The organism is Actinomycetospora sp. TBRC 11914 (assembly GCF_012933465.1).
GTDB lineage: Bacteria > Actinomycetota > Actinomycetes > Mycobacteriales > Pseudonocardiaceae > Actinomycetospora.
In genome coordinates this window covers 57,672-171,986 of the sequence record NZ_JABBND010000004.1, presented here as the reverse complement: position 1 = coordinate 171,986, position 114,315 = coordinate 57,672, and the positions used below count along the sequence as shown (strand labels likewise).

Below are 114,315 nucleotides of genomic sequence, written 5' to 3'. Positions count from 1 at the left end.
CGCACGGACTCACCGAGGTCACGGAGCTCGCCCGTGCTGGTCGGCACGGACGACTTCTCGAGGGCCTTGCGGGCGTCCTTGGCGTACGAGCCGCCGAGGTCGCGCAGCTCGTCCACGCTGGACGGCAGGGACGACTTCTCGAGGGCCTTGCGGGCGTCCTTGGCGTACGAGCCGCCGAGGTCGCGCAGCTCGTCCACGCTCGTGGGCACCGACGACTTCTCGAGCGCCTTGCGGGCGTCCTTCGCGTACGACTTGGCCTGCTTGCGGGCGTCCTTGGCGGCCTGGTTGGCGCGCTTGCGCCCCTCGGCGCGGGCCTCCTGGGCGCGCTTGCGCGCCTCGGACTGGGCCTCCTGGGCGCGCTTGCGGGCGTCGGCCCGGGCGTCGAGCACGCGCTGGCGCGCCTCGTCGGCGGCCTGGCGCACGTCGCGACGGACCTCGGCGCGCTTCTTGGCGCCCTGCTTGCGCGCCTTCTCACGGTCCTTGCGGGCCTGGGCGGCGGCCTTCTCGGCGTGCTTGGCCGCCTTCTTGCGCGCGCGACGCCCCTCCTTGCGGAGATCGTCCAGGTCCTCCCTGGCACCGATCACGGTCTTGCTGCTGCTCAACGGCGACACCTCACTCCTCGGTGGCGGCTCACTATGCCGCCATTCCCCTGTGTGCAAGTGCCCGACCCGCCGGTGCGTCACACCCGCTGGTCCGGCGGTGGCACGATGACGCCCGTGACGAATGCCGAGAACGGGCCGACCGCGACGCTGCACACCTCGAACGGCGACATCACCGTCAACCTCTTCGGTGACCAGGCGCCCAAGACCGTGGCGAACTTCGTCGGGCTGGCGACGGGCGAGGGCCAGTACAGCGAGCCGAACGCGAAGGGCTCGTCGAGCGGGCCGTTCTACGACGGCACGATCTTCCACCGCGTCATCGCCGGGTTCATGCTGCAGACGGGCGACCCCACGGGGACCGGCCGCGGCGGGCCGGGCTACAAGTTCGCCGACGAGTTCCACCCGGACCTGCGCTTCGACCGCCCGTACCTGCTGGCGATGGCGAACGCGGGCCCCGGCACCAACGGCTCGCAGTTCTTCATCACCGTGGCGCCCACCACCTGGCTGAACCGCAAGCACACGATCTTCGGCGAGGTCGCCGACCAGTCCTCCCGCGACGTCGTCGACTCGATCGCCGCCACCCCGACCGGCCCCGGCGACCGCCCGGTCTCCGACATCGTCATCGAGAGCGTCGAGGTCTCCCGCTGAGGTCCTCCCGGCGCCGGTGTCGCCGGAACCGACGACACCGTCACCGGACGGTCCGGACAATGGGGGCATGAGCGTTCCCGCGGGCGGCCCACCCCAGGCCCAGACCCACGTCTGCGTCCGACACCCGGACCGCCCGACCGGTCTGCGCTGCACCCGCTGCGACCGGCCGGCCTGCCCGGAGTGCCTCCGCGAGGCCTCGGTCGGGATGCAGTGCGTCGACTGCGTGTCGGCCGGTGCGCGGAGCACGCCCCGGGCCCGGACCGCGCGGCGGTCGGACACCCCGGTGGTCGTGCCGACGCTCATCGCGATCAACGTCGCGGTCTTCGTGCTGACGGCGGTGAACGCGGGCAGCGTCGGCGACAACGCCTCCGGCTCGGTGTTCGCCGCCGCCGCCCTCGCGCCCGTGCAGGTCGCGGGTGGCGGCTGGTGGCGGCTGGTGACGTCGGGCTTCCTGCACATCGGCCCGCTGCACCTGGTGTTCAACATGATCGCCCTGTGGTTCCTCGGGCGGGACGTCGAGCTGGTGCTCGGCCGGCTGCGCTTCTCGGTGCTCTACGGCGCCTCGCTGCTCGGCGGCTCGGCGGCCGTGATGCTCTTCGGCAGCCCCGGCGGCGAGGTGGCCGGTGCCTCCGGGGCGATCTTCGGCCTCATGGGCGCGCTGGTCGTCCTGCTGCGGCGCCTGCAGCTGCCGATGACGCAGGCACTCATCGTGATCGCCGTCAACGTCGTGCTCTCGCTGACGATCCCCGGCATCTCGCTGCTCGGTCACCTCGGCGGGCTCGTGGTCGGCGCCGCCGTGGCCGCCGGGATGGTGCACGGCCCCGCGCGCTCACGTCCCGCCGCGGGGCTCGTCGTCGCCGGCGGGATCGTCGTCCTCCTGCTCGTCGCGATCGTCCTGCGCGACGTGTCCTTCGGCCCGATCGTCTGCGACACGGCCACGTCCTGCCGCCGCGGGGCCTGACCCCGGGCCCGCCGACCGCGCGCGCCCGACGTCGGCGCGGTGGGCCTGCAGGGCGTCCGCCACGTCCCGGGGGTCGGTGCCGAGCTCGAGGCGGCCGAGCACGAGGAGCCGCTCGGTGCCGTCGTCGTCCCGGGCGTCGATCTCGAGGTAGGCGGCGGGGACGCCGAGCCGGCGCATCCGCACCACGCGGACGGCGTCGACGCGCGACCAGGGCCAGCGCCGCGTGCCGAGCGGCCCGCGCAGGACGAGCGCGTCGTCGTCCGCGGCCAGCCGGGGCCGGGCCCGCAGCCCGATCAGCGCCGCGATCCCCACGGCCACCCCGGCGAGCCCCAGCAGGAGCCGGCCCGGCCCGTCGAGGCCGCCGGTCCGTGCGCCCAGCACCACCCAGGCGAGCAGCCCAACCGCGGCCACGAGGCCGAGGACGACCGCCGGGACCGGCGCGGCCCATCGTCGCGGTGGACCGTCGTCATGGCCACGGGAAGGATGAGGACTGTCCACAGGCTCCGTCCACAGTGGGGACGAACGACACCGGTGTAATTCGGGCGGTGGTCAGCGCCACTTCATCGTCATGAGCAGGGAGATCACGACGAGGCCGAAGCCGACCAGGAAGTTGTACCCACCGAGCTGGGCCATGAACGGGATGTCCTCGCCGGCGAGGTAGTTCACGACCAGCCACGCGAGCCCGACGATCCCGATGGCCAGCATGATGATCACGTAGGCCGGGTGGGACGGGCCGGCGGTCCTGGTGGCGGAGGCCTGCGGTGGCGGGGTGTAGGCCGGCTTGCGGCGGACCTTGGACTTCGGCACGGGAGATGCTCCGCTCGACGACGGCGGGGACGCGGGTCCACTCCACGGTATCCCAGCGGGTCACGACGCCGACGCCGCGTCGCCCGGAGGACCGTAGGCTGTCCGGCGTGCGGGTCCTCGTCGTCGACAACTACGACAGCTTCGTCTACAACCTCGTCCAGTACCTCGCCCAGCTCGGGGCCGAGCCGGTCGTGCGCCGCAACGACGCTCCCGACGTCCTCGCCCTCGCCGACGAGGTGGACGGGGTGCTGATCAGCCCCGGGCCGGGCACGCCCGCGGAGGCGGGTCGCAGCATCGAGGTCATCGAGCGCTGCGGGGCCGCGGAACGCCCGGTGCTCGGCGTCTGCCTCGGCCACCAGGCGCTCGGCGCGGCGTTCGGCGCCGTCGTCGAGCGTGCCCCGGAGCTGCGCCACGGCAAGACCTCGCAGGTGCACCACGGCGGCGCCGGCGTGCTCGCCGGTCTGGCCGACCCGTTCACCGCGACGCGCTACCACTCGCTGACGGTCCGCCCGGACTCCCTGCCCGACGAGCTCGAGCCCACCGGGTGGACCGCGGACGGCGTGCTCATGGCGATGCGGCACCGCACGCTGCCGCTCGAGGGCGTGCAGTTCCACCCGGAGTCGGTGCTCACCGAGGACGGGCACCGGATGCTGGCCTCGTGGATGGCCGGCTCTGGCCACCCGGTGGCCGAGACGCTCGTCGAGGACCTCGTCCGCGACGTCCGCGCCCTGGCGCTGGCGGCGGCCCCTCCCCGATAGGTGCGCTCCGCGCTCGTGAGCACTAACTGTCGCTATACCGACACTTTCTGCTCACGGGGCCGAAGGCCACCTAATTGCCCGGGAACAGCCCACCGTTCCCGTTGCCGAACACGCCGCCGTTGCCGTTGCCGTTCCCGTTCCCGCCGCCGTTCCCGCCACCGGTGTAGCGCCCGACGTTGACGGTGATCGTGTCCTTGGCGCCGGCCTGGCTGCCGGCCTGCGGGCTCTGGCTGAGGACCTTGTCGTCCTGGTTCGGGTCGTCGACGTCGGTCGGGTTGACCTGCAGGTTCCCGCTGAACCCGGCCGCGGCCAGCGCGGACAGGGCGTCGGCGCGGGACTTGCCGATCAGCGAGGGCACCTGGAGCTGGTTGCCCTTCGACACCGACAGCGTGACCTTCGAGCCCTGCGCGACGGTCGAGCCCGCCGCCGGCGAGGTGGAGACGACGGTGCCCGGCTGGCCGCCGCCGTCGACCTGGGTCACGGTGACGTTCAGCCCCACGCCCTCGAGGGTCTGCGTCGCGGTCGCCTGGTCCTGGCCGGTCACGTCGGGCATGCGCAGCGTCGGGCGCGCCTGGCCCACGGTCAGCTGGATGGCCGTGCCGGGCGCCACCGGGGTGCCGGCGGACGGGTTCTGCGAGAGCACCTTGCCGACCTGCGACTGGTCGTCGACCTGCTGGTTCTGTGGCACCGGGGTCAGGGTCAGCCCGGCCGCCTGGGCCATCTGCTGGGCCTGGTCGGCGGTCTGCCCGACGAGGTTCGGCGCCTGCACGCGATCGGGGCCGCGGCCGACCCGCAGGGCGACGACGGTGTCCGGCTGCACCTGGGTGCCCGCGGCCGGGTCGGTGCCGAGCACGCGCCCCACCTGCGACGGGTCGGACGCGACCTGCACGAGGTTCGGCCGCAGGCCGGCACCGGTGAGCGTGCGGAGCGCGACGTCCTGCGGCTGGTTGGTGACGTCCGGGATCGCGAACTGCCGGTTGGACGGCGAGGTGAGCCAGAACAGCCCCGCGAGCACCGCGGCCACGAGCACGACGCCGCCGATGATCGCGTTGCGCCGGCGGCGCCGGGACCGGCGGACGTCCTCCTGCTCGGCCTGCCACGCCGCGAAGTCCCCGGCCTCGGTGGCCGGGCCGCCGTACGCGGCCGGCCCGACGGCCTGCGTCGGGCCGGTCTGGTTCATGTAGTCGGTGCGCTCGTCGTCCGACATCACCAGCGGCGCGTCGACCGGCTCGCCCTGCAGCGCGCGGATGAGGTCGTCCCGCATCTCGCCCGCGGTCTGGTAGCGGTTGAACGGGTTCTTCGCGAGCGCCTTCAGCGTGATCGCGTCGAGCGAGGGCGGCACGGCCGGGTTGAGCTCCGACGGCGCGCGCGGGTCCTCGCGGACGTGCTGGTAGGCCACCGCGACCGGGGAGTCGCCGGTGAAGGGCGGCTGTCCGGTGAGGAGCTCGAAGAGGACGCAGCCGGTGGAGTAGACGTCGGACCGCGCGTCGACCTGCTCGCCCCGCGCCTGCTCCGGGGAGAGGTACTGCGCGGTGCCGATGACGGCGGCCGTCTGGGTCACCGCGGGCTGGGCGTCGGAGAGCGCCCGGGCGATGCCGAAGTCCATCACCTTGACCGCCCCCGAGGGGGTGATCATGACGTTGGCCGGCTTGACGTCCCGGTGGATGATCCCGTAGCGGTGCGAGAAGTCGAGCGCCGAGCACACGTCGGCGACGACCTCGCACACCCGCGCGGGGTCCATCGGACCACCGGTCTTGACGATGTCGCGCAGCGTCCGCCCCGCCACGTACTCCATGACGATGTAGGGCAGCGGGATGTCGTCGGCCCAGGTCTCGCCCGTGTCGTAGACCGCCACGATCGCGGGGTGGTTCAGGGCCGCCGAGTTCTGGGCCTCGCGCTGGAACCGGATCTGGAACTGCGGGTCGCGCGCCAGGTCGGCGCGCAGCACCTTGATCGCGACGTCGCGGCCCAGGCGCACGTCCCGGCCGCCGTGGACCTCGGACATGCCCCCGTAGCCGAGCGCGGGACCGAGCTCGTAGCGGTCCGACAGGAGGCGGGGGGTGGTCATCCGAACTCCTGACACGTCACGGTGACGGTGTCCCCGCGGCGCACGTCGCCGGTGGGGGACACGTAGAGGACCCGGCAGGCCGACGGGTCGCTCGGCTTCGACCCGAGCACGGTCCGGACGTCGGCGTCCAGTCCGTCCTCGCGCAGCGCGGCGGCGGCGACCGACGCCGGCCGCCCCACGTAGTCGATGTTGCTGACGGAGACCGTGTTGCCCGAGGCGGAGCTCGTCGCCGTCGTCGTGCGGCTCGTCCGCGTGGTGGTGGGCGCGGCGGTGGTCGTGGTGGTCGTCGTCGTGCTCGCCGCCGGCGGGGGCGGCGCGCTCGTCGACGTGTTCGAGATCAGGACCCAGGCGATGATGCCGAGGACCACGAGCACGGCGAACACCGCCGCGATCGCGCCCCAGGGGCCGCGACGGCGCTCGGGCTCGCGGTCCGCCCCGTCCCACCGGTCCGGGCGCCGCGGCGGCGGGGACGGCGGGCCGGCGTCGTAGGCGTTCGCGGGGGCGACGCGGGTGGCGGGGTTGACCGCCTCCGTCGCCGCGGTCACGGCACCGGGACGGGGCACCGGCTCGCCGCGGCGCACGGCCGACACCGCGCGGGCGAACTCGCCGCCGGTCGCGTAGCGGCCGCGCGGGTCCTTGGTGAGGGTGAGCTCGATGAGCTGGCGCACCACCGGCGGCACGTCCGGCGGCAGCGGCGGCAGCGGGTCGCGGATGTGCATCATCGCGACCGTCACGGCGTTCTCGGAGAGGTACGGCCGCCGGCCCGCGAGGCACTCGTAGCCGACGACGCCGAGGGAGTACACGTCCGACGCGGGGCCGGCGTCGCCGCCGCCCGCCTGCTCGGGCGCGATGTAGTGCGCGGTCCCCATGACCATGCCCGACCGCGTCACCGGGGCCGCGTCGACGGCCTTCGCGATGCCGAAGTCGGTGATCTTCACCTGGTTGGTCGGGGTGACCAGGATGTTCCCCGGCTTGACGTCGCGGTGGACCAGGCCGCGCTCGTGCGCGGCCTCCAGCGCGTAGCCCGACTGCTCGAGGATGTCGAGGGTGAAGTCGACGCCGAGCCGGCCGTGCACCGAGAGCAGCTGCGCCAGCGGCTCGCCCCGGACGAGCTCCATGACGAGGTAGGCGACCGGGACCTGGATCGTGCCGTTGGCGGTGGTCCAGTCGGTGGTGGTCTCGCCGTAGTCGTGCACGGCGGTGATGCCGGGGTTGTTCAGCGACGCCGCGGTGCGGGCCTCGGTGCGGAAGCGGTGCAGGAACTCGGGGTCCCCGGACAGCTCGGCCTTGAGGATCTTGACGGCGACGGTGCGGTCGAGGCGCGAGTCCTGCGCCTCCCAGACCTCGCCCATGCCGCCGATCGCGATGCGCCGGCCGATGCGGTAGCGGTCGGCGAGCAGGGTGCCCGTGGTCGGGGCCATGAGCTATCTCCCTCCCTGCTGCAGGGCCGCGGCGACGACCGCGCGACCGATCGGGCCGGCCACCGACGACCCGGTGGCGTCGTCGCCCCGGTTCCCGCCCTTTTCGACGATCACCGAGACCGCCACCTGCGGGTCGGGCACCGGACCGAACACGTCGTACCAGGTGTGCGGCGGGCTGGTCTTGGGGGTGGGTCCCTGCTCGGCCGTCCCGGTCTTCGACGCCAGCTGGACACCGGGGATCTTGCCACTGCTGGTGCTGCCGGTCCCGCCGTTCTCCGAGCCGATCATCAGCTGGGTCAGCGTCGACGCGGTCGAGGAGGAGAACGCGCGCGACCCGCGGTCGGGCGACGTCGTGTCGACGACGGAGAGGTCCGAGCCCTGGATCTCGCTGACCAGGTGCGGCGAGACCGGCACGCCGCCGTTCGCGATCGTCGCGGTGATCATGGCGTTCTGCAGCGGCGTCATCCGCACGTCGCGCTGGCCGATGCCGGACTGCGCGAGCGCCGAGGCGTCCGACAGGTCGCCGACGTCGGACTCGGCGACCGGCATCGGGATCGTCTGGGACGGGTTCTCCATGCCCAGCGCCGTGGCCATCGCCTTGAGCTTGTCCCCGCCGAGCTGGTCGGCGAGCTGGGCGAACGGCCCGTTGCAGGACTTCGCGAAGGCCACCGAGAGCGGCACCGTCGCCCCGGAGCCGCAGGCCTCACCGTTGTAGTTCTCCAGCGTGGTCGTGCCGTCGGGCAGGGTGATCCGGGGCGCCGCCGTCACCGGGGTGTCCGGGGTGACCATCCCCGCGTCGAGCGCGGCCGCGGTGCTGACCAGCTTGAACGTCGATCCCGGGGGATAGGTGTTGCTGATGGCGCGGTCGATCAGCGGGGAGTCGGGGCTGTTCGGGTTGAGCGCGTTCCACGCGGCCTTCTGCGCGGCGCCGTCGTGGCTGGCCAGTGGGTTCGGGTCGTACGACGGCGTGGAGACCATCGCCAGGATCTCCCCGGTCTGCGGCCGGATCGCGACGACGCTGCCGGTGTAGCCCTTGGAGGTCATCGCGTCGTAGGCGGCCTGCTGGACCTTGGGGTCGATCGTCAGCGCGACGTTGCCGCCCGCGGGAGCCCGGCCGGTGATCACGTCGGAGATGCGGCGCACGAACAGCTTGTCGTCGGACCCGTTGAGGATCGAGTCCTCGGCGCGCTCGATGCCGTTCGAGCCGTAGATCTGCGAGTAGTAGCCGGTGATCGGCGCGTACATCGGGCCGTTGGTGTACTGGCGCAGGTACTTGAGCTTGTCGTTGGTGGGCACGCTCCCCGCGAGCACCTCGCCGTTCGCGCTGATCTGGCCGCGCTGGTGGGAGTACTCGTCGAGCAGGACGCGCTGGTTGTACTGGTTGGCCTTGTACTCGTCGGCCTTGACGACCTGCACCCACGTGGCCTGGCCGAGCAGCAGCACGATCAGGCCCATGACCACGAGGGAGACCCGTCGGAGCGGGGTGTTCACTCTCGGGTCCTCCCTCCGTCGCCGTGCTCGCCCGGGTGGTTCCGGCCGCGCGGGGGCTGGGGTGCCGCGCCGGCGCGGTGGGCCCCGGCCCCCGCCGGGCCGGGCTGGCCGGGCGCGAAGCCCGGCCCGCCGTGGGCGGGTGGGGGCGGGACCGGCGCACCCCGGGGCGGGGTCGTGCCGCGGGGCGGGGTCGGGGCGGGGCCGTGCCCGTCGTGCCCGGCGTGCCCGTTGCCGCCGTCGTCGTGCGCCGGTGAGCCGTGCGGCGGCGTGGCCGCGTCGCCCCGCGAGACCATCTCGGTGTGCGCCTCGGCCAGCGGCGTCCGCGGGCCCTCCGGTGGTGCGCCCCCGGCCGGCCGGGCCTTGTCGGTGGCCGGCTGGCGGGCCGCGTTCGACACCCGCAGCACCAGGGCCACGAGCGCGTAGTTCGCCACCAGCGACGACCCGCCGTAGGACATGAACGGCGCGGCCTGCCCGGTGTTGGGGATGAGGTCGATGACGCCGCCGCAGACGACGAACACCTGGATCATCACGGTGAAGCCGAGGCCCGCCGCCAGCAGCTTGCCGAAGGTGTCGCGCACCGCGAGCGCGGTGCGCAGGGCCCGCGTCGAGATCAGGCCGTAGAGCAGCAGCAGGGCCATGAGCCCGACGAGGCCGATCTCCTCACCCATCGAGGTGAAGATGAAGTCGGTGCTCGAGAGCGGGACGAGGTCCGGGCGGCCGGCGCCCAGGCCGGTGCCCAGCATCCCGCCGGTCGCGAGCCCGAAGAGGCCCTGGGAGACCTGGAAGCTCGTGTCCGCCGGGTCGCCGAGCGGGTTCAGCCACACGTCGACACGCAGTTGCACGCGGGACACGAACGTCCACGCCGCGAACGCGCCGGCGCCGAAGATGACCAGGCCGATGAGGACCCAGGACGCCCGTTCGGTGGCCACGTAGATCATCGCGAGGACGATCCCGAAGAACATCAACGAGGTGCCGAGGTCGGACTCGAAGACCAGGACGCCCATCGCGACGACCCAGGCGATGAGCAGCGGCGCGAGGTCGCGCGGCCGCGGGAACGTCATGCCCAGGAAGTGCCGGCCCGCCGTCGTGAACAGGTCGCGCTTGGAGACGAGGAACCCGGCGAAGAAGATCGTCAGCAGGATCTTGGCGAACTCGCCGGGCTGGATGCCGACGCCGCCGACCCGGATCCAGATCTTCGCGCCGTTCACCTCGGAGAGCGCCGAGGGCAGGATCGCCGGGAGACCGAGCAGGACCAGCCCGATGAACCCGGCGGTGTAGCCGTAGCGGGCCAGCGCGCGGTGGTCGCGCACCCGCCACATCACGACGACGAAGATGACCAGGCCGAGGGCGAGCCACGCGATCTGGCGCAGCGCGTCCGCGTCGGGCGCCGGGTTGCCCAGCTGCGCGGCCTTGGCCGCCTTGGCCAGGTCGATCCGGTGGATCATCACCAGGCCGAGCCCGTTGAGCAGCGCCGCGCACGGCAGCATCACGGGGTCGGCGTAGGGCGCGAACCGGCGCACCGCGAGGTGGGCGCCCCCGAACAGCGCGAGGTAGGCCAGCCCCAGGTAGAGCAGGGTGAGGTTGAGCTCCTGGTTCTGGTTGGCCTCGACGAGCACGAGCGCGCCGGTCGTGATGATCGCGGCGAAGGCGAGCAGCGCGAGCTCGATGCCGCGGCGGGTGGAGACGGCGGCGGCGACGATCGGGCGCAGCGCGGTGCGGTCCGCGGGCATCTCGGCGGCGCGAGCGGTGCCGCTCCGTCCGCCGGGCGCGGCCTGGGCGGGGCGGGCCATTACTGCACCCGGCGGCAGTCGCGTCCCGGGACCTGCGGGGACGTGGACACGGTCGGGGGCGCGGCGGCCACGGCCGCGGGCGTCTGGGCCCCGGGGGCCGCGGCGGTGGTGGGCACGGGCTGCTTCGCGGGATCGGCGGCGCCCGGAGCCGGCACCGCGGGGGCCGGTGGGGCCGGCGGTTTGCACACGGGGAGCATCTCGTCGGTGCGCAGCCGGTCGACGGTGCGGTGGGCACCGTCGAGGTCGGAGGTCGGGAGCGAGTCGCCCTGGACGGACATCCGCCCCACCTGGGTGAGGTCGCTGACCTTCAGCCCGGTCTGCTCGCTGACGTCCTGGAGCTGGACGCCGAGCACGTCGCCGCGCACGCCCTGGTAGATGACGACCTGGTCGCCCGCGACGCCGACGTAGTACTGCTGGGAGATCCACAGCCGCGTGACGAGCAGCGCGAGGCCGGCGAGCACGAGCACGCCGACGACGGCGAGCACGACCGCCATGCGCGAGCGGCGCGGCTTCGACCGTCCCCGGGCGCCGTCGTTGCGCGCGGGCACCGGGTCGGGGCGCGGGGAGGGCTCGGTGCGGGTCAGCGTGGCCGCCGAGGCGCGGGCGGCGGCGGAGTCGCCGGGGGGCGGGTCCGCGCGGCCGTCGCCGGCGGCGCCGCCGTAGATCGGCTGGTCCTCGCCGTAGTCGACGTCGACGACGTCCGCGACGATGCAGGTGACGTTGTCCGGGCCGCCGCCCTTGAGCGCGAGCTCGATGAGCCGGTCCGCGCAGCTCTGGGGGTCGGAGATCGTCAGCGCGTCCGCGATGGTCTCCGCGCTCACCACGCCGGAGAGGCCGTCGGAGCAGAGCAGGTAGCGGTCGCCCGCGCGCGCCTCGCGCACCGTCAGCGAGGGCTCGACGTCGTGCCCGGTCAGGGCCCGCAGCAGCAGCGATCGCTGCGGATGGCTCGCGGCCTCGTCCTCGGTGATGCGGCCCTCGTCGATGAGGGACTGCACGAACGTGTCGTCGCGGGTGATCTGGGTGAGGACGCCCTCGCGGAAAAGGTAGGCGCGGGAGTCCCCGACGTGGACCATGCCCAGCCGGCTGCCGGCGAACAGGACGGCGGTGAGCGTGGTGCCCATCCCGTCGAGGTCGGGCTCCTCGTGGACCAGCTCGGTGATGGCGTCGTTGCCCTGGGCCGTGGCCTCGGCGAGCTCGCCGAGCAGGTCGTCGCCCGGCTCGTCGTCGTCGAGGGGCACGAGCGCGGCGATGACCAGCTTCGAGGCCACCTCACCCGCCGCGTGGCCCCCCATGCCGTCCGCGAGCGCGAGCAGGCGCGGGCCCGCGTAGACCGAGTCCTGGTTGTTCTGCCGGACCAGGCCCCGGTCGCTGCGGGCGGAGTAGCGCAGCACCAGGGTCACGGGACGATCCTGCACTCACGGGCACGGACGTCGCGCACCCGGGTCGGGGCGGGCGTCATGTGCGGAGCTCGATCACGGTCTTGCCGATGCGGATCGGCGTGCCGGGCGGCACCTTCGTCGGGCCCGAGACCTTGGCCCGGTCGAGATAGGTGCCGTTGGTCGAGCCGAGGTCCTCGACGTACCAGTCGTTGCCGGACTGCGAGATGCGGGCGTGACGGGTCGACGCGTAGTCGTCGTCGAGCACCAGCGTCGAGTCGTCGGCGCGGCCGAGCATGATCGGCCGGCCGTCGAGCGCGATCCGGGTCCCGGCCAGCGCTCCGGCCGTGACGATCAACGACTTCGGCCCGCTCGACCGGCCCCCACCGCGTCCCGGCTTCGACGTCCCCCCGCGTGGGGGGCGCCGGGGCGCCGCCGCCCGCAACCCCGACGCGGCGTACAGGTCGGAGCGCACGACCCGTAGCGCGGCGAAGACGAACAGCCAGAGCAGCGCGAGGAACGCAGCCCGGGTGAGCTGGAGGACGAGTTCGGGCACGGGGAGAGCGCGTCAGCCCTGGGCGCGGAACAGCAGCGCGGAGTGCCCGACCCGGATGGTGTCGCCGTCGGCGAGCTGCCAGGTCTGCACCGGGGTGCCGTTGACCGTCGTGCCGTTGGTCGATCCGAGGTCGGACAGGGTGGCCTGCTGGCCGTCCCAGCTGATCTCGAGGTGACGACGGGACACGCCGGTGTCCGCGAGGCGGAACTGCGCGTCCTGGCCGCGGCCGATGACGTTCGCGCCCTGCACCAGCTGGTACGAGCGGTTCGAGCCGTCGTCCAGCGTCAGGCTCGCGGTCATCTGGCGCGTCTGCACGCCGCCGTAGCCGCCGCCCTGCTGGCCGTACGGGTCGTAGCCGCCCTGCTGGGCGTAGGGGTCGTAGCCGCCCTGGCCGTACTGGCCGCCGTACTGGTCGTAGCCCTGCGGCTGGCCGTACCCCTGCTGGCCGTAGCCCTGCTGCCCGTAGGGGTCGTAGCCCTGCGGCGGCTGGCCGTAGCCCTGCTGCCCGTAGGGGTCCTGGCCGTAGCCCTGCTGCGGGTAGCCGCCCTGCTGGCCGTACGGGTCCTGCCCGTAGCCCTGCTGCGGGTAGCCCTGCTGCGGGTAGCCGCCCTGCTGGCCGTAGGGGTCCTGGCCGTAGCCCTGCTGCGGGTAGCCGCCCTGCTGGCCGTACGGGTCCTGCCCGTAGCCCTGCTGCGGGTAGCCCTGCTGCGGGTAGCCGCCCTGCTGGCCGTACGGGTCCTGCCCGTAGCCCTGCTGGGGGTGTCCCTGCTGCTGGCCGTACGGGTCCGGCTGGCCGTACTGGTCCTCCGGGTAGCGACCGGGTGCCTGGCTCATGGGGTGCTCTCCTGCGGTTCGGGGGCTCGCGGTCCGCTGCCGCGACGCGTCGGGGTCAACGGACGACTTGGTGCGGAACTGTCCCGTGTGCAGCGCGTCGGAACGCTCCAGAGAGACTACGACCTCACCGTATGTCTCCCACCCGCCCTCTGTGAGGTGCTCTTCCACGCAGTCGACGAGCGAGTGGGTGATGGTCTCTTCGTCCCCCGCCATCCGAGCGTGGTCGGCGGGGCTGAGCGCCACCGTGTAGTGATTGGGCGCCAGCTGACGCCCACCGGCCAAGACTCGCACGCCGTCCTCCGCCTCTCGCCGGAGGGCCTGTGCGATCTCCTGGGGAACGACCTTGCCGCCGAAGACCCGCGCGAAGGTGTCACCCACGAAGCCTTCGAGCGCACGCTCGAAGCGCTGTGCGCGCCCCACCCGCGATCCCTCCTCCAGCTCCGCCGTCCGACAGCCACCCCGCTCGGAGTGTCGCCACTCGCGCGGGGCACGACGATGGTATCGGTCGCCGGCCGGAGCGCGTTGACCTCCTTCGTGGTGGGCCCCGGAGGGCGTGCTACCGTCGTTCCCGTCGATCACGCGGGACCGGTGCTCCGGCCGCTGATCAGGCACCACTCGGGCGAGTGGCGGAATGGCAGACGCGCACGGTTCAGGTCCGTGTATCCGGAAGGATGTGGGGGTTCAACTCCCCCCTCGCCCACACTTCCTCTCCCCGCGGGCACGCTGGCCCCATGGAGCCCGCGCACAAGGTCCGCGATCTGACCGGTCCCGGCATCACCGACCGCTTCGGCGTCGGTGGGACCGACCTCGGCGCCACCGTCCGCGCGCCGGACGGTCGGCTGGTGTCGGTGTTCGGTGACACGTTCGAGGACGCGGGGGTCGGCGGACCCGGGTGGCGCTCCCCGGTCGTCCTGTTCGCGGACCCGTCCTCCCGGACCGGCGGGCTGCGCTGGACCGGCTCGGCGGGGCCGGGCGACTACGCGTACCAGGTCGTCGACTACACCCACCACGGCTACCGGCGGGTGGGCCGCAGCGTCTTCGCCTGGCGGCGGATCTCGACGGTGCTGCCCACGGACGTGATCACGGTCGGGGACGAGATCTACCTGCACGTCATGGCCTGCCGGGGCCTGGGCAACCCCCGCGCGACCGAGCTGCACCACTCCCGGGACTCCGGGCGCACCTGGGATCCCGTGGGCTGCCGGTGGCGCGGCGACCACCTCGGCGGGCTCTTCCAGATGGTGACCTGGGAGATCGACGCCGCCGGGGAGTGGGTGTACGCCCTGTCGACCGGTTTCCAGCGCAACCGCGGCCTGGTCCTGCAGCGGGTGCGCCCCGACCGGCTCGGCGACCCCGCGGCATGGGACGGCTGGGGCTGGGACGGCACGACCTGGGACTGGGGCCGGCCGCCGACCGAGGTGCTCACCGGGGCGTTCGGCGAGATGTCCCTGCGGCGGGTCCCGGACGCGGCCGGGCGCGAGTGGTGGCTGCTGGTCGTCTTCGACGCCGGGAACTACCGCATCGACGCCTACCTGCTCGACCACCCGACCGCGAACCTCTACGCCGCCCCGCGCACGACGCTGCTGCACGGCTGCGGGTGGGGCGACGAGGACCACGCGGCCGGCCGGGTCGCCCAGCTCTACGGCGGCTACACCGTGCCGGGCTCGACGCTGGCCGACCTCGACGTCGTCGTCAGCCAGTGGAACACCGGGACGAACTGGCCGTACAGGTCGATGCAGTTCCACGCCGACGTGTCGTCGCTCGCTCCCCGCTGACACGCACGAACGGCCGGTTCATCACCTTCTTCGGTCACGAACCGGCCGTTCGTGCGCCCGGGGAGGGTCAGCAGCCCGACGCTCCGCGCGCACACCGGGCGGGCTCGGGCTCGTCGGTCGCGGGGGACCTGCGCGTGGCGCACACCCTGCGGCCGCCCGGGCTGAGGGTTCCGCCGCGATCGACACGCCGCGCACACACCGGTGGCGGCGGGCTCGTCGGTCGCGCGGGACCTGCGCGCGGCGCACACCCGGGCGACCCGTGCCGACGGTCCGGATCGCCTCGGCCGCGCGCCGGTCCCGGCACGTGTGCGCGGGGTGCGGGTAGGTGCTGAGCTCCACGCCGGCGACGAGCCCGTCGGCGACGAACCGGTCGCGGATGCGGCGGGCCGCGGTGGCGCACTCGAGCAGGCCGGTGCCGGACCCGGGTCCACGTCGACCACGAGCTCGCGACTGGAGATGTGCGCGAGGCACCGGTGTCGGGCGCGCTCCGAGCGTGCTGTTGACGCCGGAGTGTGTGTGGCGCGCAGGTCTTCCGAGGGTGCTGCCGGTCGGGCGCCGGAGTGTGTGCGCGACGCGTCGACCCACTGCCCGGCGGGCGTCGCTAGCGGGTGCCGCTCCAGTCGGCGTCGGCGCCCTCGACGACGGGGGAGCGGCCGAGCAGCGGGCGCCACCAGGCCTCGTTGGCGCGGTACCAGGCGACGGTGTCGGCGATGCCCTCGGTCCACTCGACGGCCGGGGCCCAGCCGAGCTCGGTGCGCAGCTTGGTGGAGTCGAGCAGGTAGCGCCGGTCGTGGCTGGGCCGGTCCGGGACGATCGTCTTCAGCTCGGGCCCGAGGCCCAGCGCGCCCAGGACGGTGTCGGCGATGCCCTCGATGTCGACCTCGACCCCGGAGCCGACGTTGTAGGTCTCGCCGGTCCGCCCGTGGTGGAGCACCCGGTCGATCGCCGAGGCGTGGTCGGAGACGTGCAGCCACTCGCGGCGGTTCTTGGTCGAGGCGTAGAGCGGCAGCGGCTCGCCGGCCAGCGCGCGGGTGGTGAACAGCGGGATGACCTTCTCGGGGAACTGGCGCGGCCCGTAGTTGTTCGAGCAGTTGGTGATGGTGACCGGGATGTCGTAGGTCAGCCCGTAGGCGCGGACCACGTGGTCGCCGCCGGCCTTGGCCGCGTTGTAGGGGGTCCGCGGCAGGTAGGGGTGCTCTTCGGAGAACGCCACTCCGTCTCCCGCGGCGTCCAGTGGAAGGTCGCCGTAGACCTCGCAGGTCGAGATGTGGTGGAACCGGGAGACCCCGACGCGGCGGACGGCCTCGAGCAGCGCCTGGGTGCCCATGACGTTGGTGGCGAAGAAGTCGCCGGGGCGCAGGATGGCCAGCGAGTTGTGGGACTCGGCGGCGAAGTTGACCACCACGTCGACGGAGTGGGCGCGCAGCAGGTGCGCGACCAGGTCGGTGTTGGCGATCGAGCCGTGCACGAACTCGACGCCGTCGAGCAGCTGCCCGTCCGGGCCGTTCAGGGACTCCCGGACCCCGGCATAGGTCAGCGCGTCCAGCGCGACCACCCGGTCACCGGGGTGGACCTGGCGCCAGTAGCGCACGAAGTTCGAGCCGATGAAACCGGCTGCACCGGTGACGAGGACGGTGGACACTCGGCTCTCCTGGGGACTGCGACGTCACGGGCTCGACCGAACCTAACCGACCGCGCCGCAGGTCCCGACGTGCCGGTGCGGCACCCTGGTGACTCCCCGGCACGGCCACCCCCACGACGACACCCCCAGAGGACGGCATGCACGACGCACGGACCCTCATCGAGCTCGGCGACGAGGCGGTCCGCCGCCTCGCGCGACGCGGCTACGCCCTGGACCTGGCCGGGCTCGAGGAGCTCTCCGCGCGGCGCGCCTCCGCGATCAGCCGGGCCGACGACCTGCGGGCCGAGTCGAAGCGCGTCGCCGGCGAGGTCGGCCGCGTCGCGAAGGAGACCAGGGGGCAGGGCGCGGAGGTCGAGGAGCTCAAGGCCCGCGCCCGGGAGCTCAAGGACGAGATCCGCGAGGCCGACGAGGCCGTCGACGCCGCCGAGGCCGCGTTGCGGACCGTCCTGCTCGCGATCCCCAACCTCCCCGACGAACAGACCCCGGACGGCGACTCCGACGCCGACGCGGTCGAGGTCCGCCGCTGGGGCACACCGCCCGAGTTCTCGTTCGAGACGAAGGACCACGTCGACCTCGGCGAGGCCATGGGCATCCTCGACTTCGGGCGCGCCGCGAAGCTCTCGGGCGCGCGCTTCAGCGTGGCCCGCGGGCCGGGCGCCGTGCTCGAGCGGGCGCTGGCCTCGCTGTTCCTCGCGCTGCACACGGGGCGCCACGGCTACACCGAGTTCTCGGTGCCGTACCTGGTCACGGCCGAGACGATGACCGGCACCGGGCAGCTGCCGAAGTTCGAGGAGGACCTCTTCAAGACCGGCACCGACGACCGGACCCTCTACCTCATCCCGACCGCCGAGGTCCCGCTGACGAACCTCCACGCGGGCGAGATGCTCGACGCCGAGGCGCTCCCGCTCGCCTACACCGCGTGGACGCCGTGCTTCCGGTCCGAGGCGGGCAGCTACGGCCGCGACACCCGCGGCCTGCTGCGGCTGCACCAGTTCTCCAAGGTCGAGATGGTGCGCTTCTGCGCCGCGGAGGAGTCGGGCACCGAGCTGGAGCTCATGGTCTCGCACGCCGAGGCGTGCCTGCAGGCGCTCGGCCTGGCCTATCGCGTCGTCCGGCTCGCGGCGGGCGACATGGGGTTCGCGGCGCGGATGACCTACGACGTCGAGGTGTGGCTGCCCAGCCAGGGCACGTTCCGGGAGATCTCGTCGTGCTCGGACTGCGGGACCTTCCAGTCGCGCCGGGCCGGGATCCGCGCCAAGGACGGGCAGGGCACCCGGCAGGCCGTCGCGACCCTCAACGGCTCCGGCCTGCCGATCGGCCGGACCGTGGCGGCGCTGCTCGAGCAGTTCCAGGAGCCCGACGGCTCGGTGGCGGTCCCCGAGGTGCTCCACCCCTGGACCGGGTTCCGCCGGATCCTCGCCGACGGCACCACGGAGTAGGCGCTACCGGCGGACGGCGGCGAGCTGGGTGGCCTGACCGACCATCCGGCCGTCGGTGTCCCACACCCGGCACGACTCGTGCATCCGCTCCCCGGCGAGGTGGTCCACCCACTGCGTCAGGCGCAGCGGGCCGGGGGCGGGCACGGCGTGGACGTGCGCGGTCAGCGACATCGTCGGCGACCAGCCGGTGAGGCCGAGGTCGAACGAGGCCGGCGGCAGCACGTCGAGCGCCACGAGCAGCCCGACCGGGGACCAGGGCTCGCGGGTGTCGAGCTCGGCCCAGCCCGACAGCCGGCCCTCGCCGGTGGGGCGGCCGGACAGGAACCCCAGCGAGTCCGGCGCCAGGCGGGTGTCGACGACCTCCATGAGCGGCAGGCCCCCGCGCCCGTCGGGCGTGTCGACCGGGCGACGCTCGCACCGCTCGAAGGGCGGCAGCGCGACGGGCGCGGGAGAGATGTCCCCCTCGTGCGGGCCCGGCGCGGGGACCGCGCCCAGCACCAGGGCGATCTCCACGCACGGCCGGTCGTCCTGGTCGAGGCGCGCCCGGACCTGGGTCGCGCCCCGGCCCCGGCGCAGCACGTCGACGGTGACGACGGCCGGTCCGGGGTCGGGCGCGCGCAGGAACGTGCCGGTGACGGCCTCGGGGACGTCGTGCGCCGCGCCGGCCCGGGACCCGTCGTCGGGACCCGTGCCGTCCGCGAGCTCGTCCACCGCGGCCTGGGCCAGCAGGGCGAGCAGGTACCCGCCGTGCATCTTCGGCCCGATGCACCACTGCTCGTCGAGCAGGGCGGTGCGCCGTCCGGGCTCGCCGGTCGGCTCGGTGGTGGTCGCCTTCGCCAGCTCCGCCATCAGACCTGCGGCGGGCGCGGCGGCAGGTCGCCGTCGTCGGGGGTGATGGGCCCGGGCGGCGTGGTCCCGGGGGCGCTCTCCCGGGGCGGCGTCGGCACGTCGGGCGACGCGGCGGCGTGTGGGGCCGCCGCGTGGGAACCCTCGTCGGGCGTGATCGGCCCGGGCGGCGTGGTCCCGGGAGCGCCGGGCGCCGGGTCGCCCGCCGAGGCCCCGGGGGCGCCCGGCTCGCCCGACGTCGGGGTGGAAGAACCCTGGGAGGCCACCCAGCCGATGCCGTCGCCGACCTTCGACTCGACCTTGCCGATCTGGTCGGAGTACTTCCCGCCGGTCTTCTCGTCGACCCAGCGGGCGGCCTTGCCGAGGGTGCCCTTGATGGTGTCCTCGTTCTCCGACACCTTCGCGCTCACGGTGTCGCGCAGGTCGGAGGCCGTCTGCTTGCCCTGACGGATGATCTCGTCGCGGTCCATGGCTGTCCCTCGTGCTCTCTCGCGGTCTGCGGAGGTGGACGGTTACCCGAATATACCGACGACAACCGGGTCGAGATCGTTCCCGGATCGAGGTCACGCCCCGGTCACCTGCTGCTCACGGGACGTGGCGACGGGGCGCACCGACGGGGTGCCCGACGGGCCGCGGGGAGGGACACGGCACCATGGGACCCTCAGGCGCCCGGTCCCGACCGGTGACGCCGGGTCCGGCGGGGGCGGACCGGGGACAGGACCACACGAGGAGGCACGCGGGCGGTGAGTTCGACGGAGGCGGGTCCCCCGTCCACCGTGGGCGCGGGCCGGTACACGCTCGGCGACCTCATCGGTCGGGGCGGTGCGGCGGAGGTCTATCGCGCGCGCGACGAGCTGCTCGGGCGCGACGTCGCGGTCAAGCTGTTCCCGGCCGGCGTGGGCGAGGCCGACGAGTCCCGGCGGCAGCGCGAGGTCCAGACGCTCGCCGGCATGAACCACCCCGGCCTGGTCACGATCTACGACGTCGGCCAGGAGGGCAGCCGCGCCTACTTCGTGATGCAGCTCATCGAGGGCGAGTCCCTCGCCGACCGCATCCGGAGCGGCCCGCTGCGCCTCGGGGACGTCGTCGCACTCGGCGCCGCCCTCGCCGACGCCCTCACCTACGTGCACCGCCACGGCGTCGTCCACCGCGACATCAAGCCGGGCAACGTGCTGCTCGACACCGACGGCCGCCCGCACCTGTCGGACTTCGGCATCGCCGTGCTCGCCGACGCCACCAACATCACCGCCACCGGCATGGTGATCGGCACCGCGTCGTACCTCTCGCCCGAGCAGGTCCGCGGCCAGCCCGTCGGGCCCGCGTCGGACGTCTACGCGCTGGGGCTGGTGCTGCTCGAGTGCATCACCGCCCGCCGCGAGTACCCCGGCAACGCCCTCGAGGCCGCCGTCGCGCGGCTGCACCGCCCGCCGGACATCCCGCCGGACCTGCCCCAGGCGCTCGGCGGCCTGCTGGTCGCGATGACCCGGGACGAGCCGACCGAGCGCCCGACGACCGAGCAGGTCGTCGGCGAGCTGCGCATGATCGCCCGCGACGCCGGCATGGACGCCGAGACGGTGCTCGCGCCCGCCCCGGTCACCGGCACGAACGCGATGCGCACCACCGCCATGGGCCCGCCCGGGACGGGTCCCGGCATGGTCGCCGGCACCGGCGCGACCTACGCGATGAGCCCCGGCACCCCGCCCGGGGCCTACGACCCCTACGGCGCCACCCAGCGCGTCGGCACCCCGCCCGGCGGCTACCCGCCCTACGGGGCGGACGGCCGGACGGCGCTCGTCGGGGGCCCGGGCACCATGACGGGTGCCCCGGTCGCCGAGGAGCCCGCCCGGCGGAAGCGCTGGCCCGTCATCGTCGCGATCGTCGCCGCGCTCCTCGTGGCCGCCGGGGTCGGCGCCTACGCGCTGCTCGGCAACAGCTCCACCCAGGCGCCCGCGCCGGTCCCGACCGTCGCTCCGCCCGCCGCCCCGGTGTCGACCACCACGACGACGGAGGAGGAGACCCGCACCCGCACCCGTCGCACGACGACGGAGGCGCCGACGACCACGCAGGCCCCGCCGCCGGTGGTGACGACGACGCAGGCGCCGCCGCCGACCACGCAGCAGCAGCAGACGACGACCACCACGACGACGACGGCCGCCCAGAACCAGCAGCAGGGGAACGGCGGGGTGCTGTTCCCGGGCAACAACTTCGGGCGCGGGCAGCAGCAGGACACCGGCACCACCGGCCAGTGAGCCGGCCGGCCCGGGCGATCGCCCGGGCCGGCGCCCCTGGTGCCGGGCGCTGCCGGCGCCGCCGCTACTGGTGCAGGCGCCGGAACAGCGGCGCCCGTCCCGGGGGCTGCTCGATGGGCCCGCGGGGCGGCGCCTGCGGGATCTCGAAGGTCTGCGCCTCGCCGACCGCGAGGGTGAAGTCCTCGTCGTGGTGGCGCAGCTCGAGCTCCTCGGCGGAGGTCGGCGCCATGCCGGCCGGCCCGGAGTGGTGCTCGGGGACCTCCTCGAGGCGGTAGGTCGCCTCGCCGTGCCCGACCTCGACGTGGACCGAGCGCCCGCGCCAGAGCAGCCGGAACCGCAGCCCGGAGACCGCCGAGGGCAGCCGCGGCGCGAACGTGAGCCGCCCGTTGTGCGTGCGCATCCCGCCGAGGCCCTGGACCACCGCGGTCCACGAGCTCGCCAGCGCGGCGAGGTGGATGCCGTCGCGGACGTTGTTCTCGAGGTCGGCGAGGTCCATCTGCGAGGACTCGCACAGGTAGTCGTAGGCCAGGTCGAGGTGCCCGGTCTCGGCGGCCATCACCGCGAGCGTGCCGGGGGAGAGCGAGGAGTCCCGGACGGTGATCCGCTCGTAGTAGGCGAAGTTGTCCGCCTTCTGCTCCTGGGTGAACGCGTCGGGGCACTGGACCATCGCGAGCACCAGGTCCGGCTGCTTGACGACCTGCTTGCGGTACAGGTCGAAGTACGGGTAGTTGAGCAGCAGCGGGTAGTGGTCCTCGGGCGTCCCCTCGAAGTCCCACAGCGCGTGCGAGGTGAAGCCCTCGGCCTGCGCGTGGATGCCGAGCTTCTCGTCGTAGGGGATCACCATCGCGCTCGCGGCCGACCGCCAGCTCGCGATCTCCTCCGAGTGCACCCCGAGCCGCTCGGCCTCGCGGGGGTGGCGCACGCAGACGTCGGCCGCGCCGCGCAGGTTCCGCTGCGCCATGAGGTTCGTGTAGACGTTGTTGTCCGCCACCGCGGAGTACTCGTCGGGCCCCGTCACGCCGTCGATGCGGAAGTTGGACTCGCTGTCGTGGTGCCCCAGCGAGCGCCACAGCCGGGCCGTCGCGACGAGGAGGTCGACCCCGACCTCGCGCTCGAAGTCGTCGTCGGCGGTGGCCGCGACGTAGCGCAGCACGGCGTCGGCGATGTCGGCGTTGACGTGGAACGCGGCGGTGCCCGCGGGCCAGTACCCGGAGCACTCCTCCCCGCGGATCGTGCGCCACGCGAAGGCCGCCCCCTTCAGCCCCAGGTGCTCGGCGTGCCGCTCGGCGATGTCGAGGGTGGAGTGCCGCCAGCGCAGCGCGTCGGCGGCCGCCCGGGGCTGGGTGAACATGAAGACCGGCAGCACGAACGTCTCGGTGTCCCAGAGGCAGTGCCCGTCGTAGCCCTGCCCGGTGAGGCCCTTCGCGCCGATCGCGCGCTTCTCGGCGCGGGCGCCTGCCTGCAGCACGTGGAAGAGGCTGAAGCGGATCGCCTGCTGGAGGCGCGGGTCGCCGTCGATCTCCACGTCGGCGCGGGCCCAGAACGCGTCGAGGTACTCGCGCTGCGCGGCGACCAGGCCGTCCCACCCGGTGTAGAGCGACGCGTCGAGCGCGGCCTCCACCTGGTCGACGATGGCCGGCTGCGACCGCGAGCTCGACCAGCCGTAGGACAGGAACTTGACGATGCGCAGCGTCGAGCCCGGCTTGAGGCGGGTGATGACGGTGGTGCGCCCGACGTTGTTGGAGCAGGAGCTCTCGACCTGGACGTCGTCGGGGCCGTAGACCTGGTGCTCCATCGCGGCGCCGACGCGCAGCTCGGAGCGGCGGGTCTGGTGCGTCATCCGCGCGCCGTAGTGCGAGTGGGAGTGGTGCTCCGGGATGAGCGGGTCCTTGAGCGCCGCCGCCACGCGCGGGTCGCCCTCGACCTGGGGCATCTGCTCGTTGGCGAAGAGCTCGGACTGCACGACGAGCAGCGCGTCGGACCCGGCGTCGGCGGGGATGGAGACCTCGTAGGAGATCGCGGCGACGGCGCGCTGGGAGAAGGACACCAGGCGCTGCGAGGTGACGTCGACGCGCTGCCCGTTGGGCGAGGTCCACTCGACGTGGCGGGTGAGGATCCCCGAGCGCATGTCCAGCGTCCGCTCGTGGGCGTGGACCTGGCCGTAGCGGACGTCGAGCGGCTCGTCGTCGACGAGCAGCCGGATCAGCTTGCCGTTGGGGACGTTGACCAGCGTCTGGCCCTCGTCGGGGAAGCCGAAGCCGCCCTCGGCGTAGGGCAGGGGCCGCGACTCGAAGAACGAGTTGAGGTACGTCCCCGGCATCCGGTGCGGCTCCCCCTCGTCGAGGTTGCCCCGCATGCCCACGTGGCCGTTCGCGAGCGCGAAGAGCGACTCGGTGGGGCCCAGCAGGTCCACGTCGAGCTCGGGCTCGTGCACCGACCACGGGTCGACGTTGAACACGTTCGAGATCACGGGGGGACTGTATCCATCCCGCCCGACGGCGCCGAGGCCCGCGCATGGCGATGATGGGGCGATGGCGGGCCTCGGATCGGTGCACCGCGCCCTGCGCGTGCTCGAGGTGGTCGCCGACGCGGGTGACGGCATCACCGCGAAGGCGGTCGCCCGGCGCCTGGACTACAACCTCTCGACGACCTACCACCTCCTGACGAGCCTCGTCGACGACGGCTACCTCGTCCGGCTCGAGCCCGCCCGCGGCTTCGGGCTCGGGCCGAAGCTGCCCGCGCTCAACGACCGGCTCCGCGCGCAGCTGCCGATCCCCCCGGGCCTCGGCGCGACGCTGCGGCGGGCGCACGCGACGGCGGGGGCGGCGGTGCTGTACGCCGCCTACCGCGACGCCGACGTCGTCGTGGTCGCCTCCGACGACTGCCCGGAGCACCCGGTGCCGACGATCTCGACGTGGCGCGGCGCGCTGCACGCGACCGCCGTCGGGAAGCTCCTGCTGGCGGCGCTCCCGCCGGCCCGGCGGACCGAGGTGCTCGCGCGCGACGGGCTCGCCCCCCTCGCCTCCCGCACGATCTCCTCCCGCGACGTCCTCGACCGCGAGCTCGCCGCCGTGCTCCGGCGCGGCCTGGCCACCGACCGGGGCGAGTTCCGCGAACGCCTGGCCTGCATGGCGGCGCCGGTCCTGCGCGGCGACCCCGTCGAGCGGTCGGCGGAGGAGACGCTGGTCGGGGCCGTGGCCGTCGCCGTCCCCGTGGTCCCCGCCGGCGGGCCCGGCAGCCTCCACGGACGCCGCGACCGGCTCGAGCGGGCGGTCCGCGCCGCCGCGGCCCGCGTCTCGACGACGTTCGCCGACGGCTGGGTCGGCACGGATCCGGTTTCCACTGGGTGGGACGGCCGGTGACCCGCCGCCCCGCGACACGGTGAGGTGTGCGCATGTCCGCGAGGAAGACGGCTCCGTTCCGTGCCGACCACGTCGGCAGCCTCCTGCGTCCCCCGGCCCTGCTGACGGCGCGCGCCGCGCACGCCGAGGGCCGGCTCGGCGACGACGAGCTCCGCGCGGCGGAGGACGACGCGATCCGCGACGTCGTCGCCATGCAGGAGTCGGTGGGCCTGCAGGCGGCCACCGACGGCGAGTTCCGCCGCACGTCGTGGCACATGGACTTCCTCTACCAGCTCGACGGGGTCTCCTCGTCGAAGGACTCGTCGGTCGAGGTGGCGTTCCGCAACGCCAGCGGCAACCTCACCTTCGCGTCGATGTCGCTGGTGATCGACCGGCGCATCGGGCTCTCCACGACGATCTTCGGCGACGCCTTCTCGATGCTCGCCTCGACGGTGACCTCGGCCGTGCCGAAGCTGACGATCCCGTCGCCGTCGATGCTGCACTACCGCCTCGGCGGCGCCCCGGTGCACGAGGGCTCGCCGTACACCGACCCCGACCAGTTCTGGTCGGACCTCGCGGGGGCGTACCGGGAGGAGATCTCGCGGCTGTACGGGCTCGGGGTGCGCTACCTCCAGCTCGACGACACCTCGCTCGCCTACCTCAACGACCCGGCCCAGCGCGAGTCGATGGCGGCCCGCGGCGAGGACGCCGACCACATGCACGAGCGCTACGTCGACACCATCAACGCCGCGCTGTCCGGCCGGCCGGACGACCTCCGCGTGACCACGCACATGTGCCGCGGCAACTACCGCTCCTCCTGGGCGGCCGAGGGCGGCTACGACCACGTCGCGGAGAAGGTCTTCGGCGGGCTCGAGGTCGACGGCTTCTTCTGCGAGTACGACGACGCCCGCTCCGGCGACTTCTCCCCGCTGCGCTACCTGCCGCGGGGTGACCAGCAGGTGGTGCTCGGCCTGGTGACGACGAAGTCCGGGCAGCTGGAGTCGCCGGACACGCTGAAGCGCCGGATCGACGAGGCGTCGCAGGTGGTGCCGCTCGAGCAGCTCTGCCTCTCCCCGCAGTGCGGGTTCTCCTCGACGGTCGAGGGCAACGAGCTGTCGTACGACCAGGAGGTCGCGAAGCTGGAGCTGATCGTGTCGGTGGCCGAGGACGTGTGGGGCTCCTGACCTCCTGCTGACCTGCCCCTGACCGCTCCCAGACCTCCCCCAGGCCGGGCGCCGGTCCCCCTCCACGGGACGAACTACTCGTTCGTGTACCTAGAAGCAACGAACGAGTCGTTCGTGTCGTCGGGGTCGACGCATTCGGCCGCGAACCGCTCAGCCAGACCGTCTCGCCGGTTGTCCCCAGCGGCACCGAACCCCGACTTGTCCACAGCGTGCTTCTCGGCCACTCACGATCGGTCGGACATGCTGCGCATCGTGCAGCCATGCCTCGTCGGAGTTCGCTGGACCGTGACGACCTCAGGGTGGTCGCGCCGTTGGCCGTGGCCAGGGTGGCCGCCCTCGTCGCCGCCGGACTGCGCCCCGAGACGATCGCCCGGCGGGTCCGGGCGGGGTACTGGCAGCGCCCGTTCCCCCGGCGTGATCATCATGCAGAGCGGACGACCGACCCGGGAGCAGTTGATCGTCGCCGCGCTCCTGTACGCGGGCGACGATTCCGTGCTGACGGGGGCCGAAGCCGTCCGGCGCCACGGATTGCGGCGGCTCCCGGACATCCCGGAGCTGCACCTGCTGGTGTCGAAGGACCGGCACCGTCGATGCTTGCCGACGCTGGTCGTGGAGCGGACGGGGCGCCCGCCCGGCACGGTCGAGCGGGACGGTGTCCAGGTGGCCGTCCTCGAGCGAGCAGTGCTCGACACGGCCCGACGCCTGAGCGACCGCGACGAGGTCCGGGCATTGATCGCCGACGCGATCCAGCAGCGCCGCACCACGACGGCCCGGCTCGGTGAGGAGCTGGACGCCGGAAACCAGCGGGGCTCCGCGCTGGTACGGGACGTCCTCGAGGAGATCGCCGACGGCATCCGCTCCGCCACGGAGGGGTGGGGCCGCGATCTGTACGCGCGGAGCGGGCTCCCGCCGATGCTGTGGAACGCGACCCTGCGCTGGCCGAACGGCCGCTTCCTCGCCACCCCCGACGGCTACCTGCCGTGCGTCGGGATGGCGTGGGAGAACGACTCGATGGAGTTCCACCCGGTCGCGGAGGACGAGACCGCCCGTCGTCGCGCGGACATGGTCGCGGCCGGTGTCGTCGTCGCGCACCACCGCCCACGTCGGTTGAAGACGGAGCCGGAGCGGGTGATCGAGGAGCTCCGCGCCCACTACGAACTGGCGGCCTCCCGGCCCACCCCGAACGTCATCGTCGTCCCCGCGTAGGGGTCGGCCCCCCGAGGGACGAACGACTCGTTCGTGGCTTCTACGTGCACGAACGAGTCGTTCGTCCCAGGGACACCCGAGGACGGGTCAGCCGCCGTAGCGGACCGCCAGCTGACCGCGGCAGATGCTCGTGTTGGCGTCCACCCCGACCTGGTACGAGCGGGCCTTGCGCAGATGCAGCGGCAGGGCGTCGACGCCGACGGTGCGCCCGCTCGGGTCCACGACCAGCGGGTCGTCGTCGCCGGCCGGGATCCCCAGCTCCCGACGCCGGGCCCGCAGCCGCACCAGGTCCGCCGACGCCGGGGCCTCGCCCAGCGTCATCGCCGCGACCTGCTCCGGCGTCGCCCCCTCGCGCATCAGTGGGCGCACGACGAGGTCGGTGCCCGCCATGAGGGCCCGCTCGGTGAAGGTCCGGCGCAGGTCGTCGAGCTCCGCCACGGCCTCCCCGACCTCCGTGCCCGCCATCGAGCCCACGAACCCGGCCCGCGCGGCGACGCCGGCGTTGATGGCGTCGGAGGCGAAGTGGTCGATGAGCACCACGTCGGGCCGGGCCACGCCGTCGACGGCGGCCACGGCGTCCCAGGCGTCCGCGACCATGAGGAACGCGAAGTTGGGCGCGCAGAAGTAGGTGGGCAGGCGCAGCCGAACGTGCGCCACCGACCCGTCGTCCACCGCGACCGACGCGACGAAGTCGAGCGAGACGACGTCGGCGTCGAGCTCGGGGTCGCGCACCGCCCGCAGCGCCTCCCACACCCGCGCCGCCGTCCCGGTCGCGGCCGCCGCGGCGGCGTCGCCGGAACCGGTGACGCGGGTGTCGGCGGGGCCACCCACGGAGCGCAGCGGCGCCGGATCCGTGAGGGCCGTCATGCCTGGGCCACCGCCCCGTCCTCGACGAGCTCGGCGTCGTCCGAGGACGCCGGCGCCGAGGTCTCGGAGGGCAGCTGCAGCTCGGCGGGCACCGGGATGTCGTAGAGCCGGGCCGCGTTGAGGCCGAGGATCTTCTTCTTGCCCTCGACGCCGAGGCGCGGGTAGTCGTCGAAGTCGGCCGACTCGGGGTAGTCCCAGTCGACGAGGCCCTCGACCTGCCAGCGGGGCTCCCAGATGGCGTAGTCCGAGCCGAACGTCATCTTGTCCTCGCCGACCCAGAACAGCAGCTCACCCATGACCTTGGCGAAGAACCGGGGCCGGGCGTGCATGAGCGCCCCGAGGACCACCGAGAGGCCCGCGTAGACGTTGGGCTCCTGCGTCGCCATGAAGCAGAAGTCCTCGATGCGGGGCAGCCCGACGTGCTCGACGACGAAGTTCAGGCCCTGGAAGTCGGTGGCCGCGTGGTCCACGTCGGAGACGTCGAACGCGTCCTTGTCCAGCGGCCAGATCGTCGGGCCCTTGTGGATGTGGATGTTGCGGATGCCCAGCTCCTGGGCGCGCTCGAGGAAGCGGTAGCACTCCGGGTCGGTCAGCTTGAAGCCCCGCGAGTCGCCGTTCCACTCCGCGGTGTAGAGCTTCGCGCCGAGCGGCTTCCACTTCTCGACGTCGGCCTCGAACTCGCGCATGCCGGCGTCGCCGTCACGCGGGTCGAAGCGGGTGTTGAGGCGGAACTTGTCCGGGTGGTTCGCGAGCAGCCGGCCGTTGCGCTCGGTGGTGTTGAAGCCCTCGCCGTACCACTCGCGCAGGTACGTGGGCTGGGCGATCGCCACGTCCACGTGCCCGTCGGTGAAGAGGTCCTTCAGGAGGTCCTCCTCGGAGTACTTCTGGAAGTGCTCGATCGACCAGTGGGTCTCGGCCGGGCCGAGCGACTGGTAGGCGTGGAAGCACTCGATCCAGCCCTTGGCGTACTGCTCGGCGCCCGGGACCCAGTTCTCCGGCGACGCGTCCCAGTAGTGCATGTGGGAGTCGACGACGAAGTACTTCTCGCCATCCTTCTCGTACATGGGTGCATGCCTCCGCGGCGGTCGTGGTGGTGGACGGCGGCCCCTCGGCGGGCCGTCCGGCGACCGAGGTCGCCCGGTGATGGGTCCGAGTCGTATGCATGGACGCGGACGGCCGTCACCCGGGGACCTCGCGACGTGTGGTGGTGGGAGACCGGGGCGCGGTCCCGCCCGTGGTGGTGGGCGGGACCGCCGTGTCGACGATCGTGGCCCCGGTCTGCTCGGTGGCGATCTCCATCACAGGGCACAGCTCGGTTGTGCGCAAGGTCTCGGTTTCCGTCGGTCGCCGAAAGCGACGAATCGGACAAGGGCGTGGCGCCGTGCCGGTGGGGGTAGGCGGTGACCATGCGCGTCGTCATCGCCGGAGGCCACGGCAAGATCGCCCTGCACCTCGAGCGGCAGCTCGCCCACCGGGGCGACCGGCCCGTGGCGCTCGTCCGCAACCCCGACCATGCCGACGAGGTCCGCGACGCGGGCGCCGAGCCCGACGTCGTCGACCTCGAGGCGATCGGCGCGGACGACCTCGCCGGGCACCTGCAGGGCGCCGATGCGGTCGTCTTCGCCGCGGGCGCCGGGCCGGGCAGCACCGCCGAGCGCAAGCGGACCGTGGACCGCGACGGCGCCCTCCTGCTCGCCGACGCCGCTGCCCGCGCCGGCGTCCGCCGCTACCTGCTCGTCTCGTCGATGGGGGCCGCCGACCCGCCGTCGCCGGCCGACGACGACTCGATCTGGGGCGAGTACCTGCGGGCCAAGCACGACGCGGAGCAGGGCGTGATCGGGCGCGACGCCCTCGACGTCACCGTCCTGCGCCCGGGCCGGCTGACCGACGAGCCCGCGACGGGCCGCGTGACCCTCGCCGAGGGCCCGGTCGGTCACGAGGAGGTGACCCGCGAGGACGTCGCCGCCACCCTGGTCGCGCTCCTCGACGCCCCGGGCTCGATCGGCCGCACGCTCGAGCTGATCAACGGCACCGTCCCCCTGACGACGGCCGTGGACGACCTGGGCTGACCCCCGACCGGTCAGCCCTGGGCGACGAGGCCCTCCGCGACCAACCAGCGGCGGGCCACGTCGCGGGGGTCCCGGCCGTCGACCTCGACCTCCCGGACCATGCCCCGCATCGCGGCCCCGTCGAGCCGGCGGGTGACCTCGCCGAGCACGTCGGCCATCGCGGGGTGGCCGGCGAGCAGGCCGGCCCGCAGCACCGGCGCGTAGCCGCGGGGCCCGGCCGGGCCGGTCAGCACCCCGCGCACGTCGGGGAGCACCACGAGCCCGAGCGCCGGCACCCGCCCGGCGTCCCCGGGGACCAGCCCCGCCGTGCACCGCCCGGTGGCGACCCCGGCGAGCACCGCGTTCGCGTCCTCGCCGACGACGACGGGCGCGAAGCCGTAGCCCGCGCTCAGGACGGCCGTGCCGGGCGCGACCGCGGAGCCGGGGACCGCGTCGGGGACGGCGCAGAGCGTGACCGGCGCAAAGCGGCCGAGGGCCGCGAGCCCCGGCAGGTCGGGCGCCGTCCCGGGCCGGGTGACGACGACGTCCGCGCCGTCGAAGGTGGTCGGGTCCAGCCAGGCGACGTCGTGCCGGGCGTCGAGGGCCCGCAGCGCCGCGAGCGTGGGCGGCGCCGGCGGGACCGCGTCGTCGGGTGAGGGGGTGCCGTCGGGGAGGGTGGTGCGCAGCGAGGCCCACCCGGTGTCGACGTCGGACTCCTGGGTCGACTCGTGCACGTCGAGGGCCCCGACCTTGCCGCACTCGTCCTCGGCCTCGCCCCGGGCGGCCTGCACCGCGGCGATCGTGATCTGGCACAGCAGCCGCAGCGGGGTGGTGGGGCCGCCCCCGACGACGTAGCTCGCGCCCCGCAGGTCCCCGCGCTGCGCGAGCACGCCGCCCGAGGCCTCGGGCGAGGGCGGCGTCGCGTTCCCGCACGCCGTTGCGAGCAGGGTGAGCAGGGCGAGCAGCACCAGCGGCGCCGCGGCCGGGACGGACGAGCGGGCCGGCCGGGACACCGCGGCATCATCGCAGCTCCGGGTCACCTCACCCGGTGAGGCCCTGTTCGCGCAGGAAGGTCCGCGCGACCTCGTCGGGCGAGCGCTTGCCCACCGAGACGCGGGCGTTGAGCTCGCGCATCACCGGCTCGGTGAGCATGGGCGCGAGCCGCTCCGAGAGCAGGGCGAGGCGCGGGTTGCGGGCGAGCACGTCGGACCGGACGGTCAGCGCGGCGTGGTAGGGCAGGAAGTAGCCCATGTCGTCGGTCAGCGTGTTGATGCGCATCGCGTTGAGCCGCCCGTCGGTGGCGAAGACCTCGCCGAAGGTGCAGGGGCGCACGGCCGCGACCGCGGGGTAGATGTCGTCGAGACCCGTCGTCGTGAGCGCGCCGGGGGGGAACTGGAAGCCGTAGGTCCGCAGCAGGCCGACGAGGCCGTCCTCGCGGCCGGTGAACTCCTGGTCGATGCACATCGTGGCGTCCGGCGACCCGGAGCGGGCGAGCCGGGCGAGGTCGGAGATGGTCCGCACCCCGAGGCGGTCGGCGTTCGCGGCCTGCACGCCGATCGCGTAGGTGTCGTCGAACGGGGTCTGGCGTAGCCAGGTCACCCCGTTGGCGGCGTCGGCGTCGCGCACCGCCGTGAACAGCTCGTCGGGGTCGGTGAGCTGGCCCTCCTGGCGCAGGTAGATGCGCCAGGCCGTGCCGGTGTACTCCCAGTACATGTCGATGGCGCCCGTGGTCAGGGCCGAGCGCACGGTGTCCGAGCCCTGGGTGTCGCACCGGTCCACGACGTTCGCGCCCGCGGACTGGAGCAGGGCGATCGTCATCCGGCAGAGCAGCAGCTGCTCGTCGAACTCCTTGGAACCGACGACGTAGGTCTGGCCGGTGAGGTCGACGTCGCGGGCGAAGCTGCCGGGCGCGGTCAGCCGCTTCGGCGCCTCGGCGGAGCAGCCCGCGGCGAGGGCCACGCCGCAGAGCAGCGCGACGGCGACGGCGGTGAGCCGGGGGAGCAGGCGGACACGGCGCATGCCGTTCCTCCGGGGGGATCGCGGAGCGGCGGGCCGGCCCGGGTGGGGACCGGCGCGGGAGACGACGGCGGTGGGGACCGGCGCGGGAGACGACGGCGGGGAGGCCCCGGAGGACCTCCCCGCCGTCGTGGGTCACGGTGCTGCCGCGGCGGCACCTGGCCAGGTGCCGCCGGGGGCGGCACCGGGCCGGATCAGGACTCGATCAGGACTGGCCGATCAGGCCCTGCTGCTGGAGCCAGTTCTTCGCCACCTGGGCCGGGTCCTGGCCCTGCGACGAGATCTGGCCGTTGAGGCCCAGCATCGTGTTGTAGTCCAGGCGCTTCGCGATCTCGTTCGAGACCTGGACGACGCCCGGTGCACGCGCCACGACGTCACCACGGATGGTGTTCGAGGCGTTGTAGATCGGGAAGAAGTTCTTGTCGTCGGGCAGCGCGACCAGGTGGAGACCCGGGATGCGGCCGTCGGTGGTGAACACCTCGCCGAACTTGCAGGGGTTGCCGTTGGCGGTCGCCTGGTAGACGACGCCGGTGTCGAGCGTGGTGACGGCCGGCGGCGACGTGTACGGCTTGGTGACGCCGTAGGTGCGCAGCAGGTTCGGGAGGCCGTCGTCACGGCCGGCGAACTCGGGCTCCACGCAGAGCGTGGCGTTCGGGTTGCCGGAGTTGATGAAGTTGGCCCAGTCGGACGTGTTCTTGATGTTGTTCTGCTGGGCGAACGCCTCGGTGGTGCCGATGGCGTAGGTGTTGTTGAACGGCGTCGGGTTGGTCCAGACGATGTTGTTCTGCTTCTTGTCCAGGTCCCGCGTCGCGATGTACTGCTGCTGCGGGTCCTTGATCACCTGGGTCTGCTTCAGGTCGGTGATCCAGCCGGTGCCCGTGTACGACCAGTACATGTCGACCTGACCGCTGGTCAGGGCGGCACGCGCGGCGGCCGAGCCCTGGATGCCGCAGCGGTCGTTGACGGTGGCGCCGACCGACTGCAGCGCCTGGACCTGCGCCTTGCACAGGAAGAGCTGCTCGTCGAAGTCCTTGCCGCCGACGGTGAACGTCTGGCCCTGGAGGTTGATGCCGCTCGCGGCGAGGCTGCCGCCGGTGGCCTGCGGCTGACCGCTGCCGGACAGGCCCCCGCAGCCCGCCGCGAGCAGCGCGGTGGCCGCGAGCGTGACCGCCCCGGCCCTCCACCCGCGCAGGCGGCTCCCGCCGCCCTGGGTCTTCCACTGCACTGGTCGTCTCTCCTTCGTCGTGAGGTCCGCTTGCGGGGCCTCGGCCTGGGTTGTGCCTGGACTTGCGGAATCACTGCCACGACCCGGGCGGACTCCCTCGATCCGCCCGGAGCGTCCTGGGCGCCCGGTCAGCCCGACCGGGCGACGATGACCCGCTCGGCGACGCCGGCGAGCCAGTCCACCGCCAGCGCGAGCGCGGCGATGATCACCCCGCTGACGATCAGCAGGTTGATGCGGTTGAGCCGCAGTGCCTGCTGGACGAGCTCGCCCAGCCCGCCCGCCCCGATGTAGGTGGCCAGGGTGGCCGTCCCGACGTTGAGGACGAGCGCCACGCGCAGCCCGGCCACGATGACCGGGACCGCGAGCGGGATCTCGACCCTGAAGAGGGTCTGCCGCGACGACATGCCCATGCCGCGGGCGGCCTCGATCAGGGACTGGTCGACCTGCTGGAGGCCGACCACGGTGTTGCGCAGCACCGGGAGCAGGGCGGCCAGCGTGAGGCCGATGACGGCGCTGCGGACGCCGAACTCCCAGAAGCCGAGCAGCAGCAGCACGCCGAAGGGCGGCAGGGCCTGGGCGAACCCGCCGAGGGCGAGCACCCCGCCCTGGACCCGACGCGCCCCGGGTCGGCTTAGCACGATGCCGAGCGGCACCGCGATGACGAGCACCAGCACCGTCGAGTAGAGCGTGAGCAGCAGGTGCTGGCCGAGCTGGCTCAGGACGTTGTTGGCCTCGAGGGCGCGGGCCTCGATCGAGTCGAGGGTCCGGGTGCTGATGTAGACGTAGGTCAGGATCAGGCCGACGATGATGATCGCCGGCGCGACGAGCAGGTCGTAGTTGGCCCGGATGGTGCCCAGGAACCCGCCGCCGGAGCCCGATGCCGACGGCTCGGTGCCCGAGGGCAGGCCGGGCTGCAGGTCGACCGCGGTCACCGGTCACGCTCCCGCGTCTTGAGGCCCGCGACGAGGTCGTTCCAGTGCAGGACGCCCTGCGGGAGGCCCTCGTCGTCGACGACCGCGACCAGCGAGGCCGAGCCGTCGAGCATGACGTCCACCGCGTCGTACACGGTGCCCGACAGCGGCACCGTCACCAGCGCGGTGCCGGAGGCGTCGCGGTCGGGCAGGTGCCGCCAGGACACCGGACGGCCCTGGGCGTCGACCTCGGCGACCGGGGTGCCGTTGCGGTTGCCGACCGCGGACTCGGCGGTCTCGATGGGGTGCAGCTCGAGCCGCGAGAGCTCGAGCAGCGACAGCCGGCGCACGGCCGCGCCGCCGCCCACGAAGTCCGACACGAAGTCGTCGGCGGGGTGGGTCAGCACGGTGTCGGGGTCGTCGTACTGGGCGAGCCGACCGCCCGTGGCGAAGACGGCGATCCGGTCGCCCAGCTTCACGGCCTCCTGCAGGTCGTGGGTGACGAAGGCGATCGTCTTGCCCACCGTGCGCTGGATCTCGAGGAACTCGTCCTGCAGGCGGTCGCGGGTGATCGGGTCGATCGCGCCGAAGGGCTCGTCCATGAGCATCACCGGCGGGTCCGCGGCGAGCGCGCGGGCGACGCCGACGCGCTGCTGCTGGCCGCCGGAGAGCTGGCGGGGGTAGCGGTCGCGGTAGGTCGAGGGCTCGAGGCCCACGAGGTGGAGCAGCTCGTCGGCCCGTTCGCGGATCTTGTTCTTGTCCCAGCCGAGCATCTTCGGGACGACGCCGATGTTGTCGGCGATGGAGAAGTGCGGGAAGAGCCCGCCCTGCTGGATGACGTAGCCGATCTTGCGGCGCAGCTGGTCGCCGTTGACGTCGGTGACGTCGTCGCCGTCGAGCAGGATGCGGCCCGACGTCGGCTCGATCAGCCGGTTCATCATCTTCAGCGTGGTCGTCTTGCCGCAGCCCGACGGCCCGATGAGCATGACGATCTCGCCGCGCGGGATGGTCATGTCGAGGCGCTCCACCGCCGGGGAGGTGGAGCCGGGATAGATCTTCTCGACGCCTTCCAGGACGATCATGTTCTCGGTCTCAGACACGGATCCCCCTCGGGATGGTCAGGCGCTGCACGATGGCGAAGATGATCTCGAAGACGGCGGCCACCACCAGGCACATCACCGTGCCGATGAGGACCTGGGGGAAGGCGTTCGCGGCGCCGATGCGGGTGATGCCGGTGAGCAGGAGCTTGCCGAGGCCCGGGCCCTGCACGATGGACGCGACCACCGCGATCGAGATCGAGATCAGGGTGGTGACGCGGATGCCGTTGAGGATGACCGGCCAGGCCAGGGGGAGCTGGATCGTCAGCAGCCGGCGGACGCGGCCGTAGCCGAGGCCGCGGGCCGACTCCAGGATCGAGCGGTCCACCGCCGTGAGGCCGGCGACCGTGTTCCGGAGCACCGTGTAGAGCGTGTAGATCGTCAGCACGATGATCGCGGTGGTGACGCCCAGCCCGGTGATCGGGAGGAAGAGCACGAACAGGGCCAGCGAGGGCACCGTCAGGACGGCCGCGGTGATGAGGAGCGAGCCCTCGCGGATGCCGGTGGCCCACCAGTCGAAGCTGAACCGGTTGGGGTTCGGCTCGCCGGTGGAGACGACCAGGCCGATGGCGACGCTGATGATGGAGCCGATGGCCACGCAGTAGAAGACGAACTGGGCGTGCTGGATGGTCAGGTTGATGATCTGCGTGCTGTTCTCGGCGAAGTACTGGAAGACGTTCACGACACTCCTTCCTTTCTGGTCGGAGGGACGGGCGGGGTGGTCGGGGGGCGGCGCGGGCGGGGGGTGCGGGGCGGTGGACCCGCTCCGGAGGGCGAGACCGGGGCGCCCGGGGCGCCGAGCGCGGCGGAGAGGTCGGCGGCCGCGCGCAGCACGCCGGTGCTGACCTCGGCCAGCACCGGGTCGATGCGGGAGTCCGGCCCGCCGACCGTGACGGCGGCGACGACGCGGCCGGCGGCGTCGCGGACCGGGGCGCCGACCGAGAGCAGGCCGCGGTCCATCTCGTGGCGGGCCAGCGACCAGCCCCGGCCGCGGTCCTCGGCGATCCGCACCACCAGCTCGTCCAGCGAGCGGGGGGCGGCCGGGCCGGCGGCGGTGAGGCCCTCCGGGACGATCAGGCGGGCGACCGCGGCGGTGTCGAGGTCGAAGAGCAGGGCGCGACCGCCCGCGGTGCACGAGAGCGGCACCGTCCGCCCGACCCAGCCGACGGCGCGCAGCTCGCTGTCCGGGGCGGCCGTGCTGACCGTCATCGCGCTGCCGCCGCTGCGTACGCAGACCTCGACGCGCTCACCGAGCAGCGCGGCCTCGCGCTCCACCAGGGCGTCGGCCTCGTCGCGCAGCCGCTTGCTCACGGCCCGGACGCCGAGCGAGAACAGGCGGGTGCCGAGCCGGTAGCGCAGGGTCCCCGCCTCGCGCTCCACGAAGCCGGCGTCGGCGAGGAGCCGGAGCAGGCGCGAGACCTGGGATTTGTCCCGGCCGAGGGTGCGGGCGATCTCGACGACCCCGAACGACGTCGGGGCCTCCACGGCGGTGCCCGCGGGCCCGCCGAGCCCGAGCGACTCGGGGTCGCCGAGGAGCTCGAGGATCGCGAGCGCCCGGTGGACCTGGCCGCCGCCGGAGGCGTCGCCCGCGGAGGCGGTGGCGGTGGCGGCAGGGGCGGTGGCGGCGGGGGCAGTGGCGGCGGGGGTCGTCGTGGGCGTGACGGCGGACGACGTGGGGCCGCGCGAGGCGCGTGGGCTCAAGACTCCCCCTCTCCGCTCCCTGACGCGGGGGAGCGCGAGGGGCAACCGGCGTTGCCGAGCGGGCAACGGTCTGCGAGAGGTTAAGGGCCCGTCCATGAGGTTGTCACCCGGTAGTTGGGACGTCCGGGGCGGGTCGCGGGCGATCAGGTGACCGGCAATCGGTGACGCAGCGTTGGCAACAGGCCGTTGAGCAGCGGATCTAGAGGAGCGGTGTCCGGTTCGTCTCGCTCGGGTGAACTGAACGCAGTCAGATCGTAACTTTGGGTCACTCCGCCGGAAGGGGGGTCGCGGAGCACCGCGCCGGGGCGGACACGGGCGCGACGTTGCAGGAACACACCGTGCCGTTGACCCTCCGCGTCGGCCCCGGGAGCCTCAGCGACCGGCCGCCGGGAGGCCCTTGCCCGGGTCGCCGGACGCGTCGAGGCCCCACAGCGCGAGCAGGCGCGCCTCCAGCCGGTCGAGCTCGGCGGCCACCGCGAGGTGCGCCCGCCGGCGACGCCCGGCGGGCATCTGCTCGGCGGAGCGGACGGCGGCCTCGAGGTCGGAGAGCCGGGTCCGGGCGTCGGCGGCGAAGGTGCGGACCTCGCCGTCGTCGGGACGCCGGTTCGCGAGCTCGCGCACCGAGTTCGCGAGGTTGTGGCAGCGCGCGTAGAGCGCGGTGCCACGCCCGGAGAACGCCGAGAGCTCGTCGGGGGCGACGCCGAGCCGGCGTGCCCGGTAGTCGTCCACGCGCGACCGGGCCGCCCCCACCGCCTGGTAGACGATCGGCGCGGCGACCGGGACGACCACGCGCGCGATGCCGATCCACCGCTTCACCGTGGCGCCGGTCAGGGCGCCGTCCTCGGCGTCCTTGGTCTCCTTGGCCGCCGCCTCCTCGATCTCGACGGACTTCTCGGCGGCCAGTCGTTCGGCCTTCGCCGCCTTGGCGGTCTGCTTCTCGGCCTTCGCGGCCTGCTTCGCGGCCTTGCGGGACAGGACGACGACGCCGTGCCCGTCACCGTCGGCCCCGCCGAGCTCCACCGAGTACTTCGTGCTGCGCCGCCGCGCCATGGGTCCTCCCGCTCGTCCGGCGGCCGGCCCTCGCCGGGCGCCCCGGACGGGTCCCACCCCCTGGTCGCGGGGGCGGCCTCCCGGCCCGGTGTCCGTCTGCTGCGGGCACGGTTCCCCGCTCGGCCCGGACCCTAACGGCGCGTCCTCGTCCGTGGGCGGCGCCACGGGCCGGTGTCGTCGCCGCGGAGCCGCCGATCGCCCGTCCACGACGAGGGTGTCGGGGGGTCGTGGCAGGCTCGGGGTCATGAGCAGCACGGATGCGGCCGCTCCCGGAGGTGGTGGCCCAGCCGGGAGTGGCGGAGCCGGGGGTGGCGGGGTCGGCGAGGTCGGGCTCCCCGGGGCCGGGCCCGCCGTCCGTGGTGTGCCCGGTGTCCCCGCTGCCGGCTGGCCCCGGCCCGTGCTCCTCGACGCGGCCGTCACCACCCGGTGCCGCCGGCGCGTCCACCTCGAGCACGATCCCGACGCCGGGCGCAGCACCGGGGCGACCGACGTGGAGGACGCGGGCGGCGCGGTGCTGCCGGAGCCGGACCCGGGCGTCGAGATGCGGCTGGCCGACGCGGCGGAGCACCGGGCGGCGCTCGCCGCCCGCTTCGCCCAGCTCCTCGGGGCGTCCTACCGCCGCGTCCCCGACGGGGCCCGGGGCGAGCGGGTCGAGGCGACCCTCGCGCTCGCGGCCGACGAGTCCGTCGCGGCCCTCGGCGCCGCCGAGCTGCCGCCGGGCGGTGGCCGGCGCGGCCACGCCGAGCTGCTCGTGCGCGCGGCGGGGGCCGGCGGGGGCTGGTACCCCGTGATCGTGGTGCGCCACCGGGTGAGCGACCCGGGGAACGGGGCGTGGACGTCGCCGCTGGCCCGGCCGCACCCGTCGGCGGCCACGCCCGACCCCGAGCGCAAGGTGCGGGCCGTGGCCCGGGACCTCTTGCGGCTCGCCCACCTGCACCGGATGCTCGCCGCCGCGGGTCTCGGGGTGCCCTCCGGGCCGGCCTGGGGCGGGGTGGTCGGTCTGGACGCGGACTGCGTCGTGTGGACCGACCTCGCCGCCGCGCCCGGCGGCGAGGCGGGCCGTAGCCCGCTCGACACCTACGACCGGCGGTTCGCCGACCGTCTCGCGGTCGCGACGGCCGCGCGGACCGGCGCGCCGGCCCTCGCGGAGCCCTCGCGCATCACCGAGTGCCGCCGGTGCCCGTGGTGGCCGGTCTGCGAGGCCGACCTGCGGCGCGTCGACGACGTGAGCCTCGTGGTCCGCGGGGAGGACGCGCTGCGGCTGCGCGGGCGCGGGATCACGACGGTGCGGGCGCTCGCCGCGCTCGACCCGCGGCGGGGGCTGCCCGAGCCGGTCGACACCCCCGACGCGCCCGCGGAGGACACCGGCCTCGGGACGGATCTGCGGGAGGCGGTCGCGCTGGCCCGGGCCTGGCGCTCGGACGTCCCGCTGGTGCGCCGCGTCGGCCGGCCCGAGGTGCCGCGGGGCGACGTCGAGGTCGACGTGGACATGGAGAGCCTCGGCGAGGACGGGGCCTACCTGTGGGGAGTGCTGCTCTCGGGGGCCGACGTGGGGCTCGCGCACGGCTACCGCGGCTTCGCGACCTGGGATCCAGTGCCCACCCGCGACGAGGCGCGGTCGTTCGCGGCGTTCTGGGCGTGGCTGTCCGACGTGCGGGCGCGGGCGGCGGAGCGGGGTCTGTCGTTCCGGTCGTACTGCTACAACGAGCAGGCGGAGAACCGCTGGTTGCGGGGTTCGGTGGAGCGCTTCGCCGGCGAGCCCGGCATCCCCCCGGCCGAGGAGGTGGAGGCCTTCATCGCCTCCGACGCGTGGATCGACCTGTTCCCGGCGGTGAGCGACTCGTTCCTGTGCCCCCACGGCAAGGGCCTCAAGCGGGTGGCCCCGTCCGCGGGGTTCGGGTGGCGCGACCCGGAGGCCGGCGGCGAGAACTCCATGCGCTGGTACCGGCGGGCGGTCGGGCTCGACGGCGAGGAGCCGGACCCGTCGATGCGCGAGCGGCTGCTGGTCTACAACGAGGACGACGTCCGGGCCACCCACGCGCTGCGCACCTGGATGACCTCCGACGCCGTCCTCGCCGTGCCCCACCTCGACGACCTGCGGGCCGAGCCCGACCGCACCGTCGCCTAGCGGTGCGGAGGTCCTAGCGCGGCTGCATGCGCAGCGCGCCGTCGAACCGGATGACCTCGCCGTTGAGGTAGTCGTGCTCGACGATCATGGCGACGAGCTGGGCGTACTCATCCGGCCGGCCCAGGCGCTGCGGGAACGGGATGCCCTTCGCGAGCTCGGTGCGGAACGACTCCTCGACGCCGGCGAGCATCGGGGTGTCGATGATGCCGGGGGCGATCGTCATGACGCGGATGCCGTACTGGGCCAGGTCGCGCGCCGCGGGCACCGTCATCCCGACCACGCCGCCCTTCGACGCGGAGTAGGCGATCTGCCCGATCTGGCCCTCGAAGGCCGCCACCGACGCGGTGTTGACGACGACACCGCGCGCGCCGTCCTCGAGCGGCTCGGTCTGCGCGACGGCCGCGGAGGCCAGCCGCATCACGTTGAAGGTGCCGATCAGGTTGACCCCGATGACCTGCGAGAAGACCCCCAGGTCGTGCGGGCCCTTCTTGGACAGCACGCGGCCGGCGGTGCCGATCCCGGCGCAGTTGACGACCACGCGCAGCGGCAGACCGGTGTCGACCGCGGCGTCGACCGCGGCCTGGACCTGGTCACCGTCGGTCACGTCGGCGCCGACGTAGTCGACCCGCTCCAGCTTCTCCGCGTCGTCGATCGCCTTCGGCAGGTCGATCGCCACGACGTGGGCCCCGCCGGCGGCGAGCCGGCGGACCGTGGCTCCCCCGAGGCCGGACGCCCCTCCCGTGACGATGGCGGCGACGTCGGTCGTGTCCATGGGCGATCGCGCTCCCTCGTGCTCGGCCGCCCCGGTCGGGGGCGCTCGCCGCGGAGGCTATCCCGGGCTCCCCGGGCCTGACGGTCAGGGCTGACCGTTCGGCCGAGGGTCACACCGGCACCTCCGGAATCAGCCGCGGGCGATGCCGAACTGCCAGTCGTCGAGGTACCCGGTCGCGAAACCGGCCTCGGAGTAGGCCAGGTAGAAGTCCCACATCCGCACGAACACGTCGTCGAACCCGAGGGCCCGGGCCTCGGCCTCGCGGCCCAGGAAGGTCGCCCGCCAGCGGTTGAGCGTCTCGGCGTAGTCGGGGCCGATCGACCGGCGGTCGTCCACGCGCAGCGTCGTGTGGCGGGCGAGGGTCCGCTCGATCGCCTCGACGCTGGGGATGATCCCGCCCGGGAAGATGTACTTGTGGATCCAGGTGTACGAGGACTTCGTCGCCTGCAGCCGGTGGTCGGGCATGGTGATGGACTGCAGACCGAAGCGCCCGCCGGGGGCGAGGAGCCGCTCGACGGTGCGGAAGTACTCCGGCCAGTACGCCACCCCGACGGCCTCGATCATCTCGATGGAGATCGCGGCGTCGTACTCGCCGACGGCGTCGCGGTAGTCGCGCACCTCGATCGTGATGCGGTCGGAGACACCGGCCGCCAGCGCGCGGGTGCGGGCGAGCTCGGCCTGCTCGACCGAGAGCGTGAGCGTCGTGACCCGCGCTCCCCGCCGGGCCGCCCGGATGGCCGCCTCGCCCCACCCGGTGCCGATCTCGAGGACGCGTGAGGAGTCCCGCACCCCGGCCAGGTCGAGGATGCCGTCGATCTTGCGGTGCTGGGCCGTGGTGAGCGATTCGGTGTGCTGACCGTCAGGCCCGACCGGCCCGGCGAACCACGCGGCGGAGTACATCATCGACTCGTCGAGGAAGAGCCCGAACAGGTCGTTCGACAGGTCGTAGTGCCGGTGCACGTTCTGCTGCGAGACCAGGGCGTCGTCGGCGACCTCCTCCTGCGGCTGCCCGCGGTCGTAGAAGCCCCGCATCCGGCGCAGCGGACGGGGCACGAGCTCCTCGATGTGCTCGCTGAAGCAGCGCAGGACGCCGACGAGGTCGTCGGAGTGCCAGTCGCCGACCATCCAGCCCTCGCCGAACCCGATCAGGCCCAGCCGCCCGATGCGGGTGAAGCAGGCCTCCGGCCGGATCAGCCGCATCGTCGGCGAGCCCGGACCGCCGCCGCCCTCGACGGTGCCGTCGGGCCAGAGCAGGCGCATCGGCATCCGCCGCACCGCCGCCCGCATGAGCCCGCGAGCCACGGTCATCCGCAGCCGGTGGGACCCGGGGTCCTGCAGGCCCGGCCACACGCCCTCGGCCGGCCGCGGGAGGGCTCGGCCGTCCTCGAAGGACAGTTCGTCGGACACGGGCGAGGTCGACACGGGGAGTCCTCTCGACGCGGGGTCGGTCTGCGAGGCGGCGGGGAGCCGTCGGGTGCACCTTCGTTGCCCGACCGTGCTCCGTTCGGTCCTCGGCGCGGAGATCGTGACCACGTCCGGGTGGAACGGGTGCGGTGCCCCGTTGGTCCGTTACCGTCTGCGGCAGGGGAACACCGACCGTGACGTGCCGGAGAGGATGTCTGTGGTGGAGGCCGCCGACGAGCTGCAGCGCCTGGACGACGACCTCGCGGCCGGTCGGGTGGACGCGACCTCCTACCGCCGACGGCGCGACGAGCTGGTCGCGCGTCGCCGGGAGGAGGAGGCCGCCGCCCGGGCGGCCCGGGCTCCGGCGCCCGCCGACCCGACCACCCCGACCGGCGATGCGCACGGGCCCGGGCGGCCGGTGTCCTCCGGGCAGGGGCCGGCGACCGGGTCGGCGTCTCCGGGGCGGGCCGCGGCCGGGCCCGACGGCGAGGCCGGATCGGACGCCGGAGGACCGGGCGGTGACGTGCCCGCCGCGCCCGGCTCCGGAGCGACCGAGTCGTCGCGGCTCGGTTCCCCCGGCGCGGGGCCGGGTGGGGACGCCTCCGGAGAGGCCGGGTCGCCGCGACCCGGTTCGCCGGGCGTGGGGTCGAGCGCGCAGGCCTCCGGAGAGACCGGGTCGCCGCGACCCGGTTCGCCCGGCGCGGGGTCGAGGGCGAAGACCTCCGGAGAGACCGAGTCGTCGCGACTCGGTCGCGCGGCCACGGATCCGTCCGTGGCCGTCCCGTCCGGGACCGCGCCGGCGCGACCCGCGGCCGATGAACCGGTGTCCCCGCCCCCGCACGATCCGGCCCAGGACACCGCCTCGATCCCGGTCGTGGCCGAACCCCGCCACGGACCCCGTGCCCCGGGCCCCGACCCGTTCCCCCCGCCGTTCCGGTGGGGCGAGCCGCCGCCCCCGACGGGGCCGTCGGCGGAGGTCACCCAGGTGGTCGGTCCCGACGCCGACCGGACCCAGGTGGTCCCGGACCCGCCACCGGGCCCGCCGCCGGGCCCGCCGCCGCCGGGCACTCCGCCCCCCGGCTTCCGCCCGCCGTCGTTCGCGCCTCCCCCGGAGCGCACCCAGGTGGTGCCCGGCGGGCTCGCCGGCCGACGCCCCTCGCCGCCGGTGCCCGCCGCGCAGACCACGCCGCCGTGGGTGGAGCGCGCACCGGACCGGGTGGACCGCCCGCCGTCGGGGATGCAGGGGTCGGAGGTGTTCCTGGGGAAGCGTCGCGAGCTCGCGTCGGTGATCGGGACCGCGGCGGTCGTCGTCGTGGTCATCCTGATCCTGGTGCTGTCGTTCACGCTGGGCTGATCCGGGCCGCCCACTAGGCTGCGGCGGCGTGGCCACCCTGGTGACGTTCCACGCCCATCCGGACGACGAGTGCATCGCCTGCGGCGGCGTGATGCGGGCCGCCGCGGACGCCGGCCACCGCGTCGTGCTCGTCGTCGCCACCGGCGGGGAGCACGGCGAGATCGTGGCCGACGTCCTCGCCCCCGGACAGACGCTCGCGGAGCGCCGCCACGTCGAGACCCTCGAGTCGGCGCGCATCCTCGGCGTCGCGCGGACCGAGTTCCTCGGCTACGTCGACTCGGGGATGGTCGGCACCGACACGAACGCCGCGCCCGGTGCCTTCGCCGCGGCCGACGTCGAGGACGCCGCCCAGAAGCTCGCGGCGATCCTGCGCGAGGAGGACGCCGACGTCGTCACCGTCTACGACGACCACGGCGGCTACGGGCACCCCGACCACGTGCAGGTCCACCGGGTGGGGATGCGCGCCGCCGAGATCGCGGGCACGCCGCGGGTGTTCCAGTCGACGATGAACCGCGACGAGATGCGCCGGCTGGTGGCGGCCGCGGCCGCGGCGGGGCTCATGGGCGACGGGGACGGACCCGACGAGCGCGAGGCCGAGTCGATGGGCACCCCGGAGGCCGAGCTCACGACCCGGGTCGACGTCTCGCCGTGGATCGCCGCCAAGCGCGCGGCGATGCGGGCCCACTCCAGCCAGATCGCCGAGGACTCGTTCTTCCTGGCGCTGCCCGACGAGGCCTTCGCGATGGCGTTCGGGACGGAGTGGTTCGTGCACGTCGGGCGGGCGCCGGGCGAGCCGTACGAGACCGACCTGTTCGGCGTCGACGGCGTCCGCGCCGTGATCTGACACACTCCGGGGCCGCTGTCGTCGCGAGCCGAGGAGTGTGCCGCATGGCCGTGCAGGAGATCGCGGTCGAGTCGGAGGGTCGGCGGCTGGGGGCCTGGTACCTGCCCGCCGAGGACGGCTCGCTGGCCGGCGAGGCCGGCCGGCCGTGCGTCGTCATGGCCCACGGGTTCGGCGCGACCCGCGACTCGGGCCTGCTGCCCTTCGCCGAGGGCTTCACCGCGGCGGGGGCGGACGTGCTCCTGGTCGACTACCGCGGCTTCGCCGACTCCGAGGGCGAGCCGCGCCGCTCGGTCGACCACCGCACCCACCGCCGGGACTACCACGCCGCCGTCGCGCGGGCGCGCCTGATCGACGGGGTGGACCCGGCCCGGATCGTGCTGTGGGGCTCGTCGTACGCCGGCGGCCACGTGGTGGCGGTGGCGGCCGAGGACCCGCGCATCGCGGGGGTGATCTCACAGGGCGCCGCGATGGACGGGCTCGGCGCCGTCCTCGAGATCCTGCGCTACGCCGGGGCCGGGCAACTGCTGCGGCTCACGGGCCACGCGCTCCGCGACACGGCCGGCGCCCTGCTCGGCCGCCCCGTGCACCGCGTCGGCATCTACGGCCCGCCCGGCGCGACCGCGGCGATCACCTCGCCCGACGCCGCGCCCGGCTACGGGGCGATCGTCGGGCCGACGTTCGTCAACGACATGCCGGCCCGCGGGATCCTCACGATCCCGTTCAACCGCCCGGTCACCGCGGCGCCCCGGGTGCGCTGCCCGATGCTGCTCGTGGTCGCCGCGGACGACGCGATCGCCCCGCCGGACGCGGTCCGGAAGGTGGCGGCGACGTCGGGCGGACGCGTCGAGGTCCTCGAGCTCGACTGCGGCCACTTCGACATCTACGTCGGTGAGCCGTTCGCGACCTCGCTGGAGCGCCAGATCGGGTTCCTCCGGACGTTGTAGGACACCCGTCCGGGTGGTGCTGCGTCCTCAGCGAAACAGTCGCGCGGACCGGGCGATGTACCGGGCGTGAGGCGGGCCGTGGGGCCCGCACCGTCCGGGGGGAAGCACCATGGGCCGCCACCACGTCGCCGTCGCCGTCAGCACCGCCGCGCCGCAGACCGCGCTGCGCTCGACGCCGTTCCCGGCCATCCCGGCGCCGCGGGTGTCGCCGGAGAGCACCCCGGTCGAGCCGACGGCGCCGGAGCCCCGCGGGTGGCGGGCCCGGCGGGCCGCCAAGGCCGAGGCCGCGGCCGCGCAGGCCCAGGCGCTGCAGGTCGCGCACGCCCAGCGGCGCGCCCGCCAGGTCGCCCTGGCGTCGATGGTCTAGCCGGCCTCCGGCCCTGTGAGCGCGGAGCGCACCTACCCCTCGAGCACGTACCCCCGCCCGCGGATGGTGCGGATGCGCTCCGCGCCGAGCTTGCGGCGCAGGTAGCCGATGTACACCTCGACGATGTTCGAGGTGGGCGGGCCGCCCCAGACCCGCGTGACGAGCTCGTCCTGCGACATCGCCTGGCCCCGCGGATGACGGATCAGTGCGTCCACGACGGCGTACTCGGTGCGGGACAGGCTCACCGGCTTGTTCTCGACGAACACCTGCTCCAGCGCGGTGTCGACCATGATCTCGCCGCGGCGCAGGTAGAGCTGGGCGGTCGGGCGGTCGTCGCCGAGCCGCAGGCGCAGCCGCGCGAGCAGCTCCTCCATCGGGAACGGCGTGACCAGGTAGTCGTCGTGGCTCGCCCGCAGCGTCGAGACCGTGCGGTCCCGCGCCTCGGCCGAGGTCAGCGCGATGACCGGCGTGCGCGGGCTCTCGCGGTGCAGGTCCGCGAGGACCTCGACCGGGCGCAGGCCGCTCATCTCGACGTCCAGGACCACCGCACGGGCGCCACCGGCGCGGGCGGCGGCCCCGACGCTCCAGCTCTCGCGCAGCAGCTGGGGTTCGAAGCCGTTGGACCGCAACGCACCGACGAGCACGCTCGTTGTGCGGTGGGGAGGAGCCACACACAGCACGCGGCCCCGCTCCGCGTCCGCATAACGATTGGGTTGCATCGCGGACCACAGTGCCGGGCACGCGGCCGGAGTTCAACGACGCGGCGCCGAGCGGCGGTGTGGCGGGCACGACGGGTGGATCCCTGAGAGCGCTCACCGGCGACCGTCGCATCCACTGGGCCGGTTGGACCAACAATCCCGCCCTTCGTCGCGTCACGACGCACGGTCAGCGGCATCCCGACCGGGTCTCTCTCAGATCACGGTCCGGTGAACGGTCCCGCTCCTAGCGTTCCGGCCCGCAAGACCACGGCGTCGTGCCGCGCTCCCCCGGAGCGGACACCCGAGTCCGTCCCGCCGGACGACGCCGTCGTGTCCGGGCCGCGCTCCCCACGGTCCGGGACCGATGAATCGTCAGGAGGTCGTTCGCCCATGCCCCGACGTGGACGACATCGCACGCGGCTCCCGTTCCGGCTCCTCGCGGCCGTCGCGGCCCTGCTCGTCGGCGGCACCGCCGTCGTGCTGGGCGGCACGGCGCTCGCGAAGGGCTCGGGCGGCGGGAGCATCATCTCCTCGCTCTCCGGCAAGTCCTCGTCCGACAAGTCCGACGACTCGTCGGACGGCGGGTCGGGTGACGGCAAGGACTCGTCGGACGGCGGCGACTCCGGGAAGGACTCCGGCAAGGACTCGTCGGACGGCGGCGACTCCGGGAAGGACTCCGGCAAGGACTCCTCGGACGGCAAGGACTCCGGGAAGGACTCCGGGGACGGCAAGAAGGTCAAGGACGGCAAGGACGGCGACAACACGCCGGACGAGGCCAAGAAGACCGACGACCAGAAGAAGCAGGACGCCAAGAACAAGGCCGAGGGCAAGAAGGACGACCCGTTCCCCGGCCGGGACAAGATCGCGGCGGCGAGCGGCGACGACTTCGTCGACATCAACAACGTCGCCCCCAGCGGCAACATCGGCGACGGCGGCGAGTTCTCCGGCGGCACCTCCACCGTCGACTGCGGTGTGAGCGACCACAACAACTCCGACAACTTCATCGCCGCCCCGGGCAAGCGCAACGGCGCCCAGCACGTCCACGACTACGTCGGCAACCAGTCGACCAACGCGAACTCCGACGACGGGTCGCTGGCCGGCGCCGGCACCTCGTGCGGCAGCGGCGACAAGAGCACCTTCTACTGGCCGGTGCTGCGCGACCTCAACGGCAAGGGTCCCGACGTCGGCCAGGACGGCGGCAGCAAGGACGGCAACGTCGGCAGCATCCTGAAGCCGGCGTCGGTGGACCTGACCTTCCACGGGCACGGCGACGAGCCGGTCAAGCCGATGCCGACCGATCTCCGGATCATCACCGGGAACGCCAAGGCGAAGGTGCAGAACGGCGACAACGCCAACGCCAAGTACACCTGCACCGGTTTCACCGACCGGGTCACCAGCAAGTACCCGATCTGCCCGTCGGGCTCGCACCTGGTGCGCATGCTCGACTTCCCGAGCTGCTGGGACGGGCAGAACCTGGCGTCGAAGGACGGGCGCTCGCACATGGAGTTCCCGGACAGCAAGGGCAACTGCCAGGACGGCTTCGAGCCGATCCCGGCGCTGCGCATGACGCTGACCTACGACCAGCCGGCGGGCAAGGCCTTCTCCATCGACTCGTTCCCGGACAACCAGCACGACCCCATCACCGACCACGGTGACTTCGAGAACGTGTCGAGCCAGGGGCAGGCGAAGGCCACGGCGAACTGCATCAACGGAAACCAGAAGTGCACGGACGTCGGGTGACGGGGAGGACACGGCGATGACGACAGGCCTGCTCGACCTCCGGGTCGAGGACTACGGATCGCGTCCCCGGGTGGAGGCCCCCACCCCGACCCGGGAGACGCCAACCGTCTCGGTCCGGGCCCTGGTCCTGCTGACGCTCGCCATGGCGGCGTTCATGACGGTGGCGGTGATCCTCAGCAAGGCGGCCGGCGCGTGCTGACCGGCTGAGCCACCGCACGCGTCACACCCCCTCGCGCCCCGGCGCCCGACGTCCTACCGTCGGCGCCGGGGCGCGAGTGCGTTCCACGGGAGTCCGGGAGACGGGCTGAGAGGGGACCTGGCCGGCCGAGCCGCCGGCGGTGGTCCCGACCGTCCGAACCTGATCCGGGTCATGCCGGCGCAGGGAAGCAGCGAGGTGTTCGCATGGCCGTGTCCGCATCGTCCGCGCCGACGCAGCAGGGGCCCGACGAGGTCGCCCCCACCCTCGACGGGCCGGTGCCCCGCTCGTTGGGGCTGCTCGACCAGGGCGCCTTCTGGGCGAACCTCGGGGTGAGCCTCCTCGGCTTCGCCGGGGTCCTGGCGGTCCTCGAGCCCGCCGGCTCCGCGCCGCTCACGATCCCCGCCGCGCTCGTCGCGACCGTCGTCGGGACGCTCATCGGCAGCGCGATGGTCGGGCTGTCCGCGATCCCCGGGGCGCGGACGGGCGCGCCGGCGATGGTGGTGCTGCGCGGGCTCTTCGGCGGGGTGCTGTCGTGGATCCCGTCGGTGCTCAACGTCGTCCAGCTCGTCGGGTGGGGCACCTTCGAGCTCGTCGTCATCGCGCAGGCGGGCGTGCTGGCGCTCGGTGGCCCGACGTGGGCGTGGGTGCTCGGCGCGGGGGTGGTGACGACGGCGCTGACGCTGCGCCCGCTCGGCATGCTGCGGCTGCTGCGCCGGGTGGTGACGATCCTGGTCGCGATCGCGGTGGCCTACCTCGCCTGGTGGCTGTTCTCCCGGCCGGCGGCGGCCGACCTCGGGCAGAGCGGGTCCTGGTCCGGGTTCTGGGCCGGGACGGACGCGGCGATCGCGGTCGCCGTCTCCTGGATCCCGGTGGCGTCGGACTACTCGCGGCACTCCCGCCGGGTCGCGACCGCGTTCACCGCGGCCACCGTGGGCTACGCGATCACCCAGATCCTCTGCTTCGTCGTCGGCCTCGCCGCGCTGTCGCTGGTCGCCGGCAACGGCGACGCGGTCTTCGCGCCCATGCTCGCCGCGCCGCTCGGGCTCGCGGCGCTCCTGGTCCTCACGCTGCGGGAGACCGACCAGTCCTTCGCCAACGTCTACTCCACCGCGGTCTCCGCGCAGAACCTCTGGCCGCGCGCGGACCGCCGGGTGCTCTGCCTCGTCGTCGGGACCCTCGTGACGGTGCTCGCGCTCGGCGTGACGATCGACGACTACTCGAGCTTCCTCGCCGTCATCGGCTCGGTGTTCGTCCCGCTGCTCGGGGTCGGGGTCGGCGACGCGCTCGTCAACCGCACCTGGGCGCGCGGAGCGACGGGGGACGGACGCGGCCGCGCCGACCTCTCGCGCTGGGCGCCGTCGCGCCCGCTGATGGTCGTGGCGTGGCTCGTGGGCCTCGTCGCCTACCAGCTGGTCAACCCCGGCGGCGCGCCCGGCTGGTCGGACGCGTGGTCGGCGCTGCGCGCCGCGCTCGGGTTCGTCCCGCCGACGTGGCTCTCGGCCTCGCTGCTGTCCTTCGTCGTGGCGGGGGTCGCGGCGGCGCTCCTGACGCTGCTCGAGCGTCGCGGTGCTTCGACCTCGTCCGGGACGGCTACTCAGCCGGGGTCAGCAGACCAGCCCCGAAGGAGCACTCCCTCGCGATGAAGATGCGGACACTGGGCCGGACCGGCATCACGGTCAGCCCCTACTGCCTGGGCGCGATGATGTTCGGCGCCATGGGCAACCCCGACCACGACGACTCGATCAGGATCATCCACAAGGCCCTGGACTCGGGGATCAACTTCGTGGACACCGCGGACGTGTACTCCCGCGGCGAGTCCGAGGAGATCGTCGGCAAGGCACTGCAGCAGCTCCCGGCCGAGCGCCGCGAGGACGTCGTGCTGGCCACCAAGGTGCACGGCGGCATGGGCGACGACCCGAACCGGGCCGGCAACTCGCGGCGCTGGATCGTCACCGAGGTCGAGAACTCGCTGCGGCGCCTGCAGGTAGACCACGTCGACCTCTACCAGATCCACCGTCCCTCGCCGGACACCGACGTCGAGGAGACGCTCTCGGCGCTCACCGACCTGATCCGCAGCGGCAAGGTCCGGGCGATCGGCTCGTCGACGTTCCCGGCCTCGGAGATCGTCGAGGCCCAGTGGGTGTCCGAGCGCCGGAACCTCGAGCGGTTCCGCACCGAGCAGCCGCCGTACTCGATCGTCAACCGGGGCATCGAGCGCGAGGTCCTGCCGGTCTGCGAGCGCTACGGGATGGGCGCGCTGGTGTGGAGCCCGCTGGCGATGGGGCTGCTCACGGGGCGTTACCGCAAGGGCCAGCAGACCGACAGCCCGCGCATGTCCTTCGCGCCCGGGCGCCTGACCCACGAGCGCAAGCTCGACGTCGTCGAGCAGCTCCTCCCGCTCGCCGAGAAGGCCGGGGTCTCGCTGACCCACCTGGCCATGGCGTTCGCGGTGGCCCACCCGGGCGTGACGTCGGCGATCATCGGCCCACGCACCATGGAGCACCTCGACGACCTGCTCGCGGGCGCGGAGCGGACGCTCGACGACGAGGTCCTCGACCGCATCGACGAGATCGTCCCGCCGGGCACCGACGTCGACCCCGGCGACGTCTCCTACGCCCCGCCGGCCATCGAGCACGCGCGGCTGCGGCGTCGTCCCACCGAGGAGCGCTCGGCCGCCTGACCGCGGCCCGACGCTCCGCGTGACCGCCACCCGACGACGGCCGGGGCCACCCCCGGACCGTCGTCGTGGCGCGGCGGGACGGTCGTTCGACCGTGGCGTGACCCGGGACTGGTAGAACGAACCCGTCAACCGGCGAGGGGATCGGTCGTGAGCTACCCGCAGCGTTCCTGGGACGACGGCGACGTCGAGGTCGTCGCGAAACGGCTGTGGGCGGGCGGCGTCGCGACTGCGCTGGTCGCGGCCGGTATCGCGTTCGTCGGTGTCCTCATCATCAACAGCATCTTCGAGGTCGGCATCCAGACCGCCGGGCGCAGCGGGGCGCTGGTCGACAACGCCTCGACGGTCATCCCGATCGCGGCCGGCATCGCGGCGCTGGCGAGCACCGCGCTGCTGCACCTGCTGCTGCTCACCACGCCCCGCCCGGCGTCGTTCTTCTCGGCGATCGCGGTGCTGGTGATCGTCGTGCTGATCCTGCAGGTGTTCCTGGCCGACGGGACGATCTCGGCCCACATCGCCACCGGCATCCTCTACGCGGCGATCGGGATCGCGATCGTCTCGATGCTCTCGGGGGTCTCGGCCACGTCGGTCCGGCCGGCCACGCGCGGCGGCTGGGGAGGCCGGCAGTACGAGGGCCAGCAGCAGTACGAGGGGCAGCAGCCGTACGACGGCCGGTACGACGCCGGTTACGGCAACCGCGAGTCGCAGTACCCGCCGCAGGGCCAGTACCCGCCGCCGGGCCAGTACTACGACCAGCGCACGCAGCGTTACGACCCGCGGGGCTCGCAGGACCGCTGGCGCTGAGCACGCCCGGTCGCGTGGTCACCGAGGGTGACCGCATGCCGACCGCCCGGCGTTGTTTCAAGGCTTTGTGATGCTTTCGCTCTGCGGCCCACCTCGCTTGACCCCTCGCGCCGACCCTCGCGACGATCAATCGTCCTGATCCTGCGGATCGGCCATGTCGCCTGTCCGCGTGCTGGTCGCGCCCTGGGCGCGACCGAAGGGGTGGTCGCATGACGCAGACGGTCAACGGACACGGAGCAGCGGTCGCGACACCCGGTCCGGGACCCACCGACGGGGAGCACCGGCTGGGCCGCGGGGTCTACGAGGGCCCGGCCGCCCTCGGCGAGGCCCGCCGCGCGCTGCGCGTCGCGCTGCCCGAGCCGAGCAGCAAGTTCGACCAGGACGACGAGTGGTGCGTGGTGGCGCAGCCCGACGGCTCCTGGCGGGAGTACCGCTTCCACGACTACCACCACATCTTCGAGGTGCCGGGGCTCTACGAGAAGATCTTCTACGACGTCCTCGGCTGCGACTCGCCGCGGTTCATGGCGGGCCTGCTGGCCGACGCCCTGGCCGACGCCCGCGAGGACGCCGCGGACATCCGCGCGCTCGACCTCGGCGCGGGCAACGGGATCATGGCCGAGGAGCTCGCCCACGTCGGGGTCGCCCACGCGGTGGGGGTGGACATCCTCCCGGAGGCCCGCGCCGCCGCGGAGCGTGACCGCCCGGGCCTGTACGCGGACTACCTCGTCGAGGACCTCACCGCGCTCGACCCCCAGCAGGCGCGCCGGCTGGACGACCACCGGCTGAACGCCCTCACGGTGGTGGCCGCGCTGGGCTTCGGCGACATCCCGCCGGCCGCCTTCCGCACGGCCTACGACCACATCGCGCAGGACGGCTGGGTCGTCCTGACGATCAAGGACGCGTTCCTCGCGGCCGAGGACACCACCGGCTTCGCGACGATGATCTCCGAGGGCATGGCGTCGGGGGCGCTCGAGGTCGTGCGCCGGGAGCGCTTCCGCCACCGTCTCGCCACCGACGCGAGCCCGTTGGTCTACGAGGGGATCGTCGCCCGCAAGCGCGGCCCGCTCGGCTGATCGCCTTCTCAGAGACCCTTCTCCCGGCCGTTTCCACCACGTGGTGACGGGGCACACACTGGTCCGGACGACGCGCTCCGGGACCCGACGAGGGTCCCGGAGCGTTGGGGAACCTGCCCGACGGGAGCGCACGATGGCCGCGAGCACCGACAGCACCGTGGACCGCCGCAACACGGCCCCACCCGCGCCGCGCACGCCGGATCTGGCCCGGGCCCTCGAGACGGTCGTGCCGGACTCGCTGCTGGCCCGCACCGACCCGGCCCTCTTCGGGCGGACGGTGCTGCAGCTCGCGCAGGGCTGGGCGACGCACCCGAGCGAGGTGGGCCGCGCCGCGTCCGCCTTCGCGGCGGTGTCGGCCCGGATCGGCGCCGCCGCGACCGGACGGGCCCTGCGCGGCCTCGCCGGCGGCGACACGACGGAGGCCCCCGACGGCGAGACGCCGATGCCGCTCACCAAGGACGGCCGCTTCAAGGACACGACCTGGACCGAGAACCCGGCGTTCTGGGCGCTGCGCCAGGAGTACCTGGCCCTGGTGTCCTTCTTCGACGACCTGGTCGGCGCCGCGGGCCTGGAGCCCGACTCCGATGAACGGGCCCGGATGCTCATGGGCCTCGTCGGCAGCGTCGTCTCGCCGTCGAACCTGCTGCCGACCAACCCGGCCGCCCTCAAGCGGGCGTTCGAGACCGGCGGCGCGAGCGTGGTCGCGGGCCTGCGCAACGTCCTCGACGACGTCGCCACCAACAACGGGCGCCCCCGCCAGGTCGACGCGAGCAACCTGCGGGTCGGCAAGGAGCTCGCGGCCACGCCCGGCAAGGTCGTCTACCGCAACCGGCTCATGGAGCTGGTGCAGTTCGACGCCCAGACCGACGAGGTCCACGAGATCCCGCTGCTGTGCAGCCCGCCGTGGATCAACAAGTACTACGTCATGGACCTCGCGCCGGAGCGCAGCCTCGTCGAGTGGGCGGTGCAGCACGGCCACACCGTCTTCATGATCAGCTACCGCGACCCGGACTCCTCGATGGCCTCGACGTCGTTCGAGGACTACCTGAACTTCGGCGACGCCGAGGCGCTCGACGTGGTCTGCCGGATCACCGGCTCCGACAAGGTCAACCTGATGGGGCTGTGCCTCGGCGGCCTGATGGCGGCGCTGCTCACGGCCCGGTGCGCCGCCCGCGACGACGACCGCATCAACAGCCTCACGCTGCTCAACACGATGCTCGACTACTCCGAGGTCGGGCCGGTGTCGTCGTTCGTCAGCCCGGAGATCGTCGAGCGGCTCGAGCGCTCCATGCAGGAGACCGGCTACCTGCCGGCCGAGTCGATGGCCACCACCTTCGACCTGCTGCGCGCCAACGACCTGATCTTCAACTACATCGGGCCGAACTGGCTGGAGGGCAAGGCCCCGCCGGCGTTCGACATCCTGGCGTGGAACGCGGACTCGACCCGCATGCCCGCGGCGATGCACGCCTCCTACCTGCGCCACTTCTACCTGGAGAACGAGCTCGCCCGCGGCGTCCTGGAGCTCGAGGGCGAGCCGATCTCGCTCAAGGCGATCCACGCCGACACGTTCATCGTCGCCGCGGAGAACGACCACATCGCCCCGTGGCGGACGTCGTTCACCTCCACCGAGCTGATCGGCGGCGACGTGACGTTCGTGCTCTCCACCGCCGGGCACATCGCCGGGGTGGTCAACCCGCCGAGCCCGAAGGCCAAGCACTGGGTGGGCACCGTCGGCGCCACCGGGGCGGACGCCCCGGGCCCGGACGCCTGGCGCGCCCGCTCCACCGAGGTGAAGGGCTCCTGGTGGGAGTCGTGGGCCGAGTGGATCGGCGAGCGGGCCGGGGGCATGCGCACGCCGCCGCCGACGGGCAGCGACGAGTACCCGGTCCTCGGCGAGGCCCCGGGCGACTACGTGCGGGGGAACGCCTGACCCCCTCGGCGTGACACTGATCACGTTGCGGTAGCGTGACGTTCGCGGTGCCGGGACGTGACACGTCTTGACGGGGCTCGGGGGGCTCCCGCACCGTGTTGCGCAGAGCGCGACGTCGTCGCGGGGAACGCAACGCACGTCGTCTCGGTCGTTGCCTGCCGCCCCTGATCGGTGAGCCCATGGATCCCCGCCCCGCCCGCCCTGTGCGCTCGGCGTCCGCCGCGCTGCGCCACCTCGTCGACGACGCCGTCGGACCGGGGTACGACACCCCCTTCCTGCGCCTGGACCTGCTCCTGGCCGGACGCCAGTCGCGGTGCGGCTGCGACGGCTGCACGGCGCAGGTCGCCCGGGTGCGCGAGGAGATCCTCGCCTCGCTGCCGCGGCGCTGACCGGTTCCCGGGTGGGCCGCACGGCCCGTGCTCGGTATCCTGAGCGGTCGATCGGCCGGTCGAGCACCCCGGTCGACACGACCGCGCACCGGGCCGCACGCCCGGTCGCTGGAGGAGGAGCCGATGACGACGACCTCGAACGGCCACCCGCGCGCCGCCACCGACCCGTTCGTCGACCTCGTGTCCCGGGGTCAGCGGGCCGTCACCGACGTCGCCACGGGCATGGCCGAGATGTGGGGCGCCGCGCTCACGGGCGCGGACGAGGCCACCCGCCGCGCCTCCGGCCCGCTGCCCACCACCGCCTCGCTGGGCGACGCGGTCGACCGGGCGGTGGACACCGGCATCGCGGTCCTCGAGATGCAGCGCTCGGTCGCCCACCAGGTGCTCGACGCGCTGCGGCTGCGCTGAGCGCGACCGGGCCCGTCGCCGACGCGGCCCCGCCCTCGGGGCCGGCCGGCGTCTGGGCGGCCCAGCGGCGAGCGCTCGGGTCGTTCATCCGTGACCAACGGCGGCTGGCCCGGCTGTCCCTGCGACAGCTCTCGGCGCTCTCGCACATCTCCAACCCGTACCTCAGCCAGGTCGAGCGTGGCCTGCACGTGCCCTCCGTGCGCGTGCTGCAGGCGATCGCCGAAGCGCTCGACCTCTCCGCCGAGACCCTCCTCGAACAGGCGGGTCTCGTGCGGGACCAGGTCGGCCCGCCCGGCGGGTCGCGATCGCGGGGGGAGCCCGACGACGACCGCACGGTGGAACGCGCCGTCCGTGCGGACCGTCGGCTCTCCCACGCGCAGAAGGAGGCGTTGATCGCCGTGTACCGCAGCTACACCGACCGCGACCACGAGGACGACCGGTGAGCGCGGCCGTGGCCCGCGTCCCCGGTGGGGAGCCCGCCGAGGCCGGCTGGGAGCGCACGCTCACCGTCGCCGGACGACGGATCCGGGTCGGGGTGCGCCCCGGCACCGATCCCGGGGTGCGGCCCCTGGTGCTCGTGAACGGCATCGGCGCGAGCCTCGAGCTCTTCGAGCCGCTCGTGGCCGCCCTGGACCCGCGCCGCGAGGTCGTCCGCTTCGACGTGCCCGGCATCGGCGGCTCGCAGGGCTCGACGGTCCCGCTGCCGATGGCGGCGCTGTCGACGCTGCTCGCCGACCTGCTGGACCAGCTCGACGGCCTGACCCCGTCGCCGCACCGCGTCGTCGACGTCCTCGGGCTGTCCTGGGGCGGCGGGATCGCGCAGCAGTTCGCCCTGCAGTACCCGCGCCGCACCGGCCGGCTCGTCCTGGTCAGCACCGGGACCGGCGTGATGATGGTGCCCGCGCGGCTCGGGGTGCTCGCCCGGATGCTCACCCCGCGGCGCTACAACGACCCCTCCTACCGCCGCGACGCCGGGCGGGAGATCTACGTCGGGGAGGACCCGGACGCCGTCGACGCCCTGTTCTCCCGGGTGAGGCCGGTCCGGGCCACCGCCTACCTGCACCAGCTCTTCGCGCTGACGACCTGGACGAGCCTGCCCGTGCTGCCCCTGATCACGGCGCCCGCGCTGGTGCTCGCGGGACGGCGCGACCCGGTGATCCCGGTGGTCAATGCCCACATCATGGCCTCGCTGCTGCCGCGCGGGAGGGTGCACCTGCACGACGGCGGGCACCTCGGCCTGCTGACACGCCCGCACGAGCTCGGCGAGACGGTCGAACAGTTCCTCGACCAGCCCTAGAGTGGTCGGTGTGAGCCAGAAGGTCGTGACCGGGGTCGACGGGCGGGAGTGGATCGTCTCGCTCAAGATCATGTGGACCGACAAGTCCGAGGGCTTCGAGCACGAGAAGGAGGGCGGCCGCAAGGCCGTCATCGGCATCATCGTCGTGCTCGGGCTGCTGATCTTCGCGCAGATCGCGTGGGCGTTCCAGGTCCCGGCGGTCCGGACGCCGCTCTGGGTCATCCTCATCCTGATCGTCGTGATCGCCTTCTTCCCGGTGCGCTGGGCGCTGCGCCGGCCCCGCCGGCTCCGCGTCGAGGGCGGGCGCTGGCCCGACGACGACGACGGCGGCCGCGCCGAGGAGTGGAGCGGCTTCGTCCGGGGCCGCACCGAGGCCCGCGCGGAGTTCAAGCAGGCCATCAAGACGCTGCAGAAGCGGGGCACCCCGGCGCGCGCCAACAGCCCGCTGCAGCCCCAGTAGTCCCGGCCAGGAGGAGGGTCCGTGCCCGAGCTGCCCGAGGTGGAGGCGCTCGCCGAGCACCTGCGCACCCACGCGCTCGCGCGGCCCGTCGCCCGGGTGGACCTCGCGAGCATGACCGCGCTCAAGACCTTCGACCCGCCGCTGTCCGCGCTCACCGGACGCCTGGTGACGGGGGCCGGGCGGTTCGGGAAGTTCCTCGACGTGCAGTGTGACGGCCTCCACGTCGTCGTCCACCTGTCGCGGGCGGGCTGGCTGCGCTGGCACGAGCAGGCCTCCACCACCCCGCCGAAGCCCGGCAAGGGCCCGCTGGAGCTGCGGGTGCACCTCGAGACCGTCGGCGGCCCGGGGTTCGACCTCACCGAGGCCGGCACCCAGAAGCGGCTGGCGGTCTACGTCGTCACTGACCCCGCGACGGTGCCCGGCATCGCCTCCCTCGGCCCCGACGCGCTGACCCTCACGCGCGACCAGCTCGCCGGGCTGCTCGCGGGCACCTCGGCCCGGCTGAAGACGCTGATCACCGACCAGCGGGTGATCGCCGGCATCGGCAACGCCTACTCCGACGAGATCCTCCACGTCGCCCGGCTCTCGCCGTTCGCGCTGTCGGGCAAGCTCGACGACGAGGCGGTCGACCGCCTGCACGCCGCGATGATCTCGGTGCTGACCGAGGCGGTGGACCGCGCCGTCGGGCAGGACGCCGCCCTGCTCAAGGGCGAGAAGCGCAGCGGGATGCGGGTGCACGCCCGCACCGGCCTGCCGTGCCCGGTGTGCGGCGACGTGGTGCGCGAGGTCTCCTACGCCGAGCGCTCCTTCCAGTACTGCGCCACCTGCCAGACGGGAGGCAAGCCGCTCGCGGACCGCCGGCTCTCGCGGCTGGTCAAGTGACGCCCACGGGTCTGCATACCGCCGGACGGGCGGTGGCGTGCCTCCCTGCTCGTGTGTCTCGTTGCTCTGGCGTGCTCTGCTGTCGGACGATGTCGTGATGCCCGGTTGGTTGACCGACCCGACGGTCTACGTCGCCCTCGTCGCGGTCGTCGTCCTCGTCGCCGCCGGCCTGGTGATCTACCGGCGGCTGCGGCGCCGGCACGCGTTCGCGTCCCCGCTCGAGCGCGCCACGTTCTCGACCCTGCACACGGTGTCGCTGGCGGCCCCGGCCCTGCGCGAGGGCCTCTCCGAGTCCTCGGCGCAGTTCGCGGTGCCCTACCTGCGCACGCTGCTCGACACCGAGGCGCTGTCGATGACCGCGGCCGACTGCGTGCCGCTGGCCTGGGACGGCGACGCCGAGCACCACAACCTCGACGTGCGCTTCTACGCCGAGAAGGTGATGAAGACCGGCCGGCAGCAGATGGCCAGCCGCAAGGACATCGAGTGCGGCTCGGACCGCTGCCCGGTCAAGGGCATCGTCGTCGTGCCCCTCGAGGTCGACGGCAACGTCGTCGGGACCCTCGCCGCGGTCAGCGCCGAGACCCCCGGCCCGGTGCTGCTGCGCGCGTCGGCGGAGGTCGCGCGCTACGTCTCGAGCCAGCTCGAGCTCGCCGACCTCGACGACTCCCGCGACCGGCTCAACCGCGCCGAGGTCCGGGCGCTGCGGGCGCAGATCTCGCCGCACTTCATCTACAACGCGCTCAACACCGTCGCCTCGTTCATCCGCACCGACCCCGAGCGGGCCCGTGAGCTGCTCATGGAGTTCGCCGACTTCACCCGCTACTCCTTCCGGCAGGCCGGCGAGTACACGACGCTCGCCGAGGAGCTCAAGAACATCGACCGCTACCTGATGCTCGAGCGCGCCCGGTTCGGCAACCGGCTGGCGGTCAAGGTGCAGGTCGCGCCCGAGGTGCTCTCGGTGGTGCTGCCCTTCCTCGCGCTGCAGCCGCTGGTGGAGAACGCGGTGCGCCACGGGCTGGCCGGCAAGGTCGAGGGCGGCACCGTGACGCTCACCGCGGAGGACTCGGCGAGCGAGTGCCTCATCACCGTCGAGGACAACGGCGTCGGGATGGACCCGCAGGCGCTGCGCGAGGACAACCGCGACGCCCACCTCTCGGGCGCCCACGTCGGCCTCGGCAACGTCGACGACCGGATGCGCTCGGCGTTCGGCCCGGACTACGGCCTCGTCGTCGAGACCGAGCGCGGCGCCGGGACCAAGATCAGCCTGCGCGTGCCCAAGTTCCGTGCGGGCGTTCGCGTTTGACCTCCGGTCCTGTGCGTGCGTTCCCGTGTCCTGGCACGGGAACGCACGCACACGCCCGTAGGGCAAACTCGGGGTCGTGGACCTGAAGCTGCCAACGACCTCGATGCTGGGGTCCCTGAAGCTCCCGCCGGCCGTCTCGTCGGTGCTGCCCGGTGCGCTCGCCTCGAAGGTCGGCGGCGGCACCGTCAGCGTCGTGCGGCTCAACGGGGTCATCGCCGCCGTGTCCGGCCCGGTGCCGCGGGCCGTGATCAACCTGCAGGCGGTGGAGTCGGCGCTGGTCCGGGCCTTCTCCGCGGAGAACGCCGTCGCGGTGGCACTGGTGATCAACTCGCCCGGCGGCTCCCCGACGCAGTCGCAGCTCGTGGCCGACCGCATCCGTGGGCTCGCGGCCGAGCACGAGCTGCCGGTGCTCGCCTTCTGCGAGGACGTGGCGGCCTCGGGCGGGTACTGGCTCGCCTGCGCGGCCGACGAGATCTTCGCGTGCCCGACGTCGCTGGTCGGCTCGATCGGCGTGGTGTCCGGCGGCTTCGGGCTCACCGGGCTGATCGAGCGGTTCGGCATCGAGCGCCGCCTGCACACCGCGGGCGAGAACAAGGCCCGTCTCGACCCGTTCCAGCCCGAGAAGCCCGAGGACGTCGAGTGGCTGCTCGGCATGCAGGGCGAGCTGCACGAGCTGTTCATCGAGTGGGTCCGCGCGCGGCGCGGGGACAAGCTGGCGCCGGACGCCGACCTGTTCACCGGCGAGGTCTGGACCGGCCGCCGGGCCGTCGAGCTCGGGCTGGCCGACGGCATCGGGACGCCGCGCGAAGTGCTCTCCGAGCGGTTCCCCGACGCCGAGCCGGTCGGTGTCGAGCCCCGCAAGCCGCTCCTCGCGCGGCTCGGCGTGGGCGTCACGGGCGGGGTCCCCGGGCTCGGCCTGGCGGGGATGTCCGCGGCGACGACCGACCCGGCCTCGGCGATCGTGGGCGCCCTGGAGTGGCTCGAGCACCGGGCCCACTGGAGCCGCTTCGGCTTGTAGACGGCGTCCGGCGTCGCCGAGCGGGCTCGCACGGTCGCCGCGGGAGCCCGCAGGGTCCACTCGGCGGCCGTGATTGCGGAACCCACCCGACCTGGAGTGCTCGCGACGCCTCGCCCACCTATCCTCGACGGCTCGCGGAGAGGGGGCGTGGGTGGCGGCGGTCGGGTGGGACGGACGCGACGTGTCCGGGCTGTCCCACGAGCAGATCCACCGCTGGATCCGCGAGGGGGCGAGCCCGGAGGCGCTCGCCGCGGCCCGGGACCGCCACCTGGCCCGCGCGGACGAGCTGCGCGACACCGCCGACCGGCTCCGGGCGGCCCATCGCGGGGTCAGCGAGACCTGGATCGGCCGCGACGCCGACGCGGCGGGCCAGCGGACCGGGGCGCTCGCCTCGCGGATGGAGCAGCTCGCCGAGACCGTCTCCGGCCAGGCCCGCGGGGTCGAGGGGATGCGGACCGCGCTGCTGCGCGTGCAGGCCGCCGTCGGCCCACCCCGCGCGCCGGCGCTGCCCGGACTTGGCGCCCCGCCCGGGCTCGGCGAGCTCCGCGCCCTGGTCACCGGGGCGCCCGCGGACGGGTTCCCGGCCTTCCGGGCCGCTGCGCAGGAGCAGGCGGCGGCCCGCGAGGCCTACCGGACCTACCTGACCGAGACCGCCGCCGCGGCCCGCGGCGTGACCACCGCGGGGGAGGGACCGCCGCCGGCCGCGCCGTCCGGCGGTCCGGCGGCGTCCACGGCCGGGGGTGCACCGCCGCTGCCCCGGACGGCCGGAGCCCCGACCGGCTCCCCGGCCGGCCCGGACGCCGGCGCCGGGGTCCCGGCGGCGACCCGGGGCGCGACCCCGGTCACCGGAGCGCGGGGAGCGGCCACCGGCGTCCTCCAGCGCGCCGCGACCGCCCCGCCGAGTCCGGCCCCGCCGGGTGACCTCCCCGTCGGCCCGCGGGCGGTCGGGCCCGGGGCGCTGCCGGGCGGCCCGGGGACGGCGGCGACGGCGGTGCCCGACCGTGGGCCGGCGCCGCCGGGGTCGGGTCCCTCGGTGTCCGGCCCGTCGGGGTCCGGTTCCCCGGTATCCGGCCCGTCGGTGCCCGCCCCGGCGTCGTCGGCCCCGGGTGCGACGCCGCCCGGGTCGCCGGGTCCGGCCGATACGGGCCGGGCCGTCCCGGCGGCCGGTGACGCCGGCGGGGTGCGCCCGGTCCCCCTCCCGACGACGGGCCCGGGCAGCCGGCGCCCGTCCGGCCGCCGTCGGGACGACCCCCCGCAGCGCGCCGACGACGGGGCGACGCCGCCCGCCGCGGCATCGGCGACCGACGGAGCCCCGCCGTCCTCCCCGCCGTCCTCGCCGCCCGACGGCCACGCCCCCGGGACGGACACCGGCGGCCACGGCCACCCGTCCCCGGGCCCGCTCGACGCGGCCCCGTTCGGTCTCACCCCCGTCGGTGGCGGGACCGGGGAGCACCGGCTCCCGCCGCGGCGCACCGAGTACCTGGTCGACCCCGACCCCGCGGGCTGGGGCGCCGACGCCACCCGCCGCGTGGCCCCACCGGTGCTCGGCGAGGCCGACGACGACCGGCCCGACGACGACCCGCCCCGCGACGACCGACCCGGCGACGTCCCCGCGGAGCCGTCGTGACCGCGCCCTTCCCCGTCCTCGCCCTGCGCCGCACGGAGCTCACCTGGGTCCTCGAGCAGTGCGGGGCCACCGACTGGCCCTACCCGCTCGCCCCGGCGGCCTGGCCCGCCGAGCGCGACGACGAGACCGTCCTCGCCCGGGCGCGCACCGAGGATGCCCTGCGGGCCCGCGGGCTCCTCGAGCCCGGGCCGGCGGCCGTGCTGCTCGCCGTCGGGACCGCGGTGCGCGACCGGAGCCGCCAGGTCGACCTGGTGCGTCGCTCGGCGACCAGCCCGGTCGCCGCCGTCGCGGTCGGTGGCGCCACCGACGGCGCGCTGCTCTGGTCGGCGGACCACGCCGACGCCGACGTCGCGGTGCGCCCGCTCGACCCCGCGGGGCTCGTGGCCGGGCTGCTGGCGCTCGTCCCGCCGCTGCCGCCCGCGGCGGGACCGCCGCTGGACGTGCCCCCGCCGGGCCACCACGGCCCGGGCACGGCGCGCGGCGACCGGGAGCGCCGCGCCGTCGAGGACGTCCTCACCGGGGCGGACGCCTGGACACAGATCGGCGTCGTCCCTGCTCCGAACGGGGTAACTTCGGGGCGGGAACGCGGTGATGCCACGATCAAATGGTTGGACGGGCCCCGCGGCCGGTACCGGCTGCGGCAGGATCCTGGTGCGGGGCCGCCCGGGCGCGCCGGCCCGGACCGTCCGGGGCGGACCCGGCTGGTCGGGGAGGACGCGGCGTCGCCCGCGGTCCGCCGCGAGCTGGAGGACGCGCTCGGCCCGCCCTCGTCCGGAAGGAGCACGCCATGAGCGGTCTGGGTCCCTCGGGGCCCGGCCCCGGGACGCCCTCCGGGGACGAGGGCTCCGCCGCACTCGATCCGGCCGACGCCCGGCGGTTCGCGGGCCGGGTGGACGACCTGGAGCGCACCGTGGCCGAGGCCCGCGAGGCGCTGCGCCGGCTCGCGGAGGACCCGCTGGCCACCGGCACCGGCCAGGACAACGCGGAGATGGCCGCGTGGTACCGCGAGCTGCTGGTCACCGACACGGTGCCCGCGGCGGACGACCTCTCCCGCCAGCTCGACGCGGTCCGGCGTGCGGTGGTCGAGGGCACGGCCGCGTGGGAGTCCACCGAACGCTCGATCTCCGACTCGCTCGGTCCCGGCACCGACGCGCCCTGAACGGCGGGGAAACGGTGAGAGGTCCGGTGACGATGTTTCTGGGGTCCGCGGCATCGCCGTGGCACGACGGGCACCCCGGGATCGCCCGACCGGCGGGGTCCCTATCGTGGACGCGGGACGAACCCTTGGGCAGGATGGCGAAGCAGTGACTACCAACGACAACGACGGCCTGGTCGTCCTCGCGGTCGACGACGAGGAACCTGCGCTCATGGAGCTCGCCTACCTCCTGGAGCAGGACCAGCGCGTCTCCACGGTGCTGAAGGCGAACGACTCCATCTCCGCGCTGCGCATCCTCACGGGCGGCGACCAGGTCAACATCGGCGGCTTCGGCACCCCGCCGTCGGGCATCTCCGCGCCGGCCAAGCAGTCCGACGTGGACGTGCTGTTCCTGGACATCCGCATGCCGGGTCTCGACGGCCTCGAGCTCGCGCAGGTGCTCTCGCGCTACGTCATCCCGCCGTCAGTGGTCTTCGTGACCGCGCACGACGACCGCGCGGTCGAGGCGTTCGACGTCGGCGCGGTGGACTACCTGCTCAAGCCGCTGCGCCCGGAGCGCCTCTACGCCTCGCTGACCCGCATCCTCGCCTCCCGCGGCACGACCGTCCCGGTCGAGCCCGCCGTCGAGGAGGAGGGCGACGACGAGGTGATCCCCGTCGAGCTCGCCGGCACCACGAAGCTGGTGCAGCGCTCGACGGTGCGCTGGGTCGAGGCCCAGGGCGACTACGCGCGCCTGCACACCACCGAGGGCAGCCACCTGGTGCGCATCCCCCTCTCGGTGCTCGAGGAGCGCTGGTCGGACGCCGGGTTCGTGCGCATCCACCGGTCCTACCTCGTCGCGCTGCCGCTGATCACCGAGCTGCGCCTGGCCGGCTCGGGCTACGTCGTGCGCCTGGGCAACGGCGGGGGCAGCGGTGAGGTCGCGGAGCTGCCGGTCAGCCGGCGCCACACCCGCGAGCTGAAGGACCGCCTCGTCCGGTCGACGAAACAGGCCTGGGGCCGACGGTGACCACCACCGACGGCCGGACCCGGACCGGGGGCGAGCACCCCGGCCCGGCCGATCCGTCGGGCCACGACGAGGCGGCCGGCGCCGTCACCCCCAGCCCCACCGCGCGGACGCCCGAGCCCGACGGCGGGCCCGCCGTCGCCCGGGTGCGGGCCCGCCGGGCCCGGCCCGCGTCCGGCCAGCCCGGTCAGCCGGGCCGCCACGCCCTGCCCGACGACGCGCCGCACTCCGGGCACACCCCGCCGCCGGGCTACCGGCCCCGCCACGCCGCCCCGGACGCGGAGACCGAGCAGCTGGCCGTGCCGGGGCAGGTCCCCGCCGCCCGGCCCGCCGCCGCCCCGGCCCCGTCGGCGCCCGCGCCCGAGCCCGACGCCGGCCCGGCCGCGGATGCCCCCGCGCCGGCCAGTCCGCCGGCCACCCCACCCCCGGCCGCCCCCGAGCCCGCCGTCGTGTCCGGCCCGCCCACCCCGGCCGCTCCGGACCCGGACGCGATCGCCCCGACACCGGTGCGCGGTCTCCCGCTCGCCTCCACGTTCCCCGCCTCGGCGGTCACCGCGTCCGAGGCCGTGCCGATGCTCGAGGGCCGTCCGGCGGTGTACGGCTGGCACACCGAGGGGGACGCCGCCGACGGTCCGGCGCCGGAGCGGGTGCGCATCGTGCTCGCGGAGCGCCGCTCCCCGACCCGGGCGGTCGGCACCGTCGCCGAGATCGAGGCGCAGACCGCGACCGGCGAGCTGCTGCTCTCCAACCTCATGCGCTCCCAGCTGACGCTGGCGCTGCGGCTCGCGGCGGTCGCGGTCCTCGTGCTGGGCGTGCTGCCGATCGTGTTCCTCACGATGCCCGCGGTCTCCGAGGCCGCCCCGGTCCTCGGGATCGGCCTGCCCTGGCTGCTGCTCGGCGTGCTCGCGTTCCCGTTCCTGCTGGTCCTCGGCTGGCTCTACACCCGCCACGCGGAACGCAACGAGCTCGACTTCGCCGACGACGTCGAGGACTGAGCCGATGTCCGGCGCCGGCACGGTGGTCGCGCTCGTCCTCGCGGGCCTCGCGGCGGTCGCGGTCATCGTCATCGGGTCGCTCGGCGTCCGGGTCACCCGCTCCACCGACGACTTCCTCGCCGCCTCGCGGACCGTGCGCAGCCGCGCGAACGCGGCGGCCATCGCCGGCCAGTCGCTGTCGGTGGCGTCCTTCCTCGGCGTCGCCGGGATCGTCCTGACCCGGGGGGTCGACGGGCTCTGGTACCCCGTCGGGTTCGTCGCCGGGTTCCTCGTGCTCCTGCTCTTCGTCGCGGCCCCGCTGCGGCGCTCGGGGGCGTACACCGTGCCCGACTTCGCCGAGACCCGGCTCGACTCCGCGCTGCTGCGCACGGTGACCACGGTCGTCGTCGTCGTCATCGGCTGGCTCTACCTCGTGCCGCAGCTGCAGGCCTCGGGCCTCGTCCTGACGGTGCTCACCGGCCTGCCGGCGTGGGTGGGTGTGCTGGTCGTCGGGCTCGTCGTCACCGCGGCGGTGACCTTCGGCGGCATGCGCTCGATGACGTTCGTGCAGGCCTACGGCTTCTGGCTCAAGGCCGTGGCGCTCGCGATCCCGGCCGTCGTCCTCGTCGCCTGGTTCCTGGGCTCGGGGATCGCGGCCGGCACCGCCACGAACGGCCCGGCGACGTTCGACCGCCCGACCACCGTGACCGTGCACGACCCGGTGACCCTCCAGGTCGCCGACCCCGTCACCGTGCAGGTCTCCGGCGCCGCGCCCGTCACCTGGGCGCCCGGCCCCCACGCGGTGGCCGCCGACACCACGCTCGCGTTCCCCGCCGGGGCGCACGTGCCGGTGGTCGACGGGGCGGTGGCCGACCAGCGCGCCTGGGACCGGCCCTTCGGATCGGGCGACCGCAACCCGCTCTGGGTCTACTCGCTGCTGCTGGCGACCTGCCTCGGCGTCGCGGGCCTGCCGCACGTCCTCGTCCGCTACTACACCAACCCCGACGGACGGGCGGCCCGGCGCTCCACGGTGCTCGTGCTCGCCCTGCTCGGCGGGTTCAGCATCGTCCCCATCGTGCTCGGGGCGCTCGGCCGCCTCGCCGCGCCGCAGCTGCTCGTCGGGAGCGAGGGCGACGCGGTGGTGCTGACGCTGCCCGCGCTCGCCCTCGGCGGCTGGCCCGGCGTGGTCCTCGGCGGGCTCGTCGCGGCCGGGATCGCGACGACGCTGCTCGCCGTCTCGGCGGGGCTGCTGCTCTCGGTGGCGGGCGTGCTCTCCAGCGACGTCCTGCCGGGGCGCCTCGGGGACTTCCGCATCGCCGCCCACGTCGCCGGGGTGGTTCCCATCGTGCTCGCGCTCGTGGTGGTGCGGCTCGACTTCGCGCAGAGCATCGCGCTGGCCCTGGCGGTCGCCGCCTCGACGTTCGCGCCGCTGCTGCTGCTGGGCATCTGGTGGCGGGGCCTGACGGACCGCGGCGCGGTGGCCGGGATCGCCGTCGGCGGGGTGCTCTCGCTGGGCGCGACCCTCGCGACGCTCTTCGGGGCGCAGCTGCCCGGCACGGCCGGCGTCCTGCTCGCCCAGCCCGCCGCGGTCTCGGTCCCGCTGGCGGTCCTGACGATGGTCGTGGTCAGTCGGGCGACCGCCCCGCGGGTGCCCGCAGGGGTGGGGCGTACCTTGCTGCGTCTGCACGCTCCGGAGCGGCTCGGCCTCGGTGAGATGCGTGTGGGGCGCGGCTGACCAGGAGGAACGTCGCTTCCCGGACGTTTCGACCGCTCCGGCACACACCGACCGTAATGGTGTGAGCCACTCGAAAAGAGCACGTTTCGCCGAGTGACGAGAACTAGTGTTCGGCCGTTGACCTTTCCGGCACCCCGCCCGCCCCGACTCCGAAGCGAGAGCACATGAGTGCGACCGAGGAGAGCCCTCGCGGCTCGGCGCCACCCGACGCCCCGCTGACCCCGTACGAACAGATGCAGCGCAGCCCGGAGTTCAAGGCCCTCCGCACCCGCTGGCGCCGCTACATCTTCACGATGAGCGGCCTGTTCCTCGCCTGGTTCCTGGCCTACGTCCTGCTCGCGGACTTCGCGCCCGGCTTCGTCAATTCCCACCTGGGCGGGACGAACCTCACCGTCGGCCTCCTGCTGGGCCTGCTGCAGTTCGTCTCGACGTTCGTCATCGCCGTGGCGTACGCGAAGTTCGCGGAGCGGAACCTCGACCCGACCGCCGCGGAGCTGCGTACCCGCGTGGAGGAGAACCTGTGACCCTGCCGGCCGTGCTCGCCGCGCTCCCCAGCCAGGCCCAGGCCCCCAAGCAGCTCGGCAGCCCGCTGCTCAACATCGGCATCTTCCTGGTCTTCGTCGTCATCACCCTGCTCATCGTCTACCGGGTGAGCCGCTCGGCCACGACCGCGTCGGACTACTACGCGGCGGGCAGCTCGTTCACCGGCCCGCAGAACGGCATCGCGATCTCCGGGGACTACCTCTCGGCCGCGTCCTTCCTGGGCATCGCCGGCGCGATCGCGGTGAACGGCTACGACGGGTTCCTCTACTCGGTCGGCTTCCTCGTCGCGTGGCTGACGGCGCTGCTGCTCGTCGCCGAGCTGCTGCGCAACGTCGGGCGCTTCACGATGGGCGACGTCCTGAGCTTCCGGATGCGCCAGCGCCCGGTGCGCGCCGCCGCGGCGGTCTCCACCCTCGTGGTCTCGTTCTTCTACCTGCTCGCCCAGATGGCCGGCGCCGGCGGGCTGATCTCGCTGCTGCTCGGCGTCCCGAACCAGCCCGGCATCTTCGACGGGCAGTCGCTGGTGATCCTGCTGGTCGGGCTCGTGATGATCTTCTACGTGCTCTACGGCGGCATGCGCGGCACCACCTGGGTGCAGATCATCAAGGCGACGCTGCTGGTCATCGGCGCCGCGGTGATGACGGTGTGGGTGCTGGGGCTCTTCAGCTTCAACCTGTCCTCGGTGCTCGGGGCCGCCGACGCCAACGTCAGCAAGAACCTGCTCGACGCCGGGAACCAGTACGGCAAGACGATCACCAGCAAGATCGACTTCATCTCGCTCGCGGTCGCGCTGGTGCTCGGGACGGCGGGTCTGCCCCACGTCCTCATGCGCTTCTACACGGTGCCCACCGCCCAGGAGGCCCGCCGCTCGGTGAACTGGGCGATCTGGATCATCGGCATCTTCTACCTGTTCACGCTCGTGATCGGGTACGGCGCCGCGGCCCTGGTGCCCCCGGGCGTCCTCTCGTCGAAGAACGTCAACGACGCGGCCCCGCTGCTCGCCTTCGAGCTCGGCGGCACGGTGCTGCTCGGCCTCGTGTCGGCGATCGCGTTCGCGACGATCCTCGCCGTCGTCGCCGGTCTGACGATCACCGCGGCGGCCTCGTTCGCGCACGACGTCTACGCCTCGGTCATGAAGGACGGCAAGCCCGAGCCCGGCTCCGAGGTCCGGGTCGCGCGGCGCACGGCCCTCGTCGTCGGCGTCGTCGCGGTGCTCGGCGGCATCCTCGCCAACGGTCAGAACGTGGCGTTCCTGGTCGCGCTGGCGTTCGCGGTGGCCGCGTCGGCGAACCTCCCGACGCTGCTGTACTCGCTGTTCTGGAAGCGGTTCAACACCGTCGGGGCGCTCTGGAGCATCTACGGCGGGCTCGGGATCTGCATCGTCCTGATCATCTTCTCGCCGGTGGTCTCCGGGTCGTCGGAGGCGGTGTTCGGCGCGGGCGTCGACTTCGCCTGGTTCCCGCTCTCCAACCCCGGCATCGTCTCGATCCCGCTCTCGTTCCTGCTGGGCGTCGTCGGGACCTTCGTCGGCGCGAACCAGATGACCGCGCAGGAGAGGGACGAGGCCGAGCGCAAGGCGGCCGAGATGGAGGTCCGCTCGATGACCGGCGCCGGGTCGTCCGGTGCCTTCGGCTCGTGAGCACTTTCGGTCGCTATAGCGAGCGAAAGTGCTCACGAGCGCGCAGCGCACCGTGTGATCTGATGGGGGCATGACGTCCGAGGTGCCCGCCGTGGCGGCGACCGAGGTGCCCGAGGGCTCCACCCTGCTCGACGTCCGTGAGGACGACGAGTGGGTCGCGGGCCACGCGCCGCAGGCCGTGCACGTGCCGATGTCGCAGTTCCTGTCGCGGCTCGACGAGGTCCCCGAGGGACCGCTGGCCGTCGTCTGCCGGGTCGGCGGGCGCTCGGCCCAGGTGACCGCGTACCTCGTCGGGCAGGGCCGGGAGGCGGTCAACGTCAGCGGGGGCATGCTCGCGTGGGAGGCCGCCGGTCGTCCGGTGGTGAGCGACGGGCCGGGGCCCGCCCAGGTGGTGTAGGGCCGTGAGGAGGAGGTCGCCATGACCTGCCCGCGGTGCGGCCGGGAACAGCCGCCGGGGGATCCCGGACGCTTCTGCGTGCACTGCGGCCGCGTGCTCTCCGGCGTGCGGTGGGTCGCCACCACGCCCGACGCGCTCCGCCCTCGCGATCCCGCCCCCACGCGGCGGCCGTACGCGGGGCCGCCGCGCTACCGCGACATCCCCCGCTGGAGCCTGTGGCCCTGGGCCGCGCGCCCGGAGCCGGGCGGCCCGGACGGGCCGCTGCCGCGCCGACCGGTGCCGGAGCCGGCCGAGGCCCTGCGCGCGCACGCCGAGCTGCTACGCCGCCTCGCGGCGACCACCGCGCTGCTCGCCGGGATCGCCGCCGCCGGGGAGGTCTTCCGCTACGTCCTGCTGGTGCTGTCCCGCGACCGCGCGCTCTCGGGCGTCGCGCTGGGGTGGTCCGACGCCCTCGTCACGCTGTTCGGGCTGCTCACGCCGGTCGTCGCCCTCGCCACCGGCGTCGTGTTCCTGCGCTGGCTGCTCGCGGCCCGGGACCTCGCGGCCGGGGAGTCCGGCACGCGCCCGTGGCGCTCCAGGCGGATCCTCCTGCTCGGCTGCGTGCTGCCGCCCTTCACGCTCACGGTCCCGGGCGCGACGCTCGCCGAGATCGAGCACGCCGCCTCCGGCCTCGACCCGGCGCGGCGGCCGACACCGTCGCGGCCGGTGCTCACCTGGTGGGCGAGCTGGGCGGTCGGGGTGGTCCTCGGCCTGGTGACGGTCGTGCACGGGTTCTGGTCGAGCACCCAGGCGCTCGCGGACGGCGTCGTGCTCCACGCGCTGGTGGACGTTGTGGCGGTGGTGACCGCCTGGGCCACGATCCGCGTCGTCGCCCACCTCACCGAGCTGCTCGCCCCGGTGCTGCGCCCGACCGGGCGGACCTGGGTGGTGCGGCCGGCCGCTGTCTGACCCGCTCCGCCCGGCACGAACGACCCGTTGGTGGCTTCTACCGCCACGAACGCGTCGTTCGTCCCGGCGGTGGGGCGCCGAGCGCCCGGGCGCTCAGGCGCCGGTCAGCGTGGCCGTGCCGCCCGCCGACGGCGGAGCGGTCGGGTCGGTGCCCGCGCCGGGGGGCATCTCGCGGGCCACGAAGTCCTCGACGTGGAACAGGTTGTCCCCGGCGCGGCGCACGATGCGCAGCAGCGTGGTCATCGAGGCCACCTCCTCGACCTGCTCCTTGAGGTACCACTGCATGAACTGCTCGCCGAGGTAGTCGCCCTCGTCGCGGGCGGTGCGGGCGAGCAGCGTGATCTGGTCGGTGACCCGCTTCTCCTGGTCGAGCACGAGCTCGACGACGTCCTCGACCGACTTGAAGTCGTTGCGGACGTCGTCGATCCCGGGGACCCGCACGTGCACGTCGTTGTCGAGCAGGTACTGGACCATGCCCATCGCGTGGTTGCGCTCCTCGAGCGCCTGCGCGTAGAAGTGCGCCGCCATCTGCGGCAGGTCCTCGTCGTCGCAGTACACCGCGACGGCGGTGTACTGCTGCGACGCCGTGAACTCGTGGCGGATCTGCTCGCGCAGGAGCTCGTGGAACGTCGACGACGAGGGGGTCATGGCTCCCGAGTGTAGGTTCGGCTAACCGGTGATCGTCGCCGCGACCGCCTGATCCCCCTTCTTCGTCACCCGCAGTGGCGGCGGCGGCACCCCGAGGTCGGAGCACCCGAGGTTCTGGAACGACGCCTGCAGGCGCTGGGCGAGGAAGGTGAACAGGGTGTTCGCCGCCGCGGCGTCCGGGGAGGGGGCCTGGGAGAAGCGGGCCTGGTCGGCCTTCAGACGTCCCGGGGCCACGGCCACCAGCGACCGGCAGTAGGCCGCGCCGTCGGAGGACGCGCCGACCGGCTGGTCGACGCCCGCACGGTAGAGCGCGAGCTTGGCCGGCGACGGCTTCCCGTCGTTCTGGACCATCGGGTCGTTCGCGGGCACCAGGGCCACGGGCCCGCCCTGGTGGGCGGCGGCCTGCAGCTCGTTGAGCGCGAGCGACGGGACCTGCCGGCCGGCGTCGCCGGCGTCCGGGGCCGTCATCGGCCGGCAGCCCAGGGCCGGGTCGACGAAGGCGTCGAGCAGCCCGTTGTCGCTGGCGTTGGTGAGAACCGTCCCGCCGAGACCGGTGTTCGCCGCGGTGTCCTGGGCGGTCCGGCCGTCACCGAGCACCCGGTAGGACGTGGCGAGGTTGTCGCTCTGGTCCTGGTCGACGACCGAGAAGTCGCGGGTGGTCGGGCACGGCTGCCCGTCGGCGGCGGTGCCGAGACCGGGCACGGTGAGCTTCCCGGCCGCGACGGCGCCGTTCGCGGCGGCGAAGAACGCGGGTGCGTCGCAGTCGGCGAACTGGCCGAACGGCGAGCCGGGGGTCCCCTCGACACAGCCGGCGCGGTCACCGTCGAGGGTCAGCGTCGTGCCGTTGAAGCCGAACCAGACCCCGACGACGGCGCCCGGCGGCACGGCGGGTGCCACCGGCGCCGCGGCGGGCTTCGTCCCGTTGTCGACGACCAGCGGGTGGTAGACCGACAGCGCGCCCGTCGCCGGGTCGAGGATCGTGGCCTCGACGAACGCGGCCTGCGCGGTGTCCGCCTCGTGGCACGCGCCGCCACCGCCCGCCCCCTTGAGCCGGTACGGCGTCGCGAGGCCGGCCGCGCTGGTGGGGTGCGGCGGCACGATCAGCGTGCAGTCGACCTGCTGCTGCTTCGTGCCGGTGTTCTTCTGGCGGTCAGACGGATGCGTGCCGTCCGCCCCGCCCCGGTGGGCGGCGGCGGGTGTCGCGGAGGAGGGCGTCGGCGACGCGGCCGTCGTCGTGCTCCCACCCGCCGGTCGTGGCGAGCCGGTCCCGTCCTGGCCGCCGCGCCCCGTGATCGCCGCGGTCAGCCGACCGAGCAGCGAGTCGTGCCGGGACGTCCGGGTGCTGCGGCCCGCCGCCGAGGACGTCCCCGGACCGTGCGTCGACGAGGCCCAGGCCTGCGCCGCCCCGAGCACCAGCAGGATCGAGAGCGGCGCGGCGACCGCCCAGCGCGGGATGCGCCGTCGGGTCGAGTGTCTGGCCATGGGGGTCCTTCGAGGGGGGAGCGGACGGACCCGGGGCGGTTGTCCCGGACGGGGAGGGGGAGACCGGCATCGGCCCGGACCAGCCGAACTGCTCGGTGTGGATGCGGGTCGGCGGGACGGCGAGCTGCTCGAGGGCGGCGAGGCTGCCGGCGAGCAACGAGGGCGGCCCGCAGACGAAGTAGTCCAGGTGGTCGCGCTCGGGAGGACCCGGGAGGACCTCGGAGAGCAGCGCGAGGTCGACGCGGCGGCCGGCGGTGCGGGTCACCTCGAGGTCGAGGCGGCGCTCGAGCACGGCGAGCTCGTCGGCGAAGAGCGGCTCGGAGCCGCGCTCGGCGAGCACGAGCCGGTGACGGCGGGTGTCCCCGCGCTCGGCGAGGGTCCGCAGCATGCTCATCATCGGTGTGATCCCGACGCCGCCCGCCACGAGGACGAGGCCGGCGCAGTCCCGGTCCTCCTCGGTGGTGAACGAGCCGTGCGGGCCGTCGAGCCACACCTTCTCGCCCTGCCGCAGGGCGGCGACGCGGTGCGAGAAGTCGCCCTGGTCGCGGACGGTGAGCTCCAGCCGCCCGGTCACGTTGGCGCTCGAGGCGATGGTGAACGGGTGCTCCTCGGTGCCCACCACGGCGCGCTTGAGGCGCAGCCACACGAACTGGCCCGGGTCGAACCGCAGGCCGCCCCGGCGCAGGTGCACGGGGGCGAGGACGAGCGTCGACACGCTCGGCCCCTCGCGGCGCACGCCGTAGACGACGTAGGCGCCCTGGCGGGAGAACAGCGGGCGCCACACCCAGCGGTGGGATAGCACGGCGAGCAGGACCCCGGCGAGCAGGATCAGGCACACCCGCATCGCCGGGTCGGCCACGAGGTGGTTGAGCCAGATGACGTGCAGCGCGGCCAGGACCAGCCCGGCCCCGGCGAGCGCCACGTGCAGACGTGCCCACACCTCGTAGCGCGCCCCGGGCCGGCGCCCCCCGGCGGCGACCCCGCCGACCAGCAGCAGCGACACCAGCGAGCCCCACCCGACCTTCGCGGTGTCCCGGGCGGTGAGCGGGTTGAGCAGCGTGGGGTGGTTCCACAGCGCGACGGCCGCGTGCAGGACGACCGCGACGAGCGCGAGGATCCCGAGCCAGCGGTGCAGGCCCATGACCCGGTCGACGCCGAAGGCCCGGGTCAGGGTCCGGATCCGGGAGGGGACCAGCACGACCACGACGAGCGCGGCGAGGCCGAGCACGGCCAGCCCCACCGAGAGCATCGAGCCCGGTGAGGTGTCGTGGCCGCGCCAGGCGGACATCGCGAAGGGCACCCCGGTCATCGCGACCAGGGCCAGCGCCCAGGCCGTCGTCGTCATCCGTCTCCGCACGGCCGCAGAAGTTAGGACCGTGACCTGTCCGTGACCGGCGAGTCTGAGAGATCCCGTCCGCCGAACGCGCCGAGAGCCCGTCACGGGGCGCCGACGGGCCACCGCGTGCTCCGATCGGACGCGTGCGTGATCCGTGTGCGGGAGCGCGCTCTCAGTTTGGCGCCCCGGTCGTCGCGGCACCGGCACGTTCCCGGCACCGGAGGGCGAAACCGGCGCCGCTCGCCCGTCCACGGCAGGATGCGCGGCCGTGGCCCGACCCAGATCCTTCGACCGCGCGCGCGAGGCCGCCGAGGTGCCCTCGGCGTTCGACCAGGACGCGACCTCCTACGACCGCCTCGTCGGCGCGAACCCCGGCTACTTCGATCACCTGAAGCGGTCCGCGGGCCGCCTGGGCCTGCCCGGGCGCGGGGCGGGGCTGCGCCTGCTCGACGTCGGGTGCGGGACCGGGCTGTCGACCCGGGCGCTGCTGGAGACCTACCCGGAGGCCGAGATCGTCGCGGCGGACGCCTCGGCGGAGATGCTCGCGCAGGCCCGGGCGAAGGCGTGGCCGTCGACGGTCCGGTTCGTGCACTCGCGGGCCGAGGAGCTCGCCGCCGCGGGCGTCGAGGGCCCGTTCGACGGTGTCCTGGCGGCCTACCTGCTCCGCAACCTGCCCGATGTCGACGCCGGCGTCGCCGACCTGCGCGACCTCCTGGCCCCGGGCGCGCCGCTGGCGGTGCACGAGTACTCGGTGGCCGACTCCCGGGTCGCGCAGGCCGTGTGGACCGCCGTGTGCTGGGCCATCGTCATCCCGCTCGGGTGGCGGGTGACCGGCGACGCGTCGCTCTACCGCTACCTGTGGCGCAGCGTGCTCGCCTTCGACGGGATCGGCCGGCTCACCGCGCGGCTGCGCGAGGCCGGGCTGGAGCAGGTGCGCGTGGAGCCGATGGACGGCTGGCAGCGCGGGATCGTGCACACGGTCGTGGGGCGGCGCCCCAGGTGAACGGATGTGGTCGCCAGGACGACCACATCCGTTCACATGGTGCGCCTGCGCACCTCGTAGGTCCGCTCGGCGTACTCGATGTCGTCGACCCACAGCCGCTTCGCGGCCCACTCCATCAGCGGGCGCACCACCCGCCGGGCCCGCCGGGCGTGCCCGAACCCCTCGCGGTCCGAGTGCGCGACGACGGCCTCGGTCACCTGGGTGCGCGCGCGGCCGTCGGGGTGCGGGGCGAGCGGGGTCGCGTGGGTCTCGACGACGCTGCCCGCCCCCTCGCCCCGGGTGATGTGCATGACGACGGTGCGCGGGTCGGGGCAGGTGAAGCGGGCCTCGACCGGGATGCCCCAGTTCCGGGTGAGCCGGAACGCGACGTGGAGGTCGAAGTGGTCCTCGGCCTCGGTGGCGGTCCGCGCCGGGGCGGAGTCGACGCGGAGGTCGGCGAACGAGTGCGGGTGGAACCAGGCGCCGTGCCAGGGGTCGAGGCGGTTGGCGACGACGTCGTCGGGCTCGCAGGTGCCGACCATCGTCGCGACGGCGACGAGGCTCGCGGTGTGGTCCGGGCGCACCGGCAGGATCGGGGTGTCGGTGGGTTCCTCGCCGCCGACCGCGTCGAGCCGGACCCAGGCGAGGACGCCGTCGTCGTGGGCGGGCAGCGTCCGCCAGCCCGCGCGCCCGGACGGGCCGAGCGCCAGGCCGTGCCAGCGGCAGATGAGCTCGCAGCCGGACTGCGTCGCGGTGGCCATGGCGGCGCCGAGGTGCGGGCACGCGCCCGGCCCGGCGTGGAGCTCCCCGGACGGCGAGCGCCACAGCACCAGCTCGACCCCGGCCACCGTCGTGCCGAACGGGGTCCCGGCGCGGACGTCGCGGGACGCGGCGACGACGTACCAGTTGCCCGACGGCCGCGCCGTCGCCCGCTCGAGGGCGGCGTGGATGATGCCGGGCTTCGCGTCGCGCCAGGTCGGCTCCATGGCCTCCCAGCGCTCGCCGGAGAGACGGCGCAGCGGGTTCGCGGGCCGGCGGGCGGGGCGCTTGTCCAGCACGGACGACGACGCTAGGTCGAGGGCCGTTCGGGCGCAGTGGGACGGTGCCGCCTGTGGCCGGACGCACGCCTGGCTGCGCCGAACGTGGGAGCGGGACCCGTTCGGGTGGTGCCTTCCGTGCAAGCGAAGCGTCGTTGCTTGCATCCAGTGGCAGAAAAGCCCCGTCGTCGAGCGGGTCAGGACGCCGGGGCGCGCTCCCACGGGCACGACAGGCACCGTGGCCCGCCGCGCCCCGAGCCCAGCTCGAACCCCTCGATCGTCACGACCTCGATCCCGGCGTCGCGCAGCCGCCCGTTCGTCGTCGTGTTGCGCTCGTAGGCGACGACGAGGCCGGGGGCGAGCGCGAGGGTGTTGTTGCCGTCGTCCCACTGCTCGCGCTCGGCGGCGACGCCCGCCGGGCCGGTGTCGACCGCGCGCAGCTCCTCGATCCCCATCGCCGCCGCGGCGGCCGGCCGGAAGGGCTCGGGGCCGGCGATGGCGAGCCCGGCCCCGTCGGGGGTGATCGTCCAGGCCTGGAGCGAGTCGAGGACCTCCGGGAAGACGACCAGGGTGTCGACGTCGACCATGGTCGCCACCGTGTCGAGGTGCATCGTCGCCCGCCGCTGCGTGATGGGGACGGCGAGCACGGTGTGGGCGAGCTCGGCGTCGAACATGGCGCGGGCGAAGGACTCGGCGCCGGCGGGGCTGGTGCGCTCCCCGACCCCGACGGCGAGGACCCCGGGCGCGAGCAGGAGCACGTCGCCGCCCTCGACGGGCGAAGGGTCACGGGGGTCGGTGTGCGGCACCCCGCCGAGCTGGGCGTGGGCCCGCTGGGCGAGCGCGACGAGCGCGGCCTCCCGCCGCCGGGCGGGCATCCCCATGGCGGCGGCGACGACGTGGTCGCCCACGCGGATCGACGAGTCGCGGGTGAACATGAGGTTGGGCAGCGGGTCGACGGCGAACTCGTCGGGGCCGTGCATCCGCCGGACCAGCGAGCTGTGGCCGTCGCCGAGCTCGCGGAAGGTGAGCCCGCCGATGAGGACCTCGGCGAGGTCGTCGGGACCCATCGCGGTCAGCTGGGCCCGGACCCCGTCGCCCAGCTCGCGGCCGAGGACCCGCTCGTCGACCGCGTCGGCGATGCCCCGTTCCCGGGCGTCGGCGTCGTCGAGCGCGGTGCGCAGGAGGTCGGCGAGGAGCAGGACCCGGACGCCGTGGCGCTCGAGGGTCGCGGCGAAGCGGTCGTGCTCGAGCTGGGCCCGCTCGACCCACGGGATCCCGTCGAACAGCAGCCGGTCGGCGTTGCGGGGGGTCAGCCGCTCGAGCTCGGGGCCCGGTCGGTGGAGGACGACGGTGCGCAGCGGGCCGACCTCGGAGTCCACGCGGGGCGGGGTCATGGGCGCCGACCCTACGAGCGGCCGATCGACGATGTGGCTTTCCTGCCACTGGATGCCAGCAACGACGCTCCGCTGGCACTCGGGGGGACGGCTCAGCGCGGCAGGAACGGCACCTTCCCCGCCAGCAGCGCCGACCCCACGAACGCCACCACGTCGATGAGCGCGTGCGCCCCGACCAGCGGCCACAGCCGCCCGCTGCGCTGCCAGTACCGCCCGAACACCAGGCCCATGACGACGTTGCCGAGCCCGCCGCCGAAGCCCTGGTAGAGGTGGTAGGACCCGCGGAGCAGGGCCGAGATCGCGAGCGACCGGTTCTCCGAGAGCCCGAGCCGGCGCAGCACGGTGAGCAGCCATCCGACGACGAGGACCTCCTCGGCCCACGCGTTCGCGACCGCCGACAGCACGAGGACCGGCACCCGCCACCAGTGGTCGTCGAGGACCGAGGGCACCACGGTGAGGTTGATCCCGAGCGCCCGGGTGAGCAGGTAGAACCCCAGCCCCGGGATGCCGATGAGGGCGGCGAGCCCGACCGCGGCGAGCGCGTCGCGGCCGGGCCGCGTGCCGTCGAGACCCACCGCGCGGGGCCCGGACCCGGCCCGCAGCAGCAGGTAGAGGCCCAGCCCTCCCCACGCGACGAGCTGCAGCGACGAGGCGAGCTGGGCGGCGAGGTCCACCCAGGCGTCGGTCGCGAGCGGCCGGTCGATCGCCACCTGCCGGGACGCCAGGGGCGCGGGGGCGGCGAGCGAGTCGAGCAGCGAGATGAGCGAGCGCAGGCCGGACAGGCCGAGGGTCACGGTCGCGACGACGAGGATCTCGGTCACGAGCAGGCGGCGCTCGCGCCCGTCCGCCTCCGCGACCGCGGGCCTCGGCGGGGCGAGCCACGTACGCAGCAGGCTCATCGCGGGTCACCCTAGGCCGACCGCGACGGCGTCACGCCCGCGCACACCCCGGCGTCGGTAGCCTCGCCGGTGTGGGACGCGTCCTCCGAGTGCTGGCCACCCCCCGGTGGGTCGGGTGGACGCTGCTCGCGGTCGTCGCGGTGATCGTCTGCGGCGGGATGGCCTACTGGCAGCTGGGCCGCGCGGAGTCGCCCACCGGGACGCTGCTCAACGCGGGGTACGCGCTGCAGTGGCCGCTGTTCGGGGTGTTCTTCGCCGCGCTGTGGTGGCGCATGCTGCACGCCGAGGCGCTCCAGCTCGCCGCCGTCCGCGGCGAGCTCCCCGACGACACCGACGACGACGCCGCCGGGCCGGCGCCCGGCAACGACGGCCCCGCACCCGCCGTCGGGACCTCCGTGCCGCCGCCGGACTCGCCCTTCACTCCCCGGCCCGCGGGGGTGCGCCCCGGCGACGGGCAGGGGGCGCCGGCGCGGGGCCGGGCCCGTACCGACTACAACGCCATGCTCGCCGCGCTCGCCCGGGCCGATGCCCGTGACCCCGACGAGACCCCCTGACCTGCGAGGAGTCCCCAGCGTGACCGCACCGACCTCGACGGCGGCGCTGACCCCGAAGATCGTCGCCGCGATGAAGCGCTACCGGGTGATGGCCTGGGTGGTGGGCACCGGCCTGCTCGTGCTCGTGCTGGTCGCGATGCCGCTGAAGTACTTCGCGGGCGACCCGACGCTCGTCGCGACCGTCGGTCCCATCCACGGCTTCCTCTACATGGGCTACCTGGCGCTGACCGCCGACCTGGGCGTGAAGAGCCGCTGGCCGGTCCTGCGCCTGCTGCTCGTGGCGCTCGCCGGCACCATCCCGTTCGTCTCGTTCATCGCCGAGCGGAAGGTCACCGCTCCGCTGCGCGACGCTGAACCGCGCCCGTCGCCGCCGGGCTGACCTCCGCGAGCCGGCGGACCTCGGCGCCGAGCAGCCGGGGGCAGGCCACCGGCGCCGAGAAGCCGATCCGCACGTCGTGGTCGCCCCGGTCGGTCTCCACCCGCAGGCGCAGCCCCAGCCGGTCGACGGCGAGCGGCACCAGCGTGTTCTCCGGGCGCCGCAGTGCGGGCGGCAGGTGACGGGCGAGCCCGGCCAGCAGCGAGGCGTGCGCGTGGGCGAGGTGGGAGAGCCAGGCGTCGCCGGTCGCCACGAACGGGTCGGGCGCGCCGGCGGCGACCTCCGCCGGGGTGAAGGTGCCGGTGCCCTCGGCGTCGGAGAGCACCACCGAGCCCGGGTCCAGGCGCAGCAGCACGTCGGAGTGCCCGACGTCGAGGAGGCGCTCGTCCGCGGTCTCGGCCGCGATGCGCAGCGCCGCGCGCCGGGCGACCCGCGCCGGCAGCACCCGCACCCGGCCGGCGATCCACACCAGGCCCCGCACCGGCTGGCGCACCGGCAGCGGCGCGGTGTCGGTCAGCTCCAGCATCACCGGCAGGTACTCCTGCGCGCGGGTCCGGACGACCAGCGGGTGGTCGGCGGGCAGCTGGAGCGTCGCGGCGCCCGACGCGGGCACGTGGTGCAGCACCGGCGTGACCCGCCCGCCGTCGTCGCCGTCGGCGTGCTCCGTCGTTCCCGGCCCGGCGATCAGCGCGGCGCCCGAGGCGCGGACCGCGGTGGTCCGCGCCCGCTCGGCCGGGCTGGGGACGGGCGGCTGGTGCGGGCAGCTCCTGGCCATCGGGCTCCTCCGGTGCGTGAGTTAGGTGAGCCTAACCGAAGTGATCCCCTCGGGAGCAAGTGCCGATCCCGTCGCGGGCGCCCGGTGCCCGGGGGATCCCGGGCCGACCGCTACCGTGCCCTCGTGTCCACCGTCCCCCAGGCCGGTGGGGCACCGGTCGACGGTGTGCCCCCGCTCCTCGCGCGGATCCTCGACGACGCCGCGCTCGTCTCGCCCGGTCCCCGCGTCGGGATGGCGGACGTGCTCGACACCCACCTGGACGTCCGCGCCGGCGAGTACGGCGATCTGGTCGGCGCGCTGGTGGTGCCGGTGTCCCGGCTCCAGGAGTTCGTGGCCGAGCTCGTCAAGCGCCGGCCCGCGGCCCCCGTCCCGATCACGCTGTCGGTCGACACCGGCCTGGGCGGCGTGCCCAAGGCGCTCTCGCTGACCACCTCGCGCGCCGCGCTGCTCACCACCGGCACGGTCGAGATGCCCGCGCCGCACGACGTGGACTCGGTGTGGCTCGAGCGGGTCACCGAGTTCGTGCCCGACGACGTCGTCGCGGTCGTCGAGCCGCGCCGGCCCGACGCCGACGGGTCGGCCGACTGGATCGCGGGCGTGCGCCGCGTCGTCGGGCACGGCTGCCGGCCGAAGCTGCGCTGCGGCGGCGACCGCGCCGGGGCCTTCCCCGGCGTCACCGACGTGTCGCGCTTCCTCGCGGTGGTCGCGGCGGCCGGGCGCTCGTTCACCGCGAGCATCGGGCTGCAGGGCGCGGTCCGCCACGTCGACCCCGACACCGGGTTCGACCACCACGGCTGGCTCAACCTCATGGTGGCCGTCACCCGCGCCCTGCGTGCGGTCCCGCCGGCGGCCGCCGGGGGACCCGACGACGGCGGCCCCTCCGGTGCCGAGGTGCCCGGGTCCGAGCCGCCGGCCGAGGCGTCGGTGGAACCGCCGCCCGAGCTCGTCGAGGCCGTCCGCGGCGCGCTGGACGCCACCGACGCGGACGCCCTCGCCGCCGAGGTCGCCGACGTCGACCAGGCCACCGCGGCGCGGGTCCGCGCGCACCTGTCGTCGTTCGGGTCGACGGCCCCGGCCGACCAGGGCGCCGAGATGGCCCGGCTCGGCCTGGTGTGACGGTGCCCGCGCCGGAGGTCGCCTACCTCGGCCCGCCCGGCACGTTCTGCGAGCAGGCGCTGCGCAGCCTCGTCGAGGCGCCGGGGTCGGCGTTCGCGGGCGCGGGGCTCCGCCCGGCGGCGAGCACCACCGCCGCGCTCGACCTGCTGCGGGCCGGCGAGGTGGCGCTGGCCTGCGTGCCGATCGAGAACTCGGTCGAGGGCGCCGTGCCCGCGACGATGGACGGCCTCGTCGAGACCCCGCCGGTCGTCGTCGTCCGGGAGATCCTCCTCCCGGTCCGCTTCGCGGTGCTGGTGCGCCCGGGCACCACGCGCGCCGACGTGCGCACCGTGGCCTCCCACCCGCACGGCGAGGCGCAGACCCGCCGCTGGCTGGCGACCCACCTGCCCGGCGCCGAGACCCGGATGACGCCCTCGACGGCCGCCGCCGCGGCCGCCGTCGCCGACGGGCAGGTCGACGCCGCGGTGTGCGCGCCGGTCGCCGCGCGGCACTACGGGCTCGAGGTCCTCGCCGACGGGGTGCACGACACCGGCGACGCGGTGACCCGCTTCGTCGTCGTCGCCCCGGCCGGCGTCCGGCTGCCCGCGCCCACCGGGGCCGACCGCACCTCGATCGCCGCCACCACGGTCAACGAGCCCGGCGCCCTGCTCGCGATCCTCACCGAGTTCGCGATCCGCGGCGTGGACCTCACCCGCATCGAGTCCCGGCCCTCGAAGGAGCGGCTCGGGACCTACTGGTTCTTCCTCGACGGCGCCGGACACGTCGCCGAGCCGGCGATGGGCGAGGCGCTGGCCGCCCTGCACCGGCGCTGCACCGAGCTGCGCTTCCTCGGCTCCTACCCGCGCGCGGTCGTGCCGCCGGGATCCACCGCGCCGTCACCTCCCGTCGCCCCGCCGGTTCCCGGGCAGGAGGGCGCCGATTACGCGGCGGCCGCGAGGTGGCTGACCGCACTCCGCGAGGTGCCCGGCGAGGCCCTCCCGGGCTGACCCACGTGGTACGGATGGAGGCGTGCTCCGTCTCGTGCTCGCCCGCCACGGCCAGACCCCGGCGAACGTCGCGAAGACCCTGGACACCGTGCTGCCCGGCCCCGGCCTGACGGACCTGGGCCGGCTGCAGGCCGAGGCGCTGGGCAAGGAGCTGGCCGCCGACCCGCTCGGCCCGGTCACCCGGCTCGTCCACTCGCCCGCGCGGCGGGCCCGCGAGACCGCCTCGCTGGTCGCTCCCGCGCTCGGGCTCGCGCCGGACGTCGTCGAGGGCACCCACGAGGTGCAGGTCGGCGACCTCGAGGGCCGCGCCGACGAGCCGTCGATCGCCCGCTTCCGCGCCGTCTACGACGCCTGGCGCGCCGGCGACGTCACCGCGCGGATGCCGGGCGGCGAGTCGGGCCGCGACGTCCTCGACCGCTACCTGCCCGCCCTCGAGGGCCTGCGCTGCGAGCACGCGTCGGGCACCGTCGTGCTGGTCAGCCACGGCGCGGTGCTGCGGCTGGTCGCGCACGCGCTCGTCGGGGAGATCCCCGACCTGGGCGCGGACGACCACGTCGACAACTGCGGCCGGATCGTCCTGACGGCGGGCCGCGACGCCCGGTGGGACCTCGAGGCCTGGCGCCGCGAGGCCCCGGGCGGCCTCGCCTCCACCCGCGACGCGACGGGTGGCTGACGCCATGTGAGCACTAAGTGCCGGTATAGCGACACTTAGTGCTCACGAGCGCGCAGCGCACCTAGCCCCAGCCCAGCCGGTGCAGCGTGGCCTCGTCGATGCCGAAGTGGTGGGCGATCTCGTGCACCACGGTGATCGCGACCTCGTCGCGCAGCTCGTCCTCGTCGGCGCACGCGTCGACGAGGGCGTCGCGGTAGAGCGTGATGCGGTCGGGCAGCACCCCGCCGTAGTCGCTGGTGCGGTCGGTCAGCGCCACGCCCTCGTAGAGCCCGAGCAGTTCCGGGTCCTCGGGGTGGCGCGGCTCGACGAGCACGACGACGTTGTCCATCGCGCGGAGCAGCTCGGCCGGGAGCTCGTCGAGGGCCTCCCCGACGAGCTCCTCGAAGCGCTCCGGGTCCACCGTCGGGGCGGGGTCAGTTCCCGTTCCCGCCGCCGCCGGGCAGCAGCGGCGGGAGGGACGGCAGCACGCTCGGCAGCGGCGACGCCGGCGCGGCGGGCGCCTGGGTCGCGGACGGCGCGGCGGGCGCGGCGGGCGCGGCCGTCGTCGTCGCGGCCGGGGTCGAGGGCTCGACGGCGGGCGCCCCGGGCGGCGGCAGCGGGTCCGGCGACGCGGGGGCGGCGCCGCCGATCGTCACGCCGTCCTTGACCGCCCCGGTCAGCGGCGCGAAGCCCGAGTTGTCCGCGAGCAGCGAGCCCATGTCGCAGCTGACGCGGCGGGTGCCCGCGTCCCACGACGCCTGGTTGATGTTCGTCCAGTAGACCGTGAGCTTCGAGTCGGTGAGCTTCTGCGCGCCGACCGCGTCCTGGGCGACCTTCGTGCACGCCGGCTGCAGGAAGTTGTCCTGGTCGTCCACCGAGGGCAGCCCGCCGGTGAACTTGGTGCCGAGGTCGACGGTGCCCGCGACCTCGGCGGCGTGCGTCTTCGCGCACGAGGACACCGGGTCGGACACCTCCTTGCCGTTCAGCCCCAGGCAGGTGCCGGGCGCGAACACCACGGCCTGGTCGGCGTCGGAGACCTTCCCGGTCGAGGAGAGCAGCGCGCCGGTGACGCCGGGGGCCTGCAGCCCGCAGCGCACGGTGCGGTCGCCGTCGCCCCAGGCCGCGGCCGTCGGCTTGAGCGCCCCGACCTTGTAGCGCCCGGTCGGGTCCAGCGGCTTGCCGAGGTAGCGCTGCACCAGCGGGCCGCACTGGTCGGCGACGATCTTCTGCCAGGCCGCGTCGGCCGGGAACGGCGTGCCCTCGGGCTGGGTGGCGTTCACCGGGCCGGCCGTCTCGAAGAGGTGCGAGGCCGAGCAGTCGACCTGGTGGACGTCGGCGCCGTCGGTGCGCTGCCACGTCAGGCAGGTGCCGGGCGCCTTGGCCAGCTCCGAGGAGTCGGTCTCCGGGCCGCTGCTCGAGCCGCCCAGGACGCCCGAGGAGGCGCCGGACTCGTCCCCGGCGAGCCCGAGGAAGCCCAGGCCGTTGCCGGTGGCGGCGAAGGCGCTGGCGGCCAGCAGCATGATGAGCGCCCCGGCCAGGATCCCGACGACGCCGCGGCGCGCGACGAGCCGCCGGGCGGCGTGACCGTCCGCGTCGTCCGCCACCCGGTCGCTGCGTCCCCGCGAGGACGGACGTTCCCGTAGGACCATGGTGCTGACATCATGCCGCGTGCCGGACTCGTCACCTCGAGGGGGGATCGGCGGGCCCGGTCAGGTGCTGGAGGGACTGAGGACATGAGCGAGGAGCCGGGGGCCGCGTCGCGGGGGCGCCACGAGGGCGGGTCCAGCGCTGACGCCGGGTCGACCGCGGACGACGCGGCCACGCCGCCCTCGGGCACGCCGGCGGTCGGGGGGTCGACCTCCCCGGGCGCGGAGACCCCCACCACGCGCACGGAGGAGCCGTGGTGGAACTCCGCCGACACGGGGTCCACGGGGTCACCGGCGGCCACCGCGTCCACGGCGTCCACCGGGGGCCCCGCCGCCGACCCGTCCCACCGCGGCCGCGTGCGCTACCAGGACCCCGAGACCACGACGCCCCGCGAGCCCACCGTCGCCGAGCAGCGCGCCCGCCGCGAGGCCGATCGGCGGCGCAAGGCGCAGGAGGAGGCGGCGGCCGCCGCCGAGCAGCGCAAGTCGAAGATCCGCAAGCGGGTGCTCATCGGCGGCGGGGTTGCAGTCGGGGTCGCGGCGATCGTCGCGATCGCCTACGCGGCCTCGTCGGGCGGCGACGACGAGGTCAACGCCCAGTGCACCGACCAGAACGGCGTCGTCGTCGCGGACAGCTACTGCTCGGGCACCCCGACCAACGGCTCGTACCACGGCGGCTTCGTCCCGATCTTCCTCGGCGGCTTCGGGAACCAGTACCACTACAACTACGGCTCGAACTCGCCCATCGGCACCGTCGCCCGCGGCGGCTCGGTCACCGCGCCGCCCAGCGGGACGAGCATCCGCAGCGGCACGACGGGCAGCAGCCTGGGCTCGACGTCGTCGAACGGCACCGTGAGTCGCGGCGGGCTCGGCGTGTCCGGCAGCTCCTCGGGGTCGGGGTCCAAGGGCTCGTCGTCGGGGTCGGGCTCGTCGTCCGGCAGCTGAGCACCACCGAGCGGAGAGGACGCGCGTGCGTCGCGAGAGGTCGACCCCCCGCCCCGACTGGCGGCAGAAGATCGAGGAGCAGGGTCTCGTCTTCGGCACCCCGGCGATGGGCCAGGACGGCGCCCGGCCCTACTGGGACGAGTCGGTGCACTACGTCTTCGACATGGCCGAGATCCTCTCGCTGGAGGCCGACGTCGAGCTGCTGCACTCGATGTGCCTGGAGGCCGTGGACCACGTCGTCACCACCGAGCGGTTCCGCGACTTCGCGCTGCCCGAGTGGTGCTGGGAGCAGGTCGCGGCGTCCTGGAAGCGCCACGACGCGCACCTCTACGGCCGCTTCGACCTGCGCTACGACGGGTCCGGCCCCGCCAAGCTGCTCGAGTACAACGCCGACACCCCGACGACGCTGCTCGAGGCCAGCATCTGCCAGTGGTACTGGCTCAAGGACGTCTACGGCGACTCCCAGGACCAGTGGAACTCGCTGCACGAGAAGCTCGTCGCCCGCTGGGGCGAGATCGCCGCGGACCTCCCGCGCGGCGAGGTGCACTTCTGCTGGTCGCAGGCCGAGACGACCGGCGAGGACCACGTGACCACGGCCTACCTGCAGGAGACGGCGGCCGAGGCCGGGCTCGACACCGTCGGGCTCGCGATCGAGCAGATCGGCTGGGACTCCGCGCTCGACCGGTTCGTCGACCTCGAGGAGGCCCCGATGAGCTGCGTCTGCAAGCTCTACCCCTGGGAGTGGATCCTCGGCGACGACTTCGGCAAGCACGTCACCCGCAGCCTCCCCGAGACCGCGTGGATCGAGCCGCTGTGGAAGACGCTGCTGTCGAACAAGGCGATCCTCGCGGTGCTCTGGGAGATGTACCCGGGCCACCCGAACCTGCTGCCCGCCTCGCTGGGCGACCCGGGGCTGCTCACCGAGTACGTCCGCAAGCCGCTGCTGGGCCGCGAGGGCGCCAACGTGCAGATCGTCGCCGGCGCCGGCGAGCCCGTCGTCCAGACCGGCGGGGTCTACGGCGAGGAGGGCTACGTCTACCAGCTCTTCGACCCGCTGCCCGAGTTCGACGGCTACCGGCCCGCGCTCGGCGCCTGGATCGTCGGCGACGAGGCCGCCGGGCTCGGCATCCGGGAGACCGCGGGGCTGGTCACCGACAACGGCGCGGCGTTCGTGCCGCACCGCATCCCCGACTGATGCCCACCCCCCGTGAGATGTGGACGCTCTACGAGCCGGTCCACGCCCTGACCTACTTCGCCCCGGCGGCGCTCGCGGTATCGGAACCCCTCGGCGACTCGTTCTGGGCGCGCTACGTCGCCCAGCGCGCCGCCCCGCTCGGCGAGGTGCCCACGGCCGTCGTCGTGGCGGCCTTCGGCGGGTTCGCCCCGGACCGGATCGCGGACGCGCGGGCCGGCATCGCGCCGGGCGTCACGCCCACCGCCGCGCTGGGAGCCCGCCTCGAGGGGGTCGACGCCGCGTTCGGCGACCTGCCCGACGCCCCCGACGTCGCCGTCGTGACCGAGGCCGCCGACCTCGCCTGGGAGGCGGCGTCGGCGTGCGACGACGCCGGGCGCGTGCTCGGGGCGGCGAACCGGGCGCTGCCGCGGCCCGCCGCGCCGCACCTCGCGCTGTGGCAGGCGACGACGACGCTGCGCGAGCACCGCGGCGACGGCCACCTGGCCGCGCTCGCCGTCCACGGCGTGGGGGCGGTGGCCTCGCACGTGCTCAAGGTGGCGGCGGGCGAGTCGCCGGGGCGGGACCTGCGCCTCGGGCGGCGTATCCGCGAGGCGGCCTGGGACGCGGAGGTGGGCCGGCTGCGCTCGGCGGGGCTGCTCGGCGACGGGCTCGTGCTCACCGACGCGGGGTGGGCGCTGCACGGGTCGGTCGAGGACGCCACCGACCGCGCGGCCGCCGGCCCGTGGGAGGCGCTGGGCCCGGAGCGCACCGGGCGGCTCGCGGCGCTGCTGGAGCCGATCGCCGCGGCGGCCCGCTCGGTCGTGCCCGCCCACAACCCGATCGGGCTCCCGCCGCGCTGATCCGGCCCGCCACGGGTCCCCCTCGCGGCGGCCCGGAGTCGCTAGGGTGCGGCGTCTCTTTCGTCCGGATGGACCCCGCGGAGGCCCGTGTGCTCGCTCCCGAATTCTTCCCGACGCTCCTCGGCAACATCGGCCTGATCGCGCTCTACGCGGTGATCGGCGCGGTGCTCATGTACGTCGGCTACTTCGCGATCGACCTGACGACGCCGGGTGACCTGCGGGGGCTGGTGCGCGAGGGCCGGCCCAACGCGGTGGTCGTGTCCGCCTCGGGCCTGGTGTCGATGGCGCTGATCGTCGTCGTCGCGATCTACATCTCCGGCGGCGGCCTGCTCACCGGGGTGATCAACACGCTGGTCTACGGGCTCGTCGGGATCGTCGCGCAGGTCCTCGTCGTGCGGGGCCTCGAGGCGGTGTCCCGCCTGGACGTGGGCGCCTGCCTGCACGACGAGTACTACACCCCGGTGTCCGCCATGATCGCCGGGATGCACCTGGCGCTGGGCCTCGTGGTGGCGGTGGCCATCATCTGAGACCGGCCGGTGCCACGTCCGTGATGTCCGGCTCGTGATGGTGCGGCGACGGTCCGGGGTCACCCCGTCGTGGCTGCGGTAACCGGCGTCGTCATCATGGACGGCACGCGCCGTCGCCACGCGGCGCCCACCGAGAGGGGGATCATGGCCGGATCCACGGACGTCGCAGTGGTCGGCGCCGGCCCGTACGGGCTGGCCGCCACCGCCTTCCTGCGCCACCAGGGCACCGCGACCCACACCTTCGGCGAGGTGATGGGCTCGTGGAAGCACCAGATGCCGCGCGGGATGATCCTGCGCTCCAAGGAGCGGGCGTCCTCGATCGCGCACCCGGTGCCCGGGCACACCATCACGGCCTGGGCCCGCGCCCACGACATCGCGCTGGACAACCCGGCGTCGCTCGAGCACTTCCTGGCCTACGGCGACTGGATCGCCGAGCGCATCGTCCCGGACCTCGACCACCGCCGCGTCGAGCAGGTCGTCCGGGAGGGTTCCGGCTTCTCGGTGCACCTCGACGACGGCGACCGCATGCACGCCGAGCGCGTCGTCATGGCGGTCGGGCTGCGCAACATGGAGCGCGGCATCCCGCAGTTCGAGGGCCTCCCCGAGGGCGCCGTCTCACACGTGGCCCACCACGAGGACCTCTCGACCTTCGCCGGCAAGCGGGTGCTCGTCGTCGGGCTCGGCCAGAGCGCGCTGGAGAACGCGGCGATCCTCGTCGACCTCGGCGTCGACGTCTCGGTCGTCGCCCGCGCGAAGGCCCCGCACTGGCTCGGCCCGCACAAGCCGAAGGGCTCCCCGCCGCCGACCTTCCGCGAGAAGTGGCGCGTCCCGCCGACGGACGTGGGCGGCCGGGCCACCGGGTGGCTCGCCGCGGCGCCCGAGACCTACCGGCGGCTGCCCGAGCGGCTCCAGCTCGAGGTCCGCAAGCGCTGCCTGTTCCCGGCCGGCTCGCACAACCTCCGCGCCCGCCTCGAGAACACCCCGTTCCACCTCGGGCAGGGCATCCGCTCGGCCGAGGCGGTGGACGGCGAGGTCGTCGTGACGCTGCAGGACGGCTCGACGCTGCGCACCGACCACGTCATGGTCGGCAGCGGCTACGAGATCGACGTCGCGCGCTACGACCTGCTCGACAAGGAGCTCCTGGGCGAGCTGGCGACCGTCGAGGGGTTCCCGACGCTCGGCAAGGGCTTCGAGTCGACGGTGCCGGGCCTGCACTTCCTCGGGGCGCCGGCCGTGCGCTCGTTCGGGCCGGTCAACCGGTTCGTCACCGGCACCTGGTACGCCGCGCCGGAGCTGGCCCGCCGCATCGCCGGCAAGCGGGGCCCGACGCTGCGGGTGGCCTACCCCGTGGGGTCGCACGCGATCGCCTGAGTCGACCCGGTCCTACCGCACGAACGGCCGGTTCGTGACCCTCGAAGGTCACGAACCGGCCGTTCGTGCGTTCGCGGCGAGTGCGCCGTTCAGCGCAGCTTGCGTACCCGCGGCACCCAGGTGCGGGAGAAGCGCTGCAGCACCGGGGTCGCCCGGCCGACGAGCATGGGCAGGAACGGCAGCGGGTCGTCGAGGGCGAACCAGCCGTGCTCGGTCGTCGGCGCGCGCCCGTCGGGGGCGGGCCCGTCGGTGCGGTCGCCGCGGTAGGCGATCCGGGCCGCGTAGTCGAAGTCCTCCACCACGAACCCCCGGCCCTCGGGGAACGGCGCGCGGGGGGCGTCGCGGCCGGTCAGGGCCAGGTGCTGGGCGCGGACCACGTCGAGGCCCGCGGCGTCCTCGAAGAGCCGGAACTGTGCCCCGACCCGCGGGTTGAAGTCGACGAGCTTGTAGCGCCCGTCGCGCAGGTCGCGCCGCCAGTCCAGGTCCGCGATGCCGCGGAAGCCCACGGCGTCGAAGAGCTCCGCGGCGAGCCGCGCGAGCTCGTCGTTCCAGCGGGCCCGGCCCGCCGTCGTGAACCCGGCGTGCGGGGGCCAGGAGCGCAGCTTGACCCCGGTGAACACCGTGGGCTCGTGGGCGGTTCCCGGCCCGGGCCAGAAGGCGTGCACCACCCAGTCCTCGGCGGTCTCCCGCGGGACGTACTCCTGCAGGATCACCGACGGGACGTCGTCCCAGTCCAGCGCCATCGCCCGGAGCCGGTCGGGGTCCTCGACGACGGTGGAGGAGCGGACCGTGGGGTGGCGGTGGCGCTCGAACGGGTCGCGGCTCTTGACGACGACGGGGAAGGCGCCGTGGGCGGCGTACTCCTCGACGTCGGCGAGGCTCTCCGGGAACACCGTGTGCGGGGTGGGGATGCCGTGCTCGGCGCAGACCCGGAAGAGGCCCTCCTTGCTGGCGACCCGGCGCGGCAGGCCGGGGTCGGCGCAGCGGGGGAAGAGGAAGTCGTCGGCCAGGCCGGCCTCGCCGCCGAGCTCCGAGACGACCGCGGCGGCCTCGTCGTCGGTCGGCACGAGCACGGCGCGCCGCCCGATGGCCTTCGCGATGCCGTGGAGCCCCTCGGCGAGCTCGGCGGGGTCCTCGCGGCCCGTCGTCGGCCAGGAGAACCGGCCGCGCAGGTGCCGCGAGCAGGCCGCGGGGGTGTAGCGGCCCTCAGTGACGGCGTAGACGTCGACCCCGCACCGACCGAGGCTGCGCACCACGCCGACGCCACCGTGGTGCAGCGGGTAGTTGCCGAGCTTGAGCAGCAGTGCCGGCACCGAGCGGTCGAGCTCCACCCGCTGCCGCGCCGCGCTGCGCGTGTCGATCAGCACCCCGCACCCCCTCCCGTGCCGTGCTCCGCGATCGCCAGGTCCAACGACCCCACCGGGTCGGGGGCCATCGGGATCGTCCCCCGGGGTCGGACCGACGCCCGAACGGGGGACACGTCCCGGGCAGCGTAGACGGGGGTGGAGTCGATCACCGGTCCAGGCGGGGAGGGCACGACGGGGCCCGCGCGCACCCCGTGTCACGATCGGGGCCGGTCCCGCCCCGGCGGGCACGACCTCGGGAGGCGACGGTGGAGGGCGATCCGACCGGCACCGGTCTGGCGGTGCTCGTGGTGTCCGCGGGGGCCGCGGACCCGCTCGAGCGCACCCTCGACGGCGTCGCGAAGCACCTCCCCGGCGCCCGCGTCCTGGTCTGGTGCCAGCCCGTCGCCCCCGCCGCCGACGACGACCGTGCCCACCTGGCCACCGACCGGCCCGAGGTGGACTGGACGTTCGCCGAGGCCGACGCCGGGCGGGTGGCGGCCCGCAACGCCCTCGCGGCCCGCGCCGACGCGGCCACCGACACCACCGGGGACCTGCTCCTGCTCGACCCCGGCGTCGAGCTCCTCGGCCCGCTCGCCGCGGCCCGCGCCGTGCTCGCCCGCCCCGGGGTGGCCGCGGTCGCGCCGATGCCCGAGCCGGACCCGGCCGAGCAGCACCCCTGGGACGCCGTCGTGCGGCGCACCCCGTCGCTGGTCGGCGACCTCGTCGCCTACGCGGGGGCCGAGGAGCGGCTGCGGGGCCGGCCCGGGAGCGAGCTGCTGGCGGCGCCCCCGGCCGGGAGCGCCGTGGACGGGGTCCTGGTGGGGGGCTGCCTGCTGGTCTCGGCGGCGGCCCGCGCCGCGCTCGGCGGCTTCGACGAGGACTTCTTCGACCGCGGCGAGGACCTCGCCTGGCAGCGTGCGGCACGCGCTGCGGGGTGGACGGTCCACCTCGTCGCCGACCCCGAGGACGCCGGCCGGCGGGCCGGCCAGGTCCGCCTGCCCGGCGGCGGCATCGCGGCGGGCGCGGTGGCCGGCACCGACGCGGCCCGCCGCGAGGCCGAGCTCGAGCGGGCCGCCCACGTGATCCTGCTGGGCAACGCCGGGCACCGCGGCGCGGGCACGGTCTACGCCGCGGGCACCCGCGTCCTCGACCGGCTGCGCCCGGCCGCCCGCGCCGCGCGCCGTCGGCGCACCGAGCACGTCGCCGACCGGGCCGCGGGCCGTCCGGGCGTCGTCATCACCTCGAACAACCTCGTGCTGGGCGGGGCCGAGCGGCAGCGGATCCTGCTCGCGAACGAGCTGGTGGCGCGCGGCCACCCGGTGACGGTGGTCTGCCTCAAGGAGCTCGGCCGCTACGTCACCGAGCTCGACCCGCGGGTACGCCTGACGCTGCAGCCGTTCTGGCAGCCGGTGGTCGACACCGCGGACCTGCCGGGGGACGACGCCGTCGTCGTCGGGGGCGTCACCAACACCGAGATGGGCTTCGCGCTCGCCTGGCGGGCGGCCGGACGGGCCCGCGGCCAGCGGCGGCGGTGGCTGCCCGCGACCCACGACCCGGCCGAGCTCGACCGGCCGACCTACTCCGCGGCCCAGGCCCGCGCGCTGCGGGCCGCCGACGGCCTCGTCGTGCTCTCCCGGCAGCACCACGTCGACCTGACCCGCCACCAGGCGCTGACCGGCCTCGTCATGGTCGTGCCCAACGGCATCCCCGAGCCCGGGGCGCTGCCCTGGCGAGCGACCGACGGCCGGATCCGCTTCGGGATGCTCACCCGGATCAAGGCCTACAAGAACCCGCTGCTGCTCGCGGACGCCCTCGCCGCGCTGGACGCGCGCGGCCTGACCGGGTGGTCGCTCGACATCTTCGGCGACGGCCCGGACAAGGCCGACCTGGAGGCGCGGACCCCGGCCCACCTCGCCGACCGGGTCCGGTGGCGGGGCCGCTCCTCGGGGCCCGACCACGCGTTCGCCGAGATCGACGTGCTCTGCGTGCCCAGCGGGTTCGAGGCGTTCCCGCTGGTGATGGTGGAGGCCATGGCCCGCGGGGTCCCGGTCATGGCCGCGGTGAGCGGGGCGATCCCGGAGATGCTCGACGACGGGCGGGCGGGCGTGGTCGTCGACCCGCTCACCCGCGCGGCGTGGACCGACGCCCTCGAGGCGGTGATGCGCGACCCGGCCGGGAGCGCGGCGCTCGGCGCGGCCGGCCGCGAGCGGGCCCTGGCGAACTACACCGCGACGGCGATGACCGACCAGTACCAGCGCGCGTTCGTCCGGGTGCTCGACCGCGTGTTCCCCGGCGCGCCCGAGGGCCCGCCGCGGATCCTGCGGGGATAGCGCCCCTACCCGACCTGCTCGGCGACGTCGTCGTCGAGGTTCGCCCGCACCAGGGCGGCGGAGAAGCGGGCGAGGTCGTCGCCGTCGACCAGCGCGGCGAGCTTCGCCGGGTCGGTCGGCAGCCCGACCGCCCGCGCGCCGTCGATGGCCTTGCCGTCGAGGTGGGGCCGGAGCTCGGGCCAGACCGCCTGCACCTCGCGCAGGAAGATCGACGCCCCGACCGGGCCCAGCCGGGGCACCTCGGTGAGCAGCTCGGTGAGGCGCTCGACGGAGCCGTCGGCCTCGGCGCGCATCCGCCGCAGGTCGCCCTTCCAGCGCTCGGCGACGAGCCCGGCGCCCTCCTGCAGGGCGTCGGTCGTCTGGTCCTTGCTGAGGAACCTCGCCCGGGAGAGCGCGCCGAAGACGTCCTGGCGGTCCGCGTCGCGCATCCTCTCCGGGCTGCCGAGCCCGGAGTCGACCAGCTCGCGGCACGCCCGGGTCCCCAGCGTCGCCTGCACCCGGCTCGAGAGCAGCACCGCGAGCACGAGCAGCCGGTAGAGCGGGGCGGGCTTGTCCGCGAGGGTGATCCCGGCCTCCGCGGCGAAGGTCTCGCCCGCGGTGTCCAGCAGGTCGGCGGCCGTGTCGGCGTGGCTCATGGGACGGGCGTACCCGCGGACGGCGCCCGTCGCGCGGACAATGGGCGACGTGAGAGCCCCCGGCCTGGTCGCCAGCGACGTCGACGGCACGCTGCTCGGCGCCGACGACCACCCCGGCCCGCGCCTGCTCGCGGTCCTGGACCGCATGCGCGCGGCCGGCGTGCCGCTGGTCCTGGCCACCGGCCGGCCGCCGCGCTGGATCGAGCCGGTGTGCGACCTGATCGGGGACCGCGGGCTGTGCGTGGCCGCGAACGGCGCCGTGCTGTGGGACGCGGCCACCGACGAGGTCCTCGAGGCGGCCGAGCTCGGCACCGACGTGCTCGGCGAGGTGGTCGACCGGCTGCGCACGGCGTTGCCCGGCGCGGGCCTCGCCGTGGAGCGCGTCGCCCGGCCCGGGGTCCAGGAGTTCTGCTGCGACCCCCACTTCGAGCACGCCTGGCCGAACTCCGACCACGTCGTCGTCCCCGTCACCGAGCTCGCGGCGCTCCCCGCGATGAAGGTCCTCGCCCGGCAGCGGGGCCTGCCGAGCGACGTGATGGCCGCCGCGGTGCGGGAGGGTCTGGGCGAGCTCGTCGACGTGACGTTCTCCGCGTCGGGCGGCCTGGTGGAGTGCTCGGTGCGCGGCGTGACCAAGGCCCACGGGCTCGCGCGGGCGGCGGCGCACCTCGGGGTGACGCCCGACGAGGTCGTCGCGTTCGGGGACATGCCCAACGACCTCGAGATGCTGCGGTGGGCCGGGCACGGCGTCGCCATGGGCAACGCCCACCCGGAGCTGCACGCCGCCGCCGACGAGGTGACGGCCCGCCACGACGAGGACGGCGTCGCGCTCGTCCTCGAGCGCTGGTTCTGACACGCCGGGCCCCGGGCGAACCTCCCTGACGGCGGCTTGTCAAGGCCCGCGTAGCATCGCCCCGGTTGCCAGGCCCTGACTCCGGGAGTTCCCGGGAGGAGGACGAGTGCTCGACCGGGCGCCCGACACGAGCGACGATCCGGCCGGTGAGGTCGCCGCGCTGACCGCCGTCCAGCGACGCGTCGACCACCCCTCGGTGGTCCGGGCCGCGCGGGCGATGTCGCTCTTCGGGGAGCACGCCGCCGGCTGGATCGCCCTCGGCGCCGCCGGTGCCGCCCTCGACCGGCCCCGCCGGCGCCAGTGGACGACCGCGACGGCCGGAGTCGTCGCCGCGCACGCCGCGTCCATCGCCGTGAAGCGGGTCGTCCGCCGGCCGCGGCCGCACGACCCGCGCATCGCGGTGCACGTCGGCACGCCGAGCCGGCTGTCCTTCCCCTCCTCGCACGCCACCTCCACCACGGCCGCCGCACTGCTCTTCGGCGGCCTGCTCGGGCGGCCCGCCGCCGCCCTCCCGACCGTGCCCGCGATGGCGCTCTCGCGCCTGGTGCTGGGTGTCCACTACCCGACCGACGTGCTGGCCGGGTCCGCCCTCGGGGCCGCGTGCGCGCTCGGCGCGCGCCGCCTCATCGCGCGCGGATCCGTCGGCCGCTGGAGGACCGCATGACGACGTCCCAGGAACGGGAGACGCGGGACGAGGCGGAGCTCGCCGCCGACGCGCTCGCCGAGGCGGAGCCCGAGGACGCCCCGGACGACACCGTGGTGCCGACGCGCCGCACCGGTCCGCTGGCGCTGCCGCTGGGCGTGCTCAAGACGATGCGGCCCAAGCAGTGGGTCAAGAACGTGCTCGTCCTCGCGGCGCCGTTCGCGGCCGGCCGCCTGGGCGAGATCTCCGTGCTGCTGCACGTCGTCGTCGCGTTCGCGGTGTTCTCGCTCGCCGCGTCCGGGGTGTACCTGGTCAACGACGCCCGCGACGTCGAGGCCGACCGCGCCCACCCGAAGAAGCGGTTCCGCCCGATCGCCGCGGGCGTGGTGCCGGCGTCGGTGGCCTACGGGGTCGCCGTCGTGCTCTTCGCCGGGGCGATCGCGCTGAGCTTCCTCGCGAGCCGGAACCTGGCGGTCGTCGCCGCGGTGTACATCGTCGTGCAGCTGGCGTACTGCCTGTGGCTCAAGCACGAGCCCGTGATCGACATCTGCATCGTGTCCTCCGGGTTCCTCATGCGCGCGATCGCCGGTGGCGCGGCCGCCACGCTGTACCTCTCGCCGTGGTTCCTGCTCACGATGGCGTTCGGGTCGCTGTTCATGGCGGCCGGCAAGCGCTACGCCGAGATGCGGCTCGCCGAGCGCACCGGCGCGAAGATCCGGAAGTCGCTGGAGCGGTACTCGGCCTCGTACCTGCGGTTCGTGTGGTCGCTCTCGGCCACCGTCGTGATCATGGCCTACGGACTGTGGGCGTTCGGGATCGGCGTCACGACGATCCCCGGCCGGCTCCCGACCCCGCCGAGCCTGTGGGCGATCATCTCGGTGGTGCCGTTCGTGATCGCGATCCTGCGCTACGCGGTGGACGTCGACGGCGGCAACGGCGGCGAGCCGGAGGAGATCGTGCTGCACGACCGGGTGCTGCAGATCCTCGGCGTCGCCTGGGTGGTGCTGGTGGCGCTCGCGGTGATGCTCAGCCCCGGCGTCGGGCGCTGAGCGGCGGACCGCGCCACAGGTCGAACCGCGCGGCCCTCGCCGTGCGGACGCTCCGGACGTGAGGGGACCGAGGACCGTGACCGCGCTTGCGCCGGGCCGCCGGGCCGCGCTGTTCTGGGCGCTGGTCCGCTACGGGCTCGTCGGGGTGGTCAACGCCGCCACCTACTACGCGATCTACCTGGTGGTGCTGGGCCACGTCGGCTACCTCGTCGCCCACGTCATCGGCCTCGGCGCGGCGATGGTGGTGTCGTTCTTCCTCAACTGCCGGGTGACGTTCCGCGTGCGCCCCTCGTGGCGACGGTTCCTGCTCTACCCGGCCTCGCAGGCGGTCAACGTCGCCGCCACCACCGTCGGGGTCGTCGTCCTCGTCGGGGTCGGCGTCGACGAGCGCCTCGCCCCCCTCGCCGCGGCGGTGCTCGCGGTGCCGGTGAGCTTCCTCGCCGCGCGCCTGGTCCTCGCCCACCACCGGACGACGACGGCGACCGGCCCGATCCCCGTGGTCGGCGTCGCCGAGCCGGATCCGTACCCGTCCACCGGCCCGCTGGCCACGGTCGACCCGGCCGCCGCCGCCGTGATCGAGGACGACCCGGCGACGCTGCAGCTCATCGCCGTTCGACGGTGATGGTGGTCCACGCCCCGACGTGGATGCTGTCGCCGGGGGCGAGCGGGACGGCCGTGCCGGGCTCGAGGCGTTCCGCCGCGTAGTTCACCGAGGTCCCGTTGGTGGACCCGGCGTCGAGGACCACCCAGCGGTCCGGCCCCACCGCGAGCAGCACCGCGTGCAGGTGCGAGACGCCCGGGTCGCGCGGGGGGCCGGTCAGGTCGATCCCCGGGACGTCGTCGCCGGGGGAGGTGGCCGTCGGGTCGTCGTCGGGCACGCCGCGGCGGCCGATGCGGACCTCCTCGCCCCGCAGCGGCACCTCGAACTCGACGTGCCCGGTGGGGAACTCCGGGACCTCGACGCCGCCGGGGCTGGGCTCGGCGCGGGCGCGGACCAGCTCGTAGTGGTCGCGGTCGGCCCAGACCCGTGCGATCCAGCCCGCCGTCACGGGTGTCCGGGCCGCGTCGGGTCGACCGGGTCGCCCGCGCCCCCGGTCGGGTCGTCGCCGGCACCGCCCGCGTCGTCGGGGTGGTCGTCGCCGTCGAGCGGGATGAGGATCGGCCCGGTGTCGTCGCTGCCGTCGGGCCGGGGACCCCACTCGCCGCCCCCGTCGCCGGGGTCGAGCGGCAGCAGCGCGACGGTGGCGTTGTCGTGGCCGCCCTCGGCGAGCGCGGCGTCCACCAGCGCGCGGGCGTCGGCGAGGACGTCGTCGCCGGACAGCAGCGCGGCGAGCCGGTCGGGGTCCGGGATGTGGTTCCAGATCCCGTCGCTGCACAGCAGCAGGTAGCCGGGGCCCGCCGGCCGGAAGCGGCGGGCGCGGGCGGGGCCCTCGGGGGAGTCGTGGCCCAGCCACCGGGTCAGCACGTGGGCGCGGCGGTCGGCGTGCGCCTGCTCGCGCGTCATCACCCCGGCCGCCGCGATCTCCTCGGCCCAGGAGTCGTCGGTGGAGAGCAGCTGGGAGGTGCCGTCGGGCGCGAGCCAGTAGACCCGGCTGTCGCCGACCCACGAGACGACCGCCGAGCCGCCCCGGGTGACCGCCCCGGTGTAGGTGGTCGCCGGGGGGTCGGAGGGGTCGCCGCCGAAGCGCACCAGGTCGGCCGCGGCCTCGGCGGCCGCCCCGGCCGCCGTCGCGGCGAGCGTGTCGAGCCCGGCGCCGCCGTCGCCGTGGGCGGCGATACGGGTGAGGACGGCGGCCACCGCGGCCTCCGCGGCCGCGAGGGACGCCTCGTCGCCGCGCCGCGCGGACGCGACGCCGTCGCACACCGCGCCGAGGAGCACCTCCCCAGCCGGCGTCGCGATGCGCCCGAGCGCGCAGGCGTCCTCGTTGCGGCGGCGGCGCAGGCCGCGGTCGGTGACCGCCGCGCCGGGTCCGAGGCGGAACTCCACGTGGTCGCGCACCGCGGGGCGCCGCGCGCCGCAGTTCCCGCAGGCGCCCTCGACGGCCTGGTCGGCGCCCGCGCCGCACTCCGGGCAGTCCGCGTCCTCCACCTCCGAGCGGGTCGCCTCGAGGACCGCCCGCAGGTCGGTGTGCTCCCCGGCCGTCCCGGCGGGTCCGACCGACTGCACCGGCACCCCACCGGTGGGGTCGGGATCCTGGCCGGGCACGGCGGTGCCCGACGGCGGCGTCGCCGGGCCGGCACGGTCGGGGCCCGGGCCCGCGGAGTCGTTGCCGTCGGAGCCGTTCGTCGCGGACGGCGGCGCGGAGGACTCGGTCACGTCGGGAAGGCTCCTCGTGGGGCGGGCACGCGGGCGGGGGTGCGGGGGTCCCGGTCGGGACGGCGGTCGGGTCGGTGGCCGGGATGATCGCGGCGGGGATCATCTTGGTGCACGACCCCGCGGCCGGCTGGCCCACCCACGCCGCACCGTCCGGGGCCTTCCTCCTCCTCCCCGCCGGACACCGCCCGCAGGTCCGCGGCGAGCTCCTCGACGCCCGGGTGGCGGCGGCCGGGGTCGACGGCGGTGGCCCGCGCGATCACCGGGTCCAGCGGGGTCGTGGCGGGTCCGGACCCGCCCGGCGCGAGGTGCGGGCGCACCGGCCGGCCGAGCAGGACGTCGAGCGTGCGCCCCAGCGCGTAGACCTCCGAGGCCACCGAGGGGCCCGCCCCGCCCGGGGCGATCTCCGGCGCGAGGAAGCCGTCGGTGCCCCACACCGGGCTGTGCCGGTCGTCGAGCCGGCGCACCGAGCCGAGGTCCACCAGGACCGGGCCGGCGGGGGTCGCTAGCACGTTGCCGGGCTTGAGGTCGGCGTGCAGCAGGCCGAGGCGGTGCAGGTGTGCGACGGCGGGCGCGACGGCGAGCACGACGGCGGCCGCGGCCCCGGGGTCCTGCGGGCCACGGACGGGCTCACCCGCGACGGGGTCGAGGACGAGGTGCACCGCGGCGTCGTGCTCGACGACGTCGCGCAGCCCGACCAGGGCGGGGTGGCCCCGCCCGAGCAGCAGCGCCGGGGCCGCGGCATCACCGTCGGCGCGGCGGGCGAGGACCACCGGCTCCCCGTCCGGCCCGACCCCGCGGTAGAGCCAGTCCCCGCCGCGCGCCGCGAGCTCCGTGACCCGCCAGCGCCCGGCGAGGACGGTGCCCGGGGCGAGCGCCGGGGTGAGGTCGAACGGGCGGCGGCAGTGTGCGCAGGTGCCGCGCAGCCGTCCGGGACGGCCGTCGCGGGAGCGACCGACGGCACCGTCGCAGTGCGGGCACCGGCGGCGGTGCTCCGGGAACAGGGCCGCGGCCTGATCCAGGAGGTCGTCGTGGACCGGGCGGCTCCCGCCGGACGGCCGCAGGCCGCGACGGGTCCGGCCCGCCCGCGTGCTGTGACGATCCACCGCGTGCTCCTCTGCGCGGGTGCCCGGCACCCGCTCTCCCCGACGCCGTCCGGCCGGGGGCGCGCGGTCCCCCCGGACGGTCCGAGCACGATACCTCCGGTTCCGTCCTGTCCCACCGGCCCCGCGGGCTCGACGACCGGCGGGCGCGCCGCGGGGTCCGTCCGCGTCCGTGCGCCGAGCGGTATCCGGGGCGGGCCCCCTGGCGCCGGAGCGGCGTGGAGGTGCCATGCTGGCCCGACGCACCCTGTCCGGGGCGGTCGAGGCGCAACCGGTTGCGCTGGACGGCGGCGTCGGACCCCGAGCCACGGAGACGCGCAGTGACTTCATCGACTCCGACCCCCTCGACGGGGCCGCGGACGAGCGAGGACGAGCCCTCCGGCGCCCGGCACCGCGACGCGGCCCCGGCCGGCACCGACGACACGACCTCGAGCCCGGGTACCCCGGCCGGGACGGACGCGGGGCCCGACCTCGCCGCCACGGCCGCCGAGGCCGAGCGTGCCCTCGCCGACGCCGCCAAGGCCGCCGAGCAGGCGGTCGCGGAGGCCCACGACGACGGGCAGGACGCCGTGAAGAAGGGCTACGACGACGCCCGGCGCGCGGCGGAGCAGGCGTACGAGCAGTCGTCGTCCCGGACCGACCGTGGGGAGTGAGCCGCGTCCCGTGTGAACGACGGGGCGGGGGCGGACCGTCGGGCGCACAGCGGGGAGGGGGCCGCGCGATGGCTGTGCACACCAGGGTGACCGAGCACGGTGTCCTGCTGCGCTTCAGCGGGCGGGACAAGGTGTACGCCTGCCGGGGCGGGGTCTTCCTGCCGATCGACCGGGTGCTCGGCGCGCGGACGCTGCCGCGCCGCGACGCCGTGGCCGCCAGCCCGCGGGTCCACCTGCCCGGCATCTCGGTCCCGGGGGTGCTGCGTGCCGGGGCCTACGGCGTCGGGGAGCGCCGCCAGCTGTGGATGGTCCACGCGGCCACCACGCTGCTCGCGATCTACCTGCGCGGCGTGCCCTTCCACCGCGTCGTCGTCGAGGTCGAGGACCCGGAGGGCATGAGCCGCATCATCAACGCGGCGCTGCCGCCCCGGGGCCTGCCGCCCGCCGTCCGCCACTGAGCCGGGAGGCTCAGCTCCGCGGCCCCACCAGCGCGGCGGCCGAGTCGTAGCCGGTGGCCACGCGGGCGTCGACGAGGTAGAGCACCGCGGTCTGGTTGATCGCGGTGTCCCGGTAGATGCCGGTCTTGAGGTAGGAGTCGTCGCTCGAGTACCGGGTGCCGCCGGGCGGGCGGTAGGAGTCGATGCGCTTCTGCCCGTTCATCCACACGTCGACCAGGGCCTTCGACGAGTCGGTCGAGAAGTGGATGTGCAGCACCACGTCGGTCTGCTGGCCGGTGATGGCCGGGCCGATGGGCACCGAGAAGTAGTTCTGCCCCGGGTCGTCGCCCCCGGCGCCGCCGTCGAGGACGAACTGGCCGTGGTCGACCTTGACCTCGATCGGCGGGCTGCCCTCGCCCTCGTTCTTCCACTGGGCCACGACCTGCCACCCGTCGGCGTTGACCGGGAAGTCGTCCGGCAGGAACCACGCGAACCCGAAGTAGCCGTCGTCGCCCTCGCGGTAGGGCGGGATCTGCGGCTCGAGCTCGGTGCGCTTGCCGCCGCCGGGCACCGTGTAGCGGACGGCCTTCGCGCCGGACACGTCCGGCGCGTCGACGATCGAGGGCGCGGGGGCGCCGTCGTTGTTGTACGGCGTGTCCCGGAAGTTGCCCAGCGGGTTCGGCCCCGAGAGGTTCGCCTGCCAGATCGGCGCCGGCACGGACGCCGGGTCGGGGGCGTCGGTGAGGGCGGGCGGGGCACCGGTCGCGGCGGCGCCGGACGAGCCGCCCGAGGAGCTACCGTCCGACGAGCAGCCGACGACGACGCCGGCCACCAGCAGGACCGACACCGCGAGGCCCAGCAGGCCGTGCGTCCGACCGGTCGTGGTCCTCACGGGGCGGCTCCCTCGGCGATCAGCGGCTCGAGCACGAGGTCGGGCTGGTTCTGCACCACCGCCTGCAGCCGCCACTTGTGCGGGAAGAGCGCGAGCAGCACGCCGTCGGCGCGGCGGGTGAGCACCTCGATGCCGATCGACCCCTTGAGCGCCTCCGCCCCGGCCGCGTCGGTACGGCGCGCCAGCGAGTAGTCGAGCCGCTCGAGGCGCACCGGCGCGGAGAACTCGTCGGCGAGGCGGGCGGTGACCACCTCGAACTGCAGCGGCCCGACCGCGGCGAGCACGGGCGCCTGGTCCCCGCGCAGGTCGGAGGAGAGCACCTGGATGACGCCCTCGGAGTCGAGCTGTTCGATGCCGCGGCGGAACTGCTTGGTCTTCGAGGCGTCGGCCACCCGCACCACCGAGAAGTGCTCGGGCGCGAAGCTGGGGATCGTCGGGAACGTGACCGGGTCCTGCGCCCAGAGCGTGTCGCCGGGCCGCAGCGCGGTGGCGTTGACCAGGCCGACGATGTCGCCGGGGAAGGCCTCGTCGATCGTCGAGCGGTCGCGTCCGAACATCGCCTGCGCGTACTTGGTGGCGAACGGGCGGCCGGTGGCGTCGTGGGTGAGCACCATGCCGCGCTCGAACCGCCCGGAGCAGACCCGCACGAAGGCGACCCGGTCGCGGTGGGACTTGTCCATCGAGGCCTGCACCTTGAAGACCAGCCCGGAGAACGGCGCGTCGATCGGCCGGGCCTCGCCGGCCGCCGAGGGGCGCGGCGCCGGCGGCGGCGCGAGGTCCACGAGCGCGTCGAGCAGCCGGGCGACGCCGATGTTGGAGAGCGCGGCGCCGAACATCACCGGGGTGGCGGTGCCCGCGTGGAAGGCCTCGGCGTCGAAGTCGGCGCCGATCTCCTCGAGCAGCTCCAGCTCCTCGGTGGCGCGCTCCCAGTCGACGCCCTCCTCGGCGGCGGCCCGGTCGGCGTCGAGGATCTCCTCGGTGGCCCGCGACGCACCGTGGGCGGTGCGGGTGAACCGGCGCATGGTGCCGTCGGCCCGTTCGACGAGGCCGTGGAAGTCGCCGGCGATGCCGACCGGCCAGGTGATGGGCATCGGCCGCAGCCCGATCCGCTGCTCGACCTCGTCGACCAGCTCCAGCGGCTCGCGGCCGGGACGGTCCCACTTGTTGACGAACGTCAGCACCGGCACGCCGCGCGCCCGGCAGACGTCGAAGAGCTTGAGGGTCTGCGGCTCGAGGCCGCGCGCGGCGTCGAGCAGCATCACCGCGGCGTCGACGGCGGCCAGCACGCGGTAGGTGTCCTCGGAGAAGTCGCCGTGGCCGGGGGTGTCGAGCAGGTTGACGACGTGGCCGCGGTAGGCGAACTGCAGCACCGCGGAGGTCACCGAGATGCCGCGCTCGCGCTCCATGTCCATCCAGTCGGACGTGACGCCCTTGCGCCCGCCCTTCCCGTGGACCGCGCCCGCCGCGGAGATCACCTCGGCGTGCAGCGCCAGCGCCTCGGTGAGCGTCGACTTGCCGGCGTCCGGGTGGGAGATGACGGCGAACGTCCGACGACGGCGGGCCTCGCCCGCCGGGGTGCCCTCGCCGTCGGTCCTCTCGTCCCTGCCCGGGGTCTCGCGCGGATCGGTGTACGGGGAGGCCACGGTCATCCGGTGGTCCTCCCCCTCCTCGTCTCCATCGCAGGCCAGGTTACGGGTGACGCCGGTGTGACCGGCGTCTGGGGGACGGCGCCCGGTGTGGGTCACCCGGGTGGTCGCCGAGGGCCGGACGGCGGCCTCCGGCCGGGGTCGGGACCCACGCTCGTCGCGTGCAACGGACCGCCGAACGGATCTGGGGCGTTCACGAGTGCCTCACGGTGGCCCGGACACGGCACACTCCTCACGGGCAGACCGCCCGGTTTGCCGAGCGGTCGCCCCCGGGAGTCGTCGGGCCGGTCCCCCCGGGGGGAGGGGACCGACCCGGCGACGCCGGTGGGCTACAGCTCGCGCAGCGCCCCGATCAGCTCGCCGCGCGCGTGCTCGAAGAACCCGTCGACGTCCGGTCCCGCGTTGATCAGCGCCAGGTGGTCGTAGCCGGCATCGGCGAACGGGCGGGCGCTCTCGACGTGCGTCGCGGTGTCCGGCCCGCAGCCGAAGGCCTCCCGCATGTGCTCCGGGGTCACCCAGGACGTGGCGGCGTCGAAGTTGACCGGGTTGGGCAGTTCCGCCTGCACCTTCCACCCGGTCAGCCCGAACCGGAAGAGGTCGCGGGCGCTCTGCGCGGCCTCCTGCGCGGTGGCGGCGTAGGCCAGCGGCACCTCGGCGTAGCGCGGCCCGTCGCCGCCGGCCTTCCCGTAGGCCTCGACGAGGTCGGCCCGCGGCTCGGTGACGAACAGGCCGTCGCCGAGCTCGCCGGCGAGGGCGGCGGCCCGCGGCCCGCCCGCCGCGACGACGATCTTCGGCAGGGTCTCCGGGAGGTCGAAGACCCGGGCGTCCTCGAGCGTGAGGTGCTTCCCCTCGTAGTTCCGGTAGCCCCCCTGCCAGAGCAGTCGGATGATCTCGAGCGACTCCCGGAACATCTCGTGGCGGACGTGCACGGCCGGCCAGCCCTGCCCGACCACGTGCTCGTTGAGCCGCTCGCCCGCGCCGACGCCGAGCGTGAAGCGCCCCTCGGCGAGGAGCTGCGTCGTCGCCGCGGCCTGGGCGATCACCGCCGGGTGGTAGCGGATGAAGGGGCAGGTGACGCCGGTCGCGAGCTCGATGCGCTCGGTCCTCGCGGCCATCGCGGCGAGCATCGACCAGGCGAACCCGGAGTGCTGCTGCTCGGAGACCCACGGGTGGAAGTGGTCGGAGATCTCGACGAAGTCGAACCCCGCCTGTTCCGCGAGCACGCACTGCCGGACCATCTCGGTGGGCCCGTAGCCCTCGGCGATGAGCTTGTAGCCGATCCTCATGCGCCCGGGTGCCCGGTGCGGGCACGCCCGACCCGGTCAGGTGTTCGCGCCGGCCCCGTCGAGCGGCTCGTCGGGCTGCAGCCGGGGCATGTTGCCGCCGCCGTCGTCGTCGGGCTCCACCCAGATCGTCACCGGGTCGCCCGCGGGCACCCGGAGGCCGGCCAGCGGCTGCTGGGCGGTGACGGTGCCGCTCACGGTCGGCGGGGTGTCGGGGTCCGGATCGACCGCCACCACGCGGGCGGAGATCGCCATCTCGTGCGCCTCGGCGGCCGGGAGCCCCACCAGCGCCGGAACCAGCACCAGGTCGGGCTCGTCCATGGGCCGACGGTAGCCATCCGCGCGCGCCCGCAGAAGGGGCTGCACGGCCTGCCCACGCCCGGTACCGGCAAGATGCCCCGAACGGTCGGGTTCCGCCGCGGTGGCCCCGGCACGCAGTCATGTCGGGCAGGTGGCGGTCGGGGGCGGGATGGGACGACGAACGGTGCGGCCACGGCGCAGGTCGTGGGCCGCCGTCGGGGCCCTCGCGGCCGCCGTGCTGGTGGCCGGCTGCGGGAGCGTGTCGTCGCTGCCGGCCCTGCAGACCGGGTCGTCGACGAGCACCACGCCGGCCCCGGCCCCGCCGCCGAGCCCCGTCGGCGCCCCGGCGCGGTTCGTGCCCTGCGACGGCGCGTTCCAGTGCGCGACGGTCACGGTGCCGGTGGACTACGCGAACCCGACCGGCCCGACGATCGGGATCGGCATCGTGCTCCAGCCGGCCAAGGACCAGTCGCGCAAGATCGGCGTGCTGCTGGTCAACCCCGGCGGTCCCGGGGGCTCCGGGATCGACACCGTGGAGAGCGGCCAGATCCCGGCCGCCGTCGCCGACCGCTTCGACGTGATCGGCTTCGACCCCCGCGGCGTCGGCCGCAGCACGGCGCTCAAGTGCCCGGTCGGCCCGGACACCCCGTACTACGGCGACCCGGACCCCGGCGACCCCACGGGCGAGGCGCAGACCGCGCAGGCCGTCGAGCGCTACGACCAGTCCTGCGGCGACGCCTACCGCCAGCTGCTGCCCCACCTCGGCACCCGCGACGTCGCCCGCGACATGGACTCGCTGCGCACCGCCCTCGGCCAGCAGCAGATCAGCTACCTGGGCTACTCCTACGGGACCTCGATCGGCCAGGTCTACGGCGAGCTGTTCCCGCAGCGCGTCCGCGCGATGGTGCTCGACGGCGTCGTCGACGTGACCCTGCCCGGCCTCGACCCGAGCCAGGCGGAGAGCTTCGAGAACTCGCTGCACCAGTTCGCGGCCGACTGTGCCTCGCGGCCGGACTGCCCGGCCGGCCCGGACGCGATCGCGATGCTCGACCGGGTCCGCGCCCGCGTGGAGGCCTCGCCCATCCCGGTGGCCGGGACGACGCCGCTCTCCCCGGGGCTGCTCGAGCTCGGCGTCGTGCTGCCGCTGTACTCCAAGGGCAACTGGCCGGTGCTCGCCCAGGCGCTCAAGGCCGCCGACTCCGGGGACGGCGGCCCCTTCCGCCGCCTCGCCGCCAAGTACTTCGAGGGGTCGAACTCCGACACCTACAACGCCGTCACCTGCCTGGACAGCTCCTGGCCGCGCAACCAGCAGGAGGTGCTGGCCCAGGCCCGCACCGCCGAGACGCGGGCGCCGCACTTCAGCGGCAACGTGCTCGTCAGCGGCCTGACCTGCGCCGACTGGCCCGTCCCGCAGGACCCGCTCACGCCGCCGACCGGGCAGGGGCTCGCCCCCGTCCTCGTCATCGGCACCACGAACGACCCGGCGACGCCGTACCAGAACAGCGTGAACCTGGTGGCCCACCTGCCCGGGTCCGCGCTGCTGACCCACCGCGGCGACGGGCACACGGTGTACGGGCAGGGCGACACGTGCGTGGACGACCAGGTCAACCGCTACCTCACCGACCTCACCCTGCCGGGACCGAACGCCACCTGCTCCTGACGCGCGCGGCGGGGTGATCAGGGGTACGTGGGGCAGGTCTGACGGCGAGTCGGGCTGCCTCAGGTGCCCCTCGCGCGGGCGGGGCGGCCCGCGTGGTTGGTCAGGAGCACGTTGGGCAGGTCCGGGGGCGGCCGGGCCTGCTGGGTGTGCCCCTCGCGCGGGCGAGGCGGCCCGGGTGGTTGGTCAGGGGTACGTGGGGCAGGTTCGGCGGCGACTGGGGCTGCCTTGTGTGCCCTCGTGCGGACCTCGGTGGCCGAGGGCGCTTGATCAGGTGCACCGAGGGCCGGTCCGGACTACGCCCTGTGTCGTCGGGTCGGCTGGCCGACCCGGCCGGTTGATCAGGGGTACATGGGGCAGGTTCGACGGCGGCCGGGCCTGCTGGGTGTGCCCCTCGCGCGGGCGGGGCGGCCCGCGTGGTTGGTCAGGAGCACGTTGGGCAGGTCCGGGGGCGGCCGGGCCTGCTGGGTGTGCCCCTCGCGCGGGCGGGGCGGCCCGGGTGGTTGATCAGGAGCACCGGGCGCCGCGGGTCGCCCGTAGACTCCACCACGGTGCGCCGGGAAGCCTGGTCGGCGAACGATGCCGCCCGCCCCGGAGAACACGGAGACGCCGTGACGCCCGACCCCCGCCGCGCCGGCCGTCGTCGGGACCTGCTGCGCCGGACCCGCACGGGCCGGCTGTTCGTCCCGCCGTCGCCCGGGGAGTCGACCCGGCTGGGCGAGCTGCTGCGCCGGGAGACCGTCGGGGGCGCGCTGCTCATCGGCGCCGCCGTGCTGGCGCTGGCCTGGTCGAACTCGCCCTGGCGCGGCGCGTACACCGCGCTCGGCGCGATCACCGTCGGCCCGGCCGCGCTGCACCTGGACCTCCCGCTCGCTGCCTGGGCCTCCGACGGGCTGCTGGCGATCTTCTTCTTCGTCGCCGGCCTCGAGCTCAAGCGCGAGTTCGTCGCGGGCGACCTGCGCGACCCGGCCCGCGCCGTCCTGCCGGTCGCGGCCGCCGTCGGCGGGATGGCCGTGCCCGCCGGGCTGTACCTGCTGGTCACCCTCGGCGATCCGGCGGCCGTCCCCGGCTGGGCCGTCCCCACCGCCACCGACATCGCCTTCGCGCTCGCGGTGCTCGCGGTGATCGGGCGGGGTCTCCCGACCGCGCTGCGCACGTTCCTGCTGACCCTCGCCGTCGTCGACGACCTCATCGCCATCACGATCATCGCGGTGGTCTACACCGAGCACCTCGCGGTCGGGCCGCTGCTGCTCGCGCTGGTCCCGATCGCGCTGTTCGGGGTCCTCGTCCAGCGCCGGGTCCGCTCGTGGTGGCTGCTGCTGCCCCTCGCCGTCGTCGCCTGGGCCCTGGTCCACGCGTCCGGGGTGCACGCGACGGTGGCCGGCGTGCTGCTGGGCTTCACCGTGCCGGTGATCCGGCGGGCGCCCGGGGACGGTCCCGGGCTGGCCGAGCACTTCGAGCACCGCTGGCGTCCGCTCTCTGCGGGGGTCGCGGTGCCGGTGTTCGCCTTCTTCGCCGCCGGGGTGTCGGTCGCGGACGCCGGGGGTTGGGGCGCCCTGGGCGACGCCGTCACGCTCGGGGTGCTGGTCGGCCTGGTCGCCGGGAAGACCGTGGGCGTGGCGGGGGCGACGTGGCTGGTCTCCCGGTTCACCCGGGCCGAGCTCGACGCGTCGCTGTGCTGGTACGACGTCCTGGGGCTGGCCCTGCTCGGCGGCATCGGCTTCACCGTGTCGCTGCTCATCGGCGAGCTGGCCTTCGGCCCCGGCACCCCGGCCGACGACCACGTGAAGACCGGCGTGGTCGCGGCGTCGGTGGTCGCGACGCTGCTCGCCACGCTCGTCCTGCGCCTGGCCGCTCGACGACGGCCCGTCCGGGCGAGGGGTGACGCGACCGACCCCGCAGCGGGTACAGAGTCCCCATGAGCACCCCGACGCCGCCCGTGCCGCCCACACCGCCCCCGCCGCCCGGAGGGGGGCTGCCCGGAGGGACCCCGGTCACGGGGAGCACCGAGGTGCTGCCCGCCGTCGTGCAGAAGGTCGTGGCCTACGCCGCCCGCGAGATCCCCGGCGTGGTGGCGCTCGGCGCGGCCGGCTCCCGCGCGATCGGGGCGGTGCGCCAGAGCCTGACCGGCAGCACCGAGAACGTCGGCGGGGTGCGGGTCGAGCTCGACGGCGACACCGCGAAGGTCGGGCTGGACGTCGAGATCGAGTACGGCGTGGGCGCCCGGGAGCTGACGCGCGGGCTGCGCCGGCACGTGCCGGAGGCGGTCGAGCAGATCGCGGGCGTGCGGGTCACCGAGCTGAACATCGTCGTCACCGACGTGCACCTGCCGGGTGCCGACGACCCGGCGGACCAGCCGACCCCGCCCCCGCCGAGCGCCCCCGCCGCGACGCTCTAGACGATCCCGCGGAGGAACGTGATCAACGAATCCCCGGCTGACGCCAGGTCGGCGAGGATGTTGTTGACGGTGTGCGCCGCCGTCGTCGGGGAGCTGATGATCCAGAAGACGACGAGGATCGCCACGAGGATGCCGACGACCTTCCCTACGGACACAGCGTCACCGTACCTTCACGCCGGGTGAGTCACACAGGGGAGTGACACGGTATTCACCGGGATGGTGCACCAATCGGCGCACCCGGGCGAGCGGTGATCGGCCGGGGGTGTGTCGCTATCGTCGTTCCATCAGTGCGACGACCGACCCCTCCGGCCCCTCGCCCGCGGCCCGCCCGCGCGGGCCGGGGGCCCGACGTCTGGTCGGGTCGGCGGGGATCGGCGTCGTCGTCTCGGGCCTGCTGGTCAACGTCTACCTCGCGGTGGTCGCCCGGGCGCTGACCCCGGCGGAGTACGCCACCTTCGGCGCCTTCTGGGCTCTCGCGCTCGTCCTGGGCTTCGGGCCGTTCCTCCCGCTGGAGCAGGAGCTCGCGCGGCGGCTGTCGTTGCGCGAGTCGCGACGGCAGGTGCTCCTCGCCGGGGCGGCCACCGCGGCCGGGCTCGGGGTGCTCGCCCTCGTCGTCCTGCTCGCGGCCTCGCCGGTGGTGGCCAGCTCGCTGGACCGTGACCCCTGGGCGTTCGGGGCCCTGGTCGCCCTCTGCGTGGTCTCGGCCGGCCAGTTCCTGCTGCGCGGGGTGCTCATCGGCACCGACCGCCTCGTGCGTCACGGCGCGGTGATGGTGCTCGACGCGCTGCTGCGCCTGGGCCTCGCGGTCGTCCTGCTCGTCGTCGGCGGCCGGCAGGCCTCGCTCTACTGCTGGGCGCTCGTCGCGGCCATCGCCGCCGCCCACCTGCCGCTGCTGCCCGCGGCGTGGCGCCGCGCCGAGCGCGAGGTCACGGTCGTCGCGCCCGACCCCGCCCGCCACGGCACGCGCGCGCTGGCGGGGACGGCGACGCCGCTGCTCGTCGGGTCGGTGTGCGCGCAGCTGCTGCTCAACGGCCTGCCGGTGGTGGTGGTCGCGCTCGCCGACGGCAGCGCCCAGGCCGCGGCCGGCGTCTTCGTCGCGGCCTTCACCCTGGCCAAGGCGCCGCTGTCGATGGTGGTGCCGCTCCAGTCCGCGGTGGTGCCGACCCTGACGCGCCTCCTCGCGGCCGGCCGGCGACGCCAGGTGCTGCGGCTGCTCGGGAAGGGGGCGGCCGCGCTGGCCGGCCTCGCCGTCGTCGGGGTGCCCCTGGCCTGGTGGCTCGGCCCGCCGATCGTCACGCTGGTGTTCGGCGGGGAGTACCGGATCGCCGGCGCCCAGCTCGCGGTGATCGTCGCCGGGGTGCTGGCCCACGTCGGCCTGGTCGTGGTGACCCAGGTCCACGTCGCCCGCGACCGGCACGTCGACGTGGCGGCGAGCTGGCTCGCGGGGCTCGTGGTGGCGGCGGTGATGTTCTGGCTCGTGCCGGGCGTCGTGGTGGCCGGGGAGGTGGCCTTCGGCGTCGGGTCGGCCGTGGGCGCGGTGGTGAGCGCCGTGCTGCTGCTGCGCACGCACACGGCGGCCGACGGGATCGTGACGGAGGGGACGGCGACGTGAGTGCGGAACAGGCGCCCGGCGGCCACGAGGGCGCGGCCGAGCACTACGACGCCGACTACTACGCGGGGAACGGCCAGGCCGGCGACCGCCCCGCGCTGCGGCTCTACACCCGGCTCGTCGCGCGCTACACCGACGGCGGGCCCTATCTCGACTTCGGCTGCGGCACCGGGCACCTCGTGCGGCGGCTCTCCGCGCTGGGCCCGGCCTGGGGCTTCGAGCTCTCCGAGTACAGCGCCGCGACCGCCCGCGCGAACGCGCCCGGCGCGACGGTGACCACGAGCGTCGACGAGCTGCCCACCGGCGGCTTCGGGGCCCTCACCGCGATCCACGTGCTCGAGCACCTCGACGACGCGACCGCCACCGAGGTGCTGGGCACCTGGCGGCGCATCCTGCGCCCGGGCGGGCAGGCCCTCGTCGTCATGCCCGACCCCGCCGGCCGGGGCCGCCGGCTCGCCGGGGACGGCTGGATGGGGTTCGCCGACCCCACCCACATCAACCTCAAGCCGCACGGCGAGTGGGCCGCGTTCCTGCGCGCGCACGGGTTCCACGTGGAGCGCGAGGGCACCGACGGGCTCTGGGACGTGCCGTACTCGCGGCTGCCGAAGCTCGTCGACGCGGCCCGCTACGCCGTCCCGGGGTTCGTGCAGTTCGTCGCCGGGCGGATGCTGCTGCGCCCCGGCACCGGCGAGTCGTCGATGTTCGTGCTCCGGCGCGCCTGAGCCCTACGGCTGGGCCCCGGACACCACCCGGGAGCCGGGCACGAGGGTGTAGCGCCCGCTCGGGTAGGGCTGGTCGAAGAGCATGAGGAAGACGTCGTCGTCGACGTCGGGGAAGTCGTGCAGGCGGGTGCGCAGCTCGGTCACCGTCGCCTCGCGATAGGCGTTCCCGACGATGCCGCCGTTGTCCGGCTTCGCGGTGAAGTCCGCCAGCGCCGACCCCTCGGTCTCCCCGTAGCCGAGGAACCCGTCCATGGTCTGGGTGATCCCGTTCTGCTGGATCGGCTGGTGGATGCAGGGGAAGAGGAACGCGTTCTCCCAGGCCACCGTGTAGGTGTTGTCCCGCGGGAGCACCGTGGTCATCGGGGCCCACCGCTGGGCCAGCGGGGCGGTGAAGGCGAGCCAGCCGCCGACGTCGGTGGTGGTGTCGGTGGCGACGAGCCGCACGAGCGTGGCGTCGGGCGGCAGGACCTGCGACTTCGTCATGTCCACGGTGCGCCAGTCGGTGCCGTCGCTGGTCTCGCGGACGGTGCTCGCGCCGAGCGGGGCGCCGCTCCCGTCGCCCCGCGCGTACTCCAGGCGCAGCGAGTTGCCCTGTCCCAGCCGGCCCGAGACCTCCGTGGTGAGGGCGACGTCGCGGGTCGGTCCCGAGGGCAGCCGGAACCAGGGGCTGGTGAACGTCCCGGTCCGCGCGTCGGGGGAGCGGCCCTCCGAGGGCGCGCGGAAGCTCCCCCACACCGGCAGCCCGCGCGGGAGGTCGGACGGCGGCGGGCTGGTGGGCAGGGTGGCGTCGCGGGGGAACGCCTGGTCCTGGTCGCCCCCGTCGTCGTCGGGCGGGGGCAGCGGTCGCAGCGGGAGCAGCGGGGTGCGCTGCGGGGTGAGCACGTCGATCGCCCGCTCGGCGCCGCACCGGGAGGCCGACGGGTCCTGCCACGCGTCGGCCGCGGGGGAGTACGTCTGCGTGGTGTGCACCGCGGACAGCGCGAAGTCCGAGATCATGCGCCCGGTGCTCGCGGCCAGCGCCACGGTGCACAGCACCGGGATGGCCAGCATCAGCGACCACGGCCGCCAGCCGCGCCCGCGCCACGTCGTCACTAGCGCGACGCCGAGGGCGAGCACCGCGAGCAGCACGGCCCACCACACCGGCTGGTCGAAGAAGAAGCCCTTGACCGACGGGTAGTCCAGCCAGGAGGGTATCCCGAGGCCCCACATGAAGCCCCAGCGGTTGCGGCCGTGGCCCGCCAGCGCGATCACCGCGACCGCCGCGGCCGCCGACGCGAGCACGGCGGGGACCGGCACCTTGCCCTCGCGGGCGCGGACCGTGCGCACCGACGCCCGGACCAGCCCCGGCCCGGCGACCAGGACGAGGGCGAGGAAGGGAGCACCGACCCCGGCGATCGCGCCGAAGTGGTGGGAGGGCTTGCTCGGCGTCGGCAGCAGCAGCACGAACGCCAGTACCGTCGTCCAGCCCGAGAGCATCAGCCGCTGCGGCACCGGGAGGTCCCGGACCCGGGCGACCACCGCGGTGACGAGGAACCAGACCAGCGCGAGCAGGCAGAGCAGCACCGCGGTGCGCTTGGCGTAGGTCCCGAAGCGCGAGGTCTCGTCGAGCAGACTCGCGTACCGCTGGAACTCCAGGTACCAGGTCTGCGCCCGCTGGATCGGCGCGAAGATCTGCTGGGACCGCACGAAATCGCCGTAGGTGCCGTCGGCGAACCCGGCGACCGCGCCGAGCGCCCCGGGCGCGATCACCACCAGCCACCGCGGCGGGATCTCCCACCAGTGCGACGACCGCGCCCGGATCACCCGCCAGGCCTTCGGGGCGGCGGCGAGCAGCGGCGCGAGGCAGATGAACCCGGTCGGCGCCGTCATCAGCCCGATCCCGCCGAGGCCCACCGCCAGGGCGAGGAGATCCATCCGCTCGCGCTCGACGCCCTCGGCGACGACGGCGAGGGCCAGCGCCGCGAACACCGCGGTGTAGGGCTCGGGGCGGGTGCCGACGTCGTAGGGCAGCCACCACGCCAGGAAGGCGACGGCGAGCACGATCCGGCTCGCGGACGCGAGCCACCGGTGGTCGCGCCACGGGAACGTCACGCCCGGGCAGCGCGCCACGAAGACCCGGATCGCCAGCCAGGTGACGATCCCGCAGACCACGGCGGGCACGCGCAGCGCGACCGGGGAGACGCCGGCCTCCTGCTGCCACCAGGAGAGCAGGTAGTACGGCCAGGAGAACGGCGTGAAGCCCTGGTTGTAGAGCTGGTAGTAGTTCGGGACGTAGCCGGCGAACGGGACGTCGGCGGCCATCGCCGAGTAGTAGCCGTCGTCGTCGGTCAGCGGGGCGAGATAGAGCCAGGAGAGCAGGGCGAGGATCACGACGGGATCGACCAGGCGGGGCCGGAAGCGGCCGAGCGCGGCGAGGACCTTCGCGTCGATGCGGGCCCACCACGCCGGGGCCCACTCCGGGGGCGCCCAGCGCGACCCCTCGCCGGGTGGCGCGCGGTCGGGGGCGGCGTCCTGCGTGGCGCCGCGGTACCGCTGCCGGCGGCGGCCGAGCCAGATGGCCACCGTCGTCGCGAGGCCGCCCAGCACGACGGCGAGGACGGTCGCGGTGATCAGTCCCGACTTGAACGAGGTCGGCGAGCTGGCGTAGCGGTCGTCGGGGTGCACGCTGACCGACAGGTCCGCGGGGGTCGCGCCGGGGAGGGCGGCGAGCGAGCTCGACAGCGCGTCGATGTCGGGGAGCGCGCTGATCGGCTTGGGCGCGGGCTGCGAGTCCGGCGGGATGTTCTTGACCTCGTCCGGGTCGGCCTCCCCGAAGCGAGGGGTCAGCTGGCCCAGCGGGACCCCGTCGCGGCTCACCGCCACCCGGGCGGCGGTGCCGTCGACCTCGTAGGAGCAGTCGCCCGGGGGCAGCCGCTCGGCGACGATGTCCTGCCCCGCGCTGCGCACCGTCAGCTCACCGGCACGGACACGCACCGTGAGCGCCTTCTTGTCGAAGTCCGACGAGCCCGGCGACATCGTCGTCAGGACGTAGCCGTCCGGGGTGGCGCCCGCCGCGCGGGCCGCCCGGCA

The 114,315-nt window shown here is 74.8% G+C and carries 109 protein-coding genes, 1 tRNA gene, 1 pseudogene and 1 riboswitch (2 of these 112 running past the window's edge); of the genes and pseudogenes, 64 read left to right on the top strand and 47 right to left on the bottom strand.

Features of this window, described 5'->3' with window-relative positions; genetic code table 11:
- On the bottom strand, positions 1-602 hold the 5' portion of the coding sequence (locus tag HH311_RS10375; protein WP_169183563.1) for a hypothetical protein. The gene continues 379 nt to the left of window position 1, outside the view; only the first 602 of its 981 coding nucleotides appear in the window; the start codon lies at positions 600-602; its stop codon lies beyond the left edge, outside the window.
- Between the two features lie 114 nt (positions 603-716).
- Between HH311_RS10375 and HH311_RS10370 the strand changes: the two genes are divergently transcribed.
- Positions 717-1,247 (top strand): peptidylprolyl isomerase, encoded by a 531-nt coding sequence (locus tag HH311_RS10370; RefSeq protein ID WP_312030062.1) that lies wholly within the window; start codon positions 717-719, stop codon positions 1,245-1,247.
- Between the two features lie 67 nt (positions 1,248-1,314).
- Positions 1,315-2,208, top strand: coding sequence for a rhomboid family intramembrane serine protease (locus tag HH311_RS10365; RefSeq protein WP_169183561.1), 894 nt, complete (start codon positions 1,315-1,317; stop codon positions 2,206-2,208).
- A gap of 48 nt (positions 2,209-2,256) precedes the next feature.
- On the opposite strand, the pseudogene HH311_RS31580 reads toward HH311_RS10365, so the two are convergent.
- A pseudogene (locus HH311_RS31580) lies at positions 2,257-2,520 on the bottom strand (PH domain-containing protein); the annotation flags it as partial.
- Between the two features lie 237 nt (positions 2,521-2,757).
- Entirely contained in the window at positions 2,758-3,015 is a 258-nt protein-coding gene (crgA, locus tag HH311_RS10360; protein ID WP_169183560.1) for a cell division protein CrgA, read from the bottom strand.
- 107 nt (positions 3,016-3,122) lie between these two features.
- Between crgA and HH311_RS10355 the strand changes: the two genes are divergently transcribed.
- Complete coding sequence (locus tag HH311_RS10355; RefSeq protein ID WP_169183559.1) at positions 3,123-3,773, top strand: aminodeoxychorismate/anthranilate synthase component II; 651 nt, start codon at positions 3,123-3,125, stop codon at positions 3,771-3,773.
- A 70-nt stretch (positions 3,774-3,843) separates the two neighbouring features.
- Here the strand turns inward: HH311_RS10355 and pknB are convergent, their stop codons facing one another.
- From pknB to HH311_RS10320, 7 genes are read right to left on the bottom strand one after another with little or no spacing between them, the layout of a single operon-like run.
- Entirely contained in the window at positions 3,844-5,841 is a 1,998-nt protein-coding gene (pknB, locus tag HH311_RS10350) for a Stk1 family PASTA domain-containing Ser/Thr kinase (protein ID WP_169183558.1), read from the bottom strand.
- Complete coding sequence (locus tag HH311_RS10345) at positions 5,838-7,262, bottom strand: protein kinase domain-containing protein (protein ID WP_169183557.1); 1,425 nt, start codon at positions 7,260-7,262, stop codon at positions 5,838-5,840. The genes pknB and HH311_RS10345 overlap by 4 nt, the downstream gene beginning before the upstream one ends.
- 3 nt (positions 7,263-7,265) lie before the next feature.
- Positions 7,266-8,753 carry a penicillin-binding protein 2 gene (locus tag HH311_RS10340; protein ID WP_169183556.1) on the bottom strand — a complete coding sequence of 496 codons (1,488 nt, stop codon included), beginning with the start codon at positions 8,751-8,753 and terminating at the stop codon, positions 7,266-7,268.
- Positions 8,750-10,543 carry an FtsW/RodA/SpoVE family cell cycle protein gene (locus HH311_RS10335; RefSeq protein WP_211190063.1) on the bottom strand — a complete coding sequence of 598 codons (1,794 nt, stop codon included), beginning with the start codon at positions 10,541-10,543 and terminating at the stop codon, positions 8,750-8,752. Before HH311_RS10335 ends, HH311_RS10340 begins: the two co-directional genes overlap by 4 nt.
- Positions 10,543-11,943 (bottom strand): protein phosphatase 2C domain-containing protein, encoded by a 1,401-nt coding sequence (locus HH311_RS10330; protein ID WP_169183555.1) that lies wholly within the window; start codon positions 11,941-11,943, stop codon positions 10,543-10,545. The genes HH311_RS10335 and HH311_RS10330 overlap by 1 nt, the downstream gene beginning before the upstream one ends.
- A gap of 55 nt (positions 11,944-11,998) precedes the next feature.
- Entirely contained in the window at positions 11,999-12,475 is a 477-nt protein-coding gene (locus tag HH311_RS10325) for an FHA domain-containing protein (protein WP_169183554.1), read from the bottom strand.
- 12 nt (positions 12,476-12,487) lie between these two features.
- Positions 12,488-13,729 carry an FhaA domain-containing protein gene (locus HH311_RS10320; RefSeq protein WP_169183553.1) on the bottom strand — a complete coding sequence of 414 codons (1,242 nt, stop codon included), beginning with the start codon at positions 13,727-13,729 and terminating at the stop codon, positions 12,488-12,490.
- A 197-nt stretch (positions 13,730-13,926) separates the two neighbouring features.
- Between HH311_RS10320 and HH311_RS10315 the strand changes: the two genes are divergently transcribed.
- Both HH311_RS10315 and HH311_RS10310 read left to right on the top strand, forming a co-directional pair.
- Positions 13,927-14,009, top strand: a tRNA-Leu gene (locus HH311_RS10315).
- Between the two features lie 31 nt (positions 14,010-14,040).
- Positions 14,041-15,081, top strand: a complete 1,041-nt coding sequence (locus HH311_RS10310) for a DUF4185 domain-containing protein (RefSeq protein WP_169183552.1) — start codon at positions 14,041-14,043, stop codon at positions 15,079-15,081.
- Between the two features lie 601 nt (positions 15,082-15,682).
- Here HH311_RS10310 and rfbB read toward each other — a convergent pair.
- Positions 15,683-16,723, bottom strand: coding sequence for a dTDP-glucose 4,6-dehydratase (rfbB, locus tag HH311_RS10305; RefSeq protein ID WP_169183551.1), 1,041 nt, complete (start codon positions 16,721-16,723; stop codon positions 15,683-15,685).
- Positions 16,724-16,860: 137 nt separating this feature from the next.
- On the opposite strand from rfbB, the gene serS reads away from it, so the two are divergent.
- The gene (gene serS / locus HH311_RS10300; RefSeq protein ID WP_169183550.1) at positions 16,861-18,162 is read left to right on the top strand and encodes a serine--tRNA ligase; all 1,302 of its coding nucleotides are present in this window, start codon (positions 16,861-16,863) and stop codon (positions 18,160-18,162) included.
- A 3-nt stretch (positions 18,163-18,165) separates the two neighbouring features.
- Here the strand turns inward: serS and HH311_RS10295 are convergent, their stop codons facing one another.
- Positions 18,166-19,011: a thioesterase family protein gene (locus HH311_RS10295; protein ID WP_169183549.1), complete on the bottom strand. Its 846-nt coding sequence runs from the start codon at positions 19,009-19,011 to the stop codon at positions 18,166-18,168.
- Complete coding sequence (locus HH311_RS10290; RefSeq protein WP_169183548.1) at positions 19,011-19,478, bottom strand: antitoxin; 468 nt, start codon at positions 19,476-19,478, stop codon at positions 19,011-19,013. Before HH311_RS10290 ends, HH311_RS10295 begins: the two co-directional genes overlap by 1 nt.
- Before the next feature lie 273 nt (positions 19,479-19,751).
- Between HH311_RS10290 and HH311_RS31575 the strand changes: the two genes are divergently transcribed.
- Positions 19,752-21,257: a serine/threonine-protein kinase gene (locus HH311_RS31575; protein WP_169183547.1), complete on the top strand. Its 1,506-nt coding sequence runs from the start codon at positions 19,752-19,754 to the stop codon at positions 21,255-21,257.
- 64 nt (positions 21,258-21,321) lie between these two features.
- On the opposite strand, the gene HH311_RS10280 is transcribed toward HH311_RS31575, so the two are convergent.
- The gene (locus HH311_RS10280) at positions 21,322-23,727 is read right to left on the bottom strand and encodes a glycosyl hydrolase family 65 protein (RefSeq protein WP_312030061.1); all 2,406 of its coding nucleotides are present in this window, start codon (positions 23,725-23,727) and stop codon (positions 21,322-21,324) included.
- Between the two features lie 61 nt (positions 23,728-23,788).
- On the opposite strand from HH311_RS10280, the gene HH311_RS10275 reads away from it, so the two are divergent.
- The 3 genes from HH311_RS10275 to HH311_RS10265 all read left to right on the top strand — a co-directional run bounded on the left by HH311_RS10275 (position 23,789) and on the right by HH311_RS10265 (position 26,988).
- Positions 23,789-24,619: an IclR family transcriptional regulator gene (locus HH311_RS10275; protein WP_169183545.1), complete on the top strand. Its 831-nt coding sequence runs from the start codon at positions 23,789-23,791 to the stop codon at positions 24,617-24,619.
- Positions 24,620-24,651: 32 nt separating this feature from the next.
- Complete coding sequence (locus tag HH311_RS10270) at positions 24,652-25,782, top strand: 5-methyltetrahydropteroyltriglutamate--homocysteine S-methyltransferase (RefSeq protein WP_169183544.1); 1,131 nt, start codon at positions 24,652-24,654, stop codon at positions 25,780-25,782.
- Positions 25,783-26,205: 423 nt separating this feature from the next.
- Complete coding sequence (locus HH311_RS10265) at positions 26,206-26,988, top strand: hypothetical protein (protein ID WP_169183543.1); 783 nt, start codon at positions 26,206-26,208, stop codon at positions 26,986-26,988.
- Between the two features lie 87 nt (positions 26,989-27,075).
- Here the strand turns inward: HH311_RS10265 and HH311_RS10260 are convergent, their stop codons facing one another.
- Together HH311_RS10260 and HH311_RS10255 are read right to left on the bottom strand one after the other, a co-directional pair.
- Entirely contained in the window at positions 27,076-27,855 is a 780-nt protein-coding gene (locus HH311_RS10260; RefSeq protein ID WP_211190061.1) for an iron-sulfur cluster assembly protein, read from the bottom strand.
- Positions 27,852-28,919, bottom strand: a complete 1,068-nt coding sequence (locus HH311_RS10255) for an amidohydrolase family protein (RefSeq protein WP_169183542.1) — start codon at positions 28,917-28,919, stop codon at positions 27,852-27,854. Before HH311_RS10255 ends, HH311_RS10260 begins: the two co-directional genes overlap by 4 nt.
- Positions 28,920-29,261: 342 nt before the next feature.
- Here HH311_RS10255 and HH311_RS10250 point away from each other — a divergent pair, with 342 nt between their 5' ends.
- On the top strand, positions 29,262-29,924 hold the full coding sequence (locus tag HH311_RS10250; RefSeq protein WP_169183541.1) for an SDR family oxidoreductase: 663 nt from the start codon (positions 29,262-29,264) through the stop codon (positions 29,922-29,924).
- An 11-nt stretch (positions 29,925-29,935) separates the two neighbouring features.
- Here HH311_RS10250 and HH311_RS10245 read toward each other — a convergent pair whose 3' ends face one another.
- The 8 genes from HH311_RS10245 to HH311_RS10210 form a co-directional block, all read right to left on the bottom strand.
- Positions 29,936-30,916, bottom strand: coding sequence for a glycine betaine ABC transporter substrate-binding protein (locus HH311_RS10245; protein WP_169183540.1), 981 nt, complete (start codon positions 30,914-30,916; stop codon positions 29,936-29,938).
- Between the two features lie 28 nt (positions 30,917-30,944).
- Positions 30,945-31,922, bottom strand: coding sequence for a glycine betaine ABC transporter substrate-binding protein (locus HH311_RS10240; RefSeq protein ID WP_169183539.1), 978 nt, complete (start codon positions 31,920-31,922; stop codon positions 30,945-30,947).
- A 202-nt stretch (positions 31,923-32,124) separates the two neighbouring features.
- Positions 32,125-33,144, bottom strand: a complete 1,020-nt coding sequence (locus tag HH311_RS10235) for a glycine betaine ABC transporter substrate-binding protein (protein ID WP_169183538.1) — start codon at positions 33,142-33,144, stop codon at positions 32,125-32,127.
- Between the two features lie 128 nt (positions 33,145-33,272).
- The gene (locus tag HH311_RS10230) at positions 33,273-34,076 is read right to left on the bottom strand and encodes an ABC transporter permease (RefSeq protein ID WP_169183537.1); all 804 of its coding nucleotides are present in this window, start codon (positions 34,074-34,076) and stop codon (positions 33,273-33,275) included.
- Positions 34,073-35,137 carry an ABC transporter ATP-binding protein gene (locus HH311_RS10225; protein ID WP_169183657.1) on the bottom strand — a complete coding sequence of 355 codons (1,065 nt, stop codon included), beginning with the start codon at positions 35,135-35,137 and terminating at the stop codon, positions 34,073-34,075. Before HH311_RS10225 ends, HH311_RS10230 begins: the two co-directional genes overlap by 4 nt.
- Before the next feature lie 10 nt (positions 35,138-35,147).
- Complete coding sequence (locus tag HH311_RS10220) at positions 35,148-35,834, bottom strand: ABC transporter permease (RefSeq protein ID WP_169183536.1); 687 nt, start codon at positions 35,832-35,834, stop codon at positions 35,148-35,150.
- Positions 35,831-36,853 (bottom strand): IclR family transcriptional regulator, encoded by a 1,023-nt coding sequence (locus tag HH311_RS10215; RefSeq protein WP_169183535.1) that lies wholly within the window; start codon positions 36,851-36,853, stop codon positions 35,831-35,833. The genes HH311_RS10220 and HH311_RS10215 overlap by 4 nt, the downstream gene beginning before the upstream one ends.
- Positions 36,854-37,225: 372 nt before the next feature.
- The gene (locus HH311_RS10210) at positions 37,226-37,903 is read right to left on the bottom strand and encodes a DUF6474 family protein (protein WP_169183534.1); all 678 of its coding nucleotides are present in this window, start codon (positions 37,901-37,903) and stop codon (positions 37,226-37,228) included.
- Positions 37,904-38,147: 244 nt separating this feature from the next.
- Here HH311_RS10210 and HH311_RS10205 point away from each other — a divergent pair, with 244 nt between their 5' ends.
- Positions 38,148-40,031, top strand: a complete 1,884-nt coding sequence (locus HH311_RS10205) for a TM0106 family RecB-like putative nuclease (RefSeq protein ID WP_169183533.1) — start codon at positions 38,148-38,150, stop codon at positions 40,029-40,031.
- A gap of 13 nt (positions 40,032-40,044) precedes the next feature.
- On the opposite strand, the gene HH311_RS10200 is transcribed toward HH311_RS10205, so the two are convergent.
- Positions 40,045-40,803, bottom strand: coding sequence for an SDR family NAD(P)-dependent oxidoreductase (locus HH311_RS10200; RefSeq protein WP_169183532.1), 759 nt, complete (start codon positions 40,801-40,803; stop codon positions 40,045-40,047).
- 129 nt (positions 40,804-40,932) lie between these two features.
- Positions 40,933-42,225 (bottom strand): cyclopropane-fatty-acyl-phospholipid synthase family protein, encoded by a 1,293-nt coding sequence (locus HH311_RS10195; protein WP_169183531.1) that lies wholly within the window; start codon positions 42,223-42,225, stop codon positions 40,933-40,935.
- Between the two features lie 193 nt (positions 42,226-42,418).
- On the opposite strand from HH311_RS10195, the gene HH311_RS10190 reads away from it, so the two are divergent.
- The 4 genes from HH311_RS10190 (at position 42,419) to HH311_RS10175 (ending at position 45,716) form a co-directional block, all read left to right on the top strand.
- A complete protein-coding gene (locus HH311_RS10190; protein WP_169183530.1) occupies positions 42,419-43,561 on the top strand; it encodes a hypothetical protein in 1,143 nt (380 codons plus the stop codon).
- Between the two features lie 28 nt (positions 43,562-43,589).
- A complete protein-coding gene (locus tag HH311_RS10185; protein WP_169183529.1) occupies positions 43,590-44,405 on the top strand; it encodes a PIG-L family deacetylase in 816 nt (271 codons plus the stop codon).
- A gap of 44 nt (positions 44,406-44,449) precedes the next feature.
- Entirely contained in the window at positions 44,450-45,349 is a 900-nt protein-coding gene (locus HH311_RS10180; protein WP_169183528.1) for an alpha/beta hydrolase, read from the top strand.
- Positions 45,350-45,458: 109 nt separating this feature from the next.
- On the top strand, positions 45,459-45,716 hold the full coding sequence (locus HH311_RS10175) for a hypothetical protein (protein ID WP_169183527.1): 258 nt from the start codon (positions 45,459-45,461) through the stop codon (positions 45,714-45,716).
- Between the two features lie 32 nt (positions 45,717-45,748).
- Here the strand turns inward: HH311_RS10175 and HH311_RS10170 are convergent, their stop codons facing one another.
- The gene (locus HH311_RS10170) at positions 45,749-46,360 is read right to left on the bottom strand and encodes a response regulator transcription factor (protein ID WP_169183526.1); all 612 of its coding nucleotides are present in this window, start codon (positions 46,358-46,360) and stop codon (positions 45,749-45,751) included.
- 444 nt (positions 46,361-46,804) lie between these two features.
- Between HH311_RS10170 and HH311_RS10165 the strand changes: the two genes are divergently transcribed.
- The 25 genes from HH311_RS10165 (at position 46,805) to HH311_RS10045 (ending at position 70,619) form a co-directional block, all read left to right on the top strand.
- The gene (locus HH311_RS10165) at positions 46,805-48,154 is read left to right on the top strand and encodes a DUF1996 domain-containing protein (protein WP_169183525.1); all 1,350 of its coding nucleotides are present in this window, start codon (positions 46,805-46,807) and stop codon (positions 48,152-48,154) included.
- A gap of 16 nt (positions 48,155-48,170) precedes the next feature.
- On the top strand, positions 48,171-48,353 hold the full coding sequence (locus HH311_RS10160; protein WP_169183524.1) for a hypothetical protein: 183 nt from the start codon (positions 48,171-48,173) through the stop codon (positions 48,351-48,353).
- A 75-nt stretch (positions 48,354-48,428) separates the two neighbouring features.
- Positions 48,429-48,557: riboswitch (TPP riboswitch) on the top strand.
- A complete protein-coding gene (locus tag HH311_RS10155) occupies positions 48,557-49,996 on the top strand; it encodes a cytosine permease (protein WP_169183523.1) in 1,440 nt (479 codons plus the stop codon). It overlaps the preceding riboswitch by 1 nt.
- The gene (locus HH311_RS10150; protein WP_169183522.1) at positions 49,993-51,033 is read left to right on the top strand and encodes an aldo/keto reductase; all 1,041 of its coding nucleotides are present in this window, start codon (positions 49,993-49,995) and stop codon (positions 51,031-51,033) included. Before HH311_RS10155 ends, HH311_RS10150 begins: the two co-directional genes overlap by 4 nt.
- A 147-nt stretch (positions 51,034-51,180) precedes the next feature.
- Entirely contained in the window at positions 51,181-51,834 is a 654-nt protein-coding gene (locus HH311_RS10145) for a hypothetical protein (RefSeq protein WP_169183521.1), read from the top strand.
- Between the two features lie 209 nt (positions 51,835-52,043).
- Positions 52,044-52,907: a class I SAM-dependent methyltransferase gene (locus tag HH311_RS10140; RefSeq protein WP_169183520.1), complete on the top strand. Its 864-nt coding sequence runs from the start codon at positions 52,044-52,046 to the stop codon at positions 52,905-52,907.
- 133 nt (positions 52,908-53,040) lie between these two features.
- Positions 53,041-54,837, top strand: coding sequence for an alpha/beta hydrolase (locus HH311_RS10135; protein ID WP_169183519.1), 1,797 nt, complete (start codon positions 53,041-53,043; stop codon positions 54,835-54,837).
- A 179-nt stretch (positions 54,838-55,016) separates the two neighbouring features.
- Entirely contained in the window at positions 55,017-55,226 is a 210-nt protein-coding gene (locus HH311_RS10130) for a hypothetical protein (protein ID WP_169183518.1), read from the top strand.
- 123 nt (positions 55,227-55,349) lie between these two features.
- Positions 55,350-55,634 carry a hypothetical protein gene (locus HH311_RS31570; protein WP_169183517.1) on the top strand — a complete coding sequence of 95 codons (285 nt, stop codon included), beginning with the start codon at positions 55,350-55,352 and terminating at the stop codon, positions 55,632-55,634.
- Complete coding sequence (locus HH311_RS32580) at positions 55,631-56,077, top strand: helix-turn-helix domain-containing protein (RefSeq protein ID WP_169183656.1); 447 nt, start codon at positions 55,631-55,633, stop codon at positions 56,075-56,077. Before HH311_RS31570 ends, HH311_RS32580 begins: the two co-directional genes overlap by 4 nt.
- On the top strand, positions 56,074-56,931 hold the full coding sequence (locus tag HH311_RS10115; protein ID WP_312030060.1) for an alpha/beta hydrolase: 858 nt from the start codon (positions 56,074-56,076) through the stop codon (positions 56,929-56,931). Before HH311_RS32580 ends, HH311_RS10115 begins: the two co-directional genes overlap by 4 nt.
- Positions 56,932-56,941: 10 nt before the next feature.
- A complete protein-coding gene (locus HH311_RS10110; protein WP_169183516.1) occupies positions 56,942-57,391 on the top strand; it encodes a hypothetical protein in 450 nt (149 codons plus the stop codon).
- A 21-nt stretch (positions 57,392-57,412) separates the two neighbouring features.
- Positions 57,413-58,273, top strand: a complete 861-nt coding sequence (locus HH311_RS10105; protein WP_169183515.1) for an Fpg/Nei family DNA glycosylase — start codon at positions 57,413-57,415, stop codon at positions 58,271-58,273.
- A 97-nt stretch (positions 58,274-58,370) separates the two neighbouring features.
- Positions 58,371-59,576, top strand: a complete 1,206-nt coding sequence (locus HH311_RS10100) for a sensor histidine kinase (RefSeq protein ID WP_169183514.1) — start codon at positions 58,371-58,373, stop codon at positions 59,574-59,576.
- Between the two features lie 76 nt (positions 59,577-59,652).
- Complete coding sequence (locus HH311_RS10095; protein ID WP_312030059.1) at positions 59,653-60,594, top strand: S49 family peptidase; 942 nt, start codon at positions 59,653-59,655, stop codon at positions 60,592-60,594.
- 181 nt (positions 60,595-60,775) lie between these two features.
- Complete coding sequence (locus HH311_RS10090) at positions 60,776-62,221, top strand: WXG100 family type VII secretion target (RefSeq protein ID WP_169183513.1); 1,446 nt, start codon at positions 60,776-60,778, stop codon at positions 62,219-62,221.
- Positions 62,218-63,012 (top strand): ESX secretion-associated protein EspG, encoded by a 795-nt coding sequence (locus HH311_RS10085; protein WP_169183512.1) that lies wholly within the window; start codon positions 62,218-62,220, stop codon positions 63,010-63,012. Before HH311_RS10090 ends, HH311_RS10085 begins: the two co-directional genes overlap by 4 nt.
- Positions 63,009-63,380, top strand: coding sequence for a hypothetical protein (locus HH311_RS10080; RefSeq protein ID WP_169183511.1), 372 nt, complete (start codon positions 63,009-63,011; stop codon positions 63,378-63,380). Before HH311_RS10085 ends, HH311_RS10080 begins: the two co-directional genes overlap by 4 nt.
- A 145-nt stretch (positions 63,381-63,525) precedes the next feature.
- Entirely contained in the window at positions 63,526-64,386 is an 861-nt protein-coding gene (locus HH311_RS10075; protein WP_169183510.1) for a LytTR family DNA-binding domain-containing protein, read from the top strand.
- Positions 64,383-65,378: a hypothetical protein gene (locus tag HH311_RS31560; RefSeq protein WP_248292386.1), complete on the top strand. Its 996-nt coding sequence runs from the start codon at positions 64,383-64,385 to the stop codon at positions 65,376-65,378. The genes HH311_RS10075 and HH311_RS31560 overlap by 4 nt, the downstream gene beginning before the upstream one ends.
- A 4-nt stretch (positions 65,379-65,382) precedes the next feature.
- Positions 65,383-67,092, top strand: coding sequence for a cation acetate symporter (locus HH311_RS10065; protein ID WP_169183509.1), 1,710 nt, complete (start codon positions 65,383-65,385; stop codon positions 67,090-67,092).
- 164 nt (positions 67,093-67,256) lie between these two features.
- Complete coding sequence (locus tag HH311_RS10060) at positions 67,257-67,616, top strand: DUF485 domain-containing protein (RefSeq protein WP_211190059.1); 360 nt, start codon at positions 67,257-67,259, stop codon at positions 67,614-67,616.
- A gap of 2 nt (positions 67,617-67,618) precedes the next feature.
- Positions 67,619-69,274: a cation acetate symporter gene (locus tag HH311_RS10055; RefSeq protein WP_211190083.1), complete on the top strand. Its 1,656-nt coding sequence runs from the start codon at positions 67,619-67,621 to the stop codon at positions 69,272-69,274.
- A 70-nt stretch (positions 69,275-69,344) separates the two neighbouring features.
- On the top strand, positions 69,345-69,671 hold the full coding sequence (locus tag HH311_RS10050) for a rhodanese-like domain-containing protein (protein WP_169183507.1): 327 nt from the start codon (positions 69,345-69,347) through the stop codon (positions 69,669-69,671).
- 21 nt (positions 69,672-69,692) lie between these two features.
- Complete coding sequence (locus tag HH311_RS10045; protein WP_169183506.1) at positions 69,693-70,619, top strand: DUF4328 domain-containing protein; 927 nt, start codon at positions 69,693-69,695, stop codon at positions 70,617-70,619.
- Between the two features lie 93 nt (positions 70,620-70,712).
- On the opposite strand, the gene HH311_RS10040 is transcribed toward HH311_RS10045, so the two are convergent.
- The 3 genes from HH311_RS10040 to HH311_RS10030 are packed head-to-tail and all read right to left on the bottom strand — an operon-like array spanning position 70,713 to position 74,094.
- Positions 70,713-71,267 carry a ferritin gene (locus tag HH311_RS10040; RefSeq protein WP_169183505.1) on the bottom strand — a complete coding sequence of 185 codons (555 nt, stop codon included), beginning with the start codon at positions 71,265-71,267 and terminating at the stop codon, positions 70,713-70,715.
- A gap of 21 nt (positions 71,268-71,288) precedes the next feature.
- The gene (locus tag HH311_RS10035; RefSeq protein ID WP_312030058.1) at positions 71,289-72,365 is read right to left on the bottom strand and encodes a hypothetical protein; all 1,077 of its coding nucleotides are present in this window, start codon (positions 72,363-72,365) and stop codon (positions 71,289-71,291) included.
- 52 nt (positions 72,366-72,417) lie between these two features.
- Positions 72,418-74,094 carry a ferric reductase-like transmembrane domain-containing protein gene (locus tag HH311_RS10030; RefSeq protein WP_169183504.1) on the bottom strand — a complete coding sequence of 559 codons (1,677 nt, stop codon included), beginning with the start codon at positions 74,092-74,094 and terminating at the stop codon, positions 72,418-72,420.
- Positions 74,095-74,353: 259 nt separating this feature from the next.
- Here HH311_RS10030 and HH311_RS10025 point away from each other — a divergent pair, with 259 nt between their 5' ends.
- A complete protein-coding gene (locus tag HH311_RS10025) occupies positions 74,354-75,088 on the top strand; it encodes a class I SAM-dependent methyltransferase (RefSeq protein WP_169183503.1) in 735 nt (244 codons plus the stop codon).
- A 32-nt stretch (positions 75,089-75,120) separates the two neighbouring features.
- On the opposite strand, the gene HH311_RS10020 is transcribed toward HH311_RS10025, so the two are convergent.
- The 3 genes from HH311_RS10020 to HH311_RS10010 form a co-directional block, all read right to left on the bottom strand.
- Positions 75,121-76,122, bottom strand: a complete 1,002-nt coding sequence (locus tag HH311_RS10020; RefSeq protein ID WP_396027434.1) for a DUF5914 domain-containing protein — start codon at positions 76,120-76,122, stop codon at positions 75,121-75,123.
- 179 nt (positions 76,123-76,301) lie between these two features.
- The gene (locus HH311_RS10015) at positions 76,302-77,498 is read right to left on the bottom strand and encodes an arginine deiminase (RefSeq protein ID WP_169183502.1); all 1,197 of its coding nucleotides are present in this window, start codon (positions 77,496-77,498) and stop codon (positions 76,302-76,304) included.
- A gap of 92 nt (positions 77,499-77,590) precedes the next feature.
- Positions 77,591-78,397 carry a CPBP family intramembrane glutamic endopeptidase gene (locus HH311_RS10010; protein ID WP_169183501.1) on the bottom strand — a complete coding sequence of 269 codons (807 nt, stop codon included), beginning with the start codon at positions 78,395-78,397 and terminating at the stop codon, positions 77,591-77,593.
- Positions 78,398-78,468: 71 nt separating this feature from the next.
- Here HH311_RS10010 and HH311_RS10005 point away from each other — a divergent pair, with 71 nt between their 5' ends.
- The gene (locus tag HH311_RS10005) at positions 78,469-78,951 is read left to right on the top strand and encodes a hypothetical protein (RefSeq protein WP_169183500.1); all 483 of its coding nucleotides are present in this window, start codon (positions 78,469-78,471) and stop codon (positions 78,949-78,951) included.
- Between the two features lie 19 nt (positions 78,952-78,970).
- Positions 78,971-79,330 (top strand): DUF3817 domain-containing protein, encoded by a 360-nt coding sequence (locus tag HH311_RS10000; protein ID WP_312030057.1) that lies wholly within the window; start codon positions 78,971-78,973, stop codon positions 79,328-79,330.
- Here HH311_RS10000 and HH311_RS09995 read toward each other — a convergent pair.
- A complete protein-coding gene (locus HH311_RS09995) occupies positions 79,281-80,102 on the bottom strand; it encodes a DUF2470 domain-containing protein (RefSeq protein ID WP_169183499.1) in 822 nt (273 codons plus the stop codon). The genes HH311_RS10000 and HH311_RS09995 overlap by 50 nt on opposite strands.
- A 123-nt stretch (positions 80,103-80,225) precedes the next feature.
- On the opposite strand from HH311_RS09995, the gene HH311_RS09990 reads away from it, so the two are divergent.
- The 3 genes from HH311_RS09990 to HH311_RS09980 are packed head-to-tail and all read left to right on the top strand — an operon-like array spanning position 80,226 to position 82,877.
- Positions 80,226-81,218, top strand: a complete 993-nt coding sequence (locus HH311_RS09990) for a hypothetical protein (protein ID WP_312030056.1) — start codon at positions 80,226-80,228, stop codon at positions 81,216-81,218.
- On the top strand, positions 81,215-82,204 hold the full coding sequence (pheA, locus tag HH311_RS09985; protein ID WP_169183498.1) for a prephenate dehydratase: 990 nt from the start codon (positions 81,215-81,217) through the stop codon (positions 82,202-82,204). The genes HH311_RS09990 and pheA overlap by 4 nt, the downstream gene beginning before the upstream one ends.
- A gap of 22 nt (positions 82,205-82,226) precedes the next feature.
- Positions 82,227-82,877: a histidine phosphatase family protein gene (locus tag HH311_RS09980; RefSeq protein WP_169183497.1), complete on the top strand. Its 651-nt coding sequence runs from the start codon at positions 82,227-82,229 to the stop codon at positions 82,875-82,877.
- A gap of 61 nt (positions 82,878-82,938) precedes the next feature.
- On the opposite strand, the gene HH311_RS09975 is transcribed toward HH311_RS09980, so the two are convergent.
- A complete protein-coding gene (locus HH311_RS09975; protein ID WP_169183496.1) occupies positions 82,939-83,277 on the bottom strand; it encodes a metallopeptidase family protein in 339 nt (112 codons plus the stop codon).
- A 13-nt stretch (positions 83,278-83,290) separates the two neighbouring features.
- Positions 83,291-84,460, bottom strand: coding sequence for a septum formation family protein (locus HH311_RS09970; protein WP_169183495.1), 1,170 nt, complete (start codon positions 84,458-84,460; stop codon positions 83,291-83,293).
- 129 nt (positions 84,461-84,589) lie between these two features.
- Here HH311_RS09970 and HH311_RS09965 point away from each other — a divergent pair, with 129 nt between their 5' ends.
- The 5 genes from HH311_RS09965 to HH311_RS09945 all read left to right on the top strand — a co-directional run bounded on the left by HH311_RS09965 (position 84,590) and on the right by HH311_RS09945 (position 89,379).
- A complete protein-coding gene (locus HH311_RS09965; RefSeq protein WP_211190057.1) occupies positions 84,590-85,447 on the top strand; it encodes a hypothetical protein in 858 nt (285 codons plus the stop codon).
- A gap of 25 nt (positions 85,448-85,472) precedes the next feature.
- Positions 85,473-86,642, top strand: coding sequence for a glutathionylspermidine synthase family protein (locus tag HH311_RS09960; RefSeq protein WP_169183494.1), 1,170 nt, complete (start codon positions 85,473-85,475; stop codon positions 86,640-86,642).
- Positions 86,642-87,481 (top strand): SCO6745 family protein, encoded by an 840-nt coding sequence (locus HH311_RS09955; protein ID WP_169183493.1) that lies wholly within the window; start codon positions 86,642-86,644, stop codon positions 87,479-87,481. Before HH311_RS09960 ends, HH311_RS09955 begins: the two co-directional genes overlap by 1 nt.
- A 68-nt stretch (positions 87,482-87,549) precedes the next feature.
- The gene (locus HH311_RS09950; RefSeq protein WP_169183492.1) at positions 87,550-88,008 is read left to right on the top strand and encodes a DUF350 domain-containing protein; all 459 of its coding nucleotides are present in this window, start codon (positions 87,550-87,552) and stop codon (positions 88,006-88,008) included.
- Between the two features lie 69 nt (positions 88,009-88,077).
- Entirely contained in the window at positions 88,078-89,379 is a 1,302-nt protein-coding gene (locus tag HH311_RS09945; RefSeq protein WP_169183491.1) for an FAD-dependent oxidoreductase, read from the top strand.
- 89 nt (positions 89,380-89,468) lie between these two features.
- On the opposite strand, the gene HH311_RS09940 is transcribed toward HH311_RS09945, so the two are convergent.
- On the bottom strand, positions 89,469-90,746 hold the full coding sequence (locus HH311_RS09940; RefSeq protein WP_312030053.1) for an ATP-grasp domain-containing protein: 1,278 nt from the start codon (positions 90,744-90,746) through the stop codon (positions 89,469-89,471).
- Positions 90,747-90,991: 245 nt separating this feature from the next.
- Between HH311_RS09940 and HH311_RS09935 the strand changes: the two genes are divergently transcribed.
- A complete protein-coding gene (locus tag HH311_RS09935) occupies positions 90,992-93,055 on the top strand; it encodes a glycosyltransferase (RefSeq protein ID WP_312030052.1) in 2,064 nt (687 codons plus the stop codon).
- A gap of 5 nt (positions 93,056-93,060) precedes the next feature.
- Here HH311_RS09935 and HH311_RS09930 read toward each other — a convergent pair whose 3' ends face one another.
- The gene (locus tag HH311_RS09930) at positions 93,061-93,690 is read right to left on the bottom strand and encodes an endonuclease (protein ID WP_169183490.1); all 630 of its coding nucleotides are present in this window, start codon (positions 93,688-93,690) and stop codon (positions 93,061-93,063) included.
- Positions 93,691-93,730: 40 nt separating this feature from the next.
- On the opposite strand from HH311_RS09930, the gene HH311_RS09925 reads away from it, so the two are divergent.
- The 4 genes from HH311_RS09925 (at position 93,731) to HH311_RS09910 (ending at position 96,854) form a co-directional block, all read left to right on the top strand.
- Entirely contained in the window at positions 93,731-94,540 is an 810-nt protein-coding gene (locus HH311_RS09925; RefSeq protein WP_169183489.1) for an HAD family hydrolase, read from the top strand.
- A gap of 106 nt (positions 94,541-94,646) precedes the next feature.
- Entirely contained in the window at positions 94,647-95,204 is a 558-nt protein-coding gene (locus HH311_RS09920; RefSeq protein WP_312030051.1) for a phosphatase PAP2 family protein, read from the top strand.
- Positions 95,201-96,232 carry a decaprenyl-phosphate phosphoribosyltransferase gene (locus tag HH311_RS09915; RefSeq protein WP_169183488.1) on the top strand — a complete coding sequence of 344 codons (1,032 nt, stop codon included), beginning with the start codon at positions 95,201-95,203 and terminating at the stop codon, positions 96,230-96,232. Before HH311_RS09920 ends, HH311_RS09915 begins: the two co-directional genes overlap by 4 nt.
- 76 nt (positions 96,233-96,308) lie before the next feature.
- On the top strand, positions 96,309-96,854 hold the full coding sequence (locus HH311_RS09910; protein WP_312030050.1) for a GtrA family protein: 546 nt from the start codon (positions 96,309-96,311) through the stop codon (positions 96,852-96,854).
- On the opposite strand, the gene HH311_RS09905 is transcribed toward HH311_RS09910, so the two are convergent.
- From HH311_RS09905 to HH311_RS09895, 3 genes are read right to left on the bottom strand one after another with little or no spacing between them, the layout of a single operon-like run.
- Positions 96,835-97,281 carry an FHA domain-containing protein gene (locus HH311_RS09905; protein WP_169183487.1) on the bottom strand — a complete coding sequence of 149 codons (447 nt, stop codon included), beginning with the start codon at positions 97,279-97,281 and terminating at the stop codon, positions 96,835-96,837. The genes HH311_RS09910 and HH311_RS09905 overlap by 20 nt on opposite strands.
- Positions 97,278-98,549 carry a PP2C family serine/threonine-protein phosphatase gene (locus HH311_RS09900; RefSeq protein ID WP_169183486.1) on the bottom strand — a complete coding sequence of 424 codons (1,272 nt, stop codon included), beginning with the start codon at positions 98,547-98,549 and terminating at the stop codon, positions 97,278-97,280. The genes HH311_RS09905 and HH311_RS09900 overlap by 4 nt, the downstream gene beginning before the upstream one ends.
- The gene (locus tag HH311_RS09895; RefSeq protein WP_169183485.1) at positions 98,546-99,652 is read right to left on the bottom strand and encodes a protein kinase domain-containing protein; all 1,107 of its coding nucleotides are present in this window, start codon (positions 99,650-99,652) and stop codon (positions 98,546-98,548) included. The genes HH311_RS09900 and HH311_RS09895 overlap by 4 nt, the downstream gene beginning before the upstream one ends.
- Before the next feature lie 317 nt (positions 99,653-99,969).
- Here HH311_RS09895 and HH311_RS09890 point away from each other — a divergent pair, with 317 nt between their 5' ends.
- Positions 99,970-100,302 (top strand): hypothetical protein, encoded by a 333-nt coding sequence (locus tag HH311_RS09890; RefSeq protein WP_169183484.1) that lies wholly within the window; start codon positions 99,970-99,972, stop codon positions 100,300-100,302.
- A 68-nt stretch (positions 100,303-100,370) separates the two neighbouring features.
- Complete coding sequence (locus tag HH311_RS09885; RefSeq protein WP_169183483.1) at positions 100,371-100,760, top strand: hypothetical protein; 390 nt, start codon at positions 100,371-100,373, stop codon at positions 100,758-100,760.
- Between the two features lie 10 nt (positions 100,761-100,770).
- Here the strand turns inward: HH311_RS09885 and HH311_RS09880 are convergent, their stop codons facing one another.
- From HH311_RS09880 to HH311_RS09865, 4 genes are all read right to left on the bottom strand, one after another.
- Entirely contained in the window at positions 100,771-101,631 is an 861-nt protein-coding gene (locus HH311_RS09880; protein WP_169183482.1) for a polysaccharide lyase, read from the bottom strand.
- Positions 101,628-103,280, bottom strand: a complete 1,653-nt coding sequence (locus HH311_RS09875) for a peptide chain release factor 3 (RefSeq protein ID WP_211190056.1) — start codon at positions 103,278-103,280, stop codon at positions 101,628-101,630. The genes HH311_RS09880 and HH311_RS09875 overlap by 4 nt, the downstream gene beginning before the upstream one ends.
- A 326-nt stretch (positions 103,281-103,606) precedes the next feature.
- Positions 103,607-104,563 (bottom strand): TIGR03557 family F420-dependent LLM class oxidoreductase, encoded by a 957-nt coding sequence (locus tag HH311_RS09870; protein ID WP_169183481.1) that lies wholly within the window; start codon positions 104,561-104,563, stop codon positions 103,607-103,609.
- Positions 104,564-104,599: 36 nt separating this feature from the next.
- The gene (locus tag HH311_RS09865) at positions 104,600-104,881 is read right to left on the bottom strand and encodes a PASTA domain-containing protein (protein ID WP_169183480.1); all 282 of its coding nucleotides are present in this window, start codon (positions 104,879-104,881) and stop codon (positions 104,600-104,602) included.
- Positions 104,882-105,029: 148 nt separating this feature from the next.
- On the opposite strand from HH311_RS09865, the gene HH311_RS09860 reads away from it, so the two are divergent.
- From HH311_RS09860 to HH311_RS09850, 3 genes are all read left to right on the top strand, one after another.
- Complete coding sequence (locus HH311_RS09860) at positions 105,030-106,520, top strand: alpha/beta hydrolase (protein WP_169183479.1); 1,491 nt, start codon at positions 105,030-105,032, stop codon at positions 106,518-106,520.
- Between the two features lie 650 nt (positions 106,521-107,170).
- Entirely contained in the window at positions 107,171-108,439 is a 1,269-nt protein-coding gene (gene nhaA, locus HH311_RS09855; RefSeq protein ID WP_211190078.1) for a Na+/H+ antiporter NhaA, read from the top strand.
- Positions 108,436-108,915, top strand: coding sequence for an Asp23/Gls24 family envelope stress response protein (locus HH311_RS09850; RefSeq protein ID WP_169183478.1), 480 nt, complete (start codon positions 108,436-108,438; stop codon positions 108,913-108,915). Before nhaA ends, HH311_RS09850 begins: the two co-directional genes overlap by 4 nt.
- On the opposite strand, the gene HH311_RS09845 is transcribed toward HH311_RS09850, so the two are convergent.
- Positions 108,912-109,070 carry a hypothetical protein gene (locus tag HH311_RS09845; protein WP_169183477.1) on the bottom strand — a complete coding sequence of 53 codons (159 nt, stop codon included), beginning with the start codon at positions 109,068-109,070 and terminating at the stop codon, positions 108,912-108,914. The two genes, HH311_RS09850 and HH311_RS09845, sit on opposite strands and share 4 nt — an antisense overlap.
- 107 nt (positions 109,071-109,177) lie before the next feature.
- On the opposite strand from HH311_RS09845, the gene HH311_RS09840 reads away from it, so the two are divergent.
- Positions 109,178-110,527 (top strand): hypothetical protein, encoded by a 1,350-nt coding sequence (locus HH311_RS09840; protein ID WP_169183476.1) that lies wholly within the window; start codon positions 109,178-109,180, stop codon positions 110,525-110,527.
- On the top strand, positions 110,524-111,246 hold the full coding sequence (locus tag HH311_RS09835; RefSeq protein ID WP_169183475.1) for a class I SAM-dependent methyltransferase: 723 nt from the start codon (positions 110,524-110,526) through the stop codon (positions 111,244-111,246). The genes HH311_RS09840 and HH311_RS09835 overlap by 4 nt, the downstream gene beginning before the upstream one ends.
- Positions 111,247-111,249: 3 nt before the next feature.
- Here the strand turns inward: HH311_RS09835 and HH311_RS09830 are convergent, their stop codons facing one another.
- A protein-coding gene (locus HH311_RS09830) for an arabinosyltransferase domain-containing protein (RefSeq protein ID WP_169183474.1) crosses the window boundary here: on the bottom strand, positions 111,250-114,315 show its 3' portion. Its footprint extends 525 nt past the window's final position; only the last 3,066 of its 3,591 coding nucleotides appear in the window; its start codon lies off the right edge, out of view; it ends in the stop codon at positions 111,250-111,252.

Bases quoted from the DNA above. Each gene is read 5' to 3' on its own strand.
- HH311_RS09850 (WP_169183478.1), top strand. From the start codon at position 108,436: ATGAGCACCCCGACGCCGCCCGTGCCGCCCACACCGCCCCCGCCGCCC.
- HH311_RS09925 (WP_169183489.1), top strand. From the start codon at position 93,731: ATGGGCGACGTGAGAGCCCCCGGCCTGGTCGCCAGCGACGTCGACGGC.
- HH311_RS10100 (WP_169183514.1), top strand. From the start codon at position 58,371: ATGCCCGGTTGGTTGACCGACCCGACGGTCTACGTCGCCCTCGTCGCG.
- HH311_RS10260 (WP_211190061.1), bottom strand. From the start codon at position 27,855: ATGACGGCCCTCACGGATCCGGCGCCGCTGCGCTCCGTGGGTGGCCCC.
- HH311_RS10015 (WP_169183502.1), bottom strand. From the start codon at position 77,498: ATGACCCCGCCCCGCGTGGACTCCGAGGTCGGCCCGCTGCGCACCGTC.
- HH311_RS10190 (WP_169183530.1), top strand. From the start codon at position 42,419: ATGTCTGTGGTGGAGGCCGCCGACGAGCTGCAGCGCCTGGACGACGAC.
- HH311_RS10365 (WP_169183561.1), top strand. From the start codon at position 1,315: ATGAGCGTTCCCGCGGGCGGCCCACCCCAGGCCCAGACCCACGTCTGC.
- HH311_RS09955 (WP_169183493.1), top strand. From the start codon at position 86,642: ATGCCCACCCCCCGTGAGATGTGGACGCTCTACGAGCCGGTCCACGCC.
- HH311_RS09870 (WP_169183481.1), bottom strand. From the start codon at position 104,563: ATGAGGATCGGCTACAAGCTCATCGCCGAGGGCTACGGGCCCACCGAG.
- HH311_RS10255 (WP_169183542.1), bottom strand. From the start codon at position 28,919: ATGTACGAGAAGGATGGCGAGAAGTACTTCGTCGTCGACTCCCACATG.
- HH311_RS10150 (WP_169183522.1), top strand. From the start codon at position 49,993: ATGAAGATGCGGACACTGGGCCGGACCGGCATCACGGTCAGCCCCTAC.
- HH311_RS10010 (WP_169183501.1), bottom strand. From the start codon at position 78,397: ATGAGCCTGCTGCGTACGTGGCTCGCCCCGCCGAGGCCCGCGGTCGCG.
- HH311_RS10240 (WP_169183539.1), bottom strand. From the start codon at position 31,922: ATGCGCCGTGTCCGCCTGCTCCCCCGGCTCACCGCCGTCGCCGTCGCG.
- HH311_RS09915 (WP_169183488.1), top strand. From the start codon at position 95,201: ATGACGACGTCCCAGGAACGGGAGACGCGGGACGAGGCGGAGCTCGCC.
- HH311_RS10180 (WP_169183528.1), top strand. From the start codon at position 44,450: ATGGCCGTGCAGGAGATCGCGGTCGAGTCGGAGGGTCGGCGGCTGGGG.
- HH311_RS10310 (WP_169183552.1), top strand. From the start codon at position 14,041: ATGGAGCCCGCGCACAAGGTCCGCGATCTGACCGGTCCCGGCATCACC.
- HH311_RS10210 (WP_169183534.1), bottom strand. From the start codon at position 37,903: ATGGCGCGGCGGCGCAGCACGAAGTACTCGGTGGAGCTCGGCGGGGCC.
- HH311_RS10050 (WP_169183507.1), top strand. From the start codon at position 69,345: ATGACGTCCGAGGTGCCCGCCGTGGCGGCGACCGAGGTGCCCGAGGGC.
- HH311_RS31570 (WP_169183517.1), top strand. From the start codon at position 55,350: ATGACGACGACCTCGAACGGCCACCCGCGCGCCGCCACCGACCCGTTC.
- HH311_RS10040 (WP_169183505.1), bottom strand. From the start codon at position 71,267: ATGACCCCCTCGTCGTCGACGTTCCACGAGCTCCTGCGCGAGCAGATC.
- HH311_RS10060 (WP_211190059.1), top strand. From the start codon at position 67,257: ATGAGTGCGACCGAGGAGAGCCCTCGCGGCTCGGCGCCACCCGACGCC.
- HH311_RS10250 (WP_169183541.1), top strand. From the start codon at position 29,262: ATGCGCGTCGTCATCGCCGGAGGCCACGGCAAGATCGCCCTGCACCTC.
- HH311_RS09860 (WP_169183479.1), top strand. From the start codon at position 105,030: ATGGGACGACGAACGGTGCGGCCACGGCGCAGGTCGTGGGCCGCCGTC.
- HH311_RS09875 (WP_211190056.1), bottom strand. From the start codon at position 103,280: ATGACCGTGGCCTCCCCGTACACCGATCCGCGCGAGACCCCGGGCAGG.
- HH311_RS09950 (WP_169183492.1), top strand. From the start codon at position 87,550: ATGGACCCCGCGGAGGCCCGTGTGCTCGCTCCCGAATTCTTCCCGACG.
- HH311_RS10165 (WP_169183525.1), top strand. From the start codon at position 46,805: ATGCCCCGACGTGGACGACATCGCACGCGGCTCCCGTTCCGGCTCCTC.
- HH311_RS10345 (WP_169183557.1), bottom strand. From the start codon at position 7,262: ATGGCCCCGACCACGGGCACCCTGCTCGCCGACCGCTACCGCATCGGC.
- pknB (WP_169183558.1), bottom strand. From the start codon at position 5,841: ATGACCACCCCCCGCCTCCTGTCGGACCGCTACGAGCTCGGTCCCGCG.
- HH311_RS10045 (WP_169183506.1), top strand. From the start codon at position 69,693: ATGACCTGCCCGCGGTGCGGCCGGGAACAGCCGCCGGGGGATCCCGGA.
- HH311_RS10295 (WP_169183549.1), bottom strand. From the start codon at position 19,011: ATGGCGGAGCTGGCGAAGGCGACCACCACCGAGCCGACCGGCGAGCCC.
- HH311_RS10175 (WP_169183527.1), top strand. From the start codon at position 45,459: ATGGGCCGCCACCACGTCGCCGTCGCCGTCAGCACCGCCGCGCCGCAG.
- HH311_RS10160 (WP_169183524.1), top strand. From the start codon at position 48,171: ATGACGACAGGCCTGCTCGACCTCCGGGTCGAGGACTACGGATCGCGT.
- HH311_RS09885 (WP_169183483.1), top strand. From the start codon at position 100,371: ATGGCTGTGCACACCAGGGTGACCGAGCACGGTGTCCTGCTGCGCTTC.
- serS (WP_169183550.1), top strand. From the start codon at position 16,861: ATGCACGACGCACGGACCCTCATCGAGCTCGGCGACGAGGCGGTCCGC.
- HH311_RS10275 (WP_169183545.1), top strand. From the start codon at position 23,789: ATGGCGGGCCTCGGATCGGTGCACCGCGCCCTGCGCGTGCTCGAGGTG.
- HH311_RS10200 (WP_169183532.1), bottom strand. From the start codon at position 40,803: ATGGACACGACCGACGTCGCCGCCATCGTCACGGGAGGGGCGTCCGGC.
- HH311_RS10135 (WP_169183519.1), top strand. From the start codon at position 53,041: ATGGCCGCGAGCACCGACAGCACCGTGGACCGCCGCAACACGGCCCCA.
- HH311_RS09995 (WP_169183499.1), bottom strand. From the start codon at position 80,102: ATGGCCAGGAGCTGCCCGCACCAGCCGCCCGTCCCCAGCCCGGCCGAG.
- HH311_RS10225 (WP_169183657.1), bottom strand. From the start codon at position 35,137: ATGATCGTCCTGGAAGGCGTCGAGAAGATCTATCCCGGCTCCACCTCC.
- HH311_RS09965 (WP_211190057.1), top strand. From the start codon at position 84,590: ATGAGCGAGGAGCCGGGGGCCGCGTCGCGGGGGCGCCACGAGGGCGGG.
- HH311_RS10155 (WP_169183523.1), top strand. From the start codon at position 48,557: ATGGCCGTGTCCGCATCGTCCGCGCCGACGCAGCAGGGGCCCGACGAG.
- HH311_RS09865 (WP_169183480.1), bottom strand. From the start codon at position 104,881: ATGGACGAGCCCGACCTGGTGCTGGTTCCGGCGCTGGTGGGGCTCCCG.
- HH311_RS10030 (WP_169183504.1), bottom strand. From the start codon at position 74,094: ATGACGACGACGGCCTGGGCGCTGGCCCTGGTCGCGATGACCGGGGTG.
- HH311_RS10130 (WP_169183518.1), top strand. From the start codon at position 55,017: ATGGATCCCCGCCCCGCCCGCCCTGTGCGCTCGGCGTCCGCCGCGCTG.
- HH311_RS10335 (WP_211190063.1), bottom strand. From the start codon at position 10,543: ATGGCCCGCCCCGCCCAGGCCGCGCCCGGCGGACGGAGCGGCACCGCT.
- HH311_RS09930 (WP_169183490.1), bottom strand. From the start codon at position 93,690: ATGAGCCACGCCGACACGGCCGCCGACCTGCTGGACACCGCGGGCGAG.
- HH311_RS10270 (WP_169183544.1), top strand. From the start codon at position 24,652: ATGTCCGCGAGGAAGACGGCTCCGTTCCGTGCCGACCACGTCGGCAGC.
- HH311_RS10080 (WP_169183511.1), top strand. From the start codon at position 63,009: ATGAGCGGTCTGGGTCCCTCGGGGCCCGGCCCCGGGACGCCCTCCGGG.
- HH311_RS10065 (WP_169183509.1), top strand. From the start codon at position 65,383: ATGTCCGGCGCCGGCACGGTGGTCGCGCTCGTCCTCGCGGGCCTCGCG.
- HH311_RS10265 (WP_169183543.1), top strand. From the start codon at position 26,206: ATGCAGAGCGGACGACCGACCCGGGAGCAGTTGATCGTCGCCGCGCTC.
- HH311_RS10290 (WP_169183548.1), bottom strand. From the start codon at position 19,478: ATGGACCGCGACGAGATCATCCGTCAGGGCAAGCAGACGGCCTCCGAC.
- HH311_RS10205 (WP_169183533.1), top strand. From the start codon at position 38,148: ATGAGCAGCACGGATGCGGCCGCTCCCGGAGGTGGTGGCCCAGCCGGG.
- HH311_RS10140 (WP_169183520.1), top strand. From the start codon at position 52,044: ATGACGCAGACGGTCAACGGACACGGAGCAGCGGTCGCGACACCCGGT.